The 112404-nt window shown below is 64.2% G+C and carries 109 protein-coding genes; 53 read left to right on the top strand and 56 right to left on the bottom strand.

Annotated features, from left to right (window positions below; all coding sequences use genetic code 11):
* On the bottom strand, positions 1-221 hold a 221-nt coding region (locus tag ACSFDB_RS17815; protein WP_440772258.1), incomplete at its 3' end, for a bacterio-opsin activator domain-containing protein.
* A gap of 337 nt (positions 222-558) precedes the next feature.
* Positions 559-1209, bottom strand: coding sequence for an IMPACT family protein (locus tag ACSFDB_RS17820; RefSeq protein ID WP_440772259.1), 651 nt, complete (start codon positions 1207-1209; stop codon positions 559-561).
* Between the two features lie 231 nt (positions 1210-1440).
* On the opposite strand from ACSFDB_RS17820, the gene ACSFDB_RS17825 reads away from it, so the two are divergent.
* Positions 1441-1851, top strand: a complete 411-nt coding sequence (locus tag ACSFDB_RS17825; protein WP_440772260.1) for a DUF7522 family protein — start codon at positions 1441-1443, stop codon at positions 1849-1851.
* Between the two features lie 37 nt (positions 1852-1888).
* Here the strand turns inward: ACSFDB_RS17825 and trpY are convergent, their stop codons facing one another.
* Positions 1889-2392, bottom strand: coding sequence for a TrpY family transcription regulator (gene trpY, locus ACSFDB_RS17830; protein ID WP_440772261.1), 504 nt, complete (start codon positions 2390-2392; stop codon positions 1889-1891).
* A gap of 196 nt (positions 2393-2588) precedes the next feature.
* Between trpY and ACSFDB_RS17835 the strand changes: the two genes are divergently transcribed.
* The gene (locus tag ACSFDB_RS17835; protein WP_440772262.1) at positions 2589-3326 is read left to right on the top strand and encodes a DUF8528 domain-containing protein; all 738 of its coding nucleotides are present in this window, start codon (positions 2589-2591) and stop codon (positions 3324-3326) included.
* Here the strand turns inward: ACSFDB_RS17835 and hisB are convergent.
* Positions 3323-3910 carry an imidazoleglycerol-phosphate dehydratase HisB gene (gene hisB, locus ACSFDB_RS17840; protein WP_440772263.1) on the bottom strand — a complete coding sequence of 196 codons (588 nt, stop codon included), beginning with the start codon at positions 3908-3910 and terminating at the stop codon, positions 3323-3325. The two genes, ACSFDB_RS17835 and hisB, sit on opposite strands and share 4 nt — an antisense overlap.
* 290 nt (positions 3911-4200) lie before the next feature.
* Here hisB and ACSFDB_RS17845 point away from each other — a divergent pair, with 290 nt between their 5' ends.
* Both ACSFDB_RS17845 and ACSFDB_RS17850 read left to right on the top strand, forming a co-directional pair.
* Positions 4201-4470, top strand: a complete 270-nt coding sequence (locus ACSFDB_RS17845) for a DUF8028 family protein (RefSeq protein WP_440772264.1) — start codon at positions 4201-4203, stop codon at positions 4468-4470.
* A 170-nt stretch (positions 4471-4640) separates the two neighbouring features.
* Positions 4641-6170: a TrkH family potassium uptake protein gene (locus ACSFDB_RS17850; RefSeq protein ID WP_440772265.1), complete on the top strand. Its 1530-nt coding sequence runs from the start codon at positions 4641-4643 to the stop codon at positions 6168-6170.
* Between the two features lie 487 nt (positions 6171-6657).
* Here the strand turns inward: ACSFDB_RS17850 and hisA are convergent, their stop codons facing one another.
* Positions 6658-7392: a 1-(5-phosphoribosyl)-5-[(5-phosphoribosylamino)methylideneamino]imidazole-4-carboxamide isomerase gene (gene hisA / locus ACSFDB_RS17855; RefSeq protein ID WP_440772266.1), complete on the bottom strand. Its 735-nt coding sequence runs from the start codon at positions 7390-7392 to the stop codon at positions 6658-6660.
* Between the two features lie 194 nt (positions 7393-7586).
* Between hisA and ACSFDB_RS17860 the strand changes: the two genes are divergently transcribed.
* The 3 genes from ACSFDB_RS17860 (at position 7587) to ACSFDB_RS17870 (ending at position 11224) form a co-directional block, all read left to right on the top strand.
* The gene (locus tag ACSFDB_RS17860; protein ID WP_440772267.1) at positions 7587-9443 is read left to right on the top strand and encodes an SLC13 family permease; all 1857 of its coding nucleotides are present in this window, start codon (positions 7587-7589) and stop codon (positions 9441-9443) included.
* Between the two features lie 145 nt (positions 9444-9588).
* Positions 9589-10755, top strand: coding sequence for an inorganic phosphate transporter (locus tag ACSFDB_RS17865; RefSeq protein WP_440772268.1), 1167 nt, complete (start codon positions 9589-9591; stop codon positions 10753-10755).
* A 43-nt stretch (positions 10756-10798) separates the two neighbouring features.
* Complete coding sequence (locus tag ACSFDB_RS17870) at positions 10799-11224, top strand: universal stress protein (protein WP_440772269.1); 426 nt, start codon at positions 10799-10801, stop codon at positions 11222-11224.
* A gap of 92 nt (positions 11225-11316) precedes the next feature.
* Here the strand turns inward: ACSFDB_RS17870 and ACSFDB_RS17875 are convergent, their stop codons facing one another.
* Positions 11317-12054: a hypothetical protein gene (locus ACSFDB_RS17875; protein WP_440772270.1), complete on the bottom strand. Its 738-nt coding sequence runs from the start codon at positions 12052-12054 to the stop codon at positions 11317-11319.
* Positions 12055-12344: 290 nt separating this feature from the next.
* Between ACSFDB_RS17875 and ACSFDB_RS17880 the strand changes: the two genes are divergently transcribed.
* From ACSFDB_RS17880 to ACSFDB_RS17890, 3 genes are all read left to right on the top strand, one after another.
* Positions 12345-13526: an inorganic phosphate transporter gene (locus tag ACSFDB_RS17880; protein ID WP_440772271.1), complete on the top strand. Its 1182-nt coding sequence runs from the start codon at positions 12345-12347 to the stop codon at positions 13524-13526.
* A gap of 311 nt (positions 13527-13837) precedes the next feature.
* A complete protein-coding gene (fer, locus tag ACSFDB_RS17885) occupies positions 13838-14227 on the top strand; it encodes a ferredoxin Fer (RefSeq protein WP_440772272.1) in 390 nt (129 codons plus the stop codon).
* 288 nt (positions 14228-14515) lie between these two features.
* Positions 14516-15556 carry an A24 family peptidase C-terminal domain-containing protein gene (locus ACSFDB_RS17890; RefSeq protein WP_440772273.1) on the top strand — a complete coding sequence of 347 codons (1041 nt, stop codon included), beginning with the start codon at positions 14516-14518 and terminating at the stop codon, positions 15554-15556.
* Positions 15557-15601: 45 nt separating this feature from the next.
* Here the strand turns inward: ACSFDB_RS17890 and hisH are convergent, their stop codons facing one another.
* The 3 genes from hisH to ACSFDB_RS17905 all read right to left on the bottom strand — a co-directional run bounded on the left by hisH (position 15602) and on the right by ACSFDB_RS17905 (position 17110).
* Entirely contained in the window at positions 15602-16288 is a 687-nt protein-coding gene (gene hisH, locus ACSFDB_RS17895) for an imidazole glycerol phosphate synthase subunit HisH (RefSeq protein ID WP_440772274.1), read from the bottom strand.
* 77 nt (positions 16289-16365) lie between these two features.
* Positions 16366-16596, bottom strand: a complete 231-nt coding sequence (locus tag ACSFDB_RS17900; protein WP_440766583.1) for a hypothetical protein — start codon at positions 16594-16596, stop codon at positions 16366-16368.
* 94 nt (positions 16597-16690) lie between these two features.
* The gene (locus tag ACSFDB_RS17905) at positions 16691-17110 is read right to left on the bottom strand and encodes an HIT family protein (RefSeq protein ID WP_440772275.1); all 420 of its coding nucleotides are present in this window, start codon (positions 17108-17110) and stop codon (positions 16691-16693) included.
* Positions 17111-17508: 398 nt separating this feature from the next.
* Here ACSFDB_RS17905 and ACSFDB_RS17910 point away from each other — a divergent pair, with 398 nt between their 5' ends.
* Positions 17509-17679, top strand: a complete 171-nt coding sequence (locus ACSFDB_RS17910; RefSeq protein WP_440772276.1) for a hypothetical protein — start codon at positions 17509-17511, stop codon at positions 17677-17679.
* A 62-nt stretch (positions 17680-17741) separates the two neighbouring features.
* Here ACSFDB_RS17910 and ACSFDB_RS17915 read toward each other — a convergent pair whose 3' ends face one another.
* A complete protein-coding gene (locus tag ACSFDB_RS17915) occupies positions 17742-18401 on the bottom strand; it encodes a uracil-DNA glycosylase (RefSeq protein ID WP_440772277.1) in 660 nt (219 codons plus the stop codon).
* A gap of 103 nt (positions 18402-18504) precedes the next feature.
* On the opposite strand from ACSFDB_RS17915, the gene ACSFDB_RS17920 reads away from it, so the two are divergent.
* From ACSFDB_RS17920 to ACSFDB_RS17940, 5 genes are all read left to right on the top strand, one after another.
* Complete coding sequence (locus ACSFDB_RS17920; protein WP_440772278.1) at positions 18505-19683, top strand: thiolase family protein; 1179 nt, start codon at positions 18505-18507, stop codon at positions 19681-19683.
* On the top strand, positions 19680-20039 hold the full coding sequence (locus tag ACSFDB_RS17925) for a nucleic acid-binding protein (RefSeq protein WP_440772279.1): 360 nt from the start codon (positions 19680-19682) through the stop codon (positions 20037-20039). The genes ACSFDB_RS17920 and ACSFDB_RS17925 overlap by 4 nt, the downstream gene beginning before the upstream one ends.
* A 323-nt stretch (positions 20040-20362) precedes the next feature.
* Positions 20363-20605, top strand: coding sequence for a DUF8151 family protein (locus ACSFDB_RS17930; RefSeq protein ID WP_440772280.1), 243 nt, complete (start codon positions 20363-20365; stop codon positions 20603-20605).
* A gap of 93 nt (positions 20606-20698) precedes the next feature.
* Positions 20699-23911 (top strand): isoleucine--tRNA ligase, encoded by a 3213-nt coding sequence (gene ileS, locus ACSFDB_RS17935; RefSeq protein ID WP_440772281.1) that lies wholly within the window; start codon positions 20699-20701, stop codon positions 23909-23911.
* A 349-nt stretch (positions 23912-24260) separates the two neighbouring features.
* Entirely contained in the window at positions 24261-26360 is a 2100-nt protein-coding gene (locus ACSFDB_RS17940; RefSeq protein ID WP_440772282.1) for a hypothetical protein, read from the top strand.
* A 40-nt stretch (positions 26361-26400) separates the two neighbouring features.
* On the opposite strand, the gene ACSFDB_RS17945 is transcribed toward ACSFDB_RS17940, so the two are convergent.
* From ACSFDB_RS17945 to ACSFDB_RS17965, 5 genes are all read right to left on the bottom strand, one after another.
* A complete protein-coding gene (locus tag ACSFDB_RS17945; RefSeq protein WP_440772283.1) occupies positions 26401-26940 on the bottom strand; it encodes a heme NO-binding domain-containing protein in 540 nt (179 codons plus the stop codon).
* Between the two features lie 183 nt (positions 26941-27123).
* On the bottom strand, positions 27124-27327 hold the full coding sequence (locus ACSFDB_RS17950; RefSeq protein WP_440772284.1) for a hypothetical protein: 204 nt from the start codon (positions 27325-27327) through the stop codon (positions 27124-27126).
* Positions 27328-27435: 108 nt separating this feature from the next.
* Complete coding sequence (locus ACSFDB_RS17955; protein ID WP_440772285.1) at positions 27436-28290, bottom strand: ribose-phosphate diphosphokinase; 855 nt, start codon at positions 28288-28290, stop codon at positions 27436-27438.
* Positions 28291-28444: 154 nt separating this feature from the next.
* A complete protein-coding gene (locus ACSFDB_RS17960) occupies positions 28445-28981 on the bottom strand; it encodes a hypothetical protein (protein WP_440772286.1) in 537 nt (178 codons plus the stop codon).
* Positions 28982-29085: 104 nt separating this feature from the next.
* The gene (locus ACSFDB_RS17965; RefSeq protein ID WP_440772287.1) at positions 29086-29994 is read right to left on the bottom strand and encodes an HVO_0234 family beta-propeller protein; all 909 of its coding nucleotides are present in this window, start codon (positions 29992-29994) and stop codon (positions 29086-29088) included.
* An 81-nt stretch (positions 29995-30075) separates the two neighbouring features.
* Between ACSFDB_RS17965 and glmM the strand changes: the two genes are divergently transcribed.
* Positions 30076-31440 (top strand): phosphoglucosamine mutase, encoded by a 1365-nt coding sequence (gene glmM, locus ACSFDB_RS17970; protein WP_440772288.1) that lies wholly within the window; start codon positions 30076-30078, stop codon positions 31438-31440.
* 113 nt (positions 31441-31553) lie between these two features.
* Here glmM and ACSFDB_RS17975 read toward each other — a convergent pair whose 3' ends face one another.
* The 7 genes from ACSFDB_RS17975 to ACSFDB_RS18005 all read right to left on the bottom strand — a co-directional run bounded on the left by ACSFDB_RS17975 (position 31554) and on the right by ACSFDB_RS18005 (position 39590).
* Positions 31554-32063: an HPP family protein gene (locus tag ACSFDB_RS17975; RefSeq protein ID WP_440772289.1), complete on the bottom strand. Its 510-nt coding sequence runs from the start codon at positions 32061-32063 to the stop codon at positions 31554-31556.
* A gap of 108 nt (positions 32064-32171) precedes the next feature.
* Positions 32172-32591, bottom strand: coding sequence for a universal stress protein (locus ACSFDB_RS17980; protein WP_440772290.1), 420 nt, complete (start codon positions 32589-32591; stop codon positions 32172-32174).
* Between the two features lie 84 nt (positions 32592-32675).
* Entirely contained in the window at positions 32676-34013 is a 1338-nt protein-coding gene (locus ACSFDB_RS17985; RefSeq protein WP_440772291.1) for a sensor histidine kinase, read from the bottom strand.
* A gap of 148 nt (positions 34014-34161) precedes the next feature.
* The gene (locus ACSFDB_RS17990) at positions 34162-37542 is read right to left on the bottom strand and encodes a PAS domain S-box protein (RefSeq protein ID WP_440772292.1); all 3381 of its coding nucleotides are present in this window, start codon (positions 37540-37542) and stop codon (positions 34162-34164) included.
* A 76-nt stretch (positions 37543-37618) separates the two neighbouring features.
* Entirely contained in the window at positions 37619-38788 is a 1170-nt protein-coding gene (locus tag ACSFDB_RS17995; protein WP_440772293.1) for a DUF7118 family protein, read from the bottom strand.
* 6 nt (positions 38789-38794) lie between these two features.
* The gene (gene hisI / locus ACSFDB_RS18000) at positions 38795-39166 is read right to left on the bottom strand and encodes a phosphoribosyl-AMP cyclohydrolase (protein WP_440772294.1); all 372 of its coding nucleotides are present in this window, start codon (positions 39164-39166) and stop codon (positions 38795-38797) included.
* Between the two features lie 133 nt (positions 39167-39299).
* Entirely contained in the window at positions 39300-39590 is a 291-nt protein-coding gene (locus tag ACSFDB_RS18005) for a hypothetical protein (protein WP_440772295.1), read from the bottom strand.
* Between the two features lie 169 nt (positions 39591-39759).
* Here ACSFDB_RS18005 and ACSFDB_RS18010 point away from each other — a divergent pair, with 169 nt between their 5' ends.
* Complete coding sequence (locus tag ACSFDB_RS18010; RefSeq protein WP_440772296.1) at positions 39760-39888, top strand: DUF7577 domain-containing protein; 129 nt, start codon at positions 39760-39762, stop codon at positions 39886-39888.
* A gap of 76 nt (positions 39889-39964) precedes the next feature.
* On the opposite strand, the gene ACSFDB_RS18015 is transcribed toward ACSFDB_RS18010, so the two are convergent.
* From ACSFDB_RS18015 to ACSFDB_RS18035, 5 genes are all read right to left on the bottom strand, one after another.
* Positions 39965-40135 carry a hypothetical protein gene (locus ACSFDB_RS18015; RefSeq protein ID WP_440772297.1) on the bottom strand — a complete coding sequence of 57 codons (171 nt, stop codon included), beginning with the start codon at positions 40133-40135 and terminating at the stop codon, positions 39965-39967.
* 104 nt (positions 40136-40239) lie between these two features.
* Positions 40240-41826 carry a phosphoglycerate dehydrogenase gene (serA, locus tag ACSFDB_RS18020; protein ID WP_440772298.1) on the bottom strand — a complete coding sequence of 529 codons (1587 nt, stop codon included), beginning with the start codon at positions 41824-41826 and terminating at the stop codon, positions 40240-40242.
* A 95-nt stretch (positions 41827-41921) separates the two neighbouring features.
* The gene (locus ACSFDB_RS18025) at positions 41922-42980 is read right to left on the bottom strand and encodes a DUF4397 domain-containing protein (protein WP_440772299.1); all 1059 of its coding nucleotides are present in this window, start codon (positions 42978-42980) and stop codon (positions 41922-41924) included.
* A 323-nt stretch (positions 42981-43303) separates the two neighbouring features.
* On the bottom strand, positions 43304-44749 hold the full coding sequence (locus tag ACSFDB_RS18030; protein ID WP_440772300.1) for a DUF6498-containing protein: 1446 nt from the start codon (positions 44747-44749) through the stop codon (positions 43304-43306).
* A gap of 261 nt (positions 44750-45010) precedes the next feature.
* On the bottom strand, positions 45011-46498 hold the full coding sequence (locus tag ACSFDB_RS18035; protein WP_440772301.1) for a PAS domain S-box protein: 1488 nt from the start codon (positions 46496-46498) through the stop codon (positions 45011-45013).
* A gap of 135 nt (positions 46499-46633) precedes the next feature.
* Between ACSFDB_RS18035 and serB the strand changes: the two genes are divergently transcribed.
* From serB to ACSFDB_RS18055, 4 genes are all read left to right on the top strand, one after another.
* Positions 46634-47284, top strand: a complete 651-nt coding sequence (gene serB, locus ACSFDB_RS18040) for a phosphoserine phosphatase SerB (RefSeq protein WP_440772302.1) — start codon at positions 46634-46636, stop codon at positions 47282-47284.
* A gap of 91 nt (positions 47285-47375) precedes the next feature.
* The gene (locus ACSFDB_RS18045) at positions 47376-48137 is read left to right on the top strand and encodes a helix-turn-helix domain-containing protein (protein ID WP_440772303.1); all 762 of its coding nucleotides are present in this window, start codon (positions 47376-47378) and stop codon (positions 48135-48137) included.
* Positions 48138-48454: 317 nt separating this feature from the next.
* The gene (locus tag ACSFDB_RS18050) at positions 48455-49180 is read left to right on the top strand and encodes a hypothetical protein (RefSeq protein ID WP_440772304.1); all 726 of its coding nucleotides are present in this window, start codon (positions 48455-48457) and stop codon (positions 49178-49180) included.
* A 759-nt stretch (positions 49181-49939) separates the two neighbouring features.
* Positions 49940-50314: a hypothetical protein gene (locus ACSFDB_RS18055; RefSeq protein ID WP_440772305.1), complete on the top strand. Its 375-nt coding sequence runs from the start codon at positions 49940-49942 to the stop codon at positions 50312-50314.
* Positions 50315-50513: 199 nt separating this feature from the next.
* Here the strand turns inward: ACSFDB_RS18055 and ACSFDB_RS18060 are convergent, their stop codons facing one another.
* Positions 50514-50888, bottom strand: a complete 375-nt coding sequence (locus tag ACSFDB_RS18060; RefSeq protein ID WP_440772536.1) for a hypothetical protein — start codon at positions 50886-50888, stop codon at positions 50514-50516.
* Positions 50889-51053: 165 nt separating this feature from the next.
* Between ACSFDB_RS18060 and ACSFDB_RS18065 the strand changes: the two genes are divergently transcribed.
* The 3 genes from ACSFDB_RS18065 (at position 51054) to ACSFDB_RS18075 (ending at position 54012) form a co-directional block, all read left to right on the top strand.
* Positions 51054-52583: an amidohydrolase family protein gene (locus ACSFDB_RS18065; RefSeq protein ID WP_440772306.1), complete on the top strand. Its 1530-nt coding sequence runs from the start codon at positions 51054-51056 to the stop codon at positions 52581-52583.
* A gap of 289 nt (positions 52584-52872) precedes the next feature.
* Entirely contained in the window at positions 52873-53244 is a 372-nt protein-coding gene (locus ACSFDB_RS18070; RefSeq protein WP_440772307.1) for a hypothetical protein, read from the top strand.
* A 153-nt stretch (positions 53245-53397) separates the two neighbouring features.
* Positions 53398-54012 (top strand): hypothetical protein, encoded by a 615-nt coding sequence (locus tag ACSFDB_RS18075; protein ID WP_440772308.1) that lies wholly within the window; start codon positions 53398-53400, stop codon positions 54010-54012.
* Positions 54013-54074: 62 nt separating this feature from the next.
* Here the strand turns inward: ACSFDB_RS18075 and metX are convergent, their stop codons facing one another.
* A complete protein-coding gene (metX, locus tag ACSFDB_RS18080; protein ID WP_440772309.1) occupies positions 54075-55280 on the bottom strand; it encodes a homoserine O-acetyltransferase MetX in 1206 nt (401 codons plus the stop codon).
* Between the two features lie 12 nt (positions 55281-55292).
* A complete protein-coding gene (locus tag ACSFDB_RS18085) occupies positions 55293-56630 on the bottom strand; it encodes an O-acetylhomoserine aminocarboxypropyltransferase/cysteine synthase family protein (RefSeq protein ID WP_440772310.1) in 1338 nt (445 codons plus the stop codon).
* A 178-nt stretch (positions 56631-56808) separates the two neighbouring features.
* Between ACSFDB_RS18085 and ACSFDB_RS18090 the strand changes: the two genes are divergently transcribed.
* Positions 56809-57312 (top strand): methyltransferase family protein, encoded by a 504-nt coding sequence (locus tag ACSFDB_RS18090; protein ID WP_440772311.1) that lies wholly within the window; start codon positions 56809-56811, stop codon positions 57310-57312.
* Positions 57313-57456: 144 nt separating this feature from the next.
* Complete coding sequence (locus ACSFDB_RS18095) at positions 57457-57795, top strand: DsrE family protein (RefSeq protein ID WP_440772312.1); 339 nt, start codon at positions 57457-57459, stop codon at positions 57793-57795.
* Between the two features lie 23 nt (positions 57796-57818).
* On the opposite strand, the gene ACSFDB_RS18100 is transcribed toward ACSFDB_RS18095, so the two are convergent.
* Positions 57819-58475 (bottom strand): DUF6517 family protein, encoded by a 657-nt coding sequence (locus tag ACSFDB_RS18100; RefSeq protein ID WP_440772313.1) that lies wholly within the window; start codon positions 58473-58475, stop codon positions 57819-57821.
* Positions 58476-58633: 158 nt separating this feature from the next.
* Here ACSFDB_RS18100 and ACSFDB_RS18105 point away from each other — a divergent pair, with 158 nt between their 5' ends.
* The 4 genes from ACSFDB_RS18105 (at position 58634) to ACSFDB_RS18120 (ending at position 63000) form a co-directional block, all read left to right on the top strand.
* Entirely contained in the window at positions 58634-59857 is a 1224-nt protein-coding gene (locus tag ACSFDB_RS18105; protein WP_440772314.1) for an MFS transporter, read from the top strand.
* 128 nt (positions 59858-59985) lie between these two features.
* On the top strand, positions 59986-60558 hold the full coding sequence (locus ACSFDB_RS18110) for a plastocyanin/azurin family copper-binding protein (RefSeq protein WP_440772315.1): 573 nt from the start codon (positions 59986-59988) through the stop codon (positions 60556-60558).
* Between the two features lie 273 nt (positions 60559-60831).
* On the top strand, positions 60832-61791 hold the full coding sequence (locus ACSFDB_RS18115; protein WP_440772316.1) for a cupredoxin domain-containing protein: 960 nt from the start codon (positions 60832-60834) through the stop codon (positions 61789-61791).
* Positions 61792-61887: 96 nt separating this feature from the next.
* The gene (locus ACSFDB_RS18120; RefSeq protein ID WP_440772317.1) at positions 61888-63000 is read left to right on the top strand and encodes a pyridoxal-phosphate-dependent aminotransferase family protein; all 1113 of its coding nucleotides are present in this window, start codon (positions 61888-61890) and stop codon (positions 62998-63000) included.
* A gap of 76 nt (positions 63001-63076) precedes the next feature.
* Here ACSFDB_RS18120 and ACSFDB_RS18125 read toward each other — a convergent pair whose 3' ends face one another.
* Positions 63077-64441 carry a S8 family peptidase gene (locus ACSFDB_RS18125; RefSeq protein WP_440772318.1) on the bottom strand — a complete coding sequence of 455 codons (1365 nt, stop codon included), beginning with the start codon at positions 64439-64441 and terminating at the stop codon, positions 63077-63079.
* Positions 64442-64834: 393 nt separating this feature from the next.
* Positions 64835-65125 carry a translation initiation factor eIF-1A gene (eif1A, locus tag ACSFDB_RS18130; protein WP_006065309.1) on the bottom strand — a complete coding sequence of 97 codons (291 nt, stop codon included), beginning with the start codon at positions 65123-65125 and terminating at the stop codon, positions 64835-64837.
* Between the two features lie 126 nt (positions 65126-65251).
* On the opposite strand from eif1A, the gene ACSFDB_RS18135 reads away from it, so the two are divergent.
* Both ACSFDB_RS18135 and ACSFDB_RS18140 read left to right on the top strand, forming a co-directional pair.
* Complete coding sequence (locus ACSFDB_RS18135) at positions 65252-65431, top strand: DUF7470 family protein (RefSeq protein ID WP_440772319.1); 180 nt, start codon at positions 65252-65254, stop codon at positions 65429-65431.
* A gap of 59 nt (positions 65432-65490) precedes the next feature.
* A complete protein-coding gene (locus tag ACSFDB_RS18140; RefSeq protein WP_440772320.1) occupies positions 65491-65745 on the top strand; it encodes a DUF8015 family protein in 255 nt (84 codons plus the stop codon).
* Positions 65746-65779: 34 nt separating this feature from the next.
* Here the strand turns inward: ACSFDB_RS18140 and ACSFDB_RS18145 are convergent, their stop codons facing one another.
* Positions 65780-67753: a DUF460 domain-containing protein gene (locus ACSFDB_RS18145; RefSeq protein ID WP_440772321.1), complete on the bottom strand. Its 1974-nt coding sequence runs from the start codon at positions 67751-67753 to the stop codon at positions 65780-65782.
* A gap of 94 nt (positions 67754-67847) precedes the next feature.
* On the opposite strand from ACSFDB_RS18145, the gene ACSFDB_RS18150 reads away from it, so the two are divergent.
* Together ACSFDB_RS18150 and ACSFDB_RS18155 are read left to right on the top strand one after the other, a co-directional pair.
* Positions 67848-68501 (top strand): ABC transporter permease, encoded by a 654-nt coding sequence (locus tag ACSFDB_RS18150; protein ID WP_440772322.1) that lies wholly within the window; start codon positions 67848-67850, stop codon positions 68499-68501.
* 226 nt (positions 68502-68727) lie between these two features.
* Positions 68728-69546: a pentapeptide repeat-containing protein gene (locus tag ACSFDB_RS18155; RefSeq protein WP_440772323.1), complete on the top strand. Its 819-nt coding sequence runs from the start codon at positions 68728-68730 to the stop codon at positions 69544-69546.
* A gap of 600 nt (positions 69547-70146) precedes the next feature.
* On the opposite strand, the gene rnz is transcribed toward ACSFDB_RS18155, so the two are convergent.
* The 4 genes from rnz to ACSFDB_RS18175 form a co-directional block, all read right to left on the bottom strand.
* A complete protein-coding gene (rnz, locus tag ACSFDB_RS18160; protein WP_440772324.1) occupies positions 70147-71073 on the bottom strand; it encodes a ribonuclease Z in 927 nt (308 codons plus the stop codon).
* A gap of 74 nt (positions 71074-71147) precedes the next feature.
* Complete coding sequence (locus ACSFDB_RS18165) at positions 71148-72245, bottom strand: poly-gamma-glutamate hydrolase family protein (RefSeq protein ID WP_440772325.1); 1098 nt, start codon at positions 72243-72245, stop codon at positions 71148-71150.
* Positions 72242-73492 (bottom strand): Mur ligase family protein, encoded by a 1251-nt coding sequence (locus tag ACSFDB_RS18170; protein WP_440772326.1) that lies wholly within the window; start codon positions 73490-73492, stop codon positions 72242-72244. The genes ACSFDB_RS18165 and ACSFDB_RS18170 overlap by 4 nt, the downstream gene beginning before the upstream one ends.
* A gap of 10 nt (positions 73493-73502) precedes the next feature.
* The gene (locus ACSFDB_RS18175; RefSeq protein WP_440772327.1) at positions 73503-74672 is read right to left on the bottom strand and encodes a poly-gamma-glutamate biosynthesis protein PgsC/CapC; all 1170 of its coding nucleotides are present in this window, start codon (positions 74670-74672) and stop codon (positions 73503-73505) included.
* A gap of 613 nt (positions 74673-75285) precedes the next feature.
* Here ACSFDB_RS18175 and ACSFDB_RS18180 point away from each other — a divergent pair.
* The 4 genes from ACSFDB_RS18180 to ACSFDB_RS18195 all read left to right on the top strand — a co-directional run bounded on the left by ACSFDB_RS18180 (position 75286) and on the right by ACSFDB_RS18195 (position 78631).
* A complete protein-coding gene (locus ACSFDB_RS18180) occupies positions 75286-76404 on the top strand; it encodes a DUF7282 domain-containing protein (RefSeq protein WP_440772328.1) in 1119 nt (372 codons plus the stop codon).
* Positions 76405-76457: 53 nt separating this feature from the next.
* The gene (locus ACSFDB_RS18185; protein ID WP_440772329.1) at positions 76458-77462 is read left to right on the top strand and encodes an AAA family ATPase; all 1005 of its coding nucleotides are present in this window, start codon (positions 76458-76460) and stop codon (positions 77460-77462) included.
* 165 nt (positions 77463-77627) lie between these two features.
* Entirely contained in the window at positions 77628-78020 is a 393-nt protein-coding gene (locus tag ACSFDB_RS18190) for a hypothetical protein (RefSeq protein ID WP_440772330.1), read from the top strand.
* Positions 78021-78187: 167 nt separating this feature from the next.
* A complete protein-coding gene (locus ACSFDB_RS18195; protein WP_440772331.1) occupies positions 78188-78631 on the top strand; it encodes an acyl-CoA thioesterase in 444 nt (147 codons plus the stop codon).
* Positions 78632-78662: 31 nt separating this feature from the next.
* Here ACSFDB_RS18195 and ACSFDB_RS18200 read toward each other — a convergent pair whose 3' ends face one another.
* Entirely contained in the window at positions 78663-80072 is a 1410-nt protein-coding gene (locus ACSFDB_RS18200) for a hemolysin family protein (protein ID WP_440772332.1), read from the bottom strand.
* 100 nt (positions 80073-80172) lie between these two features.
* Here ACSFDB_RS18200 and ACSFDB_RS18205 point away from each other — a divergent pair, with 100 nt between their 5' ends.
* The 3 genes from ACSFDB_RS18205 (at position 80173) to ACSFDB_RS18215 (ending at position 81661) form a co-directional block, all read left to right on the top strand.
* Complete coding sequence (locus ACSFDB_RS18205; RefSeq protein ID WP_090312352.1) at positions 80173-80451, top strand: glutathione S-transferase N-terminal domain-containing protein; 279 nt, start codon at positions 80173-80175, stop codon at positions 80449-80451.
* Positions 80451-80963 carry a redoxin domain-containing protein gene (locus tag ACSFDB_RS18210; RefSeq protein ID WP_440772333.1) on the top strand — a complete coding sequence of 171 codons (513 nt, stop codon included), beginning with the start codon at positions 80451-80453 and terminating at the stop codon, positions 80961-80963. Before ACSFDB_RS18205 ends, ACSFDB_RS18210 begins: the two co-directional genes overlap by 1 nt.
* An 89-nt stretch (positions 80964-81052) precedes the next feature.
* Entirely contained in the window at positions 81053-81661 is a 609-nt protein-coding gene (locus ACSFDB_RS18215) for an L-threonylcarbamoyladenylate synthase (RefSeq protein WP_440772334.1), read from the top strand.
* Positions 81662-81755: 94 nt separating this feature from the next.
* On the opposite strand, the gene ACSFDB_RS18220 is transcribed toward ACSFDB_RS18215, so the two are convergent.
* Positions 81756-82439 carry a CRISPR-associated protein Cas4 gene (locus tag ACSFDB_RS18220; protein ID WP_440772335.1) on the bottom strand — a complete coding sequence of 228 codons (684 nt, stop codon included), beginning with the start codon at positions 82437-82439 and terminating at the stop codon, positions 81756-81758.
* 527 nt (positions 82440-82966) lie between these two features.
* Entirely contained in the window at positions 82967-83557 is a 591-nt protein-coding gene (locus ACSFDB_RS18225; protein ID WP_440772336.1) for a conditioned medium-induced protein 4, read from the bottom strand.
* A 181-nt stretch (positions 83558-83738) separates the two neighbouring features.
* Between ACSFDB_RS18225 and ACSFDB_RS18230 the strand changes: the two genes are divergently transcribed.
* Positions 83739-85937, top strand: a complete 2199-nt coding sequence (locus tag ACSFDB_RS18230; RefSeq protein WP_440772337.1) for a heterodisulfide reductase-related iron-sulfur binding cluster — start codon at positions 83739-83741, stop codon at positions 85935-85937.
* Positions 85938-86145: 208 nt separating this feature from the next.
* Here the strand turns inward: ACSFDB_RS18230 and ACSFDB_RS18235 are convergent, their stop codons facing one another.
* The 11 genes from ACSFDB_RS18235 to ACSFDB_RS18285 all read right to left on the bottom strand — a co-directional run bounded on the left by ACSFDB_RS18235 (position 86146) and on the right by ACSFDB_RS18285 (position 97072).
* Complete coding sequence (locus ACSFDB_RS18235; protein WP_440772338.1) at positions 86146-86580, bottom strand: hypothetical protein; 435 nt, start codon at positions 86578-86580, stop codon at positions 86146-86148.
* A gap of 55 nt (positions 86581-86635) precedes the next feature.
* A complete protein-coding gene (locus tag ACSFDB_RS18240; RefSeq protein ID WP_440772339.1) occupies positions 86636-87076 on the bottom strand; it encodes a type II toxin-antitoxin system VapC family toxin in 441 nt (146 codons plus the stop codon).
* The gene (locus ACSFDB_RS18245) at positions 87073-87351 is read right to left on the bottom strand and encodes a hypothetical protein (RefSeq protein WP_440772340.1); all 279 of its coding nucleotides are present in this window, start codon (positions 87349-87351) and stop codon (positions 87073-87075) included. Before ACSFDB_RS18245 ends, ACSFDB_RS18240 begins: the two co-directional genes overlap by 4 nt.
* A 140-nt stretch (positions 87352-87491) precedes the next feature.
* Complete coding sequence (locus ACSFDB_RS18250; protein WP_440772341.1) at positions 87492-88232, bottom strand: type 1 glutamine amidotransferase; 741 nt, start codon at positions 88230-88232, stop codon at positions 87492-87494.
* A gap of 132 nt (positions 88233-88364) precedes the next feature.
* On the bottom strand, positions 88365-89645 hold the full coding sequence (locus ACSFDB_RS18255) for a class I adenylate-forming enzyme family protein (RefSeq protein WP_440772342.1): 1281 nt from the start codon (positions 89643-89645) through the stop codon (positions 88365-88367).
* Between the two features lie 378 nt (positions 89646-90023).
* Complete coding sequence (locus ACSFDB_RS18260) at positions 90024-90689, bottom strand: SdpI family protein (RefSeq protein ID WP_440772343.1); 666 nt, start codon at positions 90687-90689, stop codon at positions 90024-90026.
* 71 nt (positions 90690-90760) lie between these two features.
* Complete coding sequence (locus ACSFDB_RS18265; RefSeq protein WP_440772344.1) at positions 90761-91552, bottom strand: alpha/beta fold hydrolase; 792 nt, start codon at positions 91550-91552, stop codon at positions 90761-90763.
* Between the two features lie 393 nt (positions 91553-91945).
* Entirely contained in the window at positions 91946-93217 is a 1272-nt protein-coding gene (locus ACSFDB_RS18270) for a M20/M25/M40 family metallo-hydrolase (RefSeq protein WP_440772345.1), read from the bottom strand.
* Between the two features lie 161 nt (positions 93218-93378).
* Complete coding sequence (locus ACSFDB_RS18275) at positions 93379-94893, bottom strand: tripartite tricarboxylate transporter permease (RefSeq protein ID WP_440772346.1); 1515 nt, start codon at positions 94891-94893, stop codon at positions 93379-93381.
* Positions 94890-95852 carry an eL24 family ribosomal protein gene (locus tag ACSFDB_RS18280; RefSeq protein WP_440772347.1) on the bottom strand — a complete coding sequence of 321 codons (963 nt, stop codon included), beginning with the start codon at positions 95850-95852 and terminating at the stop codon, positions 94890-94892. Before ACSFDB_RS18280 ends, ACSFDB_RS18275 begins: the two co-directional genes overlap by 4 nt.
* Positions 95853-96058: 206 nt before the next feature.
* Positions 96059-97072, bottom strand: a complete 1014-nt coding sequence (locus ACSFDB_RS18285; protein WP_440772348.1) for a Bug family tripartite tricarboxylate transporter substrate binding protein — start codon at positions 97070-97072, stop codon at positions 96059-96061.
* A 218-nt stretch (positions 97073-97290) separates the two neighbouring features.
* Here ACSFDB_RS18285 and ACSFDB_RS18290 point away from each other — a divergent pair, with 218 nt between their 5' ends.
* The gene (locus tag ACSFDB_RS18290) at positions 97291-98595 is read left to right on the top strand and encodes an ArgE/DapE family deacylase (RefSeq protein WP_440772349.1); all 1305 of its coding nucleotides are present in this window, start codon (positions 97291-97293) and stop codon (positions 98593-98595) included.
* An 83-nt stretch (positions 98596-98678) separates the two neighbouring features.
* On the opposite strand, the gene alaS is transcribed toward ACSFDB_RS18290, so the two are convergent.
* Positions 98679-101456, bottom strand: a complete 2778-nt coding sequence (gene alaS / locus ACSFDB_RS18295) for an alanine--tRNA ligase (RefSeq protein WP_440772350.1) — start codon at positions 101454-101456, stop codon at positions 98679-98681.
* 222 nt (positions 101457-101678) lie between these two features.
* Here alaS and ACSFDB_RS18300 point away from each other — a divergent pair, with 222 nt between their 5' ends.
* The 3 genes from ACSFDB_RS18300 (at position 101679) to ACSFDB_RS18310 (ending at position 105613) form a co-directional block, all read left to right on the top strand.
* On the top strand, positions 101679-102359 hold the full coding sequence (locus tag ACSFDB_RS18300; RefSeq protein ID WP_440772351.1) for a hypothetical protein: 681 nt from the start codon (positions 101679-101681) through the stop codon (positions 102357-102359).
* On the top strand, positions 102356-103045 hold the full coding sequence (locus ACSFDB_RS18305; RefSeq protein ID WP_440772352.1) for a hypothetical protein: 690 nt from the start codon (positions 102356-102358) through the stop codon (positions 103043-103045). The genes ACSFDB_RS18300 and ACSFDB_RS18305 overlap by 4 nt, the downstream gene beginning before the upstream one ends.
* Before the next feature lie 114 nt (positions 103046-103159).
* A complete protein-coding gene (locus tag ACSFDB_RS18310) occupies positions 103160-105613 on the top strand; it encodes a histidine kinase dimerization/phospho-acceptor domain-containing protein (RefSeq protein WP_440772537.1) in 2454 nt (817 codons plus the stop codon).
* 55 nt (positions 105614-105668) lie between these two features.
* On the opposite strand, the gene ACSFDB_RS18315 is transcribed toward ACSFDB_RS18310, so the two are convergent.
* Both ACSFDB_RS18315 and ACSFDB_RS18320 read right to left on the bottom strand, forming a co-directional pair.
* Entirely contained in the window at positions 105669-106661 is a 993-nt protein-coding gene (locus ACSFDB_RS18315) for a replication factor C small subunit (protein ID WP_440772353.1), read from the bottom strand.
* A gap of 89 nt (positions 106662-106750) precedes the next feature.
* Positions 106751-107173 (bottom strand): universal stress protein, encoded by a 423-nt coding sequence (locus ACSFDB_RS18320; protein WP_440772354.1) that lies wholly within the window; start codon positions 107171-107173, stop codon positions 106751-106753.
* A gap of 193 nt (positions 107174-107366) precedes the next feature.
* On the opposite strand from ACSFDB_RS18320, the gene ACSFDB_RS18325 reads away from it, so the two are divergent.
* From ACSFDB_RS18325 to ACSFDB_RS18350, 6 genes are all read left to right on the top strand, one after another.
* Positions 107367-108449 (top strand): bactofilin family protein, encoded by a 1083-nt coding sequence (locus ACSFDB_RS18325; protein ID WP_440772355.1) that lies wholly within the window; start codon positions 107367-107369, stop codon positions 108447-108449.
* Positions 108450-108618: 169 nt separating this feature from the next.
* A complete protein-coding gene (samp2, locus tag ACSFDB_RS18330) occupies positions 108619-108891 on the top strand; it encodes a ubiquitin-like small modifier protein SAMP2 (protein ID WP_440772538.1) in 273 nt (90 codons plus the stop codon).
* A 40-nt stretch (positions 108892-108931) separates the two neighbouring features.
* Complete coding sequence (locus ACSFDB_RS18335) at positions 108932-109468, top strand: redoxin domain-containing protein (protein ID WP_440772356.1); 537 nt, start codon at positions 108932-108934, stop codon at positions 109466-109468.
* A gap of 3 nt (positions 109469-109471) precedes the next feature.
* A complete protein-coding gene (locus ACSFDB_RS18340) occupies positions 109472-109894 on the top strand; it encodes a GNAT family N-acetyltransferase (protein ID WP_440772357.1) in 423 nt (140 codons plus the stop codon).
* Positions 109895-110020: 126 nt separating this feature from the next.
* Positions 110021-110353 carry a DUF5789 family protein gene (locus tag ACSFDB_RS18345; protein WP_440772358.1) on the top strand — a complete coding sequence of 111 codons (333 nt, stop codon included), beginning with the start codon at positions 110021-110023 and terminating at the stop codon, positions 110351-110353.
* Between the two features lie 150 nt (positions 110354-110503).
* Entirely contained in the window at positions 110504-110863 is a 360-nt protein-coding gene (locus tag ACSFDB_RS18350) for a hypothetical protein (protein ID WP_440772359.1), read from the top strand.
* Positions 110864-110905: 42 nt separating this feature from the next.
* Here ACSFDB_RS18350 and ACSFDB_RS18355 read toward each other — a convergent pair whose 3' ends face one another.
* The gene (locus ACSFDB_RS18355; protein ID WP_440772360.1) at positions 110906-112252 is read right to left on the bottom strand and encodes a tryptophanase; all 1347 of its coding nucleotides are present in this window, start codon (positions 112250-112252) and stop codon (positions 110906-110908) included.
* Positions 112253-112404 lie beyond the last annotated feature (152 nt).

Raw genomic sequence — 112404 nt, forward strand, 5'->3', positions numbered from 1 at the left:
TCTACTTTGTCGATTGCAAGGAACTCGTCTACATACGGGTGATCCGCCACTTTTTGCTCAAAGGTATCGAAATCGTCCCCGGTTGCCCACAGGAACGGCATAATACCGGTTCCTGTTGGGACGATTCGCTCGAGTTCAAGAGACATTTCCGGTGGCCCTGACAGTACTTGTCCGAGAGAGAACTGATCGTTTTCAACCGTGAATTCGAGGATGACGCTCATACACTTCTTCAGGACGGCCGGGAAAGTAGGCGTTGACCTTGATAGTGTTATTAGTATTTTGAGAGCGTTCTGTACTAGTCTGTCCGTAGCTCTGATAGCTGGATGAGTGGTCGTGCGACATTCGCGCTGTGTATTCACCACGACTTTTCGAAAAGATGCGCTGATTGGTAGGAAGCCCGCCGGTCAATAAGCAGACGAAGGTTCCGGACAGTCCACGGATTCGTGTCTTTGCGAACCGAACGGCACGGAAAAACGCGACCCTCATCGGCCCGCGGAGGCAGCGCGGAGCGGGAGTTATCACCGACAACACTCACACGGACCGAACGCCTCCCCGCGTTCACTCGAGGTCCACTCGCCCGCTCGTCGCGCTCCGCAACCGATCCCGAAACGCGTCGGTCTCCGCGAGCGGCACCCTGACTTCGAAGGAGACCGATGCCTGATACTCCGCGTCGAACTCGTAGCCCTCGCTCTCGAGAATTCCCCGAACCGTCCCCGAGTCGTCGTAGTCGACGCCGATCGAGACCGTCTCGTGGGGTCGTGCTTCGACGATCCCGGCCTCCTCGACGGCCTCTTTCACCGCTCGAGAGTACGCTCGGACGAGACCGCCGACCCCGAGGTTGGTGCCGCCGTAGTAGCGCGTGACGACGACCGCGCAGTTCTCGAGTTCCTGCTGGGCGAGGACGTTCAGCGCCGGCTTTCCCGCGGAGCCGGAGGGCTCGCCATCGTCGCTCGAGTACTCGCGGAGAAAGGTGCTATCGGCGATCGCGTCCCCGTCGTCCGCGCTCGGACTCGAGTCCGTACCGCCGACTCGCACTCGATACGCGGGCACGTTGTGGGTGGCGTCAGCGTACTCCTCGTCGACGGCGTCGACGAACGCCTCGGCGGCGTCGACGGCATCTACCGGGCGAACGTGACCGATGAACTCCGATCCCTGGACGACGAACTCGGCCGTCGCGGGTTCGGACACGGTCAGATAGGTGCGACTCACGGGGAGTCACCCCGAAGGTATCGTTGGAGCCGAAACCGCCACCGGATCGTCCGTCGCTGCCGCGCGACCATAGCGGACGTACGCTCGCCGTCGGAAAGAGCCCGTCGGTCCGTTTCCAGGCGATTCGCGAGACCGACCGGCGGTCGAGAGCAAGAGACCGTCATGGACAGAGGCTCGAATCGAGTTAGTTCGACCCGTACGTTAGTAGTCGTGGGTGACGTATAGGACAGTATGAGCACCGAAGCCATTGATCCGAAGCTCGCCGACGAACTGCGAAGCGTCTGCCGAACCACGGTCGGCGACGAACTGCGGAGTGTCACCTACTTCACCGAGGAAGACGTCGAACAGCTCTATCTCCGCTCTGACCTCGATCAGACCGCCGATCTGGTCGGCTTCGCGGACCACGAGCGACTCGGCTTTCGCTCGCAGTCGGCGTACCGAAACACGCAACTGGGCGAGTACGGGGCGACGATCCGGATGTTCGAGAACGGCTACCTCTCGCGGGTGATTCGCGGACCCCACGGCGTCTGGGTGACGACCGACTCCATGTCGATGGATCGATTCGAAGAGCTCACGAGCGCGCTCGAGGCCGTCCTCGACGAGTTCACCGACGAGGTCGACACCGAAAGCGAGAGCGAGTGAGCGACCCGCGTGCGACCGACCGCTAAACGACCCTCGACTACTGGATTTCCATCTTCCGGACGAACTCGAGTTCGCGGATCGCGGTGAAGACCTCGCCGGAGAGCTCCTGATCGGTGATCAGGTACAGTTGGGGCTCGTCGGTGAACTCCGGGTCCTCACTAATCGTCTGGCGGATCGAGATGTCGTGGTCGGCGAGCGTTCCCGTGACCCCCGCGACGATCCCCTTCTGGTCGGCGTTGTCCGGCGTGATCGTGAGCACCGTCAGATCGAGCACTGGTGCGAGGTCCATCAGACTCGGCACCTGCGAGATATTTTGAAAAATTCGTCGCAGTTCGGGATCCTCGAGAATGACGTCGGTCGTCGAGTCGACGACGCGGCGGTCGACGCCGATCTCGCGGGCGATGCCCGTGTTCGGAATCTCGATGCCGCCCGACACGACGCGGCCGTCGTCGTTGACGGAGAACCCGCGCTCGAGTAGGAGCCGAATAACCGCCTGCTGGCTCGGGGATCCCTCGAACTTCTCCATGATCTCGTCGAACATTCGTTCGCGTATCTATGCGTGCTGGGGTATAATGTCCGGTGATCGACTGCTGGAGCGGCTCGATCGACGGCGGACCGCAGCCAGTGTCGCCAGTTCGGCCGGAAACGCCCAGCTCGAGCACCGATTCCGACTCGATCGGAACCCGTACACGGCGTCTGACGGGCGATTTTTGAGGGTCCAACCAGTAGCCACCCCCATGCGTGCACTCCGAAGCTGTGACTTCTGTGACGCCGAGGCCGTCGGAACCTTCGAGGTCCTCCCGCCCGAACTCGAGCCGACCGAGACCGAACAACGGCGTATCGTGCTCTGTGCCGGCTGTCGAGACCAGCTCGAGGACCTCCTCGAACCCCTGCTCGTCCGCGCAGGTGTTGGCGAGACGGGCCAGACGACCGAGACCGACGAGACAGCGGCAAACGTGGATTCGAACGGCAACGACGATGGCGACAGCGGCACCGTCGTTGCCTCGGCGAACGAGTCGACACAGAAGCGAGGACGGACCTCGAGTCCGAACGCGACCGTTTCGGGTCCGGAAACGGACGAACCGGATGAGACAGCTGAGACGAACGAAACGGGCGGGACGGACGGGACGGACGAGGCAGCTGAGACGGACGAAACCGATGCAGACGACGACTCGAAGACCGCTTCGACGCTCGAGGGCGGGATCACCTTCGAACAAGCCGACACCTCGTCGGAGTCGGGCGACGCCACGGCCGACGGATCACCGAGCCAGCAGTCCGCGAACCGACCGCCGAAGGCCTACGGGAAGGTTATCCGACTGCTGCAAAACCGCGAGTTCCCCATGCCGCGGGCTGCCGTCGAGAACCTGGCCGCCGGCGCCTACGACCTCGAGTCACACGAGGTCGAGGCGGTCGTCGACCACGCGCTCGAGGAAGGCGAATTCGTCGAGAGCCGTGGCACCCTCGAGCGACCCTAAAGCGTTCCTTTCGTGCTCGGCGTGCCCGTCCGGCGCTCGTCGACCCGCGTCGCATCGTCGAGCGCCCGCGTCAGGGCTTTGAACAGCGCCTCGACCTCGTGGTGGGCGTTCTCGCCGGTGACCTCGCAGTGAACGGTGAGCCCCGCGTTCATCGCCAGCGACTCCCCGAAGTGACGAGCCATGTCGCTCGTGAAGTCGCCGATTTGGGCCTGCGAGAACGTCCCGTCGAAGTAAAATCGCGGGCGGCCGCTCACGTCGACGACCGCGCCGGCGACGGCCTCGTCCAGCGGCACCTTCCGATCCGCGTAGCGAACGATGCCCGATCGATCACCCAGCGCCTCGTCGAACGCCTCCCCGAGGACGATCGCCACGTCCTCGACCGTGTGGTGGTCGTCGATCTCGAGATCGCCGTCGCAGTCGACCTCGAGGTCGAACAGCCCGTGTTTGGCGAACGACGTCAGCATGTGGTCGAAAAAGCCGACGCCGGTGTCCACATCGGCGTCGCCGCTGCCGTCGATCGACAGCGCACACTCGATCGACGTCTCGGCCGTCTCGCGCGTAACGGTCGCCGTTCGCTCGCTCATACCGTTGTGATGTCGCCGCCGGTACAAGGAAATTGCGCTCGGGTCCCGACGCGATGAGCGAACTCACTCGAGCGCAACCGGCGATTCGACGATCGTGACCACGTCGGGCGGTCAGAACAACAATAGCGCCTCAGAAGAGGTTATAAAATATCTAAACGTTTTTCGTGGCGTTTCGAAACGTCATTTCGAACACACTACCGGCCTGAAACGGACCGAAACGACGCCAAGGTTCGACCCATTATATGATGTGTTGGCTGAATGTCGTTCATACAGGACGGTGACTCGAACCGATGTCTAACCACTCCCCGCTCTCGAACGAATCGCTCGGTCCCTCCAGCCCTGACCCGGACCGATCACACGACCAGCCCGACCGAACGCCCCTCCGATCGATCAAAGGACCGGCCCAGTTCCTCTCGTTCTGGGTCGCGATCGCCCTCCCCTTCATCCACCTGCCCCTCGTCGCACAGGGACTCGGCAATCCGCAGATCACCCTCACGTTCCTGGTGCTGCTCGCGGTCAACGTGTTCGCGCTCTACGTCGGTCACGGCTACAAGCAGTGATCCCGCGATACTGTCCCCGAGCGCAACACCGTCTTCCGATTCCGTACGTCGATCCCACCCTCGAGCACCGTCTCTCTTCCCGAATCGTCCTCGGATCGCGCGAGCAGTAACGACGCATTGTCTCGTTCCGAACTGATTAATGTCCTCCCGTTCGCAGAGACGAGTACTCGATGGGGATTCGTGTCGACTGGCGCTCGAGTTGTAGTCTCACCGGGACGGTACTGAAGTGGCTCGCCGTCCCGCTCGCCGTGCCGCTCGTACTGGCGGTGTTCGACGGCGACGACCCGCTGGCGTTCGTCGTTGCAATCGCCGCGACGATCGCCGTCGGCATCGCACTCGAGCGGCTGAGCGACGAGCGGGAGCTGGGACAGCGCGAGGCGTTCCTGATGGTCGCGCTGACCTGGTTCGGCGTCGCCGCCATCGGCTCGATCCCGTTCGCGCTCGTCGGTCTCGGCGCGCCCTCGGCGTCCGCGTTCTCGACGTCAGTAGGCGGACTCGTCAACGCCGCCTTCGAGAGTACGAGCGGGCTCACCACGACCGGCGCGACGGTGATGAGCGGCTGGGACTTCGAGAACCAGTCCCGAGCGATCTTGCTCTGGCGACAGCTGATTCAGTGGCTCGGCGGGCTCGGAATCCTGATCGTCGCCATCGGCCTGCTCTCGAACCTGATGGTCGGTGGGGCACAGCTGATGGAGACCGAGACGCAGACGAGAAACGTCCGAAAACTCCGCCCGCACATCGACGAGACCGCACGACTCATTTGGGGGCTGTACGTCGGCCTGACGGCCCTCGCCGCGGGGACCTTCTACGCCCTTCACCTGTTCGGCGCGGCGCCCAATATGGACCTCTTTAACGCCGTCTCCCACGCGCTGACCAGCGTCGCGACGGCCGGGTTCTCCCCGGAAGCAGAGAGCGTCGGCGCGTTCGAACCGATCGTCCAGTGGGCCGTCATGCCCTTCATGATCCTCGGGGCGACCAACTTCGTCCTGCTCTACTACGTCACGCAGGGGGACGTCCGCCAGCCCCTCGAGTCCGAAGAGTTCCGGTTCTACGTCGGCGTGCTGGTGAGCCTGAGCGCGCTCATCGCGGCGATCCTCTGGATCGATCCCGCAACCGACGGCACGCTCGAGCAGACGGTCAGACACGGGCTGTTCAACGTGGTCTCGCTGGTGACGACGACGGGCTACGCCTCGACCGATTTCGGGCTGTGGCCCGCCGGGGCGACCTACCTGCTGTTCTTCTCGATGTTCATCGGCGGGATGGCCGGCTCGACGACCTGCTCGATCAAATCCCTGCGCTGGCTGGTGACGCTCAAAGCGTTCCGGCGCAACCTCTTCACGTCGATTCACCCGGAAGCGGTGCGCCCGCTCCGCCTCGGAAACACCGTCGTCGACGAGGAGACGGTTCGCGACATCTACGCCTACGTCCTGCTGGCCATCGTCATCTTCTTCCTGCTGACAGTCTTCGTCGTCGTCGACGCCGCCCGCGCCAGCACGGCCGTCACCGAGTTCGAGGCGATCGGCGCCTCGGCCTCGATCTTCCTCAACATCGGCCCCGCGTTCGGCCAGTTCGGCCCGATGGACAACTACGCCGGCTTCCCCACCACCACCCGCGCCGTCATGATCATCATGATGTGGATCGGCCGCATCGAGATTATTCCAGTGCTCGTGTTGCTGACGCCGGCCTTTTGGAAGTCGTAAGAACCAGCTTTTGCTCTGCGGTCTACCGCGCTGGTGACTTCGTCACACAGCGCGGCGTCCCTCGGCAAAACCTGGACCAAAAGCACTCCTCCCTCCCCTACGGGTCGGTCGTCGGCCCGCTCGCTCCCGTCGGTCGCTCGCGGTAAGCAATCGTGCGGCAGCCTGCCCTTCCCCGGGTCGCACGGCTCGAGCAACGCGAGAGCCGTGCTCCCGGCCGGTAAATCCACGCGGCGCGCGCTGAGTCGCGGTGAGCGAAAGCGAGGCGTGAGCGAAGCAAGCGCCTCGGAAAGTGAACGGTGACCGAAGGGAACCGTGAACCGAGCGAACCGCGGCTCGAACATGTGCGAGGGAGAGCGACTGATAGGAGCGAATTTGCTGGGTAGGACGCGAAAATCATCGGCGCCAGGGTGAGCAGCACGCTCGAGTCGTCGTTCGGTTCCTCAGAAACTGGTTCGAAATACCGACTCCACGTCCCTGCCCGACTGCCTCAACTGCCGTCGACTGCGTTCTGCGCCTCCTCGAGCGAGAAGTTCCCCTCGTACAGCGCGCTCCCGACCACCACGGCCGCAGCCCCGGCCGCCTCGAGATCCCGTACGTCCTCGAGCGTCGCGACCCCGCCGCTGGCGACGACCGGGATATCGGTCGCCTCGACCAGTTCTCGAACCGGGTCGGTCGCGACGCCCTCGAGTCGGCCCTCGACGTCGACGTTTGTAAACAGAATCGCCGCAGCCCCCAAATCCGCGTACCGCTCGGCGGCTTCGACCGGCGAAATCCCGGCCCCCTCGGTCCAGCCCTCGACGACGACCTCGCCGTCTTTCGCGTCGAGGCTGACGACCACGCTGTCGGGGTGTTCGTCGCTAATTTCGGCGACGATGTCGGGATTTTCGACCGCCGCAGTGCCGAGGATAACGCGGTCGACGCCGCGCTCGAGGAGTTCCACCGCGTCCTCGGCGGTTCGAATCCCGCCGCCCAGTTGGGTGGGAACGTCGACGGTCTCGAGCACCGCGTCGATGGCTTCACCGTTCTTGCGCTCGCCCTCGAACGCGCCGTCTAAGTCGACGAGGTGGAGCGACTCGGCGCCCGCGTCGATCCAGCGCTCGGCGGCCTCGACCGGGTCGCCGTAGGTCTTCTCGGTGCCGCGCTCGCCCTGGACGAGCTGGACGACTTCGCCGTCCTGCAGATCGACGGCGGGAATCACTTCGAACGTGGGAAAGGCGCTCATAGCGGGTCGCAGGCGAGGCGTGCGCCTAAAGCCACCGACTTCGGCGTTGGATTCGAGTCGGCTCGTCCGCTCGAGGCGCGTCGTCGAACGTTCCGCTCCACTGAAACGGCGCTGGAAACGGGTTCGAACTCGTTACAGTTCGATTGCTGTGGGGAGACGTTACGGGTCGAGCCGGTGTGGGTCGTGATATCCGAATGTCGGCACTCGTCGCGCTCGCACAGGAGCCCGTCACCCGACCCGAACTAACGACGGACATGCTCGTCGTCTTCGGGGTCGTCGGGCTAGCACTCGTGCTGTTCGTCACCGAACGGCTGCCGATCGACGTGACCGCGATCCTGCTGATCGTGGTGCTCGTGGTCTTAGAGCCGTGGACAGGGATCGACCCGAGTACGGGCATTTCCGGCTTCGCGAACGACGCGACGATCACGGTGCTCGCGATGCTCATCCTGAGCGGCGGCATCGCCCGCACGGGGCTCGTCCAAGAAATCGGTCGGCGGATGGCGGCGTTCGCGGGCGACAGTCTCCGAAAACAGCTGTTCGCGACGGTGCTCGCGACCAGCCCCGTCTCCGGCTTTCTGAACAACACGCCCGTCGTCGCGCTGTTGGTCCCGATCGTCACCGACGTCGCAAACCGGGGGAACACGTCGCCGTCGAAGCTGCTCATCCCGCTGTCGTACGCCTCGCAGGTCGGCGGGATGCTCACTCTCATCGGCACCTCGACGAACATCCTCGCGAGCGACATCAGCGCTCGCCTCGGCGACGACTACCCCGAACTCCACGCGTTCTCAATGTTCGAGTTCACGCAGTTGGGGGCTATCGTCGTCGTGGTCGGCGCGCTGTACCTCATCTTCGTCGGCCATTACCTCATTCCCGAACGGGTCCCGCCGCGAGCGGACTACATAGAGGAGTACGACGTGGGCGATTACGTCGTCGACGTCGCCGTGGTTCCCGACTCGCCGCTCGCGGGGGCGACGGTCGACGACGCCACCGAAGGGTTCGGTCCCGAAATCGATGTCGTACAGGTCGTCCGCGGGGGAGAGCGGTCGATCGCGCCCCGCCGGGACACCCGCCTACGGGAGGGCGACGTCCTCGTCGTTCGCACCGATCGGGACGCGATCACGCTGCTCGAGGACGTCGAGGGCGTCGAACTCGTCGGCAACCCCCAGTCCACCGCGGAGATAACGAACGAGGACGGCGAGGGGATCGTCACAGAGCTGATCGTCTCGCTCGACTCACGGCTGGTGGGGGAACGCCTCGAGCCCGAATCCTTCCGCGAGGAGTTCGGCGCGGCCGTCCTCGGGCTTCGGCGACACGGCACGCTCGTCGGCGAGCGACTCGTCGGGAGACGACTCGACGTCGGCGACACGCTCCTGGTCCAGGCGCCGCCGGACGCCCTCGATCGGCTCTCCCGGCGCAACGACGTGATCGTCGCGCGCGAACCGCCCCGACCCGAGTACCGGGCCGACAAGGCACCCATCGCGGTCGCCATAATGCTCGGCGTCGTCGCCGTCGCCGCCCTCGAGATCTACCCGATCCTCGTCTCCGCGCTGGCCGGCGTCGTCGCGATGGTCGTCACGGGCGTGCTCGACTCGAACGAACTGTACGACGCCGTCGAGTGGGACATCATCTTCCTGCTGGCGGGTGTGATTCCGCTGGGGATCGCCTTGGAGCAGTCCGGCGGAGCCGCGTACATCGCCTTCCTGGTCGTCCAGTCCGCCGGATTCTTGCCGACGCTCGTCGTCCTCTGGCTGTTCTACATCGTCACGGGGTTAATTACGGAAGTCATCAGTAACAACGCCAGCGTCGTCCTCATGATCCCGGTCGCCGCGGCCGCGGCGGCCGGGATCGGTGCGAACCCGCTCGCGTTCGTCTTCGCGGTGATGTTCGCGGCGAGCACCGCGTTTCTGGGTCCGATCGGCTACCAGACCAACCTGTTCGTCTACGGCCCCGGCGGGTACAAGTTCAGCGACTACTTCCGCGTCGGCGCGCCGCTGCAGCTGATTCTGTCGGTCGCCACCGTGCTCGGGATCGCGTTTTTCTGGGGTGTGTGAGGAGCCGGTCGATGACGACACGACTCGGACCGAGCGACAACGAGCGGTTCTCGCGGTGTTTTTGTCATGAGGTTGACTCGTAATTCGCGTACGGTACGACCTGCTCCCAATACTTATTTCACGAAAACGCCGGTACCATCTGTCGATGGTCGAAACAGTGCTGTTGGTCGGGATCGCCGCCTCGATCTTCGTCGGCTTCAACATCGGCGGCTCGTCGACCGGGATCGCGTGGGGTCCCGCCGTGGGGGCAGGAATCATCCGAAAAGTCACGGCAGCCGCGCTGATGACGATATTCGTCTTTCTCGGCGGCTGGACCGTCGGACGGAACGTAATGGACACGCTCTCGGGCGATATCATCACGATCGAGATCTCCCTCGCGGCCGGTGTCGCCGTGCTCTTTTTCATCGGGCTGGGAATCCTCGTCGCGAATATATTCGGCGTTCCCGTCCCGACGTCGATGACGACCGTCGGTGCGATCGTCGGACTCGGGCTGGCGACCGGAACGACCAACTTCGAGACGATCGGCTGGATCGTCTCGTGGTGGGTCGTCACGCCGATTATCGGCTTTTGGATCGGTGCGACGATCGGTCGCTACGTCTATCCGGAACTCAACCGTCGGTTCGAGATCAAATCGTCCGAGGGATCGTTGCTCGCCCTCGATCGCAGCGGTTCGGTTCCGAAACCGGCACTCGGGCCGAACACGACCTCCCAAGAACTCGGCGGGACGGTCGTCGTGCTCACCATCGGCTGTTACATGGCTTTCAGTGCCGGTGCGAGCAACGTCCCCAACGCCGTCGCCCCGCTCGTAAGCAGTGGCGAGCTCGGTCGCGACCCCGCCATCATCATCGCAACGGTCGCGATCGGGCTTGGCGGTTTCACCATCGCTCGCCGAACGATGGAGTCGGTCGGCAGCGAACTCAGCGATATTCCGCTGCTCGCGGCCCTCATCGTCATGCTTACTGCCTCGACGATCACGACCGCCCTCTCGTGGATCGGCATTCCGATCAGCCTCGTGATGGCCTCCGTGATGACGATCGTTGGTCTCGGGTGGGGCCGTGCGACCCGTCCCGTCACGGCTCGAGAAGCCATACGTGGAGACACTGACACGGAGATTTCGATGGGCGCACTCAAGGCGGAGCCGGAAGATCCGGTCTCGCAGATCGGTGAAGAAGAGTCCGAGGAGGCGTTGCAGGCGAGCGATCTGTTCAATCCGCGAGCGGTCATGAAGTACGTCTCGATGTGGATCATCGGCCCGTCGATGTCGACCCTGCTGGCCTACGGCTTCTTCACCCTCGTCCCGTTCGTCAATTAGCCCGGCCCGCCGCGTTTATCCCCCTCACTACTGTAGTTCACTTATGATATCACGCGTCCTCGTCCCGATGGACGGCTCCGAAATGAGCGAACACGCACTCGAGTACGCCCTTCGCGCCCATCCGGACGCCGAAATAACCGTCCTGCACGTTGTTGGCGGTCCGTCGCCGATGTGGGGGGAGGCCACAGCCCTCTCGCTCGCCGACGATCTCGAGGTCGATGCGGCGGAACACGCGGAACCCGTGTTCGAGCGCGCACGCGAGATCGTCGACGCGGCCGACGACAATGCGACGCTCGAGACGGACGTCCAGTTGGGCCACCCCGTCCGGGCGATCATCAACCGAGCCGGCGATTACGACACGGTCGTCATCGGCAGCCACGGCGGAACGCTGGCGGAACGGCTCTTCGTCGGAAACGTCGCCGAAAAGGTCGTCCGTCGGTCGCCGGTTCCGGTGACGGTCGTTCGGTGATCGGGTCGGTTCGGACGGACCGCCGTCCATCAGTTCCGATGCAACCCTGATCGTCCGGCGATTGCACCGAGAAATCGGTACGTCGAACCGTCTCAGTCCTCAGTCTCGTCCGCTTTCTTTTCGGCGGTCGATTTTTCGACCAGTTCCTCGACTTCGTCCTCTCGAGGCCGGCGGTCGACGCGCTCTTCGACGGATTCGACCTGTTCTTGGATCTCAGCGAGTTGCTCGCTGATGGTCTCTTCGACGGTTTCGCTCACCGTCTCTTCGACCGTCTCGTCGACGGTTTCGCTCACTGTCTCCTCGACGGTTTCACCCACCGTCTCTTCGACCGTTTTCTCCACCGTCTCGCCGACCGTCTCGTCGACGGTTTCACCCACCGTCTCTTCGACCGTTTTCTCCACCGTCTCACCGACCGTTTCATCGACCGTCTCACTCACCGTCTCTTCGACGGTTTGTTCGACCGTCTCGCCAACTGTCTCATCGACCGTCTCACTCACCGTCTCTTCGACGGTTTGTTCGACCGTCTCGCCAACCGTCTCGTCGACGGTCTTTTCGACCGTCTCACCGACGGTTTTCTCGACCGTTTCATCGACTGTCTTCTCGACGGACTCTTCGACGGACTTCTCGACGGACTCCTCGACGGCCCTGGTCATCCAGTCGGGATCGAACCGAGCCATCTTCCAGACCACGTGGACGACGTACGAGGCAAAGACCCCCAGTCCGAACGCCAGTCCGGTCTGGCTATCGAGCAGCATAATCAAGCCGATCGAAATAAAGATCAACGCTCCGTACGCGAAGTCAGTAATCGCGTCGACGCGAGCCGGTCTCATCGGTTGTCGACGGCGGTCTCTACGTCGGTTAGCGTACTCCGGGACAACCGACTGGTGTTCCAGAGACAGCGTTTCCATCGACTCGAGGATATCCGTATCGACATGCTATCTTATTGTAGGTGACCGGCGGGCGAAGTTCTTTGGCATTTGGCTCTAGAAAAATGTCGGTGAAACAATGACCCACGACGCAAACGGACAGCGACCGCCGAGCGACGCCGTCCAGTCATCGACGTCTCCCGCATGAACCGAAATACACGCGCTTTTACGACTTGCCCATGTGAGTACTACCTGTGACGGAAGTACTGCTCATCGTGGGAATCCTGGTCGCAATGTTCGTCGGGTATAACATCGGTGGGGCGACGACCGGTCCCGCGTTCGGCCCGGCCGTCGGTGCGAACGTTATCACGAAACTGATGGCCGCCGCGTTAATGTCGATCTTCTTCTTTATCGGCGCAATCACGATCGGTCCGCAGGTCGTCGACACGCTGGGGACAGAGTTGGTTCACGACCCCGGAGTCTTCACCATGCGATCGAACGTCGCCGTCCTCTTCTTTATCGGTGGCGCGCTGTTCGTCGGGAACTACGCCGGGGTCCCCGCCTCGACGTCGATGACCGCCGTCGGGGCGATCGCCGCGCTCGGCTTCGCAACCGGCGAACTCAATTTTGCAGTCCTCGGTGAGATCGTCGTCTGGTGGATCGTCGCACCGATCATCGGCTTTTGGGTCGCTGGAGTCGTCGGTCGATACTTTTATCCACAAATCAATGCGTGGGTCGCCATCGAGGAGAGCGGCAGCGACCAACCGATGGTATCGGTGAATCGTTCGGGGCTCATTCCGCGGCTCCAGTTCGGTGAGAACGCCGATCGGCGGGAGATCACCGGCGCGCTGGTCGTCGTCGCTATCGGCTGTCTCATGGCCTTCTCCTCGGGGACGAGCAATATCGCGAACGCCATCGCCCCGATCTACGGCACCGGCGACGTGGACATGATCACGCTGATCCTGATCGGCTCGGTCGCCGTCACGATCGGCTGTTTCACGATCGCTCGTCGAACCCTCGACACGCTCGGCAACGACATCACGAACCTGCCGCTGACGGCCGCCATCGTCGTCGCCGTCATCAGTTCGGGGATCGTCATCGGACTCTCGTGGATCGGGATTCCCGCCAGTTTCGTCGTCATCGCGACGATGAGCATCGTCGGCCTCGGCTGGGGACGGGCCACCCGAACGACCAAACTCTCTGAGGCCGCCCGCGGCGAGGAGACTCGCGTCTCCGTCGGCGCGTTGACCGCCGAAGAGGAGGGCGAACGTCCACCGAAAATCGGCGAGGAGGAGCCGACGGACATCCCCAAAGCGTCGGACCTGTTCAACCCCTCCACGACGGCTCGCGTCATCCTCATGCAGAACGTCGTCCCGATCATCTCGACGGTCGGCGCGTTCCTCACGTTCCGGTTCGTCCCGATCTTCGGCTTCTGAATCGTCTTCGGACGACGGCCCGAGTTCCGGATCGACCGGCCGTCGAACGCTCGAGGCCTCGACCCGAAACGCCGAACACACGTCCCCGTATTCGATCGACGCGTACTCACAACCCGGTTCTCGAGACGGTCAGGAATGCGACATCCGCTGTCGGCACGATGGGGTTGCGATGTTTCGTTTTCACCCCGCTTTTCCGACCTGTTATTCGACGGATGACGATATTCTTTGCTTCGAACTGATCAATTCCGATTGAAAGACAATTTAGGACTGAACAGCAAGCTATACCAGTGCGGGACGTGAACCGTGATACGATGCCCACGGTAGAATACCTCAACTACGAAGTGCTGGACGACCAGGGATGGGAGATGGACGACGACGACCTCTTCGACAAAGCCGCCGACGCCGGCTTCGACGACGAGGATTACGGCTCCCTCGACGTCGCCGAAGGTGAGTACATCCTCGAGGCCGCCGAGGCTCAGGGCTACGACTGGCCCTTCTCCTGCCGTGCAGGCGCCTGTGCGAACTGTGCGGCCATCGTCTACGAGGGCGAGATCGAGATGGACATGCAGCAGATCCTCTCGGACGAGGAAGTCGAGGATAAGAACGTCCGTCTGACCTGCATCGGCTCCGCGGAGACCGACGAGGTGCAGATCGTCTACAACGCAAAGCACCTCGACTACCTGCAGAACCGCGTCATTTAAACAACAGCGCACAGTTCGACGAATGCACCCCACTTTGGGGCCGCATTTTCATCACGATCGTCGCGAAAGCGACGGGGAGCCTCCGCTCTGAAACGGAGCCACGGCACCGTCGCTGCCGGCTGACCCGGGTCGAGAGCCACTACCGATACCGCATACGACGACAGGTCGATCCGCGGGGCGATCGAAATCGACCGTTCGAGCCCTACCGCGGGTCCTGACGGATAGCAACTCGCAACCGATCCGAACTGAGCCGAAAGGATAACACTCCCCCGCTTCGCACGGAAGCCTGTGACACTCGTTGGTGCCGTTGCGACGACCCCGGACCTCCTGCGGCTCGTCGCCGTCCCCGTCTTCGCCTGGGTCGCCGTTCGCGACATCAAGACCAGACGCGTCTCGAGTAGCGTCTGGATCCCCCTTTCTCTCCTCGGTGCCGTCCTGCTGGTCTGGGACGGCTGGCTTGCCTGGAACGCCGACGGCTACGCCTGGACGCACGAGTTCCTGCTCCCGACGGCGGTGAGTATCGGCTTCGTCGTGCCGATCGCCTACCTGTTCTGGTGGTTCGGCGGCTTCGGCGGCGCCGACGCGAAGGCGTTGCTCGTGTTGGCGCTGTTGTTCCCGACTTTCCCGCAGTACGCCGTCGGCTCGTCGACGTTTCCCCTGACGACCACCCCGATCGAGACGTTTTCGTTTACGATCCTGACGAACGCCGTCGTTATCGGCGTCGCCATCCCGGTCGTCCTCGCGCTCCGAAACGCCGCCGCCGGCCGGATCAACAGCGTGATGGTCATCGGCTGGCCCGTCTCGTGGGACAGCGTTCCCGACACCCACGGCCGACTCCTCGAGACCCCCGAGGGGCGCTCCCGCGGCGGGCTCGATCTGGACGCGCTGCGGATGTACCTCCGCTGGCGCGGGCTCACGCTGGCGGACATCCGCGACGCCCCCGACCGCTATCGCGATCCGGCGACGCTTCCCGACGAGCCGAACCCGCCGACCGACGGCGCGGTGACGGCAGCGGTTCGGAGCGACGGCGGGACGACGCTCGAGGACGACGCCGACGGCGACGACGGCCTCGAGACCGATGCAGAAGCGACACCCGAAGCCGACGCCACACCCGAGTACGACGACCCGTGGGGCGCGGACGCCTTCCTCGCGGACATCGACGGCACGGCCTACGGCACCTCGCCCGAGGAGTTACGGGAGGGGCTCGAGGTGCTCGCTTCGAAGGAGACGGTCTGGATCTCGCCGGGGACGCCGTTTCTCGTGCCGGTGTTTCTCGGACTGGCGATCGCGCTGGTTTACGGCGACCTGCTCGTCGGAACGTTCATCTGAGACGGAGTTCGAAAAATCGCGGTTCGGTCTCGTCGCCGGATCGCGTTAGGGGACGGAGACTCGGTCGCCGTGATACGCCTCGGCGTACGCGACGAAGTTCCCGAGGAGCTGGAGGCCGATCGGGCCGCTCTTTTCGGGGTGGAACTGCGTTCCCATCACGTTGCCCGCCTCGTTCGTCGCGATAGCGGCGAAGTCGAATCCGTAGTCACAGGACGCGACGGTGTGACTATCGACGACCGACGCGTAGGAGTGGACGAAGTACACGTACGCGCCGTCGTCGACCGATCTATCTGCTCGGCGTGTCTCCGACGCAGCGCCGTCGATGCCCGCGACGAGCGGATGCTCCCGCTCGATCGTGAGCTGATTCCATCCCATGTGCGGCACTTTGACCGCGGTAGTCGGGAGGCGTTCGACCCGCCCCGGAATGAGATCGAGTCCGTCGATCGTTTCGCCGTCCGGGACGCCTTCGGTGCTCTCGGTGAACATGAGTTGAAGCCCCACGCAGATGCCGAGAATCGGCGTGTCCTCGGCCGCCTCGACGAGAACGTCGTGGAACGGTCTGGAGTTGCGAACGCACTCCCCGAACGCGCCCACGCCGGGGAGGACGAGCGCCTCAGCGTCGGCGATCTGCGCCGGGTCGTCCGAGATCTCCACCGTGGCGTCCGCCCGTTCGAGTCCGCGTCGGAGACTCCGGAGGTTTCCGACTCCGTAGTCGATGATCGTTACCTTCACAACCTGAGTTCGAAGCGGACTCACAAATGAGTACGCTTCCGTGCTGATTTCGCAACCGACTCGAGCGATGCAGTCCGTTACGTGTACAGAAATCGTTCGTACAACGGCACCAGCGCCGTCCAGAACACGACGAACGCGGCCCCGATTCCGACGAGGACGAGCCACGGATCGCCGCGACCGGTCGGCGGGCCGCTCGAGAGCAGCGCGAGCGTCCCGACGAACAGCAGGAGACAGACGACGACGCTGCCGAGTTCGAGGACCGTGGCGACGGGATGGGCCCGGAACTGGGCGGCGAGACCCGCGAGCATACTCGAGGCTCACGCGCGAGCGAGAAAAGTGTCACGGCGTGTCGTCGCTGTCGTCGCTCGACCTCGAGACCTCGGGCTCCGGGGCCGAAAGTGCTCAGGCTCGAGATTCGATATCGGCTGCGATGTCGTCGAGTTCGTCGTCTCCGAGCTCCGGCCGGTCGCCGGCAATGGCGTGGATCGGGCCGCCGCCGTCGCCCTCGAAGCGAGGGACGATGTGGCAGTGGACGTGGGGGACCTCCTGGCCGGCCTCCTCGCCGTTGTTGAACGCGACGGTGGACGCGTCGGCGTCGACGCTCTCCTCGACGGCGGGGATCAGCCGGTGGATCGTCGCGTAGAGATCCGTCGCGACGTCGTCGGGGACGTCGTTCAGCCGTTCGTACTCGTCTTTGGGGATGACCAGCGTGTGGCCCGGAGCCAGCGGGTTGGCGTCCAGGAAGGCCATCGTCGTCTCGTCTTCGTACACGACTCGTGCCGGGATCTCTCCCTCCACGATCTGGCTGAAGATCGTACTCATACGCGAGTGTGTGTCGGCCCACTGTAAGAAGCTTACCCGCGAGACAGCGAAGGTGTGTGAAATCGAAACAGTACCGGATCAGCGATCGTCACGCCCGAGACACCGATTAAACTGGGATAAAGTCAGGAAAAGTGGGAGAGACGGTCACGCCCCTTCAATAGCGACGCCGGCCTCGAGTCGATTGCCCACCTGGGCGCGGTGTCGTATCGCACCTGTACCACGTCACGTATCCTGACCAACCACCACTTCCACCACCGTCGCTTTTCTGTCGGTGGTGGTTTTCAACCGACGAGTAGCGTCGAGCATCGGCACGGTTCGCTCGAGTCACGTCGCGACTCGGCGACCGGCGCGGAGCCGAGACGGTTAACACGGGGTATTGAGTAGTCTCAATCGAAGCGATGAGTGATTCAGGACCCAACGGCGGACTCGTCCGCGCACTGTTGCGCGCCGAGGGGCGACTCCACGAGACGGCGCCGATCAAGGAGAGCCACAGCAAACTCCTCGTGAGATCAGTCTTCTGGTTTCTGCTCTTTTCAGCGGTTTATGCCATCGTTTCGGGCGTTTTGTGAGTGAGGGTTCCGAAACATCGGCTCGAGTCGGACGGCCGGAGATGACACTCAAGGACGGATGGCTACGTGTCGGTGGACGTACAATATTCCTCGAGCGTCTCCCGAATCGCCTCGAGGTACTCCTCGGGTTCGTAGCCCAGCCGCCCGATCCAGACGTCTTGGTAGGACGGGTGGAGGATCGGGACGAGCTGCGTCTCGAGTCGATCACACCGAACGGGCATCAAGACGCTGTCGAGGAAGCCGTCGATACTCCGATCTTCGACGGCAAGCACCGACTTCGTCGCGTGTTTCCCGGTCGCGAGAACGACGTCGGGATCGACCGCCTCGACCTCAGTGACGAGGTGGCCGCGGCAGTTCGCGCGCTCATCGGGCGTCGGCTCGCGGTTGCTCGTCGGGTCCTGCGGATCCGGCGGAAAGCACTTCACCGCGTTCGTGTAGTACGCTTCGTCGCCGTAGCCGATCTCAGCGAGCATCCGGCGGATGCGACGACCTGAGTGTCTCGAGGTGTAGGCCATTCCGGTCCAGTTGCCGCCCTGCCAGCGGTCGGCGTCGGGGGTGCCGGCACCGGGGGCTTCGCCGACGACCAGGACGGTCGCGTCGAGCGGACCGGTACCCCACGAGATACACTCGCGGTGCTCGACGAGGGCCGGGCAGCGCTCACAACCGGATTCGATAACGTTTCGCGCGGTCGGGTAGGCCGGGTCTCGGTCGGCGGCGGGCACACTCGAGTCGAGGGCCTGGAAGGGTGTTATCTCGACCGGTTCGGTGATTCACGGGGTCCGACCGACTGGGGGTTTATTGCAGTGTTCGTGGCCAGTTGCACTGATGTCAACGAACGAGCAGCAGACGGAGCGAGTTGCACTCATCGGTGCCTCGATGACCCAGTTCGGGCAACGCGAGGGCTGGATCATGGATCTCCTCGCCGAGGCTGGACTCGACTGTCTCGAGGATGCGGAGGTCGATGCGACGGACGTCGACCACCTGTACGTCTCGAACATGGCCAGCGGCGAGTTCGAAGGGATGACGGGCGTAATGAACGCGCTAGTACACGACCTGGGCATGATGCCGGCGTACACCCAGCGCGTCGATCAGACGAGTTCCAGCGGCGGCGCGGGAATCTACGCCGCCTGGCAGTCGATCGCGAGCGGCGCCAGCGACATGACGTTGCTCGTCGGCGGCGAGAAGATGAGCCACCGATCGACTCCTGAAACGACCGACATCATCGCCTCGGTTACCCACCCCGTCGAGTACAAGACGGGCGTGACGCTGCCCTCGTTTGCCGGACTCACGGCACGACACTACCTCGAGCGCTTTGATGCCCCCCGCGAAAGTCTCGGGAAGGTCGCCGCCAAGAACCACGAGAACGGCGTCGACAATCCGAACGCTCAGTTCCAGAAAGCGGTCGATCTCGAGACGATTCTCGAGTCGCCGATCGTCGCCGACCCGCTTCGGCTGTACGACTTCTGTCCGATTTCGGACGGCTCGGCCGCGTTGCTGTTCTGTCCCGAAGACGTCGCCCAGGAGTACGCGGACGAGTACGCCGTCATCGCAGGAATCGACGGCGCGACGGACACACACGTCGTCCACGAACGCGAGGATCCCACGATCATGAACGCCGTCGTCGAGAGCGGCGAGGGTGCCTACGAGATGAGCGGCTACGGCCCCGACGACATCGACGTCGCGGAACTCCACGACATGTTCACGATACTCGAATTTCTGCAGATGGAAGGACTTGGGTTCGCAGCGCAGGGCGAAGCCTGGGAGTTAGTCGAGGAGGGCTATACCGAACGCGACACCGGCGAACTACCGGTCAACACCTCGGGAGGACTCAAATCGAAGGGGCACCCACTCGGTGCGAGCGGCGTCGCTCAGGGCGTCGAAATCTACGAACAACTCGTCGGTGAGGCCGGTCCGCGACAGGTCGACGCTGACGTCGGACTCGCCTGTAACGTCGGCGGCTTCGGCAACTGCGTTATCACGACCATCATGGAGGCGGCACGATGACGATGAACGCGACGCGGTACGAAGACGGATCGATCAGCTATCCCGGCCATCCGCGTGGCCCCGACGGCGCGAAACCGGTGGGGACGATCGATCTGAGCGAGTACACCGCTGAAGTGATCACGTGGACGACGAGCACGGCGACGCCACCCGGCGTGCGCGAACCGAACACGCTCGCGATCCTCGAGTTCGACGTCGAAGGGGAATCGGTCCGCGCGATTGGACAGGCGACGACCGACGAGATCGAAACCGGCGACGAGGTCGAACCGGTGTACGTCGACGAACTCCGCGAACCCGGGGCCGGCATCCGCGAACCCGAGAGTCAAGACTGGGACGGCTATCGGTTCGAACCGGTCTGATCCCTGTGTTCTGTTGCGAACACCCGTGAGCAACAGAGACAGCTGTGAAGCCGGTTCGAATCAGGGAGGAGCTTCGCTCCGACCGTGGTTCGAGCCGGTCTGATCTGTCGCGAACACTCGTGAGCAACAGACGCAGACGAAGCCGGTTCGAATCAGGGAGGAGCTTCGCTCCGACCGTGGTTCGAACCGGTATAGGATGAGACGTACGACGGAATCGGTCTCGTTACCCCTCGGACGGACCCGTTCGTGTGACAGAACTGTTGGCAAACCCGCAACCTGTGCGAGGGACAGATTTACCTTCTCTGGGTGGCTTGACAGGGGCAATGGGATCGGGAACTCCGGAACTCCTCGCAGAACTGCTCCCGCTGGTCGTCTACACCGTCCTCGCCGGCGTGTTGACGGCGGGCGGTCTCGCCGTCGAATACGCGAGCATCCAGCACCTCGGCTCGGGCGAGACGATGGTCGCGCTCTGGCTGGCCGCGATCGGCTGTGTGATGCTCTATGCGGGCCTCTACGGCATCGCCTACAAGAAACTGCTCGCGCGACTGCTCGTCGCCCGCCAGTAAGACAGCTCCCCGTCGTCCTCCAGTCCGCCGCACGCCGACGCCGGCGTCCGCAATACCGATTCCCCTTTACTCTCGGAGTGAGATTGGACCCACATGAGCAGGTTCGACGAGGTCGACGACCAGTACGATCCTCACGCCCTCGAGCAACGGGTGTTCGACTACTGGGACGACGTCGACGCCTACCAGCAGACGGTCGAGCACCGCGAGGACGGCGAATCGTTCTTCTTCGTCGACGGTCCGCCGTACACGTCGGGCTCGGCGCACATGGGAACCACCTGGAACAAGTCCCTGAAGGACGTCTACATCCGATTCATGCGGATGCAGGGGTACGACGTGACCGACCGCCCGGGCTACGACATGCACGGGCTGCCGATCGAGACGAAAGTCGAGGAGAAACTCGGCTTCGAGAACAAGAAGGACATCGAGGAGTTCGGCGAGGAGAACTTCATTCAGGAGTGTAAGGACTACGCCGACGAACAACTCGAGGGACTCCAGAACGACTTCAAATCCTTCGGGGTCTGGATGGACTGGGACAACCCCTATCGAACCGTGAGTCCCGAGTACATGGAGGCCGCCTGGTGGGGCTTTTCGAAGGCCGCAGACCGCGGGCTCGTCGAGAAAGGACATCGATCCATCTCGCAGTGTCCGCGCTGTGAGACGGCCATTGCGAACAACGAAGTCGAGTACGAGGACGTCGAGGACCCCTCGATCTACGTCAAATTCGACCTGACCGATCGCGAAGGCAAACTCGTCATCTGGACGACGACCCCGTGGACGGTCCCCGCCAACACGTTTACCGCCGTCGACGAGGAGGGCGACTACGTCGGGGTCCGGGCGACGAAAGACGGTGAGGAGGAGCTGCTGTACCTCGCCGACGCCAAACACGAGGAGGTCCTCAAGGAAGGGCGCTACGAGGAGTACGAGGTCGTCGAAGAGCTCACCGGCGAGGACCTGATCGGCTGGTCGTACGAACATCCGCTCGCCGAGGAGGTTCCGGACCACGTCGACGCCGACGGCGTTTTCGAGGTGTACGCCGCGGACTACGTCGACACCCACGGCGACGGCACCGGGCTCGTCCACTCCGCGCCCGGCCACGGTGAGGTCGACTTCGAGCGCGGCCGCGAACTCGGCTTTCCGATCTTCTGTCCCGTCGGCGGCGACGGCGTCTACACCGAGGAGGCGGGCAAGTACGAGGGCCAGTTCGTCAAGGAGGCCGATCCGGAGATCACGGCCGATCTCGAGGACAACGGCGCACTCCTCGCGTCGGGCACCGTCCACCACAGCTACGGCCACTGTTGGCGCTGTGATACGGGTATCCTCCAGATCGTCACCGACCAGTGGTTCATCACGATCACGGACGTCAAGGACGAACTCCTCGACAACATCGAGGACAGCGAGTGGTACCCCGGTTGGGCTCGCGACAACCGCTTCCGCGACTTCGTCGAGGAGGCTCCGGACTGGAACGTCTCCCGGCAGCGCTACTGGGGCATCCCGCTGCCCGTCTGGACTCCCGAAGACCGCGACGACGACGAAGATCGAATCGTCATCAGCGACCGCGAGGAACTCGCCGAGCGCGTCGATCAGGACGTCGATCCCGAAGACGTCGACCTGCACAAGGACACCGTCGACGACCTCACCATCACTGAGGACGGCACTACCTACACGCGCGTGCCCGACGTCTTCGACGTCTGGCTCGACTCCTCGGTCGCCTCGTGGGGGACCCTCGACTTCCCTTCGGACGACAGCCGCTTTGACGAACTCTGGCCCGCCGACTTCATCCTCGAGGCCCACGACCAGACGCGGGGCTGGTTCTGGTCCCAGCTCGGCATGGGTACCGCCGCGATGGGCGAAGTGCCCTACGACAAGGTGCTCATGCACGGCCACGCCCTGGACGAGGACGGCCGCAAGATGTCCAAATCCGTCGGCAACGTCGTCGAGCCCGATACCGCCATCGAGCGCCACGGCTCCGACGCGATGCGGATGTTCCTGCTCTCGGCGAACCCGCAGGGCGACGATATGCGCTTTTCGTGGGACGAGATGGGCACGATGGAGAACCACCTCCGAACGCTGTGGAACGTCTTCCGGTTCCCGCTGCCGTACATGCGCCTCGATGAATTCGATCCGGAGGAGACGACGCTCGAGGACGTCGATTCGGACCTCGAGTTAATCGACGAGTGGATCCTCGCTCGCCTGCAGTCCACGAAAGCCGAGATGACCGAGCATCTCGAGGAGTTCCGTCAGGACCGCGCGCTCGAGGCACTGATCGAGTTCGTCGTCGAGGACGTCTCGCGGTTCTACATCCAGGCCGTCCGCGAGCGGATGTGGGACGAGACGGACAGCGGCTCCAAGGACGCGGCATATGCAACGATCTACCGCATCCTCCGCGAGAGCGTTGCGCTCCTCGCCCCCTACGCGCCGTTCGTCAGCGAGGAGATCTACGGCACCTTAACCGGCGACGCCGGTCACGACACCGTTCACATGGAAGACTGGCCCGCCGTCGAGGAGTACTGGGCCGACGAACAGCTCGAGGACGACGTCGCCATCCTGCGTGCGATCGAGGAAGCCGGCGCGAACGCGCGCCAGCAGGCCGGTCGCAAGCTCCGCTGGCCCGTCCCGCGGGTCGTCGTCGCCGCGGACGACGGACGCGTCGTCGAGGCCGTCGAGCGTCACACCGAACTGCTCGAGGATCGGCTCAACGCCCGCGACATCGAACTCGTCTCGCCCGACGACCGCTGGGGCGAGCTGAACTACAGCGCCGAGGCCGACATGAGCGAACTCGGCCCAGCCTTCGGCGACCGCGCCGGGCAGGTTATGAACGCGCTCAACGAGGCCCGGATCGACGAGCCGGGACTCGAGGCGATCGAAGCAGCTGTCGCGGACGTGCTCGAGGACGACGAGGAGATCACCGAGGAGATGGTTTCGTTCGTCACCCAGACGCCCGACGGCGTCGCCGGCACCGCGTTCGGCCTGAACGGCGACGACCGCGGCGTCGCCTACGTCGACGCCTCGCTGACCGACGACATCGAGAGCGAGGGCTACGCCCGCGAGGTCATCCGCCGCGTCCAGGAGATGCGAAAGGACCTCGAACTCGACGTCGAAGAACGGATCGCGCTGGATCTCGAGATCGACGACGACCGCGTCGCCGACCTCGTCGCAGAGCGCGAGGAGTTGATCCGCGAGGAGGTCCGTGCGGACGAGATCGGGGCTCTCGAGGTCGACAACGGCAACCGAAAGGAGTGGGAGGTCGAAGGTGTGACGATGGAAATCGCGATCGAGCCGTTGGCGGCCGCTGAGGCGTCGGACTAGCACCGCCGAGCGAAGCGAGGCGTTTTTGGTCTCTTGCCGAACGAAGTGAGGCAATGGTCAGCGAGAGCGAAGCTCTCGCCGGACAGATTTTTCGAGTCGAGCGGGACCTTCGGTCCCGCTGATCATGTGAACGGGCGCTTCGCGCCCGTGAACAGAGAGCGGTGAGCGATAGCGAACCCGACGAGAAAAAGGTGGGATCCGAACCGTTGACGGCCGCTGAGACAGCTGACTGAGGGCGACTGAACGACTCGAGGCGCATTCCTCGAGTCCTCGTTCTGCAGTAATTCTCGCCGGAGAGACAGTATTCGTGCCACAAAAGTCTTAATCTCGGACTTGCCAGAGAGGGGTAGTGAACTCTCGGCTCGCCGTCTGTGTTATCGTTCTCCTCCTGATAGCGAGCCTCCCGGCCGGTATCGCCGGGGCGGGCGGGTTTTCGTCCGTACCCGACGCGTCCGGTGCCTCCGATACGGCAATCGCGAGCGGCGTGAGCGACGGCTCACCGAGTGCGATGGCCGACGAGGACGACGTGCTCCACCAGCGAACCGAACTGCGCCACCTGTCCGATCGGCCGGGCGAGTTCGAAGTCGAGACCACCTTCGAGCCACCGGAGCCGCTGCGCGGGCTCGAGGTCGATCTCCCGGACGATGCGGCCGTCGTGGGCTTCGAGGGCTTCGAGGAGACCGCCGACGGGACGTACCGCTGGGACGAGGCGACCGGGGAGCCGTCGATCCGATACGAGATGCCGGCCGATCGAACGGGTACCGTCCGCCACGACCACGACGAGCGAGACGGGTACACGTTCGTCGACGCCGGCGAGTGGGGCGTCGTTCAGGTCCCCTCGGTCGGGCTCTCCCTCCGAACGCCGCAATCCGTCACGTTGGGCATCGAAGAGACGGTCACCGTCGACGGCGAGGGGGCGACCGGCGACGACATCGCCTTCTTCGGCCCCGTCGAGGAGTACGAGCGGACCGTCGACGGCGAGACGATCAGGCTGGTCGTCCCCGACGCGGCCGACCTGGCGGAGACACCCGACGACATCCTCGAGTCGATCGCGGCGGGCAGCGAACGACTCGATGTCGGCTCGAGCAGCGACGAGGTCTTCATCGTCGCGGTCCCGACCGACGTCAACTGGGGACCGCGGGGCGTCCAGTACGGCGACGCGGACGCGTGGGTCGCCGCCGACGCCGAACTCGAGGTCGCAGCGAACGTCTGGCTCCACGAATACGTCCACGTCCGACAGGGGTTCGCCAGCGGCGAGACGACGGCCGACGCACGGTGGCTCGTCGAAGCGCAAGCGGAGTACTACGGCGCGCTACTGGGCTACGAGGAGGGATCGATCCGCTTCGGCGAGTTCGCCGACCACCTGGAACGGGGCGAGCGCTCGCCGTACGCGGACGGCGCGCTCAACGCCCCCTCTACCTGGGCGGATAGCGACACCGACTACGTGAAGGGGCCGCTCGTCTACGGCGAGATCGATCGACAGCTTCGGCTGGCGACCGACGGTGATCGAACGCTCGAGGACGTCTTCCGACAGTTGAACGCCCAGGACGGATCGGTAAGCGAAGCGGACTTCCTGACGGCACTCGAGGACGCCGGCGGGAGCGACGTCCGAAGTGTCGCCGAGCGGTACACGCAGACCACCGAAACGCCCGAAATGTGGAGCCGCTGGGACCACGGCGACGCGTTCGACCAGCCGTCGGCGACCGTCGAGTACCGACTCGGCTCGGAGCCGATCGAGGTCGCGGGCCAGTCCTGGGAGCGCTGGGACTCGAGCGAACTGGACGGTGTCGAAACCCGTAGCGACACCGTCACCGATGGCGGGGACGTGATGGCCGTCCCCGCTGGAACGACGGTCACCGTTCCGGTCGCGATGGAAAACGTCGACGACCGAGCCGGCACCGCCGACGCGACCCTCGAGGCGAACGGCGAGATCGTCGCGCTCGAGCAGCGCTCCCTCGAGCCCGGCGAGCGGACGACGACGCGACTTTCGTGGGAGCCGCCGTCACCCGGCGTTTACGACCTTCGCGTCGGCGACGATCGGCTGACGGTGTTCGTTCGCTCGAGTCCGAGCCTGACCGTCACCGATCTGCGAGTCGAGCCGGACAGCGTCGATCCCGGCGAGACGGTGACGGCGACCGCGACGGTCACCGCGGACGGCGACCTTCCGGCCGCGGGGACGCTGCCGTTTCAGAGCGCAAACGGAGTCGTGACTGCCAATCCGGTCGCGCTTGCGCCCGGTGAGACGGGAACCACGGCAGTCGATCTGACGTTCGATGACGACGGACGCTACGAGGTGACCGCCGGCGAGCAGTCGACGACGGTTACCGTCGGCGGCGGTCTCTCGAGGGCCGTCTCGGCCGTCGATTCGATAGCCGGCTTCGGCAGCGTCGCCGGAATCGTCGCGCTGGCCGCCGTGCTCGCGATTGCGATGCTCGGTCGGCGGCGGTGAGGTCTCTCCCCGTCGAGCAGCTATCGGCAGACGAACCGTTCTAGGGGCGTTCCACCAGAAACACGCACGCCCCCTCGCCGTCGTCGACACAGCGCTGTTCCGTGACGGTCGCGTCCGCGTCGAAGGCGCGAGCGACTCCCTCGAGGACGCCGTGAGCCAGCCCGCAGTAGGTCGGCTCCCGGTGGGTTCGATACGTCACGCGCACGCTATCGTCCCCGTCGCGGGTACCCGAAACCGACGGGAGCGCGGTGTCGTCGGTCGCCGCGTCGACGTCGTTGATGATTCCCTCGAGGCGCTCGAGGAGGACGAACAGGTCGTCGTCGCGCACGTGCGCGTTGAACGTCGACAGGAGTTCGGGCGCGAGCGTCCGTCCAAAGTCGCGTTCGATCTGGCGTCTGTTCTGGGTCGCCATCGACGCCAGCGTCGAGAGGATGGCCTCGATCTCGTGATCGTCGTAGGTCGAGACGGGGAGGTACAGCGCCGGCTCGAGATCGGCGCGGTCGAGGATCGTTTCCCAGGTCTCCTCGTCGGTGCGGTCGACGACGTACTCCTTGAGCGTCTTGTGGACGATTCCGTGCATCTGAGGTGGGTGGTGACTCGGTGGCTCGCGGTCGAGGGCGAACCGCCCGCGACCTGTACGAATTCCGACTAGCTAAGTCACGGGATGGTATCTACTTAACAGTTATAGTACGGTCGCAGATGGGAGACGGCGTCGCCTCTCTGCACACCACATCGACGGCGGTTCGTCCGTCGTCGCGTCGGACTACGACTCCTCCATCTCCACGTCTTCCAGCACGGCCGTATCGTCGCTCATAATGCGGAGTTTGCCGTCCCCGCACGTGCAGCCGGGCCCCTGTCCGGTTCCGATGGGGCGAATCTCCCCGTCGGGACCGAGACGGACCGCGTGGGCAGTTCCGCAGTTATCGCACACCGCCGCTGCCCGTTGGGTGTCGTCTTCCCCAGCCATCGCTACGCGAACGTGTGCGATAATGCGAGTTAACCCTTACTCAGCGATGCGAACAGGTAGCCGCCGGAGAATCGGTGTGTGACCGACGACCGAGCCGAACGCGAATCGTTACAGCTCCGCCGCGAGCGCCGGTGCGACCGAGACCGCGCTCGCTCCGCGCTCGATCGTGTCGGTGCCGTAGATCGCTTCGACGCCGGCTCGAGAGAGCTTCGTCACGGCGTTGCGCGCGAGCAGCGGGTGGACACAGGTGACGAACACGCGGCCGACGCCGCGGTCTCGGAGGACGCCGACGGCCTCGCTCATGGTCGATCCCGTCGCGATGATGTCGTCGGTGACGACGACGTCGCGGCCGGCCACGTCGACGTCGCTGGGCGTGATCTCGACCTCCGTCCCGGAGTGACGGGTCTTCTCGAAGTAGTCCGTCTCGCCGTCGCCGTAGGCGTCGCGGACCGTCTCGGCGAGTTCGATCGCGCCCGCGTCGGGGGAGAGGAAGACAGGGTCCTCGAGATCGGCGGGGAGGGGGTCGGCCAGTCGGCCCGCCGCGTCGACGGGCGTCGCCGTGGGCTCGAAGAACTCACAGACCGCTTTTTCGTGCGGGTTGACCGTAAGCACGCGATCGGTGCTGGTCGAGACGGCGCGGGCGACCGCTCGCGCGGAGACGGGGTGGCCCGCCTCGAAGGCCGCGTCCTGCCGGCCGTAGCCCATGTAGGGCAGGACGGTGACCACCTCCTCGGCGCCGGCCTCGCGGACGGCGTCCTGCAGTTGCAGCAGTTCGAGGTGTGCATCGCTCGAGACGGTCGAGGCGACGACGATAGCGCGGTCGTCGTCGAAGTCGGGGACGCCAGCGAGCAGTTCGCCGTCCGGAAAACGGTCGTATTTGACGGGAGCGAGCGGTTCCTCGAGTTCGCGTGCGAGAGCAGCGGCCAGCGTCTGCGACGCGGATCCGCTGACGATCGTGGTCATACTCGAGTGGACAGGACGGGGGCTAAACCCGTTTTCGTTCTCCCGCGCCGCGAGCGTTCGAACTCGGCAGCGTTCCCATCGCGACTGAAAACGGAAGGCGGCTCGGCGGAACCGATGCGGCCGACCACACAGCCGAGTGACGCTCAGCAGGGTGCTATGTGTCGACGTCCTCGGCGTTGTCGCCGTCGTCCTCGCGATCCGCGGCCCCGCCACAGTTGCCGTCGGTGGCGTTGCTCGAGTACGTCATGCTGTCGTCGCCCGTGATCCGGACGAAGATGCTGAGGCAGTCGGCAGCGTTCCAGTTCGACGGCGTGATGTCGACCGGGTCGCCCTCGTTGAGCCGGGCCGTGACGCGGAACTGGCCGGCGTCGGCCGCCCAGTCGCGTTCGATCGAGGCGGTCCGGCCGGCCTCGATCGTCTCCGTCTCCCAGACGGCGATCCCGTCGTCGAGCTGGACCAGCAGGTCGATCTGCTGGTCGGTATCGGATAGGTTATCGACGATGATCGCCCCGGAGACCGAGCCCGAAGAGCCGGTCGAGCTGTCGGTCTCTTCCTCCTCGGGCGTCTCCTCGGCTTCAGTACTGTCGTCGTCCCCGTTCTCGTCGTCGGTGCTGCTCGAGCAGCCGGCGATGGCGCCGGCGAGACCAACCCCGGTCGCGCCCAGTAATCGGCGGCGTGGTATCCCACTCATATTGGAAGGGGAAAGTATCGAAGATAGTTAAATCTCCGTCAGACGATCCGTTCGTCGAGAACGAGAGTTTGGAACGAGACCATCCCGAAGCAGGCGGCGGGTCGTTACTCGTCTCGGGGAACGGCGAGTCCCGTCACGTCCCCGACACCGATCGTCTGCGAGCGCCACGGGCCGGCACTATCGTCGGGCGTCGCCGAGAGAAATGATCCACGCTCAGTGACGGCGTAGACCGTCTTCCCGTAGCCGATACCGACGATCGACTCCGTCGAACGATCGTACTCCGTCCAGGTCTCCGCGTCGGCGTCGTAGCCGTAGATGGCCTCTCCCGAGACGGCGTGAGCGCGCGTGAGACGACCCGGATCGGTTTGTGGGTCCGCCGCGACGATCTCAAACGATCCCTCGAGGGCCTCCATCCAGCCGTTGCCGAGCTTGTAGAGCCCGTCGGCGGTCGCAGCGAGCGGAACGCCGGCCGCGGAGACGTCTCGAACGTCCGAGAGGCCGGCGTGATCGAGTTCACCGTCGTGGACGCGGTAGACGCCGCTGTCGGTGCCGACGAGACCGCCGGCGATCGCACGAACCGTCGCGACGCCGTTGTGCTCGAGGAACTCCCACTCGTGGGGTTCCGAATCGGTATCCGCTTCGGCCGGTAGTCGAGCGACATCGCCATCGGGACTGGCGGCGATCAGATCCGAACCGTGCGTTCCGACGGCGACAGCGGGACCGAAGCCGGTGCCGACGAACGTCTCGTCGGACTCGTTCGCATCGGCTTCCGCCGCGCGCGCCTCCCGATCCCCGCGCTCGATGTCGAGCACCTGCACGTCCTCGTCGGTCGCGATAGCAACGGTTTCGCCGGTCGCGGCGATGTCGCGAGCGGGAGTGCGGTCACAGAGCCCGAACTCGCCGACGGTGTCGCCGGCGACGCGGACGCGCACGACGCCGATGGCACTCGCCACGTAGACCTCGAGCGCCCCCTCGCGGCCGCCGTAGACGCGTTTCTCCTCGATAGCATCCATACGTGGACGGTCGTGGCCGCGCGCCGAAAGCGTTCTGTCTGCTTCGGAATCCCTTTGGGGAGTCCGCCCCGACTAGGACCCATGCAAGTATTCGGATCGAGCGGGACACGCGGCGTCGCCAACGAGGAGCTGACGCCCGCGTTCGTCCTCCGCGTCGCGAAAGCGGCGGGGACGGCCTGGGGAGCCGAGCGGGTTGCTATCGCGCGGGACACGCGCTACACCGGGCGCATGTTGGCCGACGCGGCCGCGAGCGGGCTCGCAAGTACGGGAACGGACGTCGACCGGCTCGGGGTTCTACCGACGCCGGGCGCACAGTTTTACGCCGAACGGGAGGGGGTCCCCGTCATCGTGATCACGGCCTCACACAACCCGCCGCAGTACAACGGCGTCAAACTCGTCGGCCGCGACGGGATCGAACTCGCCGTCTCGGACTTAGAGGACATCGAACAGGTGTTGCTCGCCGAGTCGGCCACCGTCGCACCCTGGGACGAGACCGGCCGCGTTCGCGAGATCGAAGGGATCACTCGAGAGTACGTCGAGGAACTGCTCGACGCCTCCGACAGGGAGACCATCGCCGACGCCGAGTTGACGGTCGCGCTCGATCCCGGCCACGGCTCCGGGACCCTCACGAGCCCCGAGTTCTTCCGCGAACTCGGCTGCCGCGTCGTCACCGTCAACGGCCAGCCGGACGGCCACTTCCCCGGTCGGGATCCCGAGCCAGTGCCCGACAACCTCGAGGACCTCGGCCAACTCGTCCGGGCCACCGACGCCGACGTCGGCATCGCCCACGACGGCGACGCCGATCGCGCCATCTTCTTCGACGAGAACGGCGAGTACGTTTCGGGCGACGCCACACTCGCCGCGCTCGCGGCGGCCGAACTCGAGGCCGGCGATACGACCGTCTCCGCCGTCAACGTCTCCCAGCGACTGGTCGACGTCGTCAACGACGTCGGTGCCGACCTCGAACTCACCCCCATCGGGTCGACCAACATCATCACCCGGATCGAGGAACTCGAGGAGAAAGGCAAGCGCGTCCCGATCGCGGGCGAGGGCAACGGCGGGATCTTCTTCCCCGCCTTCCGACTCTCGCGCGACGGCGCGTACACCGCGGCCCGGTTCCTCGAACTCGTCGCCGAACGGCCCGTCAGCGAGATCGTCGCACCCTACGACGACTACGCGAACGTCCGCTACAACATCGAGTACGAGTCGACGGCCGAACGCGACGCGATGATCGACGCCGCGGCGAACCACGCCCAGGCCTCCGACGCCGAACTCAACACGCGCGACGGCTACCGACTGGATCACGGCGACGCGTGGGTGCTCGCACGGCCCTCGGGCACCGAACCGCTCGTCCGGATCTACGCCGAAGCCCGCGACGCCGACCGGGCGAACGAATTAGCCGAAGAGATGTACGAAACGCTCGCCGACGCGAAAGCCGACGCTTGATCGCACTCGATTCCGATTGATCGCGACGCCTGTCCTGTTCCCGTCGAAACTGACGGTGAAAACTAACCAGCGGTAGCGCTCGTAGTCCGGTAGAATCAGATCAACTCGAGTCGCTACGACCGAAACTTCTTCTCGTACCGCGCTCCCGCTCGTTCCGTCGCGAGCAGGAGCTGGTGTGCGGCGACGAGCACCACGACGGTAACGACGATCAACGCTCCCTCGAGGAGCGTCGACAACAATCCGAGCGAGACGATCAGCGTCGTCGCACACGCCGGCGGATGGCGTGTATCGGTAAAGAGCATGCCGGCAACGGTCAACATCGTCGCCAGTACGCTACTCGCGGCGAGTCGAAGCCCCTCGAACGTTCCGGGATCGGCGACGGTCGTCATCGACACGCTGGCCCCGAGCAGGTGGTAGGCGAAGAGGCCGGCCGCGACACCGATCGCGTGGCCGCCGATCACCCGTCGAGGCGCGGTCGCGTCGCTGTCCTGAAACAGCGCGAGCACGAACGCGGACGGACCGAGACTCGGAAAGAGCAGCGGGAGACCGGACAGCCACGCCATCACGGCCGTCGTCGAGATGAGGAGGCCGGTGTGCAGCGTCGTCCCCACCCGATCGTCCATACCGGAACGAACGTGACTCACACGAAAAACCCCGGTGATTCGACGGCTGTCAACTTCTCGAGCCGGGTTTGGATTGCATCTGGACGACCGTGCTACTCGGACCGGCGGCTACGGCACGATCGTCACCGGCACCGACGACTTCCGCGTTACGGCCTCCGCGATGCTGCCGAGCAGCATCCGCGAGACGCCCGATCGACCCTGACTCCCCATCACGATCTGATCGACGTCGTGCTCGCGAGCGTACTCGAGGATCGCGTCGGCCGACGTTCCCTCGATAACGGTCGTCTCGACCGTTCTGTCGTGCGCGGCCGCGATCGAGCGCACGTCCTCGAAGAAGTCGGGTTCGTCGTCTATGCGCTCCCCGCCCCCGGTCGTCACCGGCGGCCGACCGCCACCGTAGCCCGCCTCGAGATCGTCGACCACGTGGAGCACCGTCACCTCGTCGTCCGGGAAGAGCGAGACGGCGTGTTCGAGGGCCGCTCGAGCCCGTTCGGAGTCGTCCATCGGAACGAGCAGGTGTCTGGTCATACTGGTCGTAGGACGGCCGTCGCCTTCAGTTATCGTCCCCGCTGCTCGCTACCTGATGAATACCGAGTACGCCTCTCGATCGGCTCAGCCGTCGCGAGGGTGACTGTCGACCGCCCCTTCACCCGGCTGCCGGTTCTTCGACGCCTGATTTTCCTCGGGCAGCGTGAAGCGAAACGTCGATCCCACACCCGGTTCGGACTCCACCCAGATCTCGCCACCGACGGACTCACGTCGCTCGTCTGTCGACTCCGGTCTCACGCTGTTCGCTCGGACGCCGTGACGCTCGACGATCCGCTTGCACACCGCCAGCCCGATACCCGAGCCGCTCTGTTCGTCGATCGAGTGGAGCCGTTGAAAGATGTTGAAGATGCGGTCGCGGTCGTCGGGATCGATACCGACCCCCTCGTCGCGGACGGCGATCGTCCACTCCGTCCCCGCGGACCCCGGGGCTGTACCGTCCTCTCGCGATGGTTCAGCCGAAACGTGAATTCGCGGCGGCTCGTCGCCGCTGTAGTCGATCGCGTTCGAGAGGAGGTTCTGGAACACCTGTCGCAACTGATTCTCGTCGCCGTCAACGGTGGGTAACGGGTCGCGGGTGAGTTCGGCGTCGTGCTCCTCGATTTTGAACTGCAGATCGGTGCAGACGTCGTCGAGTACGGCGTCGAGGTCGACGGGTTCGAACTGCTCGCCCTCCGTTTCGACCCGCGAGTACTCGAGCAGACCGTCGATCATCGCGCGCATCCGGTCGGCACCGTCGACTGCGTACGCGATGAACTCCTCGGCGTCGGAATCGAGGTCGTCGCCGTACCGGCGCTCGAGGAGTTCGAGGTAGCTCGTCACCATGCGCAGCGGCTCCTGTAAGTCGTGGGAAGCGGCGTACGCGAACTCCTCTAAGCGCTCGTTCGAGGATTCAAGCTCCGAGACCGCCTCCTCGAGGCGCTGTTCCGTCTGCCGCAGTCGCTCGTTCTGTTTCTCGAGTTCGTACTTCTGCTCCAGTTCGGCGTTTTTCCGCTCGAGCGCTTTCGCCTGCGTGAGGGTGCGTGCGTTCTGAACGCCGGCCAGGAGTCCGGTGACCGACCCGATCGACAGCAGGATTAGATGCGTCCCGACCGTGAGATCGAGGTCGACGCCGGGGTGGAGTTCACGCAGGCCGACGGCGAGCGTTATCGCGGCGACGCCGCCGGCAGTCCACGCGGCGATCCGGGAATAGAGTTCGGGCGGAATCGTCGTGGTCGGCAACCAGACGCCGACGTACACCATCACGGCTCCAGGGAACCCGATCAGAACCGCGTCGATGACGACCTCCAACAGAGCCACTTCCGGCCGGTCCCCGTTGATGACGAGCGTATACAGTATCGACCCGCCTGCACTGGCGAGAATGAGGACGCCCAGTACGGTGAAGAGGCGGTTCCAGTGACTCATCGCCACCCGATAGGATATCGCTGTACATTAACAGAGTGGTGTCAACTTAGGACTACTTTTCGGACAGTCAGCCGCGCTGACCGATTCGGATACGAGCCGACTAATGCGGGTTCAGTGGCCGTTTTGGGCCCTCGAACGAGCGTAGCCGTCACTCGAGCCGGCGATCCACCGCCGGTAGCGACACGGAGAACGTCGAGCCCTCGCCGGGCGTCGAGTCGACTCGGATCTCCCCGCCGTGGCGTTCGATGATCCGCTGACAGAGCGCCAGCCCGATCCCCGTTCCCGGATGTTCGTCGCGACTGTGCAAGCGCTGGAACACCTCGAAGATGCGGTGAGTCTCCGCGGGCTCGATACCGATCCCGTCGTCGATAACCGAGACGGTCCACATCCTCCCGTCGCGCTCGCTCTCGATGCGGACTCGCGGCTCGTCGTCGCTGTACTCGAGCGCGTTCGAGAGGAAGTTCTGGAACACCTGCCGAAGCTGGTTGGCGTCGCCACGAACTCGCGGCAACGACTCGACCGTGATCTCGGCGCATTCCTCGTCGATCCGCAGCTGAAGGTCCTCGAGTGCGTCCGCGACGACGGTCTCGAGGTCGGTCGGCTCGAGCGGATCGCCCTGCGTATCGACGCGTGAGTAGGCGAGTAGGCCGTCGATCATCTCGCGCATCCGGTCGGCGCCGTCGATCGCGAACGCGAGAAACTCCTCGCCGTCGTCGTCGAGGTCGTCGCCGTACCGGCGCTCGACGAGCTGGAGGTAGCTCGAGACCATCCGTAACGGCTCCTGGAGGTCGTGGCTGGCGGCGTAGGCGAACTGTTCGAGCCGTTCGTTCGACGTCTCGAGTTTCGAGACCGTCTCCTCGAGTTTTCGCTGGTACTCCCGGCGTTCGGTGATCTCCGTCTGGGTGACGACACCGCGACTGATCTCGCCGTTCGCGTCGCGGACCGGCATCCCGTGGATCATGACGATCCGTTCCTCGCCGTCGGCGGCCTCGATCTCGAAGATGTCCGGATCCGTGACGATCTCTCCCTCGAGGACGCGAGACATCGTCCACTCCCCGGACTCGACCGATTCACCGTTCTCAGCCCAGCGTGCGGTGTACTGCTCGTACTCCTCGACCGACGCCGCATCGAAGACGTCTCCGCCCCAGATCTCCTTGGCGGCGTCGTTAGCCTCGACGAGTTGGCCGTCGGCGTTCGCGACCACGACGCCGACAGGGAGGAGTTCGAACAGCGTCTGGAGCTGTTTCTGGCTCTTCTCGAGGGCGATTTCGGCGCGTTTTCGGTCCGTGATATCCGTGATCGCGCCGGGGAACGTCTCGGGAGTTCCCGTCTCGTCGGTCTCGACGTAGCCGCGAGCGACGACCCACCGGAGTTCCCCGTCGGCGTTCCAGACGCGGTACTCCTCCTCGTACTCGCCACAGGAGGCGACGGCGTCGGTGATCGCCGCTTCGACGCGCTCGCGATCCGCCTCGTGGACTGACGAGGTGATCCGCTCGAGGGGAACGCCCTCCCGAGCGGCGTCGGGATCGAGGCCGAATGTGCGGGCGAACGACGCGCCGGTGACGAACCGATCCGTCTGAATCTGCCACTCCCAGGTGCCGACTGCGCCGGCCTCGGTCGCCGCCTCGAGCTGGGCTTTCGCGTCCTCGAGGTACCGCTCGTAGGCTTTCTGTTCCGTGATATCCTGCGACATCGTCATTCCGGCGAAGACGTCACCCCGCTCGTCCGTGATCGGAATCGCTCGCACGCGCCACTCGCGATCCGCGTACTCCATCTCGGCCGCGGCTTCCTCCCCCTCGAGTGCGGCCCGAAAGATCGGCTCGAGCGCGTCGGCAGTGTCGCCGGGCCAGGCGTCTACGACGGTTTTCCCCTCGATATCGTCGGGTTCGACGGGAATGCGGTCGAACCCCTGTCCCGCGGCCAACGTGTACCGGAGATCGTGGTCGAACAGGGTCACGAGACCGCCGGGGAAGTAGTTGACCAACGTCCGATAGCGCTGTTCGGACTCCTCGAGGATCCGTTCGCGCTCCTTACGATCGGTGATATCACGAGTGACGCCGACGCGGACGTCATCGTCCTCGAGGACGGCGAATCGACTCTCGATCGTGAGTTTCTCGCCCGTCGCCGTTCGGATGGATTCCTCGAAGGTCGGGTTCACGTCGGCCTCGTCGACGTTCGATCGTTCCGCTTCGACCGCGTCGAACTCGTCGCCGAAGACGACGGACGCGTGCGCGCCGAGCAGGTCCTCTCGAGAGAAGCCCGTCATCGCCAGAAAGCCGTCGTTGACGAGCGTGAACCGCCGGTCCGCGTCGAGCGCGTACACCCCGTCGTCGATCGTCTCGACGAGCGTCTCGTAGCGGTCGCGCTCTCGTTCGCGTTCCTTCTGTTCGGTGACGTCTCGGAAGTAGATCGAAAGCCCCGTTTCGGAGGGGTAGACGTAGTCTTTGAACCAGGTGTCGAGCGCCGGATAGTACTCCGTGATGGAGGACGACTCCTGACTCTCCATCGCCTCCCGGTAGCACGTTTCGAACGGCGACCCGGCCAGGTCGGGGAACGCCTCCCAGAGCGTCGCGCCGAGGAGTTCCTCGCGCTCGGTCTCGAGGATCTCCTCGGCCCGGTCGTTGACGTGGGTGAACACCCAGTCCTCGTCGAGCGCGATGAGTCCGTCCGTGATCCGGCCGTAGACTTCGCTCAACTCGGCCGAGAGCTCGTCCGTGCGGCGCTCGAGTCGCCGTTCGCGCTCTTTGAGGTGCGTGACGTCCTCGGCGGAGGCGACGACGCGGTCGATTTCGCCATCCTCGGATCGCAACGGCGCGGTGTTCGTCGAGATCCACCGGTCGTCGCCGCCGGGCTGTTCGATCCGAAGCACGCGGTCGTAGACGGATTCGCCCGTCGCCAGCGTGTGCGTGAACGGATGGTCGTCGATCGAGAGCCGGTTGCCGGCTTCGTCGTAGACGACTCTGTCAGACGGCTCGTACGCGTCGGCCGACTCCCGCGGAACGTCGAGAATGTCTCTGAGGCGCTCGTTCATCCGCGTTACCTCGCCGTTCGCATCGAGGACCTGAATGCCGACGGGACTGGTCTCGAGGATTCGATCCGTCAGATTGCGTTCGCGCCGGAGTTGCCGTTCGCGTTCGCGACGGTCGGTCATATCGCGAGTGACTTTCGCGTAGCCCTGGATCTCCCCGTCGTCGTCTGTAACGGTGGTGATTCGGACGTTCGCCCAGAACTCCGTCCCGTCCTTTCTGCGGCGCCACCCCTCGTCCTCGGTCGACTCCGCGTCGGCAGCGGCGGCGAGGTTCCTCGCTGGAACTCCTGCGTCCCGATCCGCGTCGGTGTAGAACCGCGAGAAGTGTTCGCCCAGAATCTCCTCGCGTTCGTAGCCTTTGATCTGTCTCGCCCCCTCGTTCCACGTGACGACGTAGCCCTCGAGATCGAGCATGAAAATCGCGTACTCCTCGACGGCATCGACGAGCGAGCGAAACTGCTGGTCGCTCTCCTGGAGTTGCTGATCCCGACGTTCGGTCATGCCTAGTACAGGCGGCAGCGAGAGAAAAAGCCTCGCTCGGTGCGGCCCCGAACGAGCCGCGACGGCCCCGATGGTCCTACACTGGATCGTCGATCTCGAGCGTCGCTTCGAGCCGTTCCCGCTCGGTTCGCAGGGCCTCGAGTTCGTCGGCGACACGGCCGTCGGCCAGCCGCTCGCGTTCGGCGGGGGTGAGCTGGGCGACCGCCTGGGCCGCCGTCTGCAGTCGGTCGTAGTCGAACGCGGGATCGGTCGCAAGTCGACGGATCGAGCGGAGTTTCGCGACGCACTCCTCGTCCGCCACGCGGGCGACGAACGGGCGCATTTCGCGCGTCCGCCGCCGGAGGACCCCCGCCTCGTCCGGCGGCCACTCGATCGTCAGCGGCTCGGCGTCGATCCCGTCGAGGAACGTCTGCTGGGTCGCGACCCGCCGCTTGAGTTCGTCCGCGCTCGCGACATAGTGGTCGAGTTTCGAGTGCGAGTAGTTCGCGTACTCCAGTAGCTCGGGGATCGTGTACTCGCCGGCCGGATCGTCTCGAACGTAGGCCGCCAGATCGTCGGGGGGCTGCTGGTAGTCGACGAAGGGGTACCAGCGACTCCGGTCGAGCAGGGCGAACACGTCGCGGGCCGATGCCTCGAGTCGAAACGCCTGAAACGCCGCGTCGATCGCCTCGTTGTAGCTCTCGATCGGCTCGCGAAGCTCCTCGACGGGAGCCTCGAGATCCGCGTTCGCGAGTTCGAGCAGTCGCTCGTGGTCCGCGATCTCGTCGTCGAGTCGTCGGTAACGTTTCCCGGCCGCCGTCCGCGCGTCGTCGATCGCCTCGCGGGCGGCCTCGCGTTCTTCGAGCAGTTCGGCGTACTGGGCCGCCGGTTCGAGGGCGTCGTGTGCCCGCTCGAAGTCCGACTCGCTGAGCCGGCGCTTGTCGATCGCGTCGAGGGCCGCCTCGAACGCCTCGCGGCCCTTCAGATCGTCGGGCAGACTCGTCACCAGCGAGTCGAACTTCCCCTCTAACTGGACGTAGGCCTGGAAGTTTTCTCGGCCGGTGCCCGTCGCTCGGTCGACGTAGTTCTCGAGGAGGTCCGTCGCGTCCCGATACGCCTCGGCCGCGTCGGTGACGGCCTCGCCGCCGTGGTCTTCGATCCGTGCTTCCGCTCGCTCGAAGCGTTCGCGGGCCGCCTCGAGCGCCTCGAGCGGCGTCTGTTCGTCTGGGCTCGCATCCGCGCCGGAGTGGTGGACGCGTTCGCTCATGTGCGATTAGTCGTCGTAGACGGCGTCGGGATCGAACACTCGGTCGCCGACGTTCTCGCCCTCGATCGTCCGGTAGAAGCACGACCGGTGGCCGGTGTGGCAGGCGCCGCCCGCTTGATCGACCAGGTAGAGCAGCGTGTCGGCGTCGCAGTCGACGCGGACCTCGTCGACGGCCTGGGTGTGGCCGCTCGTCTTCCCCTTCTGCCAGAGCTCGTCACGGCTCCGGGAGTAGTAGTGGGCCGTCCCGGTCTCACGCGTGCGCTCGAGCGCCTCGGGGGAAACGTAGGCGAGCATCAGCACCTCGCCCGTCTCGGCGTCCTGTGCGACGGCGGGGACGAGTCCGTCCTCGCCGAAGTCGACCGCAACGTCGTCGTCCATAGACGAGGGATGGTTTGGGACGCCGATAGGTCTTTTGTCACGGTATCGCGTCTCGGTCGTCGCCCTCGGCTTGCCGACATTCGTGCTGGATGCGAACGCGACGGTCTCGAGTCGCGTACGGGTTCAAAAATCGTCAGTTCGCCTGCCGCTTCTCGCTCCGTTCGTCGTCCTCTGACGGCAGCGCGAACAGGATCACGACGAGCGACAACGCGACGAGCCAGAGTCCGAGAGCGAGCGGCCCGGCATCCGACGGCACGACGATCAACCCGGACAGCACCTCGAGCCCGATCGTCAACAGGAGCAGGGCGAAGATCGAGATGACGGCGAGACCGAGCCCCTTGCGCAGCATCCACCGACTCTCCGCTGCGTCGGCGGTGGAACTCGGAGTCGATCGGGGTTCGGATGGGTGGGATGCGAGTGACATTGGGTTCGCCTCTCCGAGAACTACGTTCCCGGAGGGAATAACCTCGCGTACTGGCAATCGGACCTGTCGGGAACCCAGCGGACGGTCGCGGTCTCGAGACCGGCGCTTCCCGTTCAGGCTTGCAAACGTCAGCGCACCCGATATTGGCCTCGAGACCGGAGCGTCGGCGATGGGCTCCAACACGCAGATCGATCAGCCGGTCAGATGCCGCGCCTGCGGAACGACGAACGACCATTACTACACCTACTGCCGGAACTGTCTCCAGACGCTGCCCCCGAAGCCCGACGCGAAACGGTGACCGCGAGACCTCCGTCGCGAGCACTGAGACGTCACGCGCTCGATTCCGCGGACGTCCATCGCTCGCCGGTCATCGATTACACATCGGTCGCGCGGCGGAACAGATAGACGACCGCGATTGCGGTAAACAGATACCCGACCATCCGTCCGACGAACGGAACGAGCAGCAGCAAAACGACCGTCACGAGTGCGAAAACGACGACGAGTTCGACCATTTCGGCAGCGGGACGGGGGAACGAGTCGAGCATCCGGTCGCATCGTCACGCTCGAGAGACATTACTGTGGGAGAAATACAATTTCGGAGACAAGAAATGGTCGGCTCGTTACGGAATCGATGGCCGCCGAACCGTCCCTACGCCTGTCCGTTCAGCGTGATGTAGTTGATGCCGATGATCCGGTCGTCTTCCTCGAGTTCCTCCTTCGCTTCGTCGGGGACCTGACTGTCGACGTTGTACACCGTCAGCGCCTCGCCGCCGATGGTCTCGCGGGCGTTGAACATGCCGGCGATGTTGACGCCGTGTTTGCCCATCACGGAGCCGATGAGACCGATAACGCCGGGTTCGTCGGTGTTGCGCGTGACGACCATCTTTCCGTGAGGGATGGCGTCGACACGATAGCCGTCGACGCGAACGATCCGCGGGTCGTCGCCCGCAAAGAGGGTGCCGTCGACCGACACCTCGTCGTCGTCGTTGCTGACGGTCACCGAGATCAGGCTCTGGAAGTCCGCGGCCTGCCGCGTTTTCGATTCGGTGACGTCGACGCCGCGGTCCTCCGCAATCTGGGGCGCGTTGACGGCGTTGACCTGCCACTCGAGCGGTTCGAAGACGCCCTTCAACGCGCTGGCGGTGACGAACTCGACGTCTTCGTCGGCGATGTCGCCCTCGTAGGAGATTTCGATGTCCTCGATGCGACCCTCGAGGAGTTGGGCGGCGACCTTGCCGGCCGTCTCGGCGATATCGATGTAGGGCTCGAGGCGGGGAAACGCGGCCTCGTCGATCGACGGCGCGTTGAGCGCGTTCGCGACGGGGTCCCCGACGAGTGCGGCGCTGACCTGCTCGGCCGTCGAGGTCGCGACGTTCTCCTGGGCGGCCTCGGTCGACGCGCCGAGGTGGGGCGTGACGATGATGTCCTCGTGCTCGAGCAGCGGCGAGTCCGCCGAGAGCGGTTCCTCGGCGAAGACGTCCAGCGCCGCGCCGGCGAGCGTGCCGTCCTCGACCTTGGCGGCGAGGGCGTCCTCCTGAATGATGCCGCCGCGGCCGACGTTGACGATGTAGCCGTCCTCGAGCAGATCGAGTTCGTCCTCGCCGATCATCCCCTCCGTCTCGGGCGTCAGCGGCGTGTGGATCGTCAGGAAGTCGGCGCGCTCGAGGCACGGTTCGAAGTCGACGAGTTCGGCGCCGAGGCGGTCGGCGCGCTCCTCGGAGATGTAAGGGTCGAAGGCGACGATGTCCATGCCCAGCGAGTCGAGTTTCTTGGCGACCTCCTGGCCGACGCGGCCGAGGCCGACGACACCGAGCGTCTTGGTGTCGAGTTCGGCGCCGAGATACTCGCTTTTGGCCCACTCGCCGTTCTTCAGGCGGATGTGGGCCTGCGGGATCGAGCGCGCGGCCGCGAACGTCATCGCGACGGTGTGTTCGGAGGCCGCGCGAACGTTCCCCTCGGGAGCGTTGGCGACGATAACGCCTTCGTCCGTAGCAGCCTCGATATCGATGTTGTCGACGCCGATGCCGGCGCGGCCGACGATGACGAGTTCCTCGGCCGCCTCGAGGACCTCGTCGGTGACTTCGGTGCCCGAGCGGACGATCAGTCCGTGGGCGTCCGACACCGCCTCGAGGAGGGCCGCACCCTCGAGTTCGTAGCCTGTCTCGACCTCGTGGCCGGCATCTCTGAGTACGTCCAGACCCGCATCAGCGATCGGATCCGTGACGAGAACCTTCATGCGCGAGACAATCGTGTGGAGCAGGTAAACCCTTCCGTTGTTGGGAGGCGTGGCAAAAATTGTCCGCAGTGGACTCACGGCCGACGCGGTAACGATCAGTAGTTGCTGGTGCCTTCCATCGTCGGACCGTCTCGAAAGATGCTGACCGACAGCTGTCGATCCTCGGGTGCCCCAACATCCGCATAGCCGATGATCCAGCACGTGTAGACGGCTCGCGAGGCGAACTCGAACTCGAACGACAAGAGCGGGTCCGACGTCTCCGGATCGGTCGGTTGCACGTCCTCCGGTTCGGTCGGCTCTTCGATCGGGTACTCATCGTCCGGGTAGTCGCCGTCCGAGTCGCCGTCATCCGGATAGCTGTCGTCCGGATAGCCGTCGTCCGGGTAGCCATCGTCCGACTCCGGTGGATACGGCTCGGGTCCAGTCGGTGCTTCGGGTGGATAGCCCTCGCCGGTATCCCCACCGTCCGGTTCCGGTGCCGGATCGTCCCCGGGGATCGGATACGCCTCGTCGATCGGTTCACCTTCGACCGTCGAGTCGGTATCAGTGACAGCGTCCTCGGTCTCGGCGGGACTCTCGCTCGAGGGGATGAGATCCATCGTGTGGGTCCCCGCGGGCAGGTCGATATACGACGTTGCGTCGCCGTACTGGACGGACTCGAAGAGCACCGTCTCGCCGTCGACGACGACGTCGACGGCCGGCGCATCCGGCGACACGTGGACCAGTCCCACGTCCGATTGTCCCTGCTCCGGGAGTTGATACTCCGACGTGGCCTCGAATCGACTGTCCAGTTGCAGCGAGTTCATCTCAGTGAGTCCGTAGAGCATAACCGTGTAATAACCGGGCTCGAGATCGAACATGATGTTGCCGTGTCGCTCAGTCTCGCCGGCCTCGGCGAGCGAAACGGAGTACGTACCGGCTTGGAGTTCGACGTAGTTGGTCATCTCGTCGTAGCCGATATTCGCCGCGATGGGGTAATCGTTGAAGTAGAAATCCACGGGCGGCGCGTCCGGCGAGAAGTGGGCGACGCTGACAAGCACACTGCCCGTCGAGGGCTCCTGTCCCTGCTGCTGTCCGAGCGCGGATCCACTGACAACGCTGATCGCGCCCATCGCACCGACCGACTTGAGTATCGCTCGTCGTGTGTGTGTCATAGCCGCTACTGGAGATGATCAGACAGGTGAAAATCCAGTTCGATCGTTCCACCGCTGGATTGAAATTACCCGAGCACCATCGACTGTTGCTCGAGACAGTCAAACCCCTCGCTCGACGAACGACTGTCGGTCCCGTGAGAGGGTTCGTCCCGGGAGACCCGTGCGATATCGTCTCACGGAGATGCGGGAAATCAGTCGATACCGCCGAGCAATTAGCTGTGGTTCGGGACTCCGTCTCGAAGAGTGTCTTCGATCGCGACTCCCGGCACCGCCCGCCGAATCGTTCGTACGACGACTCGCTGGTGGACGGGCAACCGACCCGACTAGCGACAGGCCAGCTTCCACAGCCCCGCCGGCACGAGCATGAGAAACGGCGCGTACACCAGCGCGTCGAGACGAGCGTCCACGGAGACACCGGGTGCGACGAGAAACGCGGCAGCCGTGAGGACGATACCGACGGCGAGGAGAACGGCACCGGCCGCGAGCGGACGATTGACCGGCTCGAGATCGGTCGTCGCAACCGGGAGTTCGAACACCTCGACCAGCCGCTCGGGATCGGTGACCGGGCCGAGCCGGCGCTCGGTCTCCGTCGATCGGATCCCGGTCGTCACCCGGATCGTCCGCGTCCCGAGCAACCGATCGGTTATCCGGTCGCCGACGACCGTCACGTCCCGGAGCCGGTAGATCGACGACGCCCACTGGGGCTCCTCCAGAACATGGTCGTACGCGACGATGTAGTCCCCGCGACGCTGGTACTCGAGCGTGCCGTACTCGAGGTAGTGGGTGGCGACCCGAATCCCGAGCGCGACGACCAACAGGAGGGCGGACGCGACGACGCCAAGCCAGAACAGTAACAGCGAGCCCGACCACGCCGTAACTGCGAGCACGATGAAGAGCCACATGGTCCCGAAGAAGGGGACGAAAAAGGCGACGGTCCAAATGGAGAGCAGGGCACCCTCGAGCAGGAGGGCGTTCCGCGCGGGACGAACCCGTTCGTCCGGCGCCGTCTCCGGGGCGCGAACGGGGTCCCGTTCGTCGGCTGACTCCGTCGGACCGGAGAACCACCCGACGAAACGAGCGACGAAGCGGTTGGCGGCGCTCTCGGTCTCGGTGTCGTGACTCGCTCGGAACGACGACCACTCGACGAGCAGCTTTAAACAGATGACGACGGCGAGGACGCCGGTCGACCCGAGTGCGGGAGCGAGGGGGATCAGAACGAACACCAGCACGAAAAGCTGTCGAGCGGGCGTCTCGACGACGGCGTACGGCGAGACGCGTTCGTACTCTCGGCGGCCGAAGTACTGCCGTCTCGTCTCCACGAGCTGGCCGCCGACGAGCGCGAGGAGTCCGAACAGGACGTCCGGCCGCGTCAGTCCGGAACCGCTCTCGAGGGTCAGCGACAGAACGACGACGAGGAAGACGCCGTACAGCACGAGTCCGCCGGTCACGCCGAGCGCGAACGGAACATTGCGTGGATAGATCGGCGGTAGGGAGTCGCTCACACGGACGCTGCCGCGTTTGGCCGTCAGACTCGCCTCAGAGACGGAGACGACGCCGTCGCGGTCCGTCGGCGGCGGCCGCTGGGCGAACAGCGCCTTCCCGCCGGCGAGCACCAGCGACAGCAGAATCTCGAGGCCGTAGAGGAACACGAGCGTCGCCGGCTCCCAGCCGAGCCAGAGGACGCCGGCCAGCGGCAAGAGGTTCGCGAGGAGGATCGGCCTGAAATCGTCCAGATCGCCGCGTCGATCCGAGGGTGACGGAGAACGCATCGATACTCAGTGCTGTCGACTCGTTCCGTTCAGGTGACAATAAATGATCTGGTCGCGGGCGAAATCGCCACGCTGAACGCGAAACGGTGCCACGGCCGACCACCCCGACTCCCGGACCCCCGATGGAGAGAATGACACGACCGAGGATCACTGCTCCGTAGAGCGCATTCCGTAGACCTCGCGCCGCAACGAGGCGGCCGCCGAGTCAGCGTTGTGATATCGGTGATCCGTCCGCTGCGAGGGCTGCTCCGGCGAAATGGCTCAGTCCTCGAGGTCGTTCCGCCGCGGCAGCGTGATCGTCACGCGACTCCCGTTCGCCGAACAGGAGTCGTACGCTAGCGAGCCGCCGTAATCGTCGAGGATCAACTCGGTGAGCCACAGGCCCAACCCGCTGCCGTGGTCGGTCTGGGTCACCGGCTCCTCGTTGAAGATACCGGTCTGTTCCGTTTCGGGAATTCCGGGACCGTCGTCGGTAACAAAAACGTCGACCGTCTCGGCGTCGGCGGTGACGCCGAGTTTTACGACCGGGTGTCGCTGATCGGTGTGTTCGATCGCGTTCTCGATGACCTCGCGAAACACGGTCGCCAGCCGCTCGTCGGCGGTAACCAGCAGGTCGCCCTCGTCGGGACGGACGATCGTGCTCTCGGGGTAGGCGTCACGGAGTTCGTCGACGACCGCGGACAACACCGGTTGTAGGGCGACGGGATACTGTCGCGTGTGGCGCTCGAGCGTCGAGTCGGCCAGCTTCTTGGCGGTCTCGGTCGTGTCGATCAGTTCGGCGGCGGTCGCGGCGATTTCGGCCGCGTACGCCCGAAACTCGTCGTCGACGTCGGACGCGAGCATCTCCGCGTAGCCGCTGATGACGTTGAGATCGTTGCGGAGGTTGTGCCGGAGCAGCCGATGGAGGACGTGTAAGTGTTGTTCCCGGGTTCTGTGACCGGTGATATCCCGTCCCTCGGGGAGGAGCCAGCGGATCTCGTCGCGGTGGTCCATCACCGGACGGACGGAGAAGTCGATGATCGCCGTTCGGTCGCCCCCCTGGACGCGAACCTCCTCCCGAAAGAACTCCCCATCCCTGGCGCACTCGACACCTTCACGGGCGATACGGCGCGCCCGGTCGGACGACCGAAACCAGAACGAGTCCCAAAGCGGCGTTCCCACGAGGTCGTCGCGCTCGAGTCCGGTCGCGGAAAGCGTCGTCTCGTTGACCTCGAGCAGCGTTCCCTCGCGGTCGAGCAAGCCAGTGAACTGGTAGGTGTTGTTGAAGACGGCCTCGAACCGCCGTTCCCGAAGTTTCCGTTCGGAGATGTCACGGAAGAGCCCGGTAAACAGCCGGGGATCCTCGCTTCGCGGATGCTCCCAGAGGCTGATCGATACGGGGACCTCGTGTCCGTCCTTGTGTACCGCCGGGAGTTCGACGCCGTCCCAGTCGATGTGTTTGTCGCCGGTTCGGATGTACGCCTCCAGTCCGGCGACGTGGGCCTGCCGGAGCCGCTCCGGAATGACGGTTAGTTTCGACTTGCCGATAAGTTCGTCGGGCGCGTAGCCGAGAATGTCCTCGATCGCCGGATTCGCGAACACGATCGTGTGATCCTCGGCGATCGTAAGCACCCCCTCGGTGGTGTTCGCCACTAACTGACGAAAAAAGGAGCCCTCGTCGTACGCCGCGAGGGGGTCCGGCAACGAATCGGCGGTCCCGTCGCCACTCGATCCGGACCGATCCCCTACCCGCTCGTCCGGATTTGACACAGCAGTGAGGAGTAGTCGAGACGCTAAATAGTCTGTGGGTCTCGAAGCGACCTGTATCGTCGGTATCCACTCGAACGAATCGCGTGCGCGACGAAACCTGAACTGGTTTATTCGGGGCCGCACAACCGGCGGACGATGACAGTCGTCGCTTTCGACTTCGACGGGACGCTTTCCGACTCCGAGATGACCGTGCTGCTCGGCGACCGGTGTGGGGTCGCCGACGACATGGCCGAGATCACCGAGGCCTCGATGAACGACGAGATCGACTACGCCGAGAGCCTCCGCAAGCGGGCCGCGCTGCTCGAGGGCCTTCCCGCTGAAGACGCCCAGGCCGCCTTCGACGAGGTCGAACTCCGCGAGGGCGCGGCGGAGCTGATCGCCGAACTGAACGAGGCCGGCGTCACGACCGCGATTCTGACCGGCGGGTTCGAACGCGGCGTCGCGAGCGCACTCGAGCGCGAGGGCGTCTCGGTCGATCACATCGTCTCGAATCAGCTGCCGATGAACGACACTGAAGACGAACTAACTGGCGATGTAACGGGCTCGCTCATCGAGGGAACCAAAGACACCGCCCTCGAGAATCTCGCGAGCGACGTCGGGGCCGACCTCGACGACTGCGTCGCGATCGGCGACGGCGCGAACGACCTGCCGATGCTGAAGGTTGCGGGTCTCGCGATCGGCTTCGAGCCGAAACCGGCCGTCGAACCTCACTGCGACGTCGTCGTCACCTCGATGGCCGAGGCCCGCGACGAACTGGTCGCAGACGGCGTGCTCGAGGAGCGCTGACTCCGTTTAGCCTCTCGACGACGAGCGTGCGAGCGGGGAGTTGGGATATGCCAACGGGACGTTGATACCGCCGTACCGCGTTGGGATTCGTATGCGCGAATTCGCCTTTACGATCACCTACGAGCAGGGCGCGGATCACCTGATGGACGCTTTTATCGACCATCCGGGCCTGTACGCGCGGACTGTCTCCTGTCACGCGACCGCGGAGACGATGTGGCGACTCGACGAGGTGACGGGACCGCGCGAAGCGCTCACCGTCTACGACGATCGGTTGGCAAACCTCTCTCGGTGCTCGAGCGTGCGCGGGATGGGCGGCTGTCCGATCGACTGGACCTACGAAACCCTCGCCGAACGGCCAACGCGTCGGCTCATCTACTCCCGGCAATCGGAGGGCGACGGCTGCCGATCGGTCCCCTACCTCGCCGCGACGCACCTCGAGGACGGCGTCCTCTGTCGGGCCGAACAGCACGGCCACGAGTACAAGTGGCGCATTCTCGCCGAAGACGATGCCGCCGTGCGGCCGATCTACGACGAACTCAACGAGCACCTGCGCGAGGGTCTCACCCTCGAGTTCGAACGCGTCAGCGGCGCACAGGAGTGGCCAGACGAGCACGCGACGCAGGCGGAGTTACCCTACAAACAGCGCGAAGCCCTCGAGTTGGCCGTCGAGTACGGCTACTACGACAGTCCGCGACGTCATTCGATTCAGGAGATCGCCGAGATCGAGGAGATTCCGACCTCGACGCTGCAGTACCGCCTGACCCAGGCCGAATCCTGGCTCGCGACGACGTTCGTCTCGAGCGAGACGGGCGACCCGGTCGTGCAGGCGATGGGGATGACGGCCGACGATTGATCGACACGAGTGGACACTGATTCAGCTTATTGACCGGCGACCGTTCTATTAGATTTGATTAGGGTTCGTAGCATCGTGCTGAATACACAGCGCGAGTCTTGCACAGAGGGTTCGAGGAAGGCCGACTATTCAGATCGCATATACAATCTCTTACTGCCAGTATCGTCAAGATCGTCGATAGTGACTTTGCTCTCTCGAAAGACGAAGGTGGTGAGACGGGCTGAGGCTTTTACAACAGCTGGACGGCAGAGACGAGTCGATTAATCGCTCGTTCCGAGCAAGATATCTATTGGCAGGTATCCCTTAGTAACAGGAGTATGAATGAAATCATCACTGTTATAGTAATCCTGTCGGCCGGGATCACGATGATTGCGTATTCTATCAAACCATTTCGAAAATTGAGAGCGATTAAAAAATCAGATGAAATATCGATAGCAGCAGCATTATCTCGGGGAGATATGGTACAAATAAGTGGGACTGTTATAGGCTATGATAATTCGATAAAATCCCCAATCGAAGACAAAGAATGTGTTGCATATGAATATAAAATCTCTAAGACTTCAAGAGATAGTGCAGATCCAGAAAACGACCACTATTGGAAAGATTTGCAAAACAGAAAAGGAGCCGTTGATTTCATGCTTGAGGATCATACCGGAACGGCTCATATACATTCAAATGGTTCTGAGATTTCACTCACACACGATTCGAGATACACAATATCTGATTCATCCTCAGTCCCGACTACAGTCACAGGAGACCCGATCCCGTTCGATCCAACAAACTTTGAATTCAAAGACAGGTTGCGATTTAGTGAAGGCACGATAAGGCCAGGTGACTGGATATCTGTCATTGGAATATTTAGTGAAAGCAAAACGGAAGATCGTGAAGATGTTGAAATAACTTCTGATAAAATAGCGTATATATTTGATAAAGATACTGGAGACAAAATTAGTAGTTTACAGAAAACAGCAATTAATACATTCATATTTGGCTTTGTCTTCGCATCTTTTGCAGGTATCTATGTTGTTTTGGAGCTTCTGTAGTAAAATCAAGCATCTCTAGTAGAGCTATGATTTGAAAGTTGAAGCCATTATCACCCAGAAAAGTTCATCAGGTGTAAGGACCATATATAGTGCGATTGTCGTTTAGGCTATGGTTCTTCTCTCAGATTGTAATATGACAGGTTTACAGTTCGAGTAGCACAGCCAATTCAACAGATCGGGAACGGAATGAACACGGCCACCGTGCTGCATTCATCCTCTGTATCTTGCACGTGCTTTCTACCAATTTCAGGACAGGTCGAACGAGCCTTGCTGAACCCACAGCGCGAATGTTGCACGACATTTGGCTCGGTCTGCGAAGGTAGTGATCGCTCAGTACAGGCTGAAGCGTTACCGCTGCGGTCGGAGTACAAGCGCTGCACCCGCGAGCGACCAACGGGAGCGAGCGGCCTTTTTAGCGTAGATTTTTGCGCCCAGCGCGGGACCATAGGTCCCGCGAGCCGTGCGAACGGGCGCTTCGCGCCCGTGAGCAGACGAGAGGTTCCGAACGAAGTGAGGAATCCCGAGGCGCAAAAAGGTACGTATGCAGATGTGTGCAGCACGAGGGATTCGTTTGTTTCCCATCGAATCCAGTGAACCACCCGCTCAGTAGATCCGCGAAGCTAACGCTGTTGTTTTTATTAGATAGGTATAGTGTTAGCAGAGCGCTTGAATAAAAGCACAAACTGACCAAATAGGAGAACCAAGATTGCTGTCTGACCTAGAAGAAAGTACTTATGCAATCTTTTCAAGAATAATGATATGAAACGACGCATACTGCTCTCAACAGCACCTCTCCTGATAGGCATTTCAGGGTGTATTGAAGGGAGTGAGGAGAACGCCCAAACTGACAGAGATAACGAAGTATGGCCGGCAGGAGCAAATCTGGTGTCAATATATGTTAACGAGGATTTCAGTAGCAAGCTTATCCTCGAAGCCGATTGTCGAGACGGAAAATTTAGTATCGAACCAGGTGAAAGCCTCAGTATTGACCGTGAGATAGACGGTGAATCGTGTAGGTTTCAGCTTCTCCATGACGATGAAGTGATATATGATGTCCATGTTTCTGGAGCAACTTCATATAGCTTGTCGGTGGAGGAGGATGGAGAAATAATAAGCGATCCGGCAGAGATTTGACTGGCAGGCGAGTCTGCCCCGCTGTATCCGACGTGGGATTCTTGGCACATATTTGAGAGTTTAGACGTTGCTCCGCTACTTCTTTGACCTGTACTGATCGATTGAAAGATTGCAATCCGGACACCACCTGTACAAGCGCGGTCTGTATTCAGCACGACGTCTGAAAACTGTCACTGAGTACTAATTCTGACAGAATCAGCTACTCAATACTCGAGAGTACAAACGCGGTCCAGGCGAGCGCCAACACGCCGTACACCAGATCGCGGCCGTACACTGGCGGGACAAACGCGACCCAGAGCGCGCCGGCAGCGACGACGGTGAGCAGTCCTGCGACGAGGCCGTTTCCGGACAAGCGAGGGTGAACGATCCCCCGCACCCTGTCGGTCGAATACCGCCAGAACAGTACTCCCGAGCCGATGCCCGCGATCACCATGACTGGCGTCATCCACGTGAGCGTCGGTACGACGAGTCCGGACTGCGTCCCGCCGACCAGCAACACGGCGGAGAGGACGGCGAGGGCGAGCGCCTCGAGCGCGAATCGAACGGGGGACGAGCGGGCAGCGTACGCGGTCATCGTCAATACATGTAAACGTTCCATCGTCTTTCTCATAGTCGTTTCGGTCGTCGGACCGCGCAGAATCCGTCCACTCGAGGCATCTGTCACGCCCCGGCGACGAGTTGGAATATACCGAACGAAATTCCAACTCCACTCGGGCGGTACAGTCGGGTGAGAACAACGATGCAAGCAGACGACAACGGAACCGACTCGAACGTCTCGCGGCGGAACTACCTCGGACTCAGCGGTAGCGCACTGGCGGCGCTTTCCTTCGCCGGCCTCGGCAGCGCACGCGAGGACAACCCTGGGCGCGGACGCGGTCGTGGAAAGGGACCAAACGACGGGAACGGACTCGAGAACGGACGCCTCCTGATCGAAAACGGCACGATCGTCACCGTCGACGAGGAGTACGGCATTCTCGAGAACGCGAACCTGTTGGTCGAAGACGGCCGAATCGAAGAGATCGGCCACGATATCGACGCTCCGAACGCGGAGACTATCGACGCCAGCGACGCCATCGTCTTCCCCGGCTTCGTCAACTCCCACCACCACACCTGGCAGGCGGGCGTCCGCGGCGTCGCCGGCGACTGGTCGTTCATGGAGTACTTAGAGACGATGCTCGGCGAGATCAGCAGCCACTACACGCCCAACGACGTCTACCTGGGCAACCTCTTCGGCGCACTCGAGCAACTGAACGCGGGGACGACGACGGTCATGGACTGGTTCCACGTCGCCAACTCGCCCGGCCACACGAACCGAGCGATCGATGGACTCGAGGACGCGGGCATCCGCGCCGTCTTCGCCCACGGAACGCCCGGCGACGACAACGAAACGTGGTGGGACGAGAGCACGGAGCCCCACCCGGACGATATCCGTCGAGTGCACGACGAGCGATTCGCCGACGCCGACGAGGACGACCTGCTCACGCTCGCGATGGGAATTCGCGGTCCCGACTACTCGAGCGACGAGGTCGTCACCCACGACATCGAACTCGCGCGCGAACTCGACATCCCCGCCTCGATGCACATCGGCTCGCTCGGCCCCGGCGGCGTCGAGACGCTCGCGGAACTCGACCTCCTGGGCGACGATCTGAACTACGTCCACGGCAACCGCCTCACCGACGAGGAGTTCGAACTCATCGGCGACTCCGGCGGTTCGGTCTCGATCACGCCCGAAGTCGAGATGCAGATGGGCATGGGGATGCCGCCGCTCCGGGAAACGCTCGAGGGCGGCGCGGTTCCCTCGATCGGCGTCGACATCGTCTCGAACGTCAGCGGCGACATGTTCACCCAGACCCGAACCGCGCTCCAGACCCAGCGCGCACTCGACAACCAGCCGACCGTCGAAGCCGGCGAACAGGTGATGGAACTCTCGCTCACCGCTCACGACGCCCTCGAGTTCGCGACGATCGAGGGTGCACGCGCACTCGGCCTCGCGGACGAAGTCGGCTCGCTGACGCCGGGTAAACGCGCGGACATCGCCATGATTCGAACGGACGACATCAACACGGTGCCATCGCACAACCCGGTCGAAACGATCGTCTTCCAGTCCGGCGTCGAAAACGTCGACACCGTGCTGGTCGACGGGGACATCGTCAAACGCGACGGCGACCTCTACAACCAGACCGGCCGCCGACACCAGCACCAGCTCGTCCAGTCCGGCCGCCGCGTCCTCGAGCAAAGCGGCCTGCTCGAAGAATCTAGTACCAACTGAACCTGTTTACACACCAATCGCACAGCCATCGTGCGATTGGGTGTACACTGACGTTCAATTGTTACGATAGCGGACGACCACCAGACGCGCCGAACGATCAGACCGTGGGCACGCGGAACCGTCCGGCGCGCGGAGACAGCACTCCGAACCGGTCGTTCGAAACACCGGCTTCCGTCGCATTCGAATCAACAGGTCGATCGCCGAACTGGTCGTACACAGCGAATATACTGCCTCAGAACCGATTTCGAGACCGAGAACGTTATTAACTCGACGTCGAGTAACTAGTTCCATGATGTGGCAAGACCTAATCTTCATGATCGGCAGCGGCCTTTCGATCGTCTTTCTCGCACCGACGCTGCGCGACGCGACCGCCCGCGTCCCGCTCGGCACGAGCCTGCCGTCGATGGGGATCGGATTCGTCTACGGGGCGACGTTTTTCACCCTCGGCATGACCTTCTCCGCCGCCGGCTCGCTCGCGGCCGGGACGATGTGGGCCCTAATCGCGATGATCCGTTCGCCGACCGGTATGGGGATCTCGGCGCGACTGTTCCGCCTCGAGAGTCCCGGCCTACTCGCGGCCGACCTTCGGCGCTGGATCAACCAGCAGCGCGCCGAGCGCTCGCGAGCCGAACAGTTCGTCTCGTCCGACCACGGCTACTAACTGCGTCTCGTTTCGATACGCGATTCCGACGCCGGTTCATCCGCTATTCCTAATGCACAACGGTTCCAACTGAGTCGCGACTTTGGAACACAAATCAGTGCAAGTGAAAGTCTTATCAGAAAGGATGAATGTCAGACATGGGAGTCGGTTACCATGTCAGATTCGAACATCGAAGCGGAGGGAACCCCCGCAGGCGACGCAGACACCCCCAGCCAGGGACAGCCCACGCAGTCCGCCGTCGACGAGGAGTCGATCACCGACCTGCTCACGGAACCGCTCACGCAGGCGTACGTTAAGGCGATCGTCGCGCTCTACGCGCTCCTGGGTGCCGGGATGGGGCTGTTGGTCATCTTCTACGACATTATCGACGAGTCGGTTTTCGATATCAGCGGCACCGGAGACGGCGCTACGTTCGCCTTCGTCGGCGTTCCGACGAGTGGTGCTCCACACATCGCCGCGGTTCTGGCGTTGGTCGTCGGGGGGTATCTCGCCGTTCGCATGGCAGCGGACGACAAGCAGACGATGATCACGGGTGCCGCGGGTGCATTGGCGGGTACGTTCCTCCTCTGGTTCTCGCAGCGTCACAGATGGACAGTACGAGCGTCGAGTTCAGCGGCCTGCTCATCAACGGGATCGTCCTCGGACTGCTGGTCGGCGGAATCGCCGCCGGGACGGTATACATCATGCGCAACCTCGTTCCCGACGTGCAGGAACCGTCCACCTGATCGGCGCAACCACCAATTTCGCAGCTATCGTACCGAACGATAATCAGTCAGAAACGGTGATCAACTCCGGGCTCACAGTACCGTTTTCGAGACGTTCTCGTCCAGTTACTCTGAGAAGAGACTCGTGTGAACCGGCGCGAACGATTCGGGCTCCTCGGGTTCCGACTCGGTGTCGGTGATCGTCCGCCCGGCGAGTCCCGCCTCGAGCAACTCCGAGAGCGGCGGGCCGACCTTCTCGGGTTCGACGAGGAAGGCATCGTGGCCGTGATCGGACTCGACGACGTGGTGGGCGACGTCGACGTCGGCTTTGCGACAGGCGTCGGCCAACGCTTCGGATTGCTCGACGGTGAAGTGCCAGTCGCCGGTAAACGAGAGCAAGAGGAGTTCGCCCTCGAAGGCGGCCAGCGCGTCGGCGTCGGACTCGTACCCCGCCGAGAGGTCGAAGTCGTCCATCGCTCGGGTCATGTAGAGGTAGCTGTTCGCGTCGAACCGGTCGGTGAACTTGTCCGCCTGATAGTCCAGATAGGACTCGACCTCCCGATACGGGAAGAAGGCGGCCGCGGGATCCGGCGGCGTCTCGCGGACGGCCTCCCGGCCCGCCGATCGGCGGCCGAACTTCCGGGACATCGAGGCCTTCGAGAGGTACATGATATGACCGATCTGGCGCGCTCGAGCCAGTCCGTCGTCGGGTCCCGGCCCGTCGTAGTAGTGACCGCCGTTCCAGTTCGGGTCGCTGGTGATCGCCCGTCGGGCGACGGTATCGAGCGCGAGACACTGCGGGTCGAGTCTGGCCGCCGTGGCGACGCCGGCAGCGCGCTCGACGTCGTCGGGGTAGCGCTGCAGCCAATCGAGGACGTTCATGCCGCCGACGCTGCCGCCGACGACCGCGTGGAGGCGGCCGACGCCGAGTTCGTCCAGCAGCTGTCGTTGGGCGCGGGTCCAGTCGCCCACCGTGACGGGCGGGAAGTCGGTACCGTAGGGCTCGCCCGTCTCGGGATTCTCGCTCGAGGGGCCGGTCGTGCCGTAACACGATCCCGGCGCGTTCGCACAGACGACGTAGTACTCGCTCGTGTCGATCGCCTTCCCGGGACCGACGACGTCGCCCCACCAGGCGCGGGCCTGTCCCGCCGTGTCGCCGCCGGCGTCGGGCCGGCGGGCGACGTGGGAACTGCCGGTCAGCGCGTGGCAGACGAGCACCGCATTATCGCCGGTGAACTCGCCGTAGGTCTCGTAGGCCACCTCGAGGGACGGAATCGTCTCACCCGAGCAGAACTGGAACTCGCCGAGGTCGATGGTGTTTTTGGTCGTCATCGGTATCTGGGTTCAGTCGCCACCTGCGTCGGTCGCCGCTCGCGTCGCCGCGTCGATGGCCTGCTCGAGGTCGGCGAGGATGTCTTCGGGATCCTCGATCCCGACGGACATCCGGATAAGGTCGTCCGTCACGCCCGCTTCCGACCGTTCCGCGGGCGTTAGCTGGCCATGCGTCGTGCTCGCCGGATGGATCACGAGCGTCTTCGCGTCGCCGATGTTCGCGAGGAACTGGGCGACCTCGACGTTCTCGCAGAAGGCCTTGCCCGCATCGTATCCTCCCTCGAGTCCGAAGGCGACCATCCCGCCGAAATCCTCGAGATACCGCGAGGCGTTCTCGTGCGTCGGGTGGTCCTCGAGGCCCGGCTGGGTGACCCAGGCGACGTCGTCGTGGTCGACCAGGTAGTCCGCGACGATGGAGGCGTTCTCGCAGTGTTTTGCGACGCGTAAGGGCAGCGACTCGAGTCCCTGCAGCGTCTGCCAGGCGTCGAAGGGAGATTGTTGGTTGCCGAGGCTCCGGAGGGAACGGAATCGCACCGTCTCGGCGAAGGGCGCGTCGGGGAAGTCCCGCGAAAAGTCGACGTCGTGGTAGGCGTGGTTCGGGCCGGCGATCTCGTCGTAGCCGTGTTCGCCCCAGGGGAAGGTGCCGCCATCGACGAGGATTCCCCCGACGGTCGTGCCGGAGCCGTGGAGCCACTTGGTCGTCGATTCCCAGACGACGTCCGCGCCGTGCTCGAGCGGGCGACAGAGTGCCGGCGTCGCGAAGGTGTTGTCCACGACGAGCGGCACGCCGTGCTCGTGGGCGATTTCGGACACGCGCTCGAAATCAGGTGTCACGAGGGAGGGGTTGCCGATCGTCTCGACGTGGACGAACGCGGTGTCCTCGTCGATCGCTTCCTCGTAGGCGTCGTACTCGAGGGTCGGAACGAACGTCGTCTCGATGTCTCGCCGGGAGGCCGTCTTCGAGAAGTAGGCCGTCGTCCCGCCGTAGGTGTCCGTCGAACAGACCACGTTGTCGCCCGCTTCGGCGAGGACGAGCACCGCGGAGTCCAGCGCGGCCATCCCGCTTGCCGTCGCGACCGCACCCGCGCCGCCCTCGAGGGAGGCGAGGCGGTCCTCGAGGGTCGTGACGGTCGGATTGGCGATTCGAGAGTAGATGTACCCCTCGGCCTCGAGGGCGTAGAGGTCGGCCGCGGTGTCGGCGTCGTCGAAGACGTAGGAGGTGGTCTGGTAGATCGGCGGGGCCATCGCGCCCGTCTCGGGGTCGGGCGATTGGCCGGCGTGTACGCTACGTGTCCCGAGACCGCGCTCGGGACAGGGTCGCTCAGTCCCGTCGCTCGCGTCGTCGCTCATGTTTAGTATGCATACTACTGCACGTTCTTATGCGTCTCAGTAACGGCAAAAACCGCAGCCGATTCGGGTGGATTGACACGCGGAGCGGGGACCGATTCGGCGGTGCCGTGTGATCCGCCCCGGCTCGTCGGTCGGGTATAACACCTCGCACGGTGAATAGGCGAACGGAGAGTTTCCAATGGCGTCACCACCCGTGCTGCTGAAGACAGCGGTGTTCACCGTGCTCGTTCCGGGAACCGTCATCGAGGGCATTCCCCGAGTGCTCGCTCGATACGATCGCGAGTCTCCGACGCTCGACACCCGCGGAGCCAAGGTCGTCGGAGCCGTCTCGTTCGTCGTCGGCGCGCTGCTGTACCTCCACACCGCGTTGCGGTTCTCGAGCGAAGGCGACGGGACGCCCGCCCCGAGAGACGAACCGGACGAACTCGTCACCGGCGGCGTCTACCGCTACTCGCGAAATCCGATGTACGTCGGAATCCTGTTGCTGATCGGGGGACAGGCGGTCCGATACAAATCGCTGCACGTGTGCTGGTGGGGGCTGGTCTGCTGGCTCGGCTTTCACCGACGGATCGTCGAGTTCGAAGAGCCACACCTGCGGGAGAAACACGGCGAGGCCTACGAAGCGTACTGTGATCGAGTCCCGCGCTGGCTGCCGCTCGAACGGCCGTTGAAGGAGTTTTGATCCCACAAGCGGTCGCTCCCGTTCCTCCCGGCCTGCACCACCCCCGCGAGAGACGTTGCTCGAGCGCCGACCCCTCGGTCGCGGAGTCGACCGTTACCGTTTGCAAGCCCAACCACTACTGCAGCGTGGGGCGGAGCCACGACTGTGCAAACAGTCTTCCACCTCATCGCGGCCGAACCGGACCAGCAACGGACGGCGCTGACTATCGCCGAAAACCTCACGAAGGACGATTCCGTCGACATGGACGACGTCGCCGTCGTCGCACAGGCCGACGGCATCGAACCGCTGACCGCGGGCGGCGAGGGCAGCGAGACGGTCGAGTCGATGCTCAAGCGCGGCATCTCGTTCAAGGCCTGCAGCAACACGCTCGATCTGAAGGATCTCAGCGAATCCGATCTCGTTGACGGTGTCGAGACCGTCTCCTCCGGCGGCGGCGAACTGACGCGCCTGCAGGACGACGGCTACGCCTACATCCGGCCCTAGGCGGGAGCCTGCGTTTCCCCGTCTCACTCGTGTTCGAGGCTCTCGAGCAGCGTGCGAACCGCACCCGACTCGGTCTCGAACCCGTGTACCTGCGGGTAGACCGCGACGCCGAGCACGAAGTCGTCGCCGTGCGAGACGGGCTCGGTAAGCTGGACGTAGACATCGAGCGTGGTTCCGGCGGGGATCAGCCTCGCCTCGGCGGTGTAGCGAACGAGCGCCGTCTCGGTTCCCAGTACCGACACCGACGTCTCGTCGACGCGCTGGACGTCCTCGAGTTCGTCGTAGCGGTCCTGCATCAACTCGATCAGTTCGTCCGTCGAGAACTCGCCGACGGGGTTGAACGTCCGACCGAGAAACGACACCTGCGGCGTCGTCAGGACGGAGACGACCGCCGCCTGCAAGCGCGACAGACCCGGCAGGTCGAGCGAAATCGCTCGATCGTACTCGGCGTACCAGTTGGTCACCGAGATCGTGCGCTCGAGGCCGAACCGGCCGACGGTTCGCTCGACGACGACTTCCTCTACCGTGTGCTCTCCGTAACCGGTCTCCTCGAGTGCCGACGGGGAGACGACCGCTGGCATCGACGAGAGCGAGTCCTCGAGCGCACCGGAACAGCCGGCGATCGCTCCCGCACCGGCGGTCGCTCCCGCAGCAAGCACGTCCCGGCGTGTGACTGTCATCGACTCATTCAGGTCAGCGGCGAACGAAAGCGTATCGGTTCTCAGCGAACGCTATCGGGAGAGCCGTGCAGGGTGATGTGCTCGAACCCACAAACGCCGACGGATTCGCTTCATCCGAGACGAACGACTTCATAGTCCCGTAGTATCAAGGGTGAGGCGTGCACTCGAGTGACCGCGACCGGGTCGTCCTCGCCGCCGTCGTCTTCGCCGTGCTGTTCTCCCAACTGTTGCTCTACCCGGGCGTCGGCACGCTCGTCGAGGTGCTGGGGGCCGACGAGACGGCGTCGGCGTTCGCGGCGACGGAACTCGACGCGAGCATGTGGTTTCTCGTCGCGGAGTTCGCCGCGTACGTCGCCTTCGTCGGCGTCTGGGGCCTCGCGAGCGACGTGACGGGGCGACGCACGCCCTTCATCGTCGCCGGAGCGCTGGCGGGGGCCGTCGGCTACGCCGCGCTGGCGGCCGTTCCCGCGATCGGATCGATCCCGTTCGAGGGCGTTCTCGCCCTACGAGTGTTCCAGGGCGCGATGACGATCGGGGCGTTCTCGCTGACGATGACGATGCTGATGGACTTGGAGGGCGGCCACGGCCGGAACATGGGCGCAGCCGGGATCGCGATCGGACTCGGGGCCGCCCTCGGCGCGCCGATCGGCGGCCAACTCACCGAACTCGACCCGCTCGCGCCGCTGCTGGGCGCCGCCGTCTTGCTCGTCTGCGTCGGCGCGCTCGTCACCCGTGTTGACGATCGCACGCCGGACAGTCGCCGGACCGCTCGTGCACTTCTCGAGGGCGTGCGGAGACGGCCGACGCTCTCGATCCCCTACGCCTTTGGCTTCGTCGACCGACTGACGGCGGGCTTTTTCGCGCTGGTGGGGACGCTCTACTTCCAGGAGGCGTTCGGCATCGGCCCCGCTACGACTGGGCTCTTGCTGGCCTGCTTTTTCGGGCCGTTCGCGCTGTTGCAGTACCCCATGGGCGCGCTCTCGGATCGAATCGGCCGAACGATTCCGATCGTCGTGGGGTCGCTGTGTTACGGGCTCGGCATCCTCGCGGTCGGCGCCGCCCCCTCGGTCGCGACGGTCGCGGTCGCGATGGTCGCCGTCGGCGTTCTCGGCGCGCTCGTCTCGCCGGCCACGATGGCGCTCGTCACCGATATCGCCGCCGAGAGCGAGCGCGGGATCGCAATGGCCGGCTTCAACGTCGCCGGCAGCCTGGGCTTTCTTGGCGGCTTTCTCGTCGGCGGCACCGTCGCGAGCACGTACGGCTACGATCTCGCCTTCCTCGTCGTCGGGAGCCTCGAGATCGTGATCGCACTGATCGCCGTTCCGGTATTCCTGCGTTGGTCGCTCGGGCGCAACGATCACCTCGATCACGGTCGTATCTGATCGCCGTCACGTTCTTTCCGATCAGTCGCTGGCCGAGAACTACCAGCAGGGCCACTGGTATGTAACCGCATGACAGCGTCACGATAGAGGGTATCAATTTTTATGTGCTCAACCCTAACCTTGGGTTGATGACGCGAGACAACGCAATTTCACGGCGAACCGCGCTGAAGCTCACCGGTGCGGCCGCAGCGACCGCGCTGGTCGCCGGCTGTGGTGACGACGACGACGATGACAACGGGAACGGCAACGGCGACGATGGCTTCGAGATCGAGCCCGGCACGGAGATCACCTTCGACGGTCAGCAGAGCGGCTGGGAAGGACTCTCACCGGACGAGATCGACGGCGAAGTGAACCCGACGCTCATCCTCCAGGAGGGTGAAACGTACGATATCGGCTGGACCGAAGGCGACGGCATCGCACACAACATCGAAATCTGGGACGAAAACGACGACCTCATCGAGGACTACGAGACCGAACAGGTCGAAGAGCCCGACGACGACCAGATGCTCGAGATCGAAGTCACCGACGAGATGGCCTACTACGTCTGCGAACCGCACGACGGTTCGATGCGCGGCGAGATCGTCGTCGAGGAGGGTGACGGCGGAAACGGTGACGACGAGAACGGTGAAGACGAGAACGGCGACGAAAACGGCGACGAAAACGGCAACGGCGACGAAAACGGTAACGGCGACGACGAGTAACGACGTCGCGACTCGCGCCGCGTTCCGACGGCGTCGAACCGTTGCACCACCCGGCATTTGTCTCGACTTTTTCGGCTCTGCGGGTCGCTTTTTTGGCGCAACTGACGGCGAGACTGCAGTCCGCGAGAGTCTGACAACCAGCCGACCGAGAGACGACAACGCGGCGGGGTGAGGGCCGCAGCAGTTGAACCGGTGGCGACTCACTGGTCAGTCGCTCCGCTGTCGCCTCGAGAGAACGGTTGGTTTTATGAAGTTTGTCGGGAAGGAGTACGTATGCCAACTGCCGATCCGGTTACACGTCGGACGCTGTTGTACGTCGTCGGTGCTGGGGCCGGAGCCGGAACGCTCGCGGGCTGTGTCGACCAGGCGGGGACCGACGGGACCGGCACTACGGCCGACGACGGTGACGGCGATACCGACGACGGGTCGACCGACGACGCCGACTCCGGAGCGGAACCCGGCGCCGACGAGACCAACGCTGACGACGAGACGACCGACACCACACTCGAGTCCGGGACACAGATTCGATTCGACGGCCAGACCAGTGGCTGGGTCGGTCTCGAGCCACCGGCAATTGACGGCGAGGAAAATCCAACACTCCACCTCGAGGCCGGCGAAACGTACGACATCGGCTGGGTCACTGGCGACGGGCAGCACCACAACATCGAGCTCTGGAACGAAAACGACGAAGTCGTCGACGACTACCGGACTGACCTGACCGACGCCGAGGAACCCGACGACCAATTGCTCGAGTTCGAGGCGAGCGAGGAGCTGGCGTACTACGTCTGTGACCCACACAGCGGAACGATGCGCGGTGAGATCCGGACCGACGGTGCCGAACCCCCGACGGGCGACGAGGATCAGCACGACGACGATAGCAGGTCCGAAGCCGGCGACGCCTTCAGTATCGATCCCGGGACCACCATGGTCTTCGACGGACGGGTGCAGGGCTGGGAGGGACTCGAGCCGTCGGTTATCGCCGGCGAGCAGAACCCGACGCTCGCCCTCGAGGAAGGCCAAACGTACCGGATCGGCTGGGAGAGTGGTGACGGCGTCCCCCACAACATCGAGCTTCGGGACCGGGACGACGAGGTCGTCGGCGACTACGAGACCGACATTACGGACGAGCCGGACGACGACCAGTTCCTTGAGTTCGAGGCGAGCGAGGAACTCGCCTCCTACGTCTGCGACCCGCACGACGGTTCGATGCGCGGCGAGATTCTGCTCGAGTGATCAGTATCGGAAAGATGCGGCGAGAACTGCGAACGACTGTGGCATCAAAAGTACCATACCGTCTCGCGACCCAGTAGCTCGTATCAGGTGGCTTTCGTGACCGAAAAACGCGAGTACAAAGACGAGTATCCCGACAAGACGCTGTATATTCCGGGTCCGACCGAGGTCCGCGAGGACGTCGTCGAGGCGATGTGCGAGCCGATGTTCGGCCACCGCACGGACCGAATGACGGACCTCTATACGACCATCGTCGAGGACACGAAGGAGTTCCTCGGCACCGAGAACGAAGTCATCATCCTCACGGGTTCGGGAACCGAGTTCTGGGAGGCGTCGACGCTGAACCTCGTCGACGAGAACATCCTCGTTCCGACCTGTGGCAGCTTCAGCGAACGCCACGCCAACGTCGCCGAGCGACTGGGCAAAAACGTCGACCGCCTCGAGTACGAGTGGGGGCAGGCGATCAAGCCCGAAGACATTCGCGAGGAACTCGAGACGAGCGACGAACACTACGACGTGGTCGCGACCGTGATGAACGAGAGTTCGACGGGCGTTCGCAACCCTATCGAAGAGATCGGCGACGTCATCGCGGAGTACCCGGACACGTACTTCGTCGTCGACGCGGTTTCCGCACTTGGCGGCGATTACGTCGATATCGACGACCACAACATCGACGTCATCTTCGCCTCGAGTCAGAAGGCATTCGCCATGCCGCCCGGACTCGCGATCTGTGTCGTCAGCGACGAGGCCTACGAGCGCGAACTCGAGAAGGAGTCCGCGTCGTGGTACGGCGGCTTCCAGCGGACGCTCGACTACTACGACCGAAAGGGCCAGACCCACTCCACGCCGGCGATTCCGATCATGCTGGCGTACCACAAACAGATGAAGTACATGCTCGAAGAGGGCCACGACGCCCGCGACGAGCGCCACCGAGAGATGGCCGAGTACACTCGCGAGTGGGCCGACGAGCACTTCGCGATGTTCCCTGAGGAGGGCTACGAATCCCAGACGGTGGCCTGTATCGAGAACACCCAGGGGATCGACGTCGCCGAAACCATCGAGACCGTCGACGAGGAGTACGGGATGGTCTTTTCGAACGGCTACGGCTCACAGCTCGGCGAGAAAACGTTCCGAATCGGCCACATGGGCGAACACGACCTCGAGTCGATTCGAGAGCTGACCGACGCCATCGAGGACGTCGCTGGACTGTAGTCGACGGTCCAAGCATGTAGCACACCGGTCAGAAAACCGCTTTTCGTCGGTCACTCCGGTCGTACCGCAACGACGGCTACGAAAACAGCCGCCGGAGCCAATCGACAAAGCTCGCAAGTAGGTCCGCAAGTCGCTCGAGCACGGACCGGAGTCCGTCGAAGAACCCGCCGGCCCGATCCGTGTCCTGACTGCCACCGTCGGTCGCCCGCTCGTCGCCGACCGCGGCGCGGGCGTCCACGAGTCCGTCGCCCTCCGCACACGTTCCGAGCACTTCTTCGGCCGATTCGGCGAGAATCTCCCTGACCGGCTCGTTCGGTCCCGGGCCGGACTCCTCGCGGGTCTCCCAGACCAGCGCCGCGACGCCGGTGACGAACGGGCAGGCAACGCTCGTCCCGCTCGCCTGCGCGTACTGGTTGTCGACGGTAGTCGAGTTGACGTCCGTCCCTGGCGCCAGTAGATCGACAGCCGAACCGACGCTGCTGTAGGACGCCAACGTATCGTCTTCGTCCATCGCAGTAACTGCGACGACGTCGTCGTGCATCGCCGGGTGAGTCATCGTCTCCTCGTCACAGGAGTCGCCGCCGTTGTTCCCTTCGTTACCGGCCGCACAGAGTAGGAGGTGTCCCGCCGAATGTGCGGCCTCGATCGCGTCGTCTAGCGTGGAGCTCGATTCCTCGCCGCCGAGGCTCATCGAGATCAGTTCCACGTCGTTCGACATACACCAGTCGATCCCGGCGATCAGTTCGCTGTACCGGCCGGAGCCGTCGTCGCCGAGCACCTTCACCGCGTACAGGTTCGCCTCGGGAGCGACGCCGACGACGCCGCGGTCGTTGTCCGGCGCACCCGCGACGCCGGCGACGTGGGTCCCGTGGCCGTGGCGATCCTCGTAGTCGGTCGGTCCCCCGTCGCTGGTGAAGTTCCGACCGCCGGCGACCGACAGGCTGCAGTGGTCCGACTCGATGCCGGTATCGAGAATCCCCACGTCGACGCCCGATCCGTCCGGGTCGACCTCGTCGGCACCGATGCGCTCGACGCCCCACGAGGGTCGCTGGTCAGGGTGGGTCGAACAGTCAGAGTCGTCCGGCGGGTTCAGAATATCCGAGAGGGACGGCGACCAGTCCGAGGGGATCCTCGTCTCGTCGTCCTCTTCGACGAACGACACGCGACGGTCGCCGCGCAACTCGTCCAGGCTGTTCGAGGGGACCTCCGCAACCACGAACTCGAAGTTGTCGAACTCGAAGAGCGTCCTCCCGCCGATAGCCTCGACCACACCGAGTACCTCACCCAGCAGTCCGTTGCGCGGGTGGACGAACACCCTGCGGGCAGAAGTCCCCGACGGAGACGAAGACGCCGACGCCGACGCAGATCCCGAGAGTCCGATCAGTCCCGCGGAGACGCCGACTCCGACACCCTGCAGGAGCTGACGCCGACTGAGAGTCATGCATACGTGAATGTAAATCGAGAAGATAAGCTTTCTGTACGATGCTGGCAGTTATGTCGAACAGGGCAAAATCGATGGCCGTGAGTCCGCTCCGAGCGCTGCGAGGAGCGGACAAACCGGGGAAGGGCAGGCGTTTGGTCAGAGAATTTGCGGTACAGCCGGTGAGACATTCACCATTGTACTGTCGGCGAGTGAGCGGTTCGGAGAACCCGAATGATGCCGTTCACCGCGAGTGAACGTAGTGATCGAGCGGGCCGACGACTGATCCGAAGTGAACGCAGTGAACGGAGGGGAGGGAGGAGTGCTTTTGGTCCAGCTTTTGCACTGCGCTCTGACGCGACGACGGCAGCTACGCTGCCGTACGTCGCGTCGACGCTCGGCAAAAGCTGGGTTTTACTGGATATGGCCTTCCCGACGAAGCTGGTCGGCCTCGCTCTTCTCGTAGCGCCAGGTGATGTCGGCTTTCTCGTCCTGCCAGTCCCACGGCTCGACGAGGACGACGTCGTCCTCGCGGATCCAGATGCGCTTTTGCATCTTGCCGGGGATTCGCGCAGTACGCTCCTGGCCGTCGGCACACCGTACTTTCACCCGATTCGCCCCGAGCATGTTGGTGACGGTCGCGAACACCTCGTCGTCCTCCGGCATCCGGAGATTCTTCCGACCGCCCTCACCGTCGTCGCTCATACGTCGTCGTTCGGAGCCGAGCGGTTTAATGTTTTATCGATTTTGTGAGGGCGTCTACGCGCCGGCAGTGACTCTCGAGGCCGGAAAACCACGCCGTTTATTTTCCTCCGCTCGGCACTCCTGCGTATGTTGCAGAATCTCGGACCGCTGGGAATCGTCGGTCTCGTTATCGTGCTCGCCGGAATCGGACTCATCGCCTACGAGAGTCTCCTGATCGCCGCCGGGATGGCGATGGTCCTCGCCGGGCTCGGACTGGTCGTCAAGGCGCTGATCTCGGGAATGCTCCAGAGCTTCGGGATGTTCTGACCGCCGGGGCTGCGATTGCGCTCCGAACTATTTTGTCGGTTCACCGCCTCGATACTGGCATGGGATACACGCTCCACTACTACGATCTGGTGTTGGTCTGTATCGCCGCGAGCCTCGGTCTCGGAGCGGGAATCGGCTACGCGACGCCGGTCGCGATCGAACTCTCGATCACCGCGTTGGGTGTCGTCGCGATCGGCTTTATCGCCCACGCGCTGTTCGTCAACGGGCCGGTCGACGAGCCGGAGGATCTGACCGACGAGGTCGCGGTCGAAGAGGTGCCGCGGGTGCTCTCACCGGTCAGCACGGCGGACTGAGCGGTGGACTGAGCGGAAAATCGCGGCTGCGATATCAGACTTCGTTGTCTCCGGCTCGGTGTTCGCTGATGAGCTGGTCGACCATCGACGCCTTGCGGTCGCGCTCGCGTTCTTCGGCTCGCCCGTGCCAGTCGTCGATGACCGCCTCGACGTCGTCCTCGCGGGCGACGGCCAGTTCGTCGACCTCCTGCATGGCGACGTCGTCGGCCGGGCCGACCGGAATCTCCTCGTCGAAGAGGATCTCGTCGGCGATTTCGGAGAGCCCGCCCTGCTTCAGGACGACTCTCGGCTCGAAGCCCGCGAGGAGATCCGCCGTCGATTTTCCGGCCCCGCTCGCGTCCCGAACGAAGACGACATCACCCGCGGCGATGCCGTACTGCTCGTCGGCCTCGCGAATCGCGCCCTTCGTGAACTTCTCGATCACCTTGACGGGAACCAACCCTTCCTTCTTCGCCGAGACGTCGCTGAAGTTCGAGTGATCGAGCTTCCAGAGCGCCTTCATCCGCTCGACCTTCCCCTCCAGATCCTCGACCGCCTCGCGAGCCTCGTCGCGTTCGCGCTCGAGGCGATTGGCTTTCCGCTCGAGCCGATTCACCTCCCGGTCCTTCCGAACCTGCGTGCGCTCTTCCCGGCGAGCGAGGCTGAGTTTCGACTCGAGTTCGTCGATCCGATCGTCCCGGTCCTCGATGCGGCCCTCGAGCGTCCCGACGTGTGACTGGAGTCGGTCGACCTGTCGCTCGAGGTCCTTGATCCGTTGTTCCTCCTCGGTGAGTTCGCGGGGTTCGTGTTCCGTAGACTCCTCCTCGGGCTCCTCGTCGTCGTCCAGATCCCGGAGGACGGCCTCGACGCTCTCCTCGCCCGCGACGACGCGGGCGGTCACCTCGCCGCGGTCGAGCCCCGGCGGCAGTTTGTCGGCGATGCGCTCGAACTGGTCCTCGTGGGCGTCGACGGCGTACAGTGCGGCGGCCATCGCGTCGCGCTGGTGGTCGTCGTCGTAGGGCTCCTCCCGCGTTCGATGCTGTTTCTCGTCGATCGGCAGATCGCTCGTCGGCGTCCAGCCCGCGGCGTCGAAGCTTCGGCGGAACTTCTCGACGGTTTCGGGGATCGGCGTCACGTCCGCCGCGACGATGATCGGTCGGCCGCGCTCGACGATCCACTCGATCACGTCGGCGGTGTCGCTGGTGCGCGAGCTCCAGACGTCCAGCACCTCGCCCTCGAGCGAGACGATGGCGACGGCGGTCGTCGTTCCGGGATCGATCCCGACGACGACGTGGTCTCGGCGTTTGACGAGCGGCTGGAACTCGATGCCGTCCCGCCGTTCGCGTTCGATCTCGACGCGGACGTCGCCCGAGCGATTGCGCGAGACAGGGATGTCCTGCGGCCGGGCCTGAACGGTGAAGACGGCGTTCGCGAAGCCGCCGTAGGCCTCGCGGGCGTCTCGCTCGTACTCGAGGTTTTCGTCCTCGAGTGCGGACTCGACCTCGCGGGCTCGTTTCCTGACCGAGCCGTGGATGCGACGGGTGTAGCGGTCCTCGCTCCAGCCCCCGCTGCCGGTGGAGCGGCCGCGGGCGACCTTGACCTCGGTCGTGTCGGTAAAGGCCGAGACCTCGTGGCCGACGTTGTGGGCGGCCAGTCGGGCCGCGGCCTCGGCTTCTTGCATCGGATCCTTCCCGTAGGGGATGCCGTGGCGTTTCGCGACGCGGGAGAGCGGTTCGGGCTGTTCGGCGCCCGTCACCTGCACCAGCTTGGTTCCGGACGGAAGCGAGCCCAGAAAGTGGATGAGCTGATCCTTGTCGGCCGCCAGCTCGTACATGTTGTCCGTCGCGATGATCGCCGGCTCCTCGTCCTCGATCAGTCGCCGGAGTTTGCGGTGGGAGACGACGTCCCGGCTCACGTCCTCGCCGTCGTAGACGACGAGCGCGTAGGAGGGAGCGTCGCCCCGCACGTCACCGCTTTGGATATCGACGCCGAAAACGACCGCATCGAGGGCACTCGTTCGCGTACTCACGGCCGGCCCTAGGGGCGAGTCGGTGATAAATCCGGCGCGGGTTCGTGCCGGCCGTCGACCAAACCGCTAAGGAGCAAGCGGTCACGACAGTCGTATGGACAATCGGGAGAATCAGACAGAAACCGACGAGCACGTCGAACCGGCCGAGCGGATAGACCGAGGCGGCGGATCGTCGGAACGGGGCGACGAACTGGAACGCGGACGGGGGGACGATCCGAACGGAGCGTCGGTCGTCGATCTCGCACAGCAGCCGATCGTCGCGGCGTGGACGACGTACCTGACGCTGCTACTCACCCTGGTCGCCGTCGGCTACGGCCTGTTCGCTATCCTCAGCGATGCGGTCGACGAGGACATCGCCGAAATGGGTGACGGCGTCGCGGGCTTCGACGCCGCGTTCGAAGCGGCGTTTTCGATCCCCCTCACGGGCACCCCGTATCTGGCGATCCTCGTCGCCGTCTTCGTCGGCGCATTTCTCGGCTGGCGACTCAAGCACGACCGATCGACGACGTATGTCACGGCCGGTCTCGCGATGGGCGTCGCGACGGCCGTCTTCTGGACCCTCGCGGCGCTGTTCGGGACGATTCCGCTTGCGATCTCGATCGATATCGGCGGTTTGCTCGTCAACGCGCTCCTCGCAGGCATCACCGCGGGACTCGTCGCCGCAGGTGGCGTCTGGGCGACGCGCACGCGAGCACCGATAACCCTCGCGGTAGACGAGCCATCTCACGACGCGGTGGACGAAACGTGAGCGCGTCGCACCGATCGAGGACCCGACGATACTCGAGCGGCCGGCGACGACCGTGAGAGCCGGAACGCAAGAGACACGCCGGACGATCCCGTCAGCGATGCGAGGTGCTCGAAACGAACGCGAATAGGGAGCCGAACGCGATCGACCGCTCGAGGGGGCAGACCACAAAAGATTTGACAACTCGTTATCCTTCTTCGATGAACGACGCGATTCGGGTGACGTAAACATGCCAAACAGCGATCCCACGCGCGCTGACTCGAGGCCGTCCAGACGCCAGCTACTCCAGCGCATGGGTGCCGTCACTGCCGGCAGCACCGCCGTCGGGCTATCTGGCTGTCTCGCGGGACTCGGTATCGGCGGGGAAGAGTGCAACGGATACACGATCGAGTCCGAAGCCGATCTCGAGGGTGCGGATCTGTCAGGGTGTGATCTCTCGGGTACCGACCTCTCGAAGGCGACGCTGACGAACGCGGACCTCCGCGGTGTAGACCTCAGCGAGGCGAATCTCTTTCTCGCGAATTTCGAGGGTGCAGATCTCAAGGACGCAGACCTCAGAGACGCGACGGTCCTGATCGGCGCGCTCACGAACGCGAACATCACCGGTGTGAACCTCTCCGGTCTCGATCTCTCGAACGCGGCGCTCTCCGGCGAGGAGCTCGCCGACGTGAGCCTCGTCGACGCCGATCTCACGGGAGCCGACCTCTCCGGGGCGAATCTCGCGGGAGCCGATCTGTCGGGTGCGACGGGAGTCGATGCGGACCTCGAGGACGCCGACCTCGCCGAGGCAAACCTGTCCGGTGCGGATCTGACCGATGCAACCCTCCCGAATGCCGACCTCTCCAACGCGGATCTCTCGGATGTAGATCTGACGGACGCGGTCTTTCCGACCGTCGACCTCTCGGGCGCGGACCTCACGGGAGCCGACCTGACGAGTTCGTATCCGGTCGGTGCGGATCTCACCGACGCCGACCTCACCGGTGCGACGTGGCTCGACGGCACTGAGTGCGAGACGGCGGACTGTGGGGGCTACGCCGACCGGCTCTGAGCGAAGGCGGGAGCCTCCGAGCGCGAGTCGTAATCCCGCTCTTGGCGGAGTGTCCCACTCGAGATAGTAGTCGACGAGCGACGATCAGCGACGAGCAGCGACAACGACGACCGAAATCGAACCGTCCTCGAAATGACGGCCCAACCCATTTTACCGTCTCGCTCGATGTCTACGTATGCGCGGTACGTAACCGATGTGAGGCCTGCAACGCCCACTTCAAAGCGTCCCGAAAGCAGTGTGGCGTGTGCGGGACGGCCGGCATCGAGACGGAACGCGACCGGTGCCCGAGCTGCGGGACGAGTTTCAGCGATTCGGCCCACCAGTAGTGCCAGCGGTGCGGATCCGACGAGGTTGAACTCATCGGAACGGGGTAGTCGGGATTCAGCGGACGCCTACGGAGCCGCGTCCTCGATCTCCGTCGGTTCGTCGATCTCGGCAGTATCGTCTCCCGACTCCCGATCGGAATCGTGACCTGAATGTGACGCATTTCGTAGGGCTAGTCGCTCGGCGCGAAAATCCCTGGGTCGGAAACTGCATGGCCGCAATGTGTCGCAACGGACCCCGTGGCGTCGCTGCCCCGCCGATCGGCCGACGGGAAAGTTACGCGTCCGGATAGGAAATCTCGAGCTCGTCGCCGTCGTCCGGGAGGAACACCTCCCCCTCGAACACCTCGCGGGCCTGCTCGAGGTGGTCCCCGACGTGGCCCGCGTACCGGGAGGAGAGGTGCATCAGGGCGAGCCGGTCCGCCCCCGCGCGGTTCGCGATTTCGGCTGCCTGTCGGGCCGTCGAGTGGGCCGTCTTCGCGGCCCGATCGGCCCGGTCGTCGGCGAACGTCGCGTCGTGGATCAACAGATCGGGCTCGTCCGCGACCTCGATCGTCGCCGTCGTGGGTCGCGTATCACCGGTGTAGACGATCGATCGGCCGGGTCGAGGCTCGCCAACGACCTGTTCCGGATCGACGACGGTTCCGTCCTCGAGTTCGACGGACTCGCCGGCGTGGAGTTTCGAGAACTTCGGTCCCACTGGAACGCCAAGCTCTTCGGCGCGTTCGCGGTCGAAACGGCCCTTGCGGTCGTCCTCGAGGAGTGCGTAGCCGACCGACCGGGCGTCGTGGTCGGTCTCGAAGACGCGGACCTCGTACTCGTCGGCGCGATAGGCGACGTCGCCGTCGCCGACCTCCTTGATTCGCACGGGAAATGAGGGGCGGTTGCCGAGCGCATTCACCAGCGACTTCAGCTGGCGGCGCGTGCCGTGGGGCGCGTGGATCGCCAGCGGCTCCTCGCGGTCGTTGAACGCCATCGTCTGGAGCAAGCCGGGAATCCCGAGGACGTGATCGCCGTGGAGGTGCGTGACGAACAGGTGCGAGATCGAAAAGCCGGTGCCGAATCGCATCAGCTGGCGCTGGGTCCCCTCGCCGGCGTCGAACAGCAACTGCTCGCCCTCGCGAGCGACGAAGATACTGCTCGGGTTTCGCTCCGTCGTCGGAATCGCCCCGGCCGTCCCCAGAAACGTCACGCGCAGTGGCATCGATTGCTGTTCGGTCGGGTAGGAGTATACGGCCTTCGGATTGGCGCGAAAAATGAGCGCGATCGAGTGGTGGCTTACTCGCAGCTTCCAGCCATCGCAGTCGGCTCGAACTCGTCGTCGAAGGCGGCGGCGACGCCGTGGGCGATCGGCTCCCAGTACGCGCGTCGGGTCGCGTAGCTCTGTGCGACGAAGACGCCGTCGTCACCGAGCCGGTTGAGCAGCATCGAGTCTGCGGTGCCGAGCGGTTCGTCGGGAAGCTCCGCCGTGACCGCACAGGACGGCAGTGCGTCGTTGATCGAGTCGCGGACCCTCGCACGAAGCGCCTCGTCGGCGGTACCACCGATCTCGATTCCCGACTCGCAGACGCCACCGAAGTCGACGGCGACGTCGAAGTCGGTATCGGCGATCTCCTCGAGTTTCGGGAACGATGCCGGCGAGAGTTCGGTAGACGGGACGTACCACCGACGGAACGCGCCGGCGGCGGGAGTCGGTCCCCAGCCGAGCGCACGCCAGCTCGTCGCCGAGACGAGGTCCCCGACGAGGGCCGCCTGTTCGTCGGTTCGGGGCTGCATCCCGCCGCCGTGTGGAGCGATCGTGACGAGCGAACTGTCGCGCTCGTCGAGCCGTTCGACGAGTTCACCCCGCTCGCGCGCTTGCTCGACCGAGAGATCGTCAGCCGGAACGGTCGCCGAAACGTCAGCTTCGAACTCGTCGGGCAGCGAGTGTTCGGTTCGCGGGTCGGGACAGCTGTTCAGTTCGTCCGCCTCGTCGTCTACCTGACCGGTGAGATCGAGTCGGAACTTCCCGCTGTCCGACATCCGAACGATGTCGTCGGGCGCTTCCGGCCGGTCTTCGACGACCGTGTACGTCGCGAACTCGTCGTCGGAGCGGGCGAGTCGAAGCTGCTGGCCGACCGAGAGACCCGTCGCGTCGAGGAGTCGCGGGTCAGCTGAGACCGCCGTCCGGTTACCCACGAGGTCGTCCTGTGCGCCGGAGAGTTCACAGACCAGCGCCGTGTCGTACGAGTCTTCGGAGCGGGAGAGTGCCTCGTAGCTTCCGACGCCGAGCCCGAGCAACGCGGGCGAGGCGAGGGCGACGCCGAGGAATTTCCGTCGCGACGATCGCGAGCGGTGCTGTTCGTCACTGTCGTTGTCTGTCGAGTCGTCTGTCATTGGTTTGGAGCAATTGGGTTTTCGTGTGCGTTCCGATCCGCCGCACTGTCCTCGGATCGCACGGACAGTCGCGGCGAGTCGCACTGTTCACTGTCGTCGGTCCGCTGGTGGCCGTCGACCGCCTCGGTCCGCCGCCGAATCTCGTCGTCGAGATCCCGCATGAACTCGGCGACCGTGTTCCCCATGACGAGCACCGGCCAGCCGTCCGCCAGCGCGTCGTCGAGGACGTCGCCCGCCTCTTCGGCGTCCCCGTCGTGAACGACGACCGGGAGGTCCGTTTTTTTGGCAAACAGGTCCGCGTGAGCGCCCGCCACGCGCGCCTGTTCTATCGCACCGTCGTCGGCGAGGGACTCGAGATAGTCACGGAACGAGGCGGTCCGAGCGCGGCGGTCGCGACGCAGGTAGACGAACGGCTGGACCACCTCGTCGTCGACGAGCGATCGTCTGACCAGTTCGGTACTCTCGACGTCGTTGACGTCGGCGGCGTTGTACACCCGCCCGCCCGGAAGCGAGTGCCAGTCGACGCGGAACTCCTCGAGCATATCGTCGAGTACGCGTTCCGGAAGCGGTGGCTCGTCGATCGCTTCGAGGACCTCGTTGATGCCGTACACCGTTTCCGCACCCGGAACGTCGGCGTGTTCGTCCGGCACGTCGACGTGCGAGATCGTTGCTCCGACCGTCTCGAGTTCGCGCTCGAGGTAGGCCTGGAGCCGCGGATCCTGTTCGCCGCTGACGACGTGGGTCCCCTCGGGAGTCGCTCTCGCGAACGCGCGGGCGATATCGGCGCGACTGCCGCCGAGCGTATCGCGGTGGTCCTGCCGGACGTTCGTGACGACGAGGACGTCGGGCTTCCCGAACGTCTCGTTCATCATCCGCGTCGTGTAGTCCGTGATGCCCTGATTCTCGAGAATCAGCGCGTCGACGGGCGTATACTTGCGGAGTTCGCGAACGTTCTCGTAGAGCGTGACGCGCTCACCGCGATTGATCTCGTGTTCCCGGCCACCGTACAGCGACAGCGGGTGGTTGCCGGTGATCTTCGCGTAGGCGTCGTACCCGCGAGAGCGGAGGACGTCGTACAGCCGCTCGGTCGTCCCGGACTTGCCGCGCGTGCCCGAGACGACGATACGGACGTCGATCTCCGACAGCCGCTGGCGGTGGGCGTCACCGCGGGTGAACGACGTCGTCAGCCGCTTTGCGATTCGTGTGAGCGATTCGGTCACTGGTGGGTTGGGGGTTGGATATGACATGGTGTGCCGATCAGGTGGGATCGTTGGCGGTAACGTGTCGACGCGTTGGTGCGCTCGGACGAAGTCGCTCGAGTCGGATCGAAGCGATCGCGCCAGCGGTCACTGCGACCGCCCCGATGCCGAACTCGATGAGGCCTGGATCCGCGAGTAGTCCCGTCTCTGCCGGAGTGATCAGCAGTCCCAAGATGCCGACGAAGAGGACGAACGCGCCCGCGGAGAGCGCGAGCGACGTCGACCGGTGTTCGGGCGGCATCCGGTGAAGGTTGTACGCGCCGATTCCGACCAGAATCGCCGTAAAGAACAGGTGGAGACCCGACGTGACCGGTGCGACGATACCGATCGGCACGGAGCCGGCGACCGCGATCACCAGTCCGATTGCGAGCAACACCCGTCCGTACAGCAGCGTCCGACGGTGGATCTGCGCGAGCAACCAGTAGACGACGGCGAGACCCGCAGCGTAGAGCGGGAGTACCGACACCGACTGGAGCGTGAACAGCGCTAACAGCGGCAGCGCGATGATGCCGTTGAGCCTGATACCCCAGCGGAGGTACGCTCCCTCGGAGACGACCATCCCGACGAGAATCGCACCGAAGACCAGCGAGAGCGACGCACCGAGGGAGAACACCGCGTCTCCCACCGACGCCTGCTGGATCGCTGCGATGTCGGAGTTGTGACCGTACAACACCGGTGGCGTGAGCTGGCCGAGATACGGGGCCAGCCTGAGGTTGACGAGTGCGACGCCGACGCCGATCAGGCCGATCAGCGCCGAGACGCTCAACAGCACGTCGTCGCGGCGTCGGTCCGCCTCGAGTTGGTGGTAGTTGTACGCCGCGACCCCCGGCAGGATACTCCCCACGAACGTCACTGCCGAAAGCGTGAGAGTGGGAAACCCGATCACTGTCAGCCCACCGAGCACGCCGAGCGGGACGATCATACTGATCCCCATACTGGCCAACAGCAGCTGGCGTCCGAACAGTAACGTTCGGCGCTGGAGAACCGTCAACCCGGCGTAGGCGACCACGGTGGCGAGTGCGAACGCCGGGAGCGCGACGAAATCGTACAGTGCGTACACCGCAAAGAGCGGCACGACGAGGACTCCGGAGAGCCGAAGTCCGTGCCACTGAACGATTCCGATCCCGATCACCAAACCGAGTACCGTCAGTGTTGCAGCGACGATCATCGATCTGTGGCGCGTTCCATCGATCGGTTTCGGTCGTCTCGAGCGTCACGGACGACTGCCGTCGGCAGTGATGGCGTCCATCGGCGGCGCGACGATTTCTCGTGCGGAACTCGGTCGTCGACACCAGTCGTTCGAGGGGCGGCAGTTGACGGCAAGGGCCTCATATATCCAGACATATTCCATTGATAAATAAACTTTATCTAGAATCTTTTTCATCTGAATTTTGTGTTTCTATATATAATTATATATTATATTCATTGAGTGCTAGTTCGGAACAATGGCAACGCGTCAATGCGTTTCGACGGATCACTCGCAGACGGGGCGGCGTCCGCCGTTCACGGGCACATTCGATTTAACCATTCGGATACATGTTCGGAAATAATCATCACCAGGCACGGACAAGTCTTTTCGGTGAGAATTGTCAGACGTCGACCCCACACCGACGAACGAATCGAAGCGTCGAGAACGCGCCGCGAACTGCTCTCAACGAACTGCAATTACCGAAACAAGCGAATCACCTCGACGTTTTACATCGATGGACCGTGAAACGACTCGTAATGGCGACCGAGTTCGACCGGGAATCGTTCCGCGACAGCCACCACAAGTAGCCCCCATGAGCGCCAAATCGACACTGGGAACCATCAAACGCGTCGGCGCGATCCTGATCGCGATCGCGATCGTCCTCGCCGCGGGAATCGTCGTCGGGCAGGCCCCCGCCATCTTCGGCGTCGAGGACGACCCCGAAGCATCGATCGAGTTCGAAGACCAGCAAGGGACCGGCGATAACGTCACGATCCAGGAGGTAACGCTCTCGGACGGCGGCTTCGTCGTTCTCACCGACGGCGGTGATGAGCCGCTCGCCGTCTCCGACTATCTCGAGGCGGGCACGCACGAGAACGTGACGATCGAGCGCGCGGAGGACGCCGAGGAGGACCTCGTCGGCCAGCTCACCGCGACGGTTCACCAGGATACGACCGGCGACGGCTACGCCTACGAGGAGACCGAGGGCGAGGAGGATCGACCCTACCTCGAGGACGGCTTCCCCGTCTCGGACACGGCGTCGGTGACGACGACCATGGACGACGACGCGCTGTCGGACTCGTTCCTCGTCGACTCGATCGACGCCCCCGCCTCGGCGACCACGAACGAGACGATCGAGATCACCGCCGAGATCACCAATCCGACGGAGCTCCAAACCCAACAGAACGTCGAATTCCGCCTCGGCGGCACCGTCCTCGAGCAACAGGTGCTCGAACTGGACGGCGACGAGACCCGCGAGGTGACCTTCCAGATCGACACGGTCGGCGCGCCACCGGGCGAACAGCCGATCGGCGTCTACACCGACGCCGACGGCGCCGTCACGACCATCGATCTCGAGTTCCACACCGATCCCGCGATCGAGGTGGTCGACGCGAGCGAGGCAAACGTCACGACCGACGTCGCGATCCCGGTCGACGGCTTCGTCGGGATCGAAGCCGAGAACGGCAGCCTCGTTGGAACGAGCGACGACCTCGAGCCGGGCGAACACAGCAACGTCACGGCCGAGTTCGACGAGGATGTCGAGATCGACGACGACGAGGAACTCACCGCGAGACTCTACGAGGGCGAGCCGGGCGACGACGAGCCGACGCCGTTCGAAGACGAGGACGGCGACGGCGTCGAAACGACGTTCACGATCGCGGACGTCGCAGAAGCGGAGGACGTCGAGGACGAAGCGAGCGAAACCGAGTAGCGCACGAGGGGCAACCGACCGATTCTTACCCGCCCCGTCCCTATCGACTGGCGATGGACGCGCCGCTGTGGACCGACACCCACGCCCCCGAGCTGGCCGAGTTGCCACAGGACGACGCTCGAGAGTACCTCGAGCGCGCCGTCGACGAGCCGATCAACCTCCTCCTGCAGGGACCACCCGGCAGCGGGAAGACGGCGGCGGCGCGCGCACTCGCCCGCAAAGCGCATTCGGACCCCGACAACGACCTGATCGAGATCAACGTCGCCGACTTCTTCGGCCGGACGAAGACCGAGATCAAGAACGATCCCCGTTTCGAACAGTTCCTCGTCGGCCGCTCTTCGCTGTCCAAACGGGACATGATCAACCACGTCCTCAAGGAGTCGGCGAGCTACGCCTCCGTCTCCGGCGAGTACAAGACGATCCTGCTAGACAACGCCGAGGACGTCCGTGAGGACTTCCAGCAGGCGCTGCGCCGGATCATGGAGCAACACCACCGGACGACCCAGTTTATCATCGCGACCCGTCAGCCCACGAAGCTCATCCCGCCGATCCGCTCGCGGTGTTTCCCCGTCTCATTCCGAGCGCCCTCGAGTCCCGAGATCGTGACGGTGCTCGAGCGAATCGTCGAACGGGAGGGCGTCGACTACGAGGACGACGGGCTCGAGTTCGTCGCGGGCTACGCGAACGGCAACCTCCGACAGGCCATTCTGGCCGCCCAGACGACCGTCGAGGACGAGGGCGAGCTGACGATGCAGGCGGCCTACGAGACGATCGGCGAGGTCGGGCTCGCCGAGGAGATCGAGGCGATGCTCGACGACGCCGAAGCGGGGGCGTTCACGGACGCTCGCAAGGCACTGGACGATCTGCTCGTTGACGAAGGGCTCGACGGCGAGGAGGTCATCGACTCGATCCTCGAGGTGGCGCGAAAGCGATATCAGGGCGATAAACTGGCGCAGGTACACCGACTGGCCGCCGACATCGAGTTCGAAATGCACGAGGGCTCGAGCGATCGAATTCACGTCTCGCATCTGTTGGCTGAGCTGGGACGGAACGCCTAAGCGCCCCGTACCCTCGTCGTGACGGGTGTCGGATCGGGAACCGTAGCTCGACGACACGTGAGAACTCAGCGGAGATGAAACCACGCAAATCGGTCGAAATCCGTACGCTGCAACGGTTTATTTATCGTATAGTAATCAACGACAGTGTGCTACGATCGGATACGGATGAACGACTCGTTCGACACGCTGTACGGGGCGCTGAACCGACTCGACGAGGTAACCGATCCGATCTATCTCGACGACGAGGAAGAGGAGCACTTCGACGCGTGTCTGTACGCACTAGACAAGATGGCTGAAGCGGCCATGGAAGCGGACGCGCTCGGCGAAGCACACCGGCACCGAACGCTCCGACTCGAGATGGCGGACGCACGGCAACGGGGTGAAACCGTGGAGATTCGACGCTCCGATGCGCTCCGACTATCGGTCGCACTCCGCCGGTACCGTGAACGACTTCGCGACCGCGGTTACGTAGTCAGCGGCGCGGTCCTCGAGCGAACCGTGCACGTCATCGACGAGAAACTCGAGAAGACGAGCACCGGGACGACGAACGAGCGTTGACGGATCGTTCGTGACCATCCCCGGTGCACGAGTCGGCGAAGAGAGTCGAGTACGAGCCGCGAGTCAGCGACGGGAGTCGAGCGAGAGACAGGAGTTCCCTCAAATCGTCGCGTGAGACGTGCGGTTCAGTGCGTGTTTTCTTCACCCCCTCCTGCGAAGAAGGTCGTATGCCGACCATCCTCGAGACGCACATCCAGAACCGATTCCGCGTCCAGCCGAACCACGCGAACAATAACGACACGCTCCACGGTGGCAACCTCATGAAATGGTTAGACGAGGTCGGAGCGATGTCAGCGATGCGCTTCGCCGGCGAGACCTGCGTCACCGCCCGCGTCAACGAACTCGACTTCGAGCGACCGATCGGGATCGGCGACACCGCGCTGGTCGAGGCCTTCGTCTACGACGTGGGTCGGACGAGCGTCCACGTCGGCTTGCGGGCGTGGCGCGAAGAGCCGAGAAGCGGGGAGACCGAACGGACGACCGAATCCTCGTTCACCTTCGTCGCCATCGACGAAGACGGCTCCACGGTCCCCGTACCAGAACTGCGGGTCGACTCCGAACGAGGCCGGGAGCTCCGGGAGCGAATGCTCGACGTCGAAGACGGCACGTAGCGAGGGACGACGGAGGAGTCAGAACCGACGATCAGTCCCGCGCTACCGACTCCTCGTCCGTTTCCGTCGCTTCCTCGTCCCCGTTCTCGCCTTCCGGCTCCGGGGGCTGCTCGAGTTTTCGCAGTCGCGCCATCATGATGCGGGTGTTCTCGACGTCCTCGACGGTGATGCGGACGCCGTCGTAAGTGATCTCCTCGCCCTCTTCGACGAGTCGGCCCGCACGGTTGAAGATGAAGCCGGCGATCGTCTCGAACTCCTCGCCCTCCGGCAGATCGATGTCGAGCGCCTCGTTGACGTCCTCGATGTTGACCTCCCCGCGGACGATGACGGTGTGCTCGTCGACCTCCTCGATCGGCTCGTCCTCGCCCGTTTTGAGGATTTCGCCGACGATCTCCTCGATCATGTCCTCGACGGTCACCAGCCCCTCCGTGGTGCCGAACTCGTCGATGACGATCGCCATGTGCATCCGGTTTTCGCGCATCTCGGTCAGCAGTTCGTCGACGTTCTTCGATTCGGGAACGTGGAGCGTCGGCTGGATGAGATCGTCGAGTTCCAGATCCTCGGCCTCGGTCTCGCCGTAGTTGAGATCGCGCACGAGGTCGCGGATGTGGACGACGCCCTGGACGTTGTCGAGACTGCCCTCGTAGACCGGGATGCGCGCGTGGCCGCTCTGAATGCAGGTCTCGATGGCCTCGTCGATGCTCGCGTCCTTCGGAACCGCCGTCATGTCGAGTCGCGGCGTCATGACCTCCTTGACGATGGTGTTGTTAAAACGGAAGATCCGCGTGAGCATCTCGTGTTCTTCCTCCTCTAAGACGCCCTCGCGCTCGCCCGACTCGATCATCTCTTGGATCTCGTCGCGAGTGACGTAGGGCGATTCGATCGCGCCCGTCGACCCCGTGAGTTTGTTCACCTGTCGAGTGAGGTAGTCGAAGAGAACGATGAGCGGGAACAGCAGGTACTCCGTGGCCTTCAGCGGCCTCGAGATGCGGATCGCCCACGATTCGGTGTTCTCGACCGCGTAGGACTTGGGTACGCTCTCACCGAACAGCAAGACGAGGGCGGTGATCCCGAAGGTGGCCAGCAACACGCCGACCAGGCCGCCGAAGTAGATCGACAGAATCGCCGTCGCGATCGAGGACATCGCGATGTTGACGATGTTGTTGCCGACGAGAATCGTCACGAGGAGCCGGTGTGGATCGTCTTTCAGGGATTTGACGAGCTCCGCTCCCGGAACCTCGTCCTCGACCATCCCCTCGAGGCGGTGTTTCGGCAGGTTGAACATCGCGATCTCCGAGGAGGAGAAGAATCCCGAAAGCAGGATGAGGACCACCACAGCGAGGGCCCCGACGATCGTCACCGTCGACTGTTCGAACGCGAGATCCAGGATGGGCACGTCGTAGGCAGCAAACACGACCTCGAGCAGCGGAGACAACGCCATTGATGTCGTTCATAATAGCTGGATCGGTTAACCGTTTACCATTTATGGCCTGGTTCGCCGGCGACGACACGTTTACCCACCCGTTTCCCCAACGAAGGCTATGGGAGCAGCCACCAGTGCAGACGGCGAGGCGCCGATCACGTTCTACCGCCTGCAGGCGTGTCCGTACTGCGAACGCGTCGCTCGACTGCTCGAGGCGTACGATCTCGACTACCGCTCGCGGTTCGTCGAACCGCTCCACTCGCGGCGAGACGTCGTCAAGCGCGTCGCCGGCGTCCGAACCGTCCCCGTCGTGGTCGACGAGACCACCGGCGTGACGATGGCCGAGAGCGCGAACATCGTCGATTACCTCGAGTCGACCTACGGAGGCGAGAACTAATGCCGGACTTCGAGGTCGTCGATCTCGGACCAACGGATCACCTCGAGTCGGGCGACGAAGCGCCTGCGTTCACGCGGCCGCTCGTGACCGACGAGTTCTGGGAGGACCGGACGCTCTCCGAACTCGCCGGCGAGGGCGGCCGAACGATCGTCGTCTTCACGCCCATGATCGGCTCGTTCGTCGCTAAGTACGTCTGGGACGAACTCGACGAGCGCGACTGGGCCGACCGCGCGGATCGCGTCGTCGGCGTCACCGCCTCGACACCGTACGCCGTCTCGCGGTTCCTCGACGAGAACGAGTTGCCGGTCGGCATCTTCGCCGATCCGGCCAACGAGATCGCCGACGCCTACGGTATCGCCCACGAGCTGGACGGGATGGCAGGGATCAGCGAGCCGCGACTCGCGTTTGTCGCCGTAGAGCCCGATCTGACCGTCGAGGCCGTCTGGGTCGCCACCGAGTGGCCCGAGTTCCCCGACTATGACGAGCTCGAGGAGCGGTTAGGGCTCGAGTAGTCGGTCGACTCTCGACCCGAAACCAACGGCTGCATGCCGCCAGCGCACGGGACGGTACGCTTTTGCCGCGGACGGATCGATACTGACGCATGACCGCGGACGCAGACGCACTCGAGCGCGCGGCGGCGGCGATCCGTGCGGGCGAGCTAGTGGTGTATCCGACCGAGACCGTCTACGGACTCGGCGCCGACGCGCTCGATGCCGACGCCGTCGAGCGCGTCTTCGAGGTGAAGGGGAGAGAACGGTCGAAACCGATCTCGTTCGCCGTCCCGACGTTCGAGACGGCCGTCGAGGAAGGGTACGTTCGAGCGAGCGAGCGCGAACGGGTGTTCGGCGCGGATTTTCTTCCGGGACCCGTGACGTTGCTCTGTGAGCGCACGGACGCCGTTCCCGACGTTCTCACGGCCGGAGCGGATCGCGTCGGGGTCAGAGTCCCCGACTGCGAGCCCGCGCTCGCGCTCCTCGAGCGCGCCGAGCGGCCCATTACGGCCACGAGCGCCAACGTCAGCGGGGAGCCGAGCGCCCGGCGAGTCGAGGAAATCGGCGATCGAGTGCTCGAGGAAGCGGTCGTTCTCGAGGCCGATCCGAGCGAGTTCGACGCGACGAGCGAAAGCACCGTCGTGGACGTTTCCGCGGGGACGATTCACCGTCGTGGTGCGCTGGCCGACGAGATCGAGGCGTGGCTCGAGGAGCACTGACTGACCGTCGAATTGCTGGACATCCGGCCTGACTATCGAGTCGCTGGTCGACCACCTGATCCGTGAATCGTCGCAACCCGAACCGAGCCGCGATTCAGAATCCGAGCAGCGAACGCAGCGTTCGCGTCCGAACGCCACACTGGGTCGCGAACTCGCAGGCGTCGCACTTCGACCGGTTGTTCGTCCGGGCCGGCGGCCCGTCGAGGTCGCGGACCGTCCGGAGCGCGCGGCGATACCGGGCCTTTCGCCGCGTCGTCAGGTCGACGGTCCGGATGACGCCGTAGGCGGGGTACTCGAGCCAAACCCGGTCGACTCGCTGCTGGTGCTCCCACGCCAGCGCCTTGGCGGCTGCGACGGCGTGAACCGATTGAGGCTCCCAGATACCCTGATCGGGCGGCTCACCGGCCGAGACGAGCACCGGCTCGAGGGGGTCCTCGAGGACCTTGTGGACGACCCCGTGGCAGTCGCGACCGCTGGCGTAGACGTCTTGATCACTGGGCTCACAGAGACGGCTCCACTGGTTGGCATCCGCGAGTCGCTCTCGAGTCGTCCCGAGGCGGTCACGATACTGAACGGGCGCGATGGCAATCGGTTCCGACTCGAGCGCGCCTGCAGGGGCCTCGAGGAGTTCCTCGTACCGCGTCGCGAGCGCGCGAATCGACTCGACCTGCGGCGGTGGTTCCCGATCGGCGTCGTCGCTCGTCCGCTGATAGTAGCACTTCCGTGGGCAGTAGGTGGCGGTTCGCAGGTCGCTAAACGAGACGTGGGCTCGAGACACGGACCGTCTGGCCGCCTATTCGTATATAAATCTCCGGACGACGCTATCGATTCGCTGGCCGTTAGCTGAGGTATTAGTGCAAAGCACGCTCACTCGCTGGGCGTAGTGAACGCTCGTGTTGCGAAACGAGGCTAACGGAAACGAGTGTTCTGCAGTTGCTGGCAACGATGAGTGCCACACCCACCCCAACCGATTCGCTCGTTCACGATGTTCACTCGCTCATCCCTCGCACGTTTTCGTCGCCCGGCCTCACTTTCGTTCGGCCGACCGACAGCGTGCGCCACCGTACGGAGCCTGATCGGTCCGGCTGGCAACGCCTTCACCTGTACTGACCGCAGTGAGTACCGAATTTGTCACCGGTAGATTTGATAGCTATCCCGACCAGAAACAGTGCGTAGACGACCGTATTCGTATGCGGTGCAAGCAATCGTACCGAGCGCGCCGCTGGCGCGCTCGGCATTTTTTCATCGAAGTTTTTTGCTCGAGAGGTCGGCCTTTGGCCGACCCGAGAGTAAAAAAGTTCGTTCTTAGAACTCGACGTCCGTCTCCATCCCCTCCGTCGCGTCCCCGAGACCGTCCTCGCGAACGTCGGTCGTCATTTGCTCGGAGAGGTCCGCATCCGCGAGGAGACTGTTGAACTCGTCGCGGTAGCGGTCGTTCGCCGCTCGCGACTCGTCTTCGGCCGCGGCGATGCGGCGGTAGCGTCGGATCTGGGCGCTGCTGACGTCGTACTCGTCGGCGAGCGTGGCGTCGTCTTCCTCGCGATTGCGGATGGCGGCGAGGTCGACTTCGTCGGCGTCGTCCTCGCCTATGAGGTGTAACGACATCCGTGCCTCGAACACGTCTGCCGGATCGACGCCGAAGTCGGCGGCGATCTCGTCGTCGCTGTCGCCCTCGTAGAAGGCTTTTGCGACGCCGATGAGGTCCTCGTTCGACAGCGACGTCTCGAACGCGTAGCGTTCGCGCATCTGCTGGACGACGCTCTCGAGGCGCTCCTCGGTCGTTCGCTCGTCTCGCTCGAGCGAGCCGCGCGTGTTCTCCTGGGATTCGGTGACGGTTTCCTCGCCGTCGGTGACGTCGGTGAAGATATCTCGGAGTTCTTCGGTTTTTTCGTTCATGAGTGGACACTCCCGACGGGTGGCTATTTAAGGCTGTTGCCAGCTAGGATTGGAGGATCGAGACCAACATGGACGACTATTATAAACTCGGAATCGTGGCAAAATTTTCGCAAGAGGGCGTAGCGGTTGTCTTCCGGTGAGTGTGGCAAGAATTAAGTCTCCGCCCCCCACGTCATTGTACATGAACGTCATAGCACAATCGGAGGTGGGACGGGAGACCTACCTGGGGATCGGCAGCGTCGGCTACGCGCTGTTCTATCTCCTCGTGGTGATTACGCTCGCCGTCTTCGCCTACGGACTCTACCAGCGGTTCAGCCGGTACACGCAGGGTGACGACGACCCGTTCGACCGACTGGACGACCTCCCGAATCGAATCGTCAGTTCGGCCAAGATCGTCCTCTCGAACGAGAAGCAGTTCAACAGAGACCTCTACGGCGGCCTGATGCACTCGTTTATCCTCTGGGGCTTCCTGACGCTGCTCATCGCGACGACGATCATTGCCGTCGAGCAGTACGGGACCAATATGCTCTTCGGGATCGTCTTCTGGGAGGGTGACTTCTACCTCGGCTATCAGTTCATGGTCGACGCGATGGGGCTGCTGTTCGTCGTCGGGATCGGGATGGCCCTCTACCGACGCTACTGGGTCCAGAACCACCGTCTCTGGGGACGCCACACCTCGAACGAGGACGATATCTTCATCTGGACGCTGTTCGGCCTCGGCGTGGGCGGCTTCCTGCTCGAGGGCTTCCGGATCTACATCACCGGCATGCCCGACCACGAGGTCGTGAGCTTCGTCGGCTACGGGCTCGCGATGCTGTTCGGGGCGATCGGCGTTCCGACGACCGAAGCGGCGATGAACGCGGACTACTCCGCCGTCGCGAACCTCGGTTTCAACGCCGAAACGCTCCACTGGCTGAGCTGGTGGTCCCACTCGCTGCTCGCGCTCTTTTTCATCGCGTGGATCCCCTACGCCAAGCCGTTCCACATGATCTCCTCGTTCGCGAACGTCGTCACGCGCGACGAGAAGGCTGGCAAGCGCCTGCCGAACGTTCCAGCTGATCTCGACGCGACCAACGCCGAATCCATCGACGACTTCACCTGGAAGGAGATCCTCGACCAGGACGCCTGTACCAAGTGCGGTCGCTGTTCCTCAGTCTGTCCCGCGAAGGCGTCCGACCGACCGCTCGACCCGCGTAACGTCATTCTCGACCTGAAGAAGTACCGCGAACAGCTCGACGCCGGCGGCGATGAGAAGCCGATGATCGCCGACGGCGGCACGAGCGTCATCAACACGGAGACGATGGAGTCCTGTATGGCCTGCATGGCCTGCATGGACGCCTGTCCCGTCGAGATCGAACACCTGCAGTCCTTTACCCGGCTGCAGCGTCAGATGACCGATCAGGGCGACATCGCCCCGAGCATGCAGGACGTCTTCCAGAACGTCATGCAGAACGGTAACACGTTCGGCGACTCCGCACGAAATCGCGGCGACTGGAGCGACGAACTCGAGTTCGACGTCCCCGACGCCCGCGAGGAGGAAGTCGACTACCTCTGGTACGTCGGCGACTTCCCGAGCTACGACGAGCGCAACAAACAGGTCGCTCGCTCGCTGGCGACGATCCTGAAGGAAGCCGACGTCAGCTTCGGCATCCTCTTCGACGACGAGAAGTACGATGGCAACGACATCCGCCGCGTCGGCGAGGAGTTCCTCTACGTCGAACTGGCCGGCCACCACGTCGAAACGTGGGAGGACTGTGAGTTCGACAAAATCGTCTGCACCGACCCGCACTCCTACAACACGTTCAAAAACGAGTATCCGGAGGTCGACTTCGAGGAGTTCGCGGACGATCCGATGATGCCCTTCGACTACGAGGAGTTCTGGAACGAAGACGGCGAGATCGAGGTCTACCACTGGACCCAGGCCGTCGAGGAACTCGTCGAAACCGGCGCGCTCGAGCTCACCGGCACCGAACTCGACTACACGGTCACCTACCACGATCCGTGTCACCTCGGCCGATACAACGACGAGTACGAGGCGCCGCGCGAACTCATCCGTGCGACGGGCTGTGAACTCGACGAGATGCCCCGCAACCGCGACAACTCCTTCTGTTGTGGCGGCGGCGGCGGCGGTCTCTGGATGGACTTCGAGGAAGAACCCAAACCGAGCGAAGAACGGATTCGGGAAGCGCTCGAGGACACCGACAACGGACCCGACATCGAGAAGTTCGTCGTCGCCTGTCCGATGTGCATGACGATGTACGAGGACGGTCGGAAAACCGGCGGTTTCGAAGAGGAGATCGAGATCGTCGATATCGCCGAGCTTGTCGTCGAAGCGATCGGCGCAGCGGAGGAAGCGAACCTCGAGGTCGCGGCCGACTGATCGGGATCGACTCGAATCGATTCCGCTACTCCATCCGTTTTGAACCGGCTTCGAACGTCGATTTTCTCTTTCCCGGGCGAGTACGCCCTCGGTCGTCTCGATGGCGATTCGATCGACGACGATGTGATCGAACCTCGGCTACGTGATCCGCAGACAGTTATTCGAATCGGCGGTAGAAATCTCACCCTCCCGGTTCGTGGAGTGGGCGTTACCACCGGCACCGGGTGTGGACGTCGGTGCTACCGATGACGGTACCGTCCTCGTCACCCAGGACGAGTGTTCGCTCCTGCCTGTCGGTCCTGTCGCCTGCTGACACCTCGAAGTTCCTGATGTCGCGCTCGTCTACGTCCTGCGTCCGGACAACATCGCCGTCGGGCGTTTGCACCTCGATCAGATCGATGGTGTCCGGATCGACCTCGAGGTGGACGTGGAGACACCGCCCCGTATCGTCGTCACACGGCCCCGTTTCCGCGGCGGCTCCGGTCGTGGTGCTGATGACGAACGAATCGACGGCATCTCTGTCGAACGACGGTCCGCCGGTCGTACACGAGCCGTAATCGATGATGCACCCGGCGAGTGCCGGCACAGTAGCCGCAGCAAGAAGGGGACGGCGGCGTACCAGTTGTTTTGGAGAAGGACTCATATCCAAATATTAACATTCGCATTAATAAAGTTTCGAGCCTCGAGCGGCAGTCGTGCTACGACACGTCGACTGCCGTCGGATCGATTCGGTCCACGAGTCCGTCGAAGTCGTCGTCGAAGCTGAGTACGGAATCGATATCGCTCCGTACGACGATTGCGATCGTACTCGCATCCGTGAAACTGAGCGAGTGGTCGTCGTATCTCTCGAACGTCTCGAGCGTCTCTTCGAACAGTTCCGAGTCAATCTGTTTCAGTTCGATCTGATCCGGATACTCCCCACCCCCGAGAATCCGCTGTCCGATAGTCCACGCAGCGTCGTAGCTGCCGGTGCGTTTCCGCGTGAGCGTTACCGCGTCGTCGATCACGTAGTCGCTCGTGTACGGCTGTCCGAGACGTCCCGCCAGAACAGCACGCATCGCATCCGAGGCGTCTTCGTGTCTCGCCGCGGCACTGTCGTGCTGTGCGAAGAACACGCCGGTGTCGATGAAGGTGCTCATTCGCCGTACAGTACGGTGTCGATGTCGTCTTCGGTCGTTTCGATACCCGAGTCGACGGTTCCGGACAGCCACCGATCGATCTCGTCCTCGGACAACGGCTCGAACTCGTCGCGAAACGAGTCGATTAACTCGTCTTTAGACTCGTACGTGCTGGTAACGATTCGCTCGAGAAGGTCCTGTTGAGTTACGTTCTGGCCCGTCTCGAGTCGTATCTCTGCCTGGAGTTCCTCGAGTCGGGATTGCGTCGTATCTGTAACCTTGATCGACGTGCTCATACAGTGTAGTAGTGGATTCCACTGGGAAAACTGTTCTCCCGAGACGGAGCGTCGAGTTTTGGAACCCTCTCAGCGTCCGGTTGCCGATGCTCGGATCGAATCCGAGACAGCAGATAGGGAAGACGGCTCAGTCTCGACAGTTAGTCGGAGCAGCCTGCCGACGTCGACGCGTCCGTACTCGCTGCAGTCGCAGCGACGTCGAGTCCGTTCATCTCGCGGGCGAACTCGAGGAAGTTGTCGAACACCAACTTCGCCTCGCAGGCCCGCCGGTAGTTCTCGTCGGTGATCTCCTCGAGGACCGTCTGGAGTCGCTCGTCCGAGAGATCCTTTCGGTGGACGAGTTCGCGGGCGGTCTTCGTGTCGTACTCGGGGTGGAACTGGACGCCGAACACGCGGTCCTTGCGGAAGCCGTGATTCGAGTAGTGGTTCTTCGCGAGAGGTGTCGCACCGGGCGGCAGTTCGGCGACCTCGTCGGAGTGGCTGGTAAAGGCCGTAAATTCGCCGTCGATGCCCGCGAACAGCCGCGAGTTCCCGTGGTGTTCGATCTCGCTGTAGCCGACCTCGTAGGCACCCATATCCTCGACGGTGCCGCCGAGGACGTCTGCGAGCAGTTGGTGGCCCCAACAGATTCCCAAGAACGGAATATCGCGGTCGATCGCCTCCCCGACCCACGCTTTGGTCGCTTGCATCCATTCTTCGTCCCAGTACACCGACGACCGCGAGCCCGTGACGACGGCCGCATCGTAGTCGAAGTCGTCGGGTACCTCCCCGCTCGTAACGTCGAACTCGGACAGCGAGCCGTCGAGTTCGCGCCGGAAGTTTCGTGTCGTGTTCTCGTCCCGATGAGCCGCGTTCAGGACGGCAATACGAAGCTGATCCATCGTCCCGTATTCGCTACTCCGCGGGCATATGCTTTCCGTCCGCCACCGGGGTTGCCGCAACCACGGACGGCTAGGAGTAGGGCCACTTCCGGGTGGTATCGTGAGGATTCGGTTACGGATGCGACGAACAATTTACTGCGTCTGATAGCTGCCGTCCGCCGCCCGTTGGAACCGCTCGCCGGTCTCGAGCCAGCCGTCGCCGAACCGTCCGCGACCGTCAATATTGTCGGACAGTTCATTCCCAGCGTCTGCGGCAGCGCCCCGGTGTTCGTCGTCGGTTCCGGCAGCGTTTACGTAGCCGTCGGCCACGACCGGCCCCGATAGCTCGAGTCGTCCCGTTGCTTCGCCCTCGAGGACGGCCCCCTCCTCGTCGCGCAAGCGGACGCGACAGTCCGGTACCGGATAGCCGAGATCCCTCGAGCCGGTATCCACCGGATCAGCATCGGTCGACCGACCGCCAGCCGCCACGAACGACTGACTCAACGCGGTCGGACACTCGAGTCGGCCGTAGGCGCGAGCGACCGAGACGCCGGCCTCGCGGTACCGCTCGCGAACCTCGTCGTCCATCAGTCCCTCGACGACAGCCCGCTCGAGGGAGTCGGCGCGGTCGGCGAATCCGGACTCGGCCGTCAGATCCGACAGCGACTGGTTCCGACCCGCGAGGAACGTCGCCGTTTCCGACTCGATGGCGGCCAGGGTATCGCCGGGATCGAACGCCCGGTCGAGCAGGAGGGTGCCGCCGACGTAGAGCGTCGATAACGCGGCGCGAACGAGACCGTCGGCGGCCGAGAGCGGCGTCACGAGCGGGACGACGTCGTCGCTAGACAGCCCCCACGCGACGAGGTTCGAGATGCAGTTCCACTCGAGGGCGCGTTCGGAGTAGCCGACGACCGGCCGGCCGCCGTCCCCGTGGAGGAGCAACAGTGGGGTCTCGGTGGTGCCGGAGTCGTGTTCGTACTCCGCGCTCGCCGGGTCCGAGAACGAATCGCGATCGGCGTCGGCCAGTTCCTCGAGCGTCACCGAGCGATCGAACGGGATCGAACGCACGAGGTCGCGCTGAGCGGCTTCCGAGATGACGAGGTCGGGATCGACGACATCGAACGGGCGCTCGACGGAGGCGGGCGTCAGCCAGTGAGAGATCGGGAAGAAGGTCGCCTCGAGCCGCCGACAGGCAAAGAGGAGTGCGAGCGAGGCGACGCGGTTTCGCGTGACGAGACAGACGACGTCGCCGGTCTCGACGCCGAGCGCCGAGAGGTGTTCGGCCGTCCGCGTCGCCATCGCCGAGAGTTCGCCGTAGGTCACCCGGTTCTCGTGAATCGTCTCTGCGGGCGCGTACAGTCGCTCCTCGGAGACGTCGACGACCGTCATCCGGTCCGGAAATCGTTCGGCTCGACGTGCCAGCGAGAGCGTCACGACTCTGGGTTGGATTCAGAAACCCGTAGTAGATAGGGGGTCAAGCGCAAGCACACTACTCTGTTAGATACCTCTGAAACGATCTCGTATGACCTCCCGAGAGGTATATCGGTCTGCGCGAGACAGCCGTTCGCTACACGTGCATACGTACCTTTTTCTCGTCGGGTTCGCTCGCGTTGCTCGCTCACCGCTCCTCCAAAAATCTACGCTAAAAAGGCCGCTCACTCGCTTCGCTCGCTCGCGGGTGCAGCGCTTGTACTCCGACCGCAGCGGTAACGCCTCGGCCTGTACGTGCCGCCGAGGGAATCAACAGTGCCGCTGATTCGTCAGACGCAATCGAGTGTCGACGAGTTGGCTGGAGGAGTGTCGTCGTTGAGCTCAGTGGCCCCGAGACGTCGATGGAGTCTCCTCGAGTCGTTCGTAGAGAACGTAGGAGTACACGATCGTCACGCCGGCCGTCACCAGTAGCGGAACGAGGAGGAAATAGATGGCGTACGCGTCGAACACTAGTCCGCCGAGCATCACGAGCGCGGCGAGTTTGAACAGTTTGCTTCCGAGTTCGTGCGTTCGGTCCCAGACTGCCTCGCTGCTGAGCGTCCACGGCGTTCGAATGCCGACGAACCAGTTCTGTTTCGCGTTCTCGAGGACGATACCGACGAAGTAGAACAGGGGTGCAAGGCTCGCAACGATCAGTGCGACGAAGTCGAACTGGTAGCCGAGGTTGAACGCGATAATGCCGACGTGAATGACGAAGAGAAACCCGGTGAACAGGACGACGAACCAGTCGTACGACGGGCGGAACGCCTCGATGTTCGCCCGATTCGGATCGATTCGCGGGAGCAGGGCGAACACCCCGAGCAGGCCGGCGGAAAGTGCCGGCAGAAAGACGAGTGCTGCCGTCTTCGACATCGTGCCGTCGGGCTCCCCGGCAGCGTTCCAGTGAGAGACGACCTGGTCGGGGAGCGAGGGTATGGCGAGGAGACTCGCCGCACCGGAGAGAACGACGATAGCGGCCGCGATCCCGAACCGATGAACGGTGTGCATGAGTGTACTACTGTCAGGCAACCTGATGAGTATACCGACTCTCACGATCTCGAGTCGCCCCTCCGAACACCTCACTCGTCGTCCGCGCGCGCCTCGAGAAAGCCCAGGATCCGATCGTTGACCGTCCGCGAGCGCTCGACGAAACAGAGATGCCCCGCCTCCTCGAGTTCCGCGAACTCTCCTCTCGGCAATCCTCGAGCGAGCGCCTGTCCATATGCAGGCGCAACCAGTTCGTCGGCCCCGCCGTGGATCACCCGCGTCGGCTGGGTCACCTCGACCAGCCAGTCGCTCGCGTCGAAGCCTTCGAGGGCCGCCACCTGTGCTTCCCAGCCCGCTCGAGTCGCATCGCCGTCGGCTCGCCAGTCGACGATGCCATCGCACACCTCCGGCTGGGCCTCGCAGAACTCGTCCGAGAGCCCCGTCTCGAGCGAGTCCCGCAGCGCCGCGCGGTCGTCCGGCGGCGCGAACAATGGCTCGAGGTTGAATTCCTCGCCTCGCGACGCGGTTCCGAAGAGCGTCAGTGTCTCGACGCGAGTCGTGTCTCGTGCGGCGCGCAATGCGATCGCGCCGCCGAGCCCGCAGCCGACGAGGTGGGCCTTTCGTATCTCGCAGTCGGCCAGGACGGCCTCGAGGTCGGCGACGAGCGTCTCGAGGTCGTACGGCCCCGGTGGGGCGTCCGACCGCCCCGTCCCGCGGAGGTCCCAGACGACGACCTCGTGGGGGCCGGCGAGGGCGGCGTGTTGCCAGCCCCACGACCAGCCGCCGAGACCGGCTTCGGAGACGAAGACGATCGGTTCGGCGTCGCCACCCCCATCGGCGCGGTCGTAGTACAGCGAGACGTCCCCGTTCGACGCAGTTGGCATACCGGAACTGACGGGGCGAGCAAGGCGAGGGTTTCGGTTCGTGTCCGGGTGGAGGCCGATATCGGGAGGAGGAGTCGGCACGTGCACGCGCTTACTAATTGAATCTGCGTTCGGAGTGATTGCTTTGAGGGCTACGTTTGGAGTGATCGTCGTGAGAGCGAGCGATCTGCGTCGCTGGCGGCGGTGATTTCCACGTCCTCCCCAGCCGATTCATTCGTTCGCTCCGCTCACTCACTCATCCCTCGCACATCGTCGAGTCGCGGTTCACCGTTGGTTCACCGCGACTCAGCGCGCGCCACCGCACGTGGTTTGATCGGTCCGACGTAAGAACTCCTTTCCAATACGTTCCACGAGCGCACCAACTACCGAAGGAGGGGCCCCGGACGGCCCAACTCAGTCCGCCAGAAACGCCCTCGCCGCCCCGGCAATCGTCTCGCTCGCCGTCAGCACCTCGTCCCACTCGATCGACTCCTCGGGGAAGTGCGCCTGCTGGATGTCGCCGGGACCGAACAGCACCGTCGGAATCCCCGCGTGGACGTAGTGACGGCTGTCCGCGCCGTAGGTCGCGCCTCGAGGCTCGGTCTCCGTGAGATCCATCGTCTCCATCGCCTCCTGGACCGCCCGGACTACCGGCTCGTCGGCGTCGGTCTCGGCGGGTTCGAACTGGATCGAGAACCGCTCGAACTCGGGCGGATTCGAGTCGAAAAAGGGGTCCTCGGCGACGATATCGGACAGTCGCTGCTCGAACTCCCGTTCGACCTCGTCGACCGTCTCGCCCGGCGCGACGCCGATCCGGAGCTCCGCGGTGAGTTCGTCGGGAACCGACGACGCCCAGTTGCCCGCCTCGACGCGGCCGACGCAGACGGGCCACGGGATCGGGAACTCCTCGTAGAGCGGGTGGGTAACGCGCTCGCCGCGCTCGGTCTCGAGGTCGTCGAACGCCCGCCGAATTCGCTCGAACGGCGGGAGGACGGACTCGCCGTGCCAGCGCGTCGCCGCGTGGGCCGACCGACCCTCGAGGCGCAGGCGCTTCATCAGACTCCCTTCGGTGGCGATCACCGGCCGGCACTGCGTCGGTTCGGCGACGATGGCCGCGTCCCGCGAGAAGGGGTAAGGATTCTCGAGCGCCGCTGCTGCCGCGCCGATACCGCCTTCCTCCTCGCCGACGACGCTCTCGACGACGAGCCGGCCGTCGAATGCGGGCTCGAGCGACGCGAGGTGTCGCGCTGCAAAGACGCAGGCCGCGAGCCCGCTTTTCATGTCGGTCGCGCCGAGGGCGGTGAGCGTGTCACCTGTCTCGTCGGCATCGGAATCGCGCCACCGCGGCTCGAACGGATCCCCCTTCCAGCCGTTCCCCGGCGGCACCACGTCGACGTGGCCGTTCAGCACCAGCGTCTTCCCCGCGTCCGGATCGCTGAACTCGAGGACGCCACCCACGCTCGGCCGGTTCGCCGTCTCGAGTTCCGCCGGGTCGTCGGGAAAGGAGGGGTGCTCGGCGAGTGCCTCGGCGTCGGCCTCCCACCGATAGGTTTCGAAGCCCCAGTCCTCGAGGGTGTCGGCGAGCCATCGCTGGGCGGCCGCCTCGTCTCCGGCGGTCGTCTCGAACCGACACAGCTCGTCGACGAGCGACCGTAGCTCGTCGTCCCACGCTGTCGAAAACTCCATACCCAACGCAGGCAGAGGGTGGTCAAAATACCAGCGGGAATCCGGCCGCGTTCGTGTCGGACGCCAGTGAGTACCCGCGGGTCAACGGTCAAACACGGAGCGATCGAACCATCAGAAGAGCAGCGAGACGAAAAACGGGGACGACAGCTAGCGGCGTCGTCTCACGCAGATTGGTGCCGTTCCCACCACTGCTTGACGTACGGGCCGAAGATGAGGAGCACGATCAGGATGCTCAACACCAGCGACAGCCACCGGCCGTACTCGAACGGATTGACGAAGATCATGAACGAGCCGTCCGAGAGCTGCATGGCGGTGTAGAGGTTCCCCTCGGCGATGTCACCGAGGACGACCCCGAGGACGAACGCGATCACCGAGTAGTTGTACCGAACCATGTAGAAGCCGATCACCCCGAAGACGATGATCGTCAGCACGTCGATCGGGTTCCCTCGCAGCGCGTACGTACCCAGGAACGAGAGCACGACGACCATCGGGATGATGTAGTTCGTGTCGATCTTCGTCAGGTAGCTGAGTCGTGTGACCATCGACAGCCCGACGATCAGGATAACCACGTTGCCGACGAGCAACGCCAACAGCAACGTGTACGTCAACTGGAGTTCGCCCGAGGGGTCGAACATGCTTGGTCCCGGTCTGAGACCATGCATGAGCAGACCGCCGATGAGTACGGCGGTCGAGGAACTGCCCGGAATACCGAACGAGATCGCGGGCACGAGCGAGCCGGCCACGGTGCCGTTGTTGGACGCCTCCGAGGCGATCACGCCGACCTCGTTTCCGGACCCGAAGGAATCGGGGTCCTTCGACGAGCGGACCGCTTCGGTGTATGCGACGAAGTTTGACACCGTCGCACCCGCACCGGGAATCGCACCGACGATCAACCCGATGTTCGCGGACTTGAAGACCGTCACGGGATGTTTGAGCGTCGTTACGACTCCCTCCTTGATTCCCGCCTTGTCGATTTTAACGTCACCCTCTGCGATGCCGCCTTTCTGCCCGGCGAGTTTCATCATCTCCGCGATCGCGAACAACCCGATCAGCACTGCCACGAAGTCGATTCCGTCGTAGAGGTACAGCGATTCGGCGTACCGACGATCGAGCGAGATCGGTTGGGCCACGCCGACGGTCGTGACCAACAGCCCAGCAGCGCCGGCGAGCAACCCCTTTGCGGCCGATCCCTTCGTGACGACGGTGATCATCGCCAACCCGAGGATCGCGACGAGGAACCGCTCCGGTGTCCCGACTGCGAGGACCATCTGGATCAGTCCCGGCGAGAACAGGATCAGCGCCGTGATGGTGAACAGTCCGGCGATTGCCGAGGCGGTAGCGGAAATCGCCAACGCCGTCGCCGCTCGGCCCTGCTTGGACATCGGATAGCCGTCGAACATCGTCGCTGCCGACGATGATACTCCAGGGGTGTTGATCAACACTGCCGCGATCGACCCACCGTACATCGACCCGCTGTAGACCCCGACGAGTAGGATAATGGCACTCGAGGCCTCCATCGGGAGCGTCAACGGCAGAATAATCGCCATTCCCAGCGGTGGGCCGAGTCCGGGAAGGCCACCGACGATGATCCCGATGATGACGCCGGCGAGCAGCCAGATCATCGTCTCGGCAGTCAGTAGCATCTCGATCGCACCGACGAACGATTCAACCGTCATCCGAGCAGAACACCCCACTGCAGCAGCTCGATAGCGTGTGGGAACAGGTTAGTGTGCGGCGAGACGCTGAGCAGGTCGGCCGGTGTCGGCGGTTGCCACCCAGTGAGCCAGCCTCGAGCGACATCTCGTTCGACGAAATCGTAGAACGCCTGAGAGATCATGAAGCTGAGAACGACCATCGCGACCGCTTTGAGAACGTCCATTCGAACCCAAAGCGTCCAGAGCGCGACGAAAATTGGTGTTGCATAAAGCATCCCGATCGAAAACGTCAGCAACATGTACACCGTACAGAGCGCGCCAGTAACGATGGGGCCCCGCGGATCGTCGATTTCGTAGACGTACATCGCGGCCGATCCCTCGTCCTCCGATTCCGCCTCCTCGTCAGTCTCTGACTCGGATTTGTCTGCTGTGCGCTCCTCGGTCGAGTCTGCGTCGGTCTCGGGTTCCTCCTCGAGCGTCGTATCGGCATCCTCGTCGGCCTGTTTCGGTTGGCTATCGTCGCCACCCATCACCTGGACGGGTTCCGCGACGAACGACTCGACTGCGGCGCCGAATCGCTCGCGAAAAACGACGGCAACGACGAACAGAACGACGCCCGAAATCAGATAGAAGAGGCCGTCTCCGGTGTCGACGAATGCGCTCCCACCCACGTAGGCGAAGTATCCACCCAGGAGAGCACCGGCGAGCGGTCCGACAACCGTCAAATAGTTGCGAGCGAGCAAGAGCACCGAAAACAGGACCGTCGCGCCGGCCATGAGTCGCGGGAATCGTTGTGCGGCCGAAGCGAACTCGGATGCCCCCAAATACATGTACACACCGGTAATGAGGAACAACACCAGCAACACGTGTTCCATCGTCGGCCGTTCGCCCAATACTTTCTCACCGCCATCTGCGATGGTAGCGAGGACGGGGCGAATACGGTGACTGATCGCGTCTAACGCCGTGTGTTCCTGATCCATAATGAATCTCGTCCGACAGTTACGGCTTCGAATACGACGCGTTCGACGCTGACATCCCGTTTCCGTCTCTGCGTCGGGAGTCGGCGTGTACGAATACGACTGTTGTTTGGTTCAGCGTATAACATTCCTGATGGTGAAATCGTAGGGTTCGTCTGTAGTTTCCCCTGCGTGTCAGCCCCAATTCCCCCGAAAGAGAGTGGGTTGTGTTAGTCGTCGTCTGCTTCCTCAGCCATTCTCTGGAACTCGTCGAAGCCACCGATCGCTTCGTTGACGTTCTCTTCGATCGCGTCGACGCTTCCGACGTACTGTTCCGCAGCAGCGTCCATATCGCCGTACTCGACAATGTTTCCGGTCTCCTCCATCCACTCCTGGGTCTCTTCGTGTTCACACGCGTACTGAATCGCCTCGGAGAGTTCCTGGCGCTCGTCCTCCGGCGTGTCCGGCGGAGCAACCTGCACCTGATAGAACTCCGTGATCCAGGCCAGACTGTCACCGTAATTGGTAATAGAGTCGATACCTGGGAAGACATCGTCGAGATCGATGTCCATGAGGTTGACGACGGCGGACGCCTCGCCTGACTCCTCAGCGGAGACGGCGGACGTATTCGTCGCGAAACCAGCGCCGACTTCGTCGGAGATCACGGCTTCTTGCGTCGGTCCACCGCCGTCGTACGGAACGGCGTTGTCGAACTCGAGTCCGTACTCGTCTCTGAGAAGCAGCGTCGTCAGGTGACTGTCGCTGCCGGCACCCTGGTAGCCGAAGCCGGAGATGTCGCCGTCTTCGTACGCGTCACGAAGACCGTCGAAGCTCTCGATTTCGTACTCGTCGTTCACGATGAGGGTGTAGCCGAAGATCCCGGAGTAGGCGATCGGCTCGAAATCGTCCGGATGCCAATCGTCGATCTCCGACGCTCGCCAGGTAAAACTCCATCCGGCGGGGTTTACCGTCCCGAACACGCTGCCATCGTTCTCCTGACCGTGGAGCCACTCGCTGCCGATCATACTGCCGGCTCCTTCGCGGTTTTCGATCTCGATCGATCCGTCGATTTCTTCCTCGGCGAGCGGTTGCATCTGCCGAGCGTACGTGTCAGTTCCGCCGCCTTCCCCCCACGGGATCATCCAGGTCCGCGAATCGTCGTCGCCACCGAGACAGCCTGCAAGTCCGGTCATTCCCACTACACTTGCCGCACCAGCGGATTTGACGAAGGTTCGTCTGTCCATGCTAATATTTTCCATGAATCAGTAATTGATAACACTTTCGCCAGCGACCGTTCACGAAAGAACGTAAGTCACGCGACACGTTGATCGTAGAGTTTACTGTTAATCAGATTATCAGTAGCCATCTATGGCGTTCTGATCGTCAGACGATGGGACACGACAATATCTGATCGGTAGCACCAGACGAGTACGTATATCAGTTCGACGGTCCATCTCTCCGCATGGACACACAGGCTGTAAAGGCGCAAATAAGCCGATCGATCGCTTCGAGAGAGGATGAGTTGCTCGAAACGCTCGAGGAACTCGTCGCCGCGAACTCAGTCACCGGAAACGAAAATTGTGGACAGGCCGTCATGCTCGAGGAGTTCGACCGACTCGGGCTCGAGGTCGACACGTGGGAGCCGGACGCCGACGCTCTGTCGGACCATCCGGGCTTCTTCCACACGTCGTCGTACGACGACCACGGCTACGAGGGCCGCGAGAACGCGGTGGCGACGGTCGACGGCGCGGGCGACGGGCCGACGCTCGCGCTCTCGGGCCACATCGACGTCGTGCCCGCCGATCCGGAGTCAGCGTGGGAGTCCGACCCGTGGACGCTCCGCCGCGAGGGCGACGAGATATACGGCCGCGGCGTCTCGGACATGAAGGGCGGACTCGCCGCCATCCTTCTCGCCGTCGAGACCCTCGCCGACGAGGGCGTCGACCTCGCGGGCGATCTCTACGTCCAGAGCACGATCGAGGAGGAAGCCGGCGGCGTTGGCGGCCTCCTCTCGGTGCTCGAGCGGGGATACGTCCCTGACGCGGCGATCATTCCGGAGCCCTTCGGCCTCCCGAACGTGGGTATCGCCAGCGCCGGCGTGATGTTCTTCGACGTGACCGTTCCGGGGAAGAAGGCCCACGCCGCGTGGGGCCACCAGGGCGTCAGCGCCTTCGACAAGGCGAGCCACGTCGCCGCGGCGCTGAACGAGTTGAACGACGAACGGCAGGCCAGCATCGACTTCCCGCCGGCTTACGGCGCGGACCCCTCGCTCGAGGGCCACGTCACCAACATCAACATCGGCGTCGTCGAGGGCGGCGACTGGCCGGCCTCGGTTCCCGCCGAAGTGCTCATGAAGGGGCGCGTCGGCTGGCCGCCGGGCGAGAGCCGGGCCGACGTTCGCGAGGCGATCGAAGGGACGATCGAAGCCGCAGCCAACGAGGACGAGTGGCTCGCCGAGAACCCGCCGACGGTCGAGTGGACCGGCTGGAACGCCGCGCCACACGAGGTGCCGCGCGACGCCGACATCGTCGAGATCGTCAAGGGCAACGCCGAGTCTATCATCGGCGAGGAGGGCACGTTCGTCGGCGGCAACGCCGCGCTCGACGAGCGGTTCTACCAGCGCTACTACGACGTCCCGGTCGTCACCGCCGGGCCCTACGGCCCGAACCTCCACGGCGTCGACGAGTACACGACCGTCACGTCGCTGCTCGAGACCGCACAGACGCTGGCGACGTCGGCGATCGACTACTGCGGCGTCGCGGAGTAAGGTCTCTCGAGTCGATTTTACGAATCACCAAAATACTCGTTCGCAGGTCGATTGTGACGAGTCGGCGACCTGAACCGTGACGATCAGGCGTCCTGGACCTGCCGCAGGATATCCGGCGCGTCCTCGAGCGCCGCGTCCAGATCCTCGACGTTCGGCCCGCCACCCTGTGCGAAGTCCGGCGGGCCGCCGCCGCCGCCGCCGACTCTCGAGGCGAGTTCGCCGACGACCTCGCCAGCGTTGACGCCCGACTCGTCGGGAACGGCGACGACGAACTGCGCGCCGCTTTCGCCGCTGCCGAGCACCGCAATTTTGCCCTCTTCGACTAAGGCGTTCGCGGTCGCGCGCAGTTCGCCCATGTCGGCGTCGATGCGGTCGACGACCGCGGTCGTCTCGCCGACGTCGACCTCTTCGCCGCCGCCTCCGCCGCCGGCTCGAGCGGCCGCGAGCTGTTCTTTCAGGTCCTCGATCTCCTTGCCGCGGCCCTTCCACTCCTCGAAGAACCGCTCGGCGGTCTCGGGAACGTCCTCGGGCGAGACGTCGAGGATCTCGGCGGCCCCGTAGAGGGCGTCCTCCGTGCGCTGGGTGGCCTCAAGCGCGGCCTCGCCCGCAGCGAAGGTGATGCGCTCGACGCCGTCCTGGACGCGCTCCGTGCTCAGGACTTTGATCGTGCCGATCTCGCCGGTGCGGGCGACGTGGGTGCCACCGCAGGCCTGCGTGTCCTCGTCGACGTGGATCAGCCGGATCTGCTCGCCCGGTGGGATGCCGCCCTGGTAGAGGTCGAAGCCGTGTTCGGCCTCGGCGTCGTGGCGGTCGGGCCACTCCTGGGTGACCGCGGTGTTGTCCATCACGATCTCGTTTGCCAGCGACTCGATCCGCTTGACGTCCTCGCGCGAGATGCGCGCGTAGTGGCGCATGTCGATTCGGGAGCTGTCGACGCCCTTCTGGGCGCCGGCCTGCCGGATGTGCTCGCCGAGTATCTGTCGGGCCGCGTGGATGACGATGTGGGTCGCCGTGTGGTGGCGCATCAGCTGCCGGCGACGGGTCGCGTCGAGCTGCCCCTTGACGAACTCGCCCTTACCGAGGCTCTCGTCGGTCCGGTGGAGGATGACGCCGTCTTCGATCTGGACGTCTTCGACCTCGGCGGTCGCGTCGTCGGTCGAGAGCGTCCCCGTGTCCGCAGGCTGGCCACCGCCTTCGGGGTAGAACATCGTCTGGTCGAGGACGACGTCGTAGCCGTCCTCGCGCTCGAAGACGTCCAACACGACGGCCTCGAACTGCGTTCGCTGCTGGTCGTCGTAGTAGAGCTTCTCCGTCTCCGGAAGGTCCTCGAAGCGCTCGTCCTCCTCCTCGTCGGTCGCCTCGGCGGCCTCGGGCGTGTCGTGACGTTTCGCGACGAGACTGTAGAAGTCGTCAGGTACGTCGACCTCGGCGCCAGCCTCGTCGGCGATTTCGGCGACCATGTCGGGCTGGATCCCGTGGGAGTCGTAGAGTTCGATCAGCTCGTCGACCGGGATCGGCTCGCCCCTCTCCGCGTACTCCTCGGCCATCGCTTCGACCCGGCGACCGCCACGTTCGAGCGTCTCGCGGTACTTTTCGACCTCGGTACGGACGATGTCGCGAATGGTGTCGCGGTTTTCGTAACCGAGCCGTTCGGCCTGCATGTCGACGAGTTCGTCCAGCGGCGCGTCGACGCCGACGGTGTCACAGAGCCGTTTCGTTCGGCGGAGGACCATCCGTGCGAGATAGCCCGTCCCGACGTTCGAGGGGACGATACCGTCGCCGAGCATGTACGCGAGAGTTCGACAGTGGTCGGCGATGGCGTAGATGGACTCGAGGGGCTCCATCAGCGCCGTCAATTCGTCGACGTCGACGTCGAGCTCGTCGGCGATCTCGCCGCGAGCGGTCTCCATGTCCTCGGCCTCGTCGATGTCCATGTGGCCGGCGAGCTTCGCGGCGCGGTGGAGGAGCGCCTCCTCGTCGTCGGTGTGCTCGAGACCCGCGTTGTCCTTGAGGAACGCGATCATGTCGGGGTAGACCGCCTCGTACACCGTCGGCGTGCCCTGGGCGACCCAGGTCCAGCGCTCTAACCCGTAGCCCGTGTCCACGATGTAGGTGTCCATCGGGCTGTAGCGGTTCCCGTCTTTCATCTCGTACTCGCCGTCAGCGTCCTGCTCCATCGACATGAAGACGAGAGTGGCGAGTTCGACGCCGCGGTAGATGACCTCGATGGCCGGACCGGCGTTGCCGCCGCCGACCCACGGGTCCTCGATGTAGATGACCTCGTCTAAGTCAACGCCGAACGACTCGAAGAAGCCGTCGCAGAGTTCGACGGTCTTGTCCTTCCAGTACACCTCGCCGTAGTAGGCGTACTCGTCCTCGTCGACGTCCTCGCGCGTGTTGAACGCGTGGTGGGCCATCATCTCGAAGGCCATCGTGTGTCGGCCCGTCTTGCCGACGTTGTCGATGTCCTGCATCCGAATGCAGGGCTGGGAGACCGTCAGCGGGTTCGCGGGCGGCGGCGTCTCGCCGCTGGTGACCAGCGGCTGGAAGTCGTAGATCGACGCCTGCGTGAGCAGGACGTCGTCCCGCCACCGATTCGCCGCGACGGGATAGGGCTCGATTCGCTCGTGGTCGTGGCTCTCGAAGTACGAGAGAAAGGCCTCCCGCATCTCCTCGAGACTGTACTCCTGGTCGAAGCCGGGGTTCTCGATGAAGCCGTACTCCTCACACGGCGGCTCACCGCAGGTTTCCCGGTCGTGATCGCGGGTCCAGAACTGCGCACCGCAGGAGGGACACTCCTTGCGCTCGAATCCCTCCTCCTCGAAGTACTCGAGACGGTACGCGTCCGCCAGTTCGCTCATTACACGTCTCTTCGCGAGCCAGCGCCTAAAACAGTTCCGCAACGTTCATTTTCCGGATATCGACGGACGGGAGCGTGGTGTGGCCTCGAGCGACGACGACCCCAGCCGACCGGTAATGTGAATGAGAAGACATATAGTGGAAGCGGAATATTCGGGTGACAAGTGCTATTCGAATGAGAGGTACGGACCGGATGGAACGACCGCAGCCCCAGGAGTGAGACGATGCGAACGAGACGCTCACTGCTCCGAACGGGTGCGGCCGCGGGTACCGGCACGCTTCTCGCGATCGCCGCGTTACCGTCGCCGCCCGACTCGACGCCGATCGACCGAACCGTCGAAGGGTCCGAGACGCCGCCTGCGGTCGACGACTGGACCGACGAGCCGATCACCGGCGAGACCGACACGCCGATGGTCCGATACCAGTACCGACCGATCGAGGACGGTGCGGATCCGAACGAGTTCGACGACTTCGTCGCGACGGCACCGATCAACGTCGTCCTCGTTCCGGACGACGAGGTCGACGGCGACGGACTCGAGCGCGTAATGGCCGTCCTCGAGAACGAGGGCTGGTTCCGCGATCCCGAGGAGTACACCCGTTACGGCTGGGACCGACGGGAGTCGACCTTCGTCCGCCAGCAGGCGACGGCCGCCGAGACCTACTACGGGACCAGCGGCCGCCTCCACGTCCGCTGCTGGTCGTTCGAGGGAATCGTCTCGATGCAAGCCCACGAGGACACCGGCGCTCGGCCCGAACACGGGATCGCCTCCTACGACCGCGGTCTCGAGGCGATCGAATCGATCTTCGACGCCGCCGGCTGGGCCGTCGCGTCCGACGCCGTCGATCTCGACAACGAGCAACGCGACTACGACGGGCTGGCATCCGTCATCACGGAGGACGCGTGAGCACCGACGACCGCTACGGATTCGGTCGCCGGCCCACCGTCGACGACGTCCTCGAGCACCCGCTGTTAGGGCTCGAACGCGGCCGGACGAAAATTGCGATCGGCGGTCTGTTCGGCCTGACCGCGCTCTTCGCCGTCAGCTACGCTGGATCGACGGTCGCCGTCGGCGGCGCGCCGCTGGAGACGCTGACGACGCAGTTCGATACGATCACCAAACTCCTGATCGCGCTCGCGACGGCGACGATCACGATCCTCCCGTTCGTCTACGCGATCTGGAACGGCGGTCCCCTCCTCTCCTTTGCGATGCCGCTCCTGCCGGTCTTCCTCGGCGACGTCGCCGCGGGTCAGTACGTCCTCGGGGTCGACGCGGTGATCGCGCTGACCGTCGGCGCCGCGGCCTGCGCGCTTGCCATGTTCGCGGCCGACGTCCGACAGGTGGGATCGCTTCGCCCCTGGACTACCGTCGAGATCGACGCCGTCTACCTACTGGTCGTCACGATGACGATACTCGTCGCCGCCGCGGGCGTCGCCCAGTTCGTGGCCACCCAACCGCCGCGAAACCTCGAGTGGTACGCTCCCTTCAGCGTGCTCTGGCTCGTGCCGGCGGGAATCGTCGGCGCCTACTGGCAGGCCGCGATCCGAACGACGGTCGCGGCGCGGGCCGAGAAGACGGAGATCGAGTCGTAACGACGGGGCGACGGGAGCCGTCCCTCGAAACCGATCGCGATGGCTCGACGTTCGACACCCCAGTGCATTTTTATCATGCTGGAGGGTCACGTCCACACGATACTCGACCGTTCCATGACCCATCCGCCGCGATCACGGCCGCGCACGGTGCTCTACATCGCCGAAGCGGCGGCTGCGGCTCGCGACGGGGCGGCCGCACTCGAGGCCGTCGACTCGGGTCCCGACCGAACCGTTCAGCCGCTGTCGACGAGCGCGATCGACCAGCTTCGGAGCTGGGCTCCCGAGGCCGACTGCGTCGTCTTCGCCGAGACCCCGACGACCGCGGCGGGGGCGGGCCTGCTCGAGATCGTCGACGCCTGCGGACGGACGCCGCTGGTGCTCTTCTGTGAGCGGAGCTACGCGCCGACAGCGGCACGCTCGACCGACGGCATCGCCGGCTACGTGCGCCGAGGGACGGACGACGCGATGGCCCACCTCGCCGACGAGATCGAGTGGGTGTGTCGCGGCGCGGCCGTCGACGGGGACGAGACGTCCCGAGGAGAGGTGACGGCCGAGACGGATCGCAAAACCGATGTGCAGCCGAACGGGCCAGTCGAGACGACCGCGGACGAGACAGTCGAAACGAACACGGACGAAACGGCCGACGCACGGCCAGCCGAGGAACCGCTCGCGGTCGAGCCCGTTCGGCCGGGCGATGTCCTCGGGTCGGCAGACATCGCCGAGACGGACGCGCGAGCAGCCGTCGTCTCGAGCCTCGAGTCGGCGACCGAACTCGCCGCCTGGCGAGACCACGAGAGCGGGCGCGACCGATGCTACGAACTCCTCGTCGAGTTCGCGGCCGATGCCTGTGGAACCGACTACTGCTGGCTCTCGACCGACCACCTCGGCGAGTTCACCACTCGAGCCGCGACGGACGCAGTTCCCGACGACGCGCTCGAGTCGATGCCGCTCGAGGGACCGGTCGGCGACGCCTTCAGAAGGGGCGAACCGTTCCGAATCGACGACGTCGAGGACGCGGCCCTCGAGCCGCCGTTCGAGGAGGCCGGCTCGCTGTACGTCGCTCCAGTCGGCGACGTCGGCGTCGTTCAGATCGCCGACACCGAGCCGGACGCGTTCGACGAGACGACCGGAGAGATCCTCGAGACCTGCTGTCGGTACGCGTCAGCGATCCTTGAGCGAGCCGAGACGCGGACGCGACTGCGCGCCGAGCGCGACCGACTGCGACTCGAGCGGACCCAACTCGAGGACGAGCGCGACCGTTTTGCGGATGAACGCGATCGGATCGGGGACGAACGCGACCGACTCGCGGTCGACCGAGACCGGCTGGACGCGGCGTTCGCGAGCCTTCCGGTTCCGGCGCTTCGATACGAACTCGTCGACGACCGAGCCGTCGTTCGAGCCGTCACAGACCGGTTCACGGACACCTTCGATATCGATCGTACGGCGGTCGTCGACAGCGCCATTGGCGCCGCTGACGACGGCAGCAGCGGCAACAGCAGTACTGACATCGCTGATGGCGACAACAGAATCGACGCCGATGGTGATAACAAGCTCAACGATAACGGCGATGACGGTATCGGGGACACAGACTGCGAGACGACCATGCCGCCCGGACTCGAGGACCGAGCGCTGACCCTCGCCGACGCGGTCCGTTCGACCGAGCAGCGTCAGTTCGTCAGTCGCCGCGAAACCGCCGACGGCATCCGAACGTTCCGGCTCACCGTCGCTCCCTGCTCGACCGCGGCGGATCGCGAATCGACCGACGACACCGTCGCTGGCGACGATTCTACCGAGGCCGTCGTCGTCTACACCGACGTCACCGACGCGAACCGGATGGAACGCGAACTCGCCGCCGTCGAACACCGCCTCGAGACGATCGCACAACTCGTCGACGAGGACGTGCGGACGCCGCTGAACGTCGCTCGGGGCTACCTCGAACTTGCCGCAGAAACGGGCGACCGAGAGCACTTCGACGAGATCGACGACGCTCAGGACCAGCTGTTAGCGCTCGTCGAGCAGTTGCTGACGATCGCCCGGCGGGACGACGTGCTCGTCGACACCGAACCGGTCGCGCTCCACGACGTCGCCAGACGGGCCTGGGTCGTCGTCGAGACCGGCAATGCGCGACTCGTCACCGAGGAGAACCTCGTCCTCGAGGCCGACAAGAGCCGGGTCCAGGAGCTGTTCGAACACCTCTTTCAGGCGATCGTACACGGCGAGGAGACGGCCGAACACGACGGCAGCGGGCCGGAGTGGCGCGCGGATGAGGGGACGATCGACGACGAAGCGGTCACTCGCATTACGGACGAACAGACGGTCGTCTCCGTCGGAACGGCCGACGACGGGTTCTACGTTACCGGCCGATGGGACGGTGCCAACCGAACCGTCGCCGGCGTGAAGTCGGGAGCCGACCTCGGCCGCCTGGCCACCTGTGACGGCGCCGGCTTCGGTCTCGATCCCATCGAACGGATCGCCGGCGCTCACGGCTGGGATATCGGCATCGCCGAGGACGACGACCGCATCGCGTTCGCGTTCCGCGGAGTCGAGTGCGACACCGACGGAAGCTGACCGCGGGGTCGAGTACAACGTCGACGGCTCCTGACGTGGACGTCGAGGCGGCCGATCAGGACTCGTTCTCGAGCGCCAGCGACGCCAGCATCGCCTCGAGCTGCAGTCGCTCGTTCGCGCCCTCCGTGATCCGGTAGTCGACCTCGCCGAGGCGCTCGAGCAGGCGAACCGTCGCCTGTTCGGGGATGTCGAACTCCCAGGCCGAACGGTGGAGCTGATCGATGACGTCGCCGCCGGCCAGTCCGCGGTCCATCAGGAGATCCTCGAGGGCGGCGCGGGCGGCGGTGAAGTCGCCCTCGATGGCGTGCTCGACCATCGCCTCGACCTCCTCCGGCCGAGCGGTGGAGGTGATCGCGAAGACGGTCTCCTCGTCGACGGTCTCGCCCATCACGGCGGCGGCCTGCAGCCCGTTGATGGCCTTTCGCATGTCGCCGTCGGCCGCGTAGACTAAGGCGTCGACCCCGTCGTCGGTCACCTCGATGCCCTCGTTGGCGGCGATCTCGCGCACCTGTGCCTCGATCGCTTTTTCGGTGAGTTCGGTAAAGCGGAAGACCGCGCAGCGAGACTGGATCGGGTCGATGATCTGACTCGAGTAGTTACACGAGAGGATGAAGCGCGTGTTGTTCGAGAACTGCTCCATCGTCCGGCGCAGCGCGGACTGAGCGTCGGAGGTCAGCGCGTCGGCCTCGTCCAAAAAGATGATGCGGTGATTGTAGCCGCCGAACGACGAGCGCGCGAAGTCCTTGATCCGATCGCGGACGACGTCGATTCCGCGCTGGTCGGAGGCGTTCAACTCGAGAAAGTTCTCGCGCCAGTCGCCGTCGTAGACTTCCCGGGCGATAGCCTGTGCAGCGGTCGTTTTACCCGTACCCGCCGGCCCCGCAAACATGAGGTGCGGCAGTTCGTCCTGCTCGACGTAGTTCTGCAGTCGCGGGACGATGTTCTCGTGGCCCTTGATCTCGTCGAGCCGTTCCGGCCGGTACTTTTCGATCCAGACTTCGGTCTTGCCCGGTGTCGGCTCCGCCGCCTCGGCGTCGGCCTCGCTCATACCGGGCGAAGGGGTGGCCGAAAGATAAAACGACCGAACCCCGCCGTCGATCGCGGAGACCTCGAGTCCGTTGCAGTCGAAACGAACGGCTACTCCCGCCTGAGAACGGTCACCGGACGGTCCGACTCGAGGATCACGCCCTGAATGACGCTGCCGAACAGGACCTTCCCGGTCGCCGAGCGGTCCCGTCCCGCCATCGCGATCGTGTCCGCGTCGACCTCGCGGGCGACGCGGACGATTTCGGCCGTCGGATCGCCGTGTTCGCGTCTGGCCGTGACGTCGATGCCCCGCTCCTCGAGTACCTGCGCAACCTCGACGACGTGGGCCGGGAGATTGGTCTCGTCGTAGAGGTCGCGCGATCGAACGACCCCCGCTTCGTCGGCCGCCTCGAACTCCTCAAAGACGCTGAGCAGGACGACCTCGACCGTCGACTCGCTGTCGGGGAGGGCTGTGACGTAGTCGGCCGCCTCGAGGCTCCGATCGCTCTTGACCGGCAGCAGAACCGTATACATACGCGTCTCGTCGATGCGACCACGTATAGGGATTCGGGCGCGACGGAACCGCCGAGCGCGATGGGGTTCGTGGCGGACCCGTCGGCCGAAAGTGTTCGGTTCCGGAATCGGCGGACGGTCACGGGCGCCGGACAGTGCGTTAAAATGGAGATATAGTGACGTATTTATCTCATTATGAAGCGTACGGTAGCGTATGACTGCTACTGGTCGCGTCCGAACGGTACTCGTCCTCACCGTGCTCGTCCTCCTCGTCGTCGGACTGGTGCCGATGTCGGTCGCCGCTCAGTCGGAGAGTCGGAGCGGCGGCACCGTCGTCGTCGAGGAGGGAGAGACGGTCGACGAACTCGAGGCGTTCGCGGGAACCGTCGTCATCGAGGGCACCGTCACCGGCGACGTTAGCGTGGTCGCCGGCAGCGTTCAGATCGACGGCGCGGTCGGCGGCGATGTCGAAGCCGTCGCCGGGAGCGTTCAAATAGCCGGCGCCGTCGATGGCGACGTCGAAACCGCTGCGGGTAGCGTCGAGATCACCGACGGGGCGACCATCGGCGGCGACCTCTCGGCGGGCGCCGGCAGCGTCCTGATCGACGGGACGCTCGAGGGAGACGCGAAGGTCGGCGCCGAGACGATCCAGCTCGGCGACGACGCCTCGATCGCGGGCGACCTGCGCTACGGCGGCAGCCTCGAGGGGAACACCGACGCCGTCGCCGGCGAGATCACGGAGGACTCCTCGATCGGGATCGACCTAACGGGAACGGCCGTGCCGATCGCGTCGTGGCTGTTTGCGGCGTACGCCCTCGCGTTGAACCTGCTGCTCGGCGCCGCGCTGCTCGTGCTGTTCCCCCGGTTCTCCGACGGGGTCGCGGATCGGGTCGCGACCGATCCCCTGCGCATCGGACTGACGGGATTCGGCCTCCTCGTCGCGATTCCCGTGTTGCTGATCGCCGCGGCGATCACGATCGTCGGCATTCCGTTCTCGGTCGTCGGCGCGTTCGGATTCGCGCTTCTCGTCTGGATCGGGATCGTCTACGGCCGGTACGCCGTCGCCGCCTGGCTCCTCTCGCTGGTCGACGTGGACAACCGGTGGCTCGCGCTCGTCCTTGGACTGGTCGCCGGGGCGATCCTCGCACAGCTCCCAATCGTCGGGGGCCTGCTCAACCTGCTCGTCCTCCTGCTCGGTCTCGGTGCGCTCGGATTCGGACTGTACGCACACCGTCAGCGGGTCCGCGAACAGGGGTCTCGCAACGAGAGTAGTCCCGACGGACCGACGGCCGACTGAGGAGACGGCGATAGTGGCGACGACTGCGTCCGTTCCGCTCGCAGAGACCGTGACCGAAACCGAACTGACCACGATCGCAACCGAACTGACCGTGACGAAACCGAACCATCCCTCGAGTGCGCCCCGAACCGAGCGACGCGCTCAAGTCGGTCGCCTCGTAACGACGACTATGCGCGTCACCGTCGATGTCAAGGGCGAGGAGACACACGAGATCGATCTCGAGGCGGTGTCCGCTGGGAGCCCGAACGACGGTGCGGGAACCGGCGGATCGACGCCGACCTATCAGGAACTGTTGGGCGAGATCGATCTCAGTCCCCACGAGGTGAGCGTCCTCGTCGACGGTCGGCCGGTGCCGGAGGATCAGCCGGTCGAGAGCGACCACGTGACGGTGTTGCGGCTGATCAAGGGCGGGTCGGAACCACTTATCGACAGGAACCGCTGAAAGCCCGAGCGTTTTGAGGGCGAGCCTCGTAGCCGGAGTCATGACTGGTGACGCCGCGGAACTAACGCTCGAGAACGTCGGACCGGGACCGGACCCGCTCACGCTGGCGGAGCTGGCGGCCCCGGTCGAGCCCGCCGATCCCACGACGACCGAGGAGACCGATACGGCTCACGAGTCCATCCTGCTGTTGCTCCATCGCGACCACCACGCCGGGCAGTGTCGCCGACAGGTTCGGGCCGTCGCCGACCGCTACGAGGAGTTCCGCGAACGGGGCTGCCAGGTGGTTTCGGTGGTTCCCGAACCTCGCGAGCGCGTTGAACAGTGGCAAACGCGCTACGAGCTCCCGTTTCCGCTCTGTGCCGATCCGGAGGCGACCGCGGGCGAGACCTTCGACCAACCGATCCGCCTCGGGGCGCTCGGCGAACAGTTCGACGTCGTCGGTCGAATGCCCGTCGCGATCATCTTCGACATCGACGACGACGGGGAGATCGACGTCGCCAACGCCTACCGCGGGCGGACGAATCTCGATCGGCCCGATATCGACGAGTTGTTGGCCACCATCGACGGACGAACGTAACGGATGGACGGCCACGTCCGCACCGCCACGGCCGACGACGCACTCGACGTGAGACGCATCCTCGACGCGGCCATGCTCGAGCCGGGCAACGTCGAAACCCGAATCGAGAACGCGGACGTGCTCGTCGCCGGCGATCACCGCGGCGGTCTCGAGGCGAACGACGGCAGCGAACGAATTCTCGGCACGGTGGTTCTCGAGTCCAACGACGACGTCTACGGCGCGCACGTCTCGGCGATCGGCGTCCGCCGCCGCCACCGAGGGAAGGGAATCGGCCGCGCGCTGATGGAACGGGCGCTCGAGCGCGAGGGTCGGCTGACGGTTCGCTTCGACGACGGCGTTCGTCCGTTCTACGAGTCGCTCGACTTCACGATCGAGTCGATCGACGACCAGCGGTATCGGGGCGTCACGGCGCTCGACCGGTCGTAACGGCCGATCGACTCGACCACGGCCGTTCCCGTCGGTGCTCTCGGAGACGCAGCCGTCCGGTTCGGTCGAGCGAAGCGTGCGACGGACGGCCGCAGAGTTATCCCCCTCGATCGCCTATATTAGCGGATGGCAGACGACAAAAAATCCCGAAACAAACAGGCCGACGACGAGGAGCGACGCCAGCGGGAGCGGGAACTGCAGGAGGCGCGCGACCGCGACGACGAACCCGAGCCGACGGATTCCGAGCAGGACGAACAGCTCGGCGAGCTCGACGACTCCCTCGAGGCACACGAGTATCCGACGACCGCCGACGATATCCGCGGGGCCTACGGCGACCACGCGGTCGAAACGGAGGACGGATCGAGACCCCTCGAGGACGTACTTGCGCCGGTCGACGACGAATCCTACGACTCCGCGGACGACGTTCGGGATCGGATACAGGGTCTGATTCAGCGCTGAAAGAGGCGTCCACCACCGAGCTCCGTCTCTGACTGTCGGTGCTTCGCTCGCCTCCGCGCGTTTCCGCTCGCGTGATCGCGAACTCGGATTCTCCCTTGCAGGCGTGTTCCGGCGGAGCTTTATCGGACAGAACGTGGTACGATCCTTCGCATGGCTCTCGGACGGATACTCAGCGGCGACCCATCGAAACGCTCCAAACTCTACCTCGCGATCGGCGGCCTCTCGCTCGTCAAAGCGATCGCGGTACGCAACGATCGGAACCGGTTCCGCCGGGAACTGGTCGACGCCGGCCTGTTCATCGGCGTCGGCATCGCGTTACGGAAGTACAGCCAACTCAAGGACGAAAAGCGCGCGGAGATCGAATCGCAGGTCCCCGACTGGGCGATCTCCGCCGCGACCTCCCCGGCCGCAAAACAGGGCGTCCGCACCGTCGCGAAACGACGCCTCGGCGGCGAGCCTGAACAAGAACCGAGCCTTCGCGACCGGGCCCGAGGCGTCATCTCGAACTAGGTCGCCGACGGCCGACGGCGGTCCGTTCTTCCGCAGCTCCAATCAGTTCGAGATCGGCTCGAGCGACGCCGTAAAGTGACGTAACTCGCGGTTTTCGGGCTCGGAAACGATCTCGAGGCCCGACACCGTCTCGCGCTCTTCGAGGACGGTCGTGGCCGTCTCGACCACGTGCTCGAGGTGCTCTCGGTGGTAGGTGCGACGCGGAATCGCGAGTCGGACCAGTTCGGGGCGATCGGTATCCGGGAACGCGAAACTGCCGAGTTCGACGCCACGAACGCCGCCCTCCCGATACAGCGCACAGACCAGCGCCTGGCCCGGGAACTCCGCGGGTGGAACGTGCGGAAGCGCGCTCGCCGCGTCGAGATAAACGGCGTGGCCACCGGGCGGCGTGTAGATCGGCACGCCGGCATCCTCGAGCAGTTCGGCGAAGGTTCGGACCTGCTCGAGGCGGTCCGTGACGTAGGCCTCCTCGACGGCCTCCCGGAGCCCCACGGCCATCGCGGCGACGTCCCGGCCGGACATCCCGCCGTAGGTGGGAAAGCCCTCGTAGAGGATCGCTCGCTGCTTGCAGCGCTCGAAGAGCGACTCGTCGTCGGTCGCGACGAAGCCGCCGGCGTTCACCAGTCCGTCTTTCTTGCCGCTCATCACGAGCGCGTCGGCGTAGCCGAGCTGTTCGCGGGCGATTTCGGCGATCGTGGCGTCAGAAAACTCCGCCTCGCGTTGTTTGACGAAGGCGGCGTTCTCTGCGAAGCGACAGGCGTCAATCACGAACGTCGCGCCGATCTCGTCCGCGAACTCGCGGACGCGGCGGGTGTTTGCGACGCTGACCGGCTGGCCCGCCGCCGAGTTGTTCGTGATCGTCAAAATTACGACCGGCACGCGTTCCGCGCCCACCTCGTCGACGATCGACCAGGCGCGGTCCAGCGAGAAGTTCCCCTTGAACGAGCCGTCGACCGTCAGGTCGTGGGCGCGCTCGACCGGACAGTCGACCGGATCCGCCCCCTGATTCGCGACGTGAGCGCGCGTCGTATCGAAGTGGGTGTTGTTGAGTGCGACGTCGCCCTCGGAGAGGAGCGCGCCGTAGAGGACGTTCTCCGCGCCGCGGCCCTGATGGGTCGGCACGACCCGCGAGAACCCCATGACGTCCCGGACGGCCGACTCGAGTTCGTCGAAGCTTCGCGATCCCGCGTAGGACTCGTCGCCGCGGATCAACGCGGCCCATTGCTCGTCGCTCATCGCACCGGTACCGCTGTCGGTCAGCAGATCAATGTAGACCTCCTCGGCGGCGAGTTCGAAGACGTTGTACCCGGCCTCCTCGAGCGCTCGCTCGCGACGCTCGCGTGAGGGTAACTGAATCCGCTCGACTACTTTCGACTTGTAGGCAACCATACCCACTCAACGCCGGCGCGCGTGTTCAGTCTAGCTGGAATCTCGTGTTCGCTGGCGACTCGAACCGTCCGAGAACGGACGGTTCGGTGCATCGATGGACGGAGTCGACGACTCGAGCGACGACGGGGCTCACGAGGACAGCGGCGATAGGG

It is taken from the genome of Natronorubrum amylolyticum (assembly GCF_052040145.1).
Classification (GTDB): domain Archaea; phylum Halobacteriota; class Halobacteria; order Halobacteriales; family Natrialbaceae; genus Natronorubrum.

Excerpts from the sequence above, each read along its gene's own strand:
- ACSFDB_RS18180 (WP_440772328.1), top strand. The coding sequence starts at position 75,286 with ATGAGCGCCAAATCGACACTGGGAACCATCAAACGCGTCGGCGCGATC.
- ACSFDB_RS18310 (WP_440772537.1), top strand. The coding sequence starts at position 103,160 with ATGACCCATCCGCCGCGATCACGGCCGCGCACGGTGCTCTACATCGCC.
- ACSFDB_RS18205 (WP_090312352.1), top strand. The coding sequence starts at position 80,173 with ATGGGAGCAGCCACCAGTGCAGACGGCGAGGCGCCGATCACGTTCTAC.
- ACSFDB_RS17945 (WP_440772283.1), bottom strand. The coding sequence starts at position 26,940 with ATGCACGGAATCGTCCACAAGACGCTCAAGGAGTACGTCGTCGACCGC.
- ACSFDB_RS17875 (WP_440772270.1), bottom strand. The coding sequence starts at position 12,054 with ATGAGACCGGCTCGCGTCGACGCGATTACTGACTTCGCGTACGGAGCG.
- ACSFDB_RS18320 (WP_440772354.1), bottom strand. The coding sequence starts at position 107,173 with ATGTATACGGTTCTGCTGCCGGTCAAGAGCGATCGGAGCCTCGAGGCG.
- ACSFDB_RS18115 (WP_440772316.1), top strand. The coding sequence starts at position 60,832 with ATGCCAACTGCCGATCCGGTTACACGTCGGACGCTGTTGTACGTCGTC.
- ACSFDB_RS18260 (WP_440772343.1), bottom strand. The coding sequence starts at position 90,689 with ATGCACACCGTTCATCGGTTCGGGATCGCGGCCGCTATCGTCGTTCTC.
- ACSFDB_RS18350 (WP_440772359.1), top strand. The coding sequence starts at position 110,504 with ATGGCTCTCGGACGGATACTCAGCGGCGACCCATCGAAACGCTCCAAA.
- ACSFDB_RS17850 (WP_440772265.1), top strand. The coding sequence starts at position 4,641 with ATGGGGATTCGTGTCGACTGGCGCTCGAGTTGTAGTCTCACCGGGACG.
- ACSFDB_RS18030 (WP_440772300.1), bottom strand. The coding sequence starts at position 44,749 with ATGCGTTCTCCGTCACCCTCGGATCGACGCGGCGATCTGGACGATTTC.
- ACSFDB_RS17950 (WP_440772284.1), bottom strand. The coding sequence starts at position 27,327 with ATGGCTGGGGAAGACGACACCCAACGGGCAGCGGCGGTGTGCGATAAC.
- ACSFDB_RS18285 (WP_440772348.1), bottom strand. The coding sequence starts at position 97,072 with ATGGACAGACGAACCTTCGTCAAATCCGCTGGTGCGGCAAGTGTAGTG.
- ACSFDB_RS17975 (WP_440772289.1), bottom strand. The coding sequence starts at position 32,063 with ATGGACGATCGGGTGGGGACGACGCTGCACACCGGCCTCCTCATCTCG.
- ACSFDB_RS18275 (WP_440772346.1), bottom strand. The coding sequence starts at position 94,893 with ATGACGGTTGAATCGTTCGTCGGTGCGATCGAGATGCTACTGACTGCC.
- hisB (WP_440772263.1), bottom strand. The coding sequence starts at position 3,910 with ATGAGCGAGCGAACGGCGACCGTTACGCGCGAGACGGCCGAGACGTCG.
- ACSFDB_RS18190 (WP_440772330.1), top strand. The coding sequence starts at position 77,628 with ATGAACGACTCGTTCGACACGCTGTACGGGGCGCTGAACCGACTCGAC.
- ACSFDB_RS18195 (WP_440772331.1), top strand. The coding sequence starts at position 78,188 with ATGCCGACCATCCTCGAGACGCACATCCAGAACCGATTCCGCGTCCAG.
- ACSFDB_RS18340 (WP_440772357.1), top strand. The coding sequence starts at position 109,472 with ATGGACGGCCACGTCCGCACCGCCACGGCCGACGACGCACTCGACGTG.
- ACSFDB_RS17865 (WP_440772268.1), top strand. The coding sequence starts at position 9,589 with ATGGTCGAAACAGTGCTGTTGGTCGGGATCGCCGCCTCGATCTTCGTC.
- samp2 (WP_440772538.1), top strand. The coding sequence starts at position 108,619 with ATGCGCGTCACCGTCGATGTCAAGGGCGAGGAGACACACGAGATCGAT.
- ACSFDB_RS18175 (WP_440772327.1), bottom strand. The coding sequence starts at position 74,672 with ATGATCGTCGCTGCAACACTGACGGTACTCGGTTTGGTGATCGGGATC.
- serA (WP_440772298.1), bottom strand. The coding sequence starts at position 41,826 with ATGAAGGTTCTCGTCACGGATCCGATCGCTGATGCGGGTCTGGACGTA.
- ACSFDB_RS18230 (WP_440772337.1), top strand. The coding sequence starts at position 83,739 with ATGAACGTCATAGCACAATCGGAGGTGGGACGGGAGACCTACCTGGGG.
- ACSFDB_RS18245 (WP_440772340.1), bottom strand. The coding sequence starts at position 87,351 with ATGAGCACGTCGATCAAGGTTACAGATACGACGCAATCCCGACTCGAG.
- ACSFDB_RS18025 (WP_440772299.1), bottom strand. The coding sequence starts at position 42,980 with ATGACACACACACGACGAGCGATACTCAAGTCGGTCGGTGCGATGGGC.
- ACSFDB_RS17985 (WP_440772291.1), bottom strand. The coding sequence starts at position 34,013 with ATGAGTCACTGGAACCGCCTCTTCACCGTACTGGGCGTCCTCATTCTC.
- glmM (WP_440772288.1), top strand. The coding sequence starts at position 30,076 with ATGCAAGTATTCGGATCGAGCGGGACACGCGGCGTCGCCAACGAGGAG.
- ACSFDB_RS18015 (WP_440772297.1), bottom strand. The coding sequence starts at position 40,135 with ATGCTCGACTCGTTCCCCCGTCCCGCTGCCGAAATGGTCGAACTCGTC.
- ACSFDB_RS18355 (WP_440772360.1), bottom strand. The coding sequence starts at position 112,252 with ATGGTTGCCTACAAGTCGAAAGTAGTCGAGCGGATTCAGTTACCCTCA.
- ACSFDB_RS18055 (WP_440772305.1), top strand. The coding sequence starts at position 49,940 with ATGAAACGACGCATACTGCTCTCAACAGCACCTCTCCTGATAGGCATT.
- ACSFDB_RS18215 (WP_440772334.1), top strand. The coding sequence starts at position 81,053 with ATGACCGCGGACGCAGACGCACTCGAGCGCGCGGCGGCGGCGATCCGT.
- ACSFDB_RS18300 (WP_440772351.1), top strand. The coding sequence starts at position 101,679 with ATGCGAACGAGACGCTCACTGCTCCGAACGGGTGCGGCCGCGGGTACC.
- ACSFDB_RS18250 (WP_440772341.1), bottom strand. The coding sequence starts at position 88,232 with ATGGATCAGCTTCGTATTGCCGTCCTGAACGCGGCTCATCGGGACGAG.
- ACSFDB_RS18010 (WP_440772296.1), top strand. The coding sequence starts at position 39,760 with ATGGGCTCCAACACGCAGATCGATCAGCCGGTCAGATGCCGCGCCTGC.
- ACSFDB_RS18280 (WP_440772347.1), bottom strand. The coding sequence starts at position 95,852 with ATGGATCAGGAACACACGGCGTTAGACGCGATCAGTCACCGTATTCGC.
- trpY (WP_440772261.1), bottom strand. The coding sequence starts at position 2,392 with ATGTTCGACGAGATCATGGAGAAGTTCGAGGGATCCCCGAGCCAGCAG.
- eif1A (WP_006065309.1), bottom strand. The coding sequence starts at position 65,125 with ATGAGCGACGACGGTGAGGGCGGTCGGAAGAATCTCCGGATGCCGGAG.
- ACSFDB_RS18060 (WP_440772536.1), bottom strand. The coding sequence starts at position 50,888 with ATGACCGCGTACGCTGCCCGCTCGTCCCCCGTTCGATTCGCGCTCGAG.
- ACSFDB_RS18140 (WP_440772320.1), top strand. The coding sequence starts at position 65,491 with ATGGGATACACGCTCCACTACTACGATCTGGTGTTGGTCTGTATCGCC.
- hisI (WP_440772294.1), bottom strand. The coding sequence starts at position 39,166 with ATGGACGACGACGTTGCGGTCGACTTCGGCGAGGACGGACTCGTCCCC.
- metX (WP_440772309.1), bottom strand. The coding sequence starts at position 55,280 with ATGACGACCAAAAACACCATCGACCTCGGCGAGTTCCAGTTCTGCTCG.
- ACSFDB_RS18090 (WP_440772311.1), top strand. The coding sequence starts at position 56,809 with ATGGCGTCACCACCCGTGCTGCTGAAGACAGCGGTGTTCACCGTGCTC.
- ACSFDB_RS18200 (WP_440772332.1), bottom strand. The coding sequence starts at position 80,072 with ATGGCGTTGTCTCCGCTGCTCGAGGTCGTGTTTGCTGCCTACGACGTG.
- ACSFDB_RS18155 (WP_440772323.1), top strand. The coding sequence starts at position 68,728 with ATGCCAAACAGCGATCCCACGCGCGCTGACTCGAGGCCGTCCAGACGC.
- ACSFDB_RS18240 (WP_440772339.1), bottom strand. The coding sequence starts at position 87,076 with ATGAGCACCTTCATCGACACCGGCGTGTTCTTCGCACAGCACGACAGT.
- hisA (WP_440772266.1), bottom strand. The coding sequence starts at position 7,392 with ATGAGCGCCTTTCCCACGTTCGAAGTGATTCCCGCCGTCGATCTGCAG.
- ACSFDB_RS17960 (WP_440772286.1), bottom strand. The coding sequence starts at position 28,981 with ATGAGTGGGATACCACGCCGCCGATTACTGGGCGCGACCGGGGTTGGT.
- ACSFDB_RS18265 (WP_440772344.1), bottom strand. The coding sequence starts at position 91,552 with ATGCCAACTGCGTCGAACGGGGACGTCTCGCTGTACTACGACCGCGCC.
- ACSFDB_RS17905 (WP_440772275.1), bottom strand. The coding sequence starts at position 17,110 with ATGAGTACGATCTTCAGCCAGATCGTGGAGGGAGAGATCCCGGCACGA.
- ACSFDB_RS18135 (WP_440772319.1), top strand. The coding sequence starts at position 65,252 with ATGTTGCAGAATCTCGGACCGCTGGGAATCGTCGGTCTCGTTATCGTG.
- ACSFDB_RS18050 (WP_440772304.1), top strand. The coding sequence starts at position 48,455 with ATGAATGAAATCATCACTGTTATAGTAATCCTGTCGGCCGGGATCACG.
- ileS (WP_440772281.1), top strand. The coding sequence starts at position 20,699 with ATGAGCAGGTTCGACGAGGTCGACGACCAGTACGATCCTCACGCCCTC.
- ACSFDB_RS18235 (WP_440772338.1), bottom strand. The coding sequence starts at position 86,580 with ATGAGTCCTTCTCCAAAACAACTGGTACGCCGCCGTCCCCTTCTTGCT.
- ACSFDB_RS18165 (WP_440772325.1), bottom strand. The coding sequence starts at position 72,245 with ATGACAGACGACTCGACAGACAACGACAGTGACGAACAGCACCGCTCG.
- ACSFDB_RS18110 (WP_440772315.1), top strand. The coding sequence starts at position 59,986 with ATGACGCGAGACAACGCAATTTCACGGCGAACCGCGCTGAAGCTCACC.
- ACSFDB_RS18325 (WP_440772355.1), top strand. The coding sequence starts at position 107,367 with ATGACTGCTACTGGTCGCGTCCGAACGGTACTCGTCCTCACCGTGCTC.
- ACSFDB_RS18185 (WP_440772329.1), top strand. The coding sequence starts at position 76,458 with ATGGACGCGCCGCTGTGGACCGACACCCACGCCCCCGAGCTGGCCGAG.
- ACSFDB_RS18315 (WP_440772353.1), bottom strand. The coding sequence starts at position 106,661 with ATGAGCGAGGCCGACGCCGAGGCGGCGGAGCCGACACCGGGCAAGACC.
- ACSFDB_RS18065 (WP_440772306.1), top strand. The coding sequence starts at position 51,054 with ATGCAAGCAGACGACAACGGAACCGACTCGAACGTCTCGCGGCGGAAC.
- ACSFDB_RS17860 (WP_440772267.1), top strand. The coding sequence starts at position 7,587 with ATGTCGGCACTCGTCGCGCTCGCACAGGAGCCCGTCACCCGACCCGAA.
- ACSFDB_RS18335 (WP_440772356.1), top strand. The coding sequence starts at position 108,932 with ATGACTGGTGACGCCGCGGAACTAACGCTCGAGAACGTCGGACCGGGA.
- rnz (WP_440772324.1), bottom strand. The coding sequence starts at position 71,073 with ATGCCACTGCGCGTGACGTTTCTGGGGACGGCCGGGGCGATTCCGACG.
- ACSFDB_RS18085 (WP_440772310.1), bottom strand. The coding sequence starts at position 56,630 with ATGAGCGACGACGCGAGCGACGGGACTGAGCGACCCTGTCCCGAGCGC.
- ACSFDB_RS17995 (WP_440772293.1), bottom strand. The coding sequence starts at position 38,788 with ATGAGCGAACGCGTCCACCACTCCGGCGCGGATGCGAGCCCAGACGAA.
- ACSFDB_RS17870 (WP_440772269.1), top strand. The coding sequence starts at position 10,799 with ATGATATCACGCGTCCTCGTCCCGATGGACGGCTCCGAAATGAGCGAA.
- ACSFDB_RS18225 (WP_440772336.1), bottom strand. The coding sequence starts at position 83,557 with ATGAACGAAAAAACCGAAGAACTCCGAGATATCTTCACCGACGTCACC.
- alaS (WP_440772350.1), bottom strand. The coding sequence starts at position 101,456 with ATGAGCGAACTGGCGGACGCGTACCGTCTCGAGTACTTCGAGGAGGAG.
- ACSFDB_RS18070 (WP_440772307.1), top strand. The coding sequence starts at position 52,873 with ATGATGTGGCAAGACCTAATCTTCATGATCGGCAGCGGCCTTTCGATC.
- ACSFDB_RS17980 (WP_440772290.1), bottom strand. The coding sequence starts at position 32,591 with ATGACCAGACACCTGCTCGTTCCGATGGACGACTCCGAACGGGCTCGA.
- ACSFDB_RS18125 (WP_440772318.1), bottom strand. The coding sequence starts at position 64,441 with ATGACTCTCAGTCGGCGTCAGCTCCTGCAGGGTGTCGGAGTCGGCGTC.
- ACSFDB_RS18075 (WP_440772308.1), top strand. The coding sequence starts at position 53,398 with ATGTCAGATTCGAACATCGAAGCGGAGGGAACCCCCGCAGGCGACGCA.
- ACSFDB_RS18045 (WP_440772303.1), top strand. The coding sequence starts at position 47,376 with ATGCGCGAATTCGCCTTTACGATCACCTACGAGCAGGGCGCGGATCAC.
- ACSFDB_RS17930 (WP_440772280.1), top strand. The coding sequence starts at position 20,363 with ATGGGATCGGGAACTCCGGAACTCCTCGCAGAACTGCTCCCGCTGGTC.
- ACSFDB_RS18100 (WP_440772313.1), bottom strand. The coding sequence starts at position 58,475 with ATGACAGTCACACGCCGGGACGTGCTTGCTGCGGGAGCGACCGCCGGT.
- ACSFDB_RS18270 (WP_440772345.1), bottom strand. The coding sequence starts at position 93,217 with ATGGAGTTTTCGACAGCGTGGGACGACGAGCTACGGTCGCTCGTCGAC.
- ACSFDB_RS18345 (WP_440772358.1), top strand. The coding sequence starts at position 110,021 with ATGGCAGACGACAAAAAATCCCGAAACAAACAGGCCGACGACGAGGAG.
- ACSFDB_RS17990 (WP_440772292.1), bottom strand. The coding sequence starts at position 37,542 with ATGACCGAACGTCGGGATCAGCAACTCCAGGAGAGCGACCAGCAGTTT.
- ACSFDB_RS18150 (WP_440772322.1), top strand. The coding sequence starts at position 67,848 with ATGGACAATCGGGAGAATCAGACAGAAACCGACGAGCACGTCGAACCG.
- ACSFDB_RS17910 (WP_440772276.1), top strand. The coding sequence starts at position 17,509 with ATGAGTGATTCAGGACCCAACGGCGGACTCGTCCGCGCACTGTTGCGC.
- ACSFDB_RS17825 (WP_440772260.1), top strand. The coding sequence starts at position 1,441 with ATGAGCACCGAAGCCATTGATCCGAAGCTCGCCGACGAACTGCGAAGC.
- ACSFDB_RS17955 (WP_440772285.1), bottom strand. The coding sequence starts at position 28,290 with ATGACCACGATCGTCAGCGGATCCGCGTCGCAGACGCTGGCCGCTGCT.
- ACSFDB_RS18005 (WP_440772295.1), bottom strand. The coding sequence starts at position 39,590 with ATGTCACTCGCATCCCACCCATCCGAACCCCGATCGACTCCGAGTTCC.
- ACSFDB_RS17965 (WP_440772287.1), bottom strand. The coding sequence starts at position 29,994 with ATGGATGCTATCGAGGAGAAACGCGTCTACGGCGGCCGCGAGGGGGCG.
- ACSFDB_RS18170 (WP_440772326.1), bottom strand. The coding sequence starts at position 73,492 with ATGTCATATCCAACCCCCAACCCACCAGTGACCGAATCGCTCACACGA.
- fer (WP_440772272.1), top strand. The coding sequence starts at position 13,838 with ATGCCCACGGTAGAATACCTCAACTACGAAGTGCTGGACGACCAGGGA.
- ACSFDB_RS17925 (WP_440772279.1), top strand. The coding sequence starts at position 19,680 with ATGACGATGAACGCGACGCGGTACGAAGACGGATCGATCAGCTATCCC.
- ACSFDB_RS18210 (WP_440772333.1), top strand. The coding sequence starts at position 80,451 with ATGCCGGACTTCGAGGTCGTCGATCTCGGACCAACGGATCACCTCGAG.
- ACSFDB_RS17845 (WP_440772264.1), top strand. The coding sequence starts at position 4,201 with ATGTCTAACCACTCCCCGCTCTCGAACGAATCGCTCGGTCCCTCCAGC.
- ACSFDB_RS17835 (WP_440772262.1), top strand. The coding sequence starts at position 2,589 with ATGCGTGCACTCCGAAGCTGTGACTTCTGTGACGCCGAGGCCGTCGGA.
- serB (WP_440772302.1), top strand. The coding sequence starts at position 46,634 with ATGACAGTCGTCGCTTTCGACTTCGACGGGACGCTTTCCGACTCCGAG.
- ACSFDB_RS17900 (WP_440766583.1), bottom strand. The coding sequence starts at position 16,596 with ATGCTCGCGGGTCTCGCCGCCCAGTTCCGGGCCCATCCCGTCGCCACG.
- ACSFDB_RS17920 (WP_440772278.1), top strand. The coding sequence starts at position 18,505 with ATGTCAACGAACGAGCAGCAGACGGAGCGAGTTGCACTCATCGGTGCC.
- ACSFDB_RS18290 (WP_440772349.1), top strand. The coding sequence starts at position 97,291 with ATGGACACACAGGCTGTAAAGGCGCAAATAAGCCGATCGATCGCTTCG.